This window comes from Streptomyces sp. NPDC088197 (assembly GCF_044741185.1).
Taxonomy (GTDB): Bacteria; Actinomycetota; Actinomycetes; order Streptomycetales; family Streptomycetaceae; genus Actinacidiphila.
Map to the genome: position 1 here is coordinate 410,608 of NZ_JBIUSD010000005.1, position 94,602 is coordinate 505,209.

Here is a 94,602-nt window from a genome sequence, read left to right on the forward strand (position 1 = left end):
AGGTCGGTCACCTCGTCGGTCTCGGCGACGGTGCGCGGACGCTGGGGCGCGGGCAGGCCGAGGTCGAGCCAGGAGACCGGGCGCAGGAAGGGCGCGGCCGTCGCGGCGGTCCTGTCGGCCATGGGACGGCGGCCCCCGACCCGGCCGGTCTGGAACGGGATCAGCGAGCTGTGCCCGAGCCGCGCGTACGCCCGTCCGGGCGTGGCCGTCGTGATGGCCGCGGCCTCCCGGGCGTCGATGACGTCGGTGCTCTCCCCCGCGTCGGTCACCCGCAGGGCGACCCGCAGGTTGGTGTTGGCGCGGATCTCCGCCGACACCACGCCGGACGGGCGCTGCGTCGCCAGGATCAGGTGGATGCCGAGGGAGCGCCCGCGCTGGGCGATGTTGACCAGGCCGGTGACGAAGTCGGGCAGTTCCCGCGCCATCGAGGCGAACTCGTCGATGACGATGACCAGTCGGGGAATGGGGGGCAGTTCCGGCCTGCGGCCCGCGTAATCGAGGTAGTCCTCCAGGTCCTTGGCGCCCGCCGCCGCCAACTGGTGCTCGCGGTGGGTGAGTTCGGCGCTCAGCGAGGTCAGGGCCCGCTCGACGAGGTGCGGGTCGAGGTCGGTCACCAGGCCGACGGTGTGGGGCAGGTCGACGCAGTCCTTGAACGCGGCGCCGCCCTTGTAGTCGACCAGGACGAAGGTCATGGCGTCCGGGCGGTTGGCGACGGCCAGCGAGGCCACCAGGCTCTGCAGGAACTCGGACTTGCCCGAGCCCGTGGTGCCCGCGACGAGTCCGTGCGGGCCGTGGTTGACCAGGTCCAGGGCGAACGGCCCGTTGAGCGAGTAGCCGACGACGGCCTTGGTGCCACGGCCGGAGGAACGCCAGCGGGCGGCGATCGCCGCGGGGGTCGGCTCTTCGAGGCCCAGGATCTCCAGCAGCCGCGCGGAGGCGGGCAGGGCGGCGTCGCCCTGGTTCTCGCTGACGTCGCGCAGCGGCGCCAGTCTGCGTCCGGCCGAGGCGTACCAGCTCTCCGGGACCTCGTCGGAGACGATGCCGTCGACCTGCGCGGCGCGCTGTCTGCGCAGGGTGGCCGGCCGCGAGCCGCCGCCGATGACGACGGTCGCGCACTCCTCGGGCAGTGTCCGCTCGTCGGCGTCCACGCAGATGCTGTAGACGCCGACCGCGGGGCCTTCCTGGAGGATCGCCACCACTCCGGGCAGCGCCCGCAGCCGCCGGGCGCCGTCCATCAGCACGACGACGTCGGGATCCGCGAACGCGGCGCCGACCCCGGCGTTGAGCCGGGCCTGCTGGCGTACGTGGATGAGTTCGCTCAGTTCCGCGACCCGGCGGCCGAGGGTCTCGGCGTCGGCGCCCATCAGGGACAGGGCCTGCTGGCCCAGCAGCGGCCGGGAGTGCGGCAGCCAGGCGGCCCACTCCCACAGGGACTCGCCCGCCGGGTCGGTCAGGATGTACAACTGCACGTCGCGGGGGCTCTGAAGGACGGCGAGCTGTCCGGTCAGCCAGCGCGCCATGTGCCGCGGCCAGCCCTCGGGTCCCACGACGCCGACGACTCCGGCCTCCGCGATGGAGAAGGCGGCCGGTACGTCGGGGGCCGCGCGCAGGTCCCGGCCGCGCCGCGTGCCGTCGCCCTGTTCGACGGCGATGGCCGTGGGCAGGTCGGCGATGCCGACCCTGACCAGCAGGTGGTCGGGGTCGGTGCGGCGGCGTTCCCAGAGCCGCGACCGCGGGCCGGTGGCGATGACGAGCAGTTCGGCGGGGTCGGGGCTCGCGGCGCGGCGGTCGCGGCGCTCCTGTTCGAGCGCCGTCGCGATCTCGGCCTCGGTCGCCTCCAACTGGGCTCCGTACTCGGCCACTTGGCGGCGGTGGCTGATCCGGCCCTGCCGCCGTCCGGTGAACCAGCTCCCGAGCATCATGACCGGCGACATCGCCGCCATCATCAGGAACATCGGGTTGTGGAACATCACCGCGATGAGGCTGCCGAGGACGGCGGGCAGGGCCGCGGTCAGCCACGGAAGCGCGTTCAGGGAGGGCGGCCTGGGCTGGGACGGCAGCCGGAACACGGTGTGCTGCACGGGAGGAAGCAGCCGGGGAGGGCGGTTGTAGTCGAGGTACTCGCCGTCGGGCGAGGGCTCGACGACGGCGTCGGGGCGCAGCAGGGGGTGCGCCTCCAGGAAGGTCTCGCCGACCAGGAGTTGGGCCGTCTCGGGCCAGGTCACGTCGTGGTCGGGCAGGGCGACGCGGTCGAGCAGCGCGGAGTGCCCGACGGCGCGCACCCGTACCGAGGCGTCGAGGGAGATCCGGACGACGGCGGCCACCGGCGGCCCGCCGCCCACGTCGACCTGGCAGTCGGCGCCCGATCCGACGCGGTACTCGCCCGCGCCGAGGAACCAGATCCGTCCCGCGCCCGCGCCCGCGACGGCCCGGACGGTCACCAGACCGACGGGCGGGGTCTCCGCGGGTCCGGGCCGGTCGAGCCAGAGCACGGTGCCGTCGTGGATGCCGCTGCCGGCCAGGGGCAGCGAGAGGTCGAGCGGCTGGTCGGCGAGGTAGACCGCCGCCTCCGCCGGGCCACCGAGCGTCGGGGGCCGCGACCCGTCGAGACTGTCCAGCAGATTCTTGACGACATCGCGGAGCGGGGTGGTGGGATCGGCGTCCACCGCGACGTCGGCCGACCAGTCGGGGGATCGGGCGATGGTGATCATCATGGGCATGGTTCCCCCCTCGTGGATCGGACGCCCGCACGCCCGGCGCGGGGTGCGGGCGGCGCCGGTGGACCGGCCGCGGCCCGCTACTTCTGGTTGAGCGAGCTGGCGAGCTGGGTGTCCATGTCCTGCATCGCGTCCACGGCCTTGTCGAGCCACTGCGACAACTGGTCCAGCGTCTCCATGGCCTGGTTGGCCGACGTGACGAATTCGGTGTGCACCTCGTCGAACCTGCCGGACGCCTGGTCGGTGACGAACCCCGAGCCGGTGAGGTTGTCGACGATGTTCTTGCACTCGGTGAGCTTCTGGTCGATGTCGGCCTTGTTGTTGCGCATCTTGCTCGCGCTGTCCGACATCTCCTGATACGTGATGTTCAGATTCGTCATCGTGCGTCCCTTCTGACGTTGCCGGGCTTGCCGGTACGCGGCGGCACGCCGGGCCCGGACGCGGTCGATGCTAGGAACGGCTCCGATGCCTGGTCCAGGGCTCGCGGGCGACCTTGGGCCCCTGGGCCCAAGGGGGCGCCGCCGCCCCGCGCCCGGCGTTGACACCCCCGTGGCGGGCTACCACCGTTCACAGGACACAGCGTGCGCGGCACACCGCGGGCGCGGCGCGACCGTCCCTGTGACGACGTGAGTGAACGTGCTGACGGCGTGGGCGGACGCGAGTGAAGACGTGAGTGAAGGAGACACAGGTGACACCCCCGTCCCGATCCGCCGATCGCCTTCCTCGCCGCACCGACTGGAGCGCCCGGCTGCGCCGGTCGCGAAGGTCCGGGCAGCGACCGGGTTCGGCGCCGCGTGCCGATCACGGTCTGTGGACCGTGGACCGGGTCATCCGCGTCCTGGCCACCGCCTGCGACCGCGAGAACCGCGCCGTTCCGGTGGCCCATGTGGTGGTCGTCGGACCCGAGACCGTCTGGTTCCACCTCAGGACGCCCGATCAGCGGCCACCGGCCGGGTGGACCGCGGACCAGGACGGGCGGACCTGGCACGCCCAGTTGCGCTGGCTCCAGAGCGCGAGCGTGGCGGAGTCGCTGCCGGAGCCGTATCCGCGGCTGGTCCCGCTCGGCAACACCGGCAAGGGCTTCGTGCTGCTCAACCTCGGCGAGGTCGGCGGGCTCATCGGTCTGGAGGGCGACGCCCGGCAGGCGCGGGCCCTGGCCCACGACTGGGCCCGCGAACTGGCCGCCAGCCCCTGGTCCCGCGAGGTACGCGTGGTCCGCGTCGGCTTCAAACCGGTCCCCGGCGCGGGGGCGCCGGCCGAGCCGCAGGACCCGGCCGACACCGACGCGGCGCTGGAGGACGAGGCGGGCGGGGTGCTGCTGCTGGGCGGCTCGCCCGGCGGCCGGGACCGCGAACGCTTCCAGCGGCTGGCCGACGACCCGGACGGCCGGTGGACGGTCGTCGTCGTCGGCCGCACCGATCAGCCCCGCTGGCGCTTCACCATCGACTCGGCCGGCGTCGTGGACACCGGGCTGCTGGACGAGCGGGTCGCGCACCGGCTCGACCCGGACGCGGAGTTGCCCCCGCCCCAGGAAGGCGACGACATTCCCGTCGGCCGCACGGCCGGGAGGCCCGCCGAGCCCGGCCCGCGGACCAAACCCGTCGTCACCCGGGGCCGGGTCGTCGTCGCGTCGGTCGCCGTGCTCTGCCTCGCGGGGATCGGGCTCGGGCTCGCGCTGCACGGCTCCTCCTCGCCCTCGACCACCGTCGCGCACGCCTCCGACACCACGACGGCGCCCGCGCCGACCACGGCCGGTCCGTCGCCGTCGGCGGCCTCGCCGTCCGGTGCCGCGCCGGGCTCGGCGCCGCCCGCGTCCGCGCCGCCCGCGTCCGCGCCGGCCTCGGGACCGGCGTCGGCGGCCAACGCGCCGAAGCCGCCGGGGGCTCCGCTGAAGAACGCGGCGACCGGCAAGTGCCTCACCGCGGGCGCGGGTACGGACGGCACCCCGCTGGCGCTCGCGGCGTGCGACGACAGCCTCGTCCAGCGGTGGCACATCAGCCCCGACGGGACCATCCGCGCCAACGACCTGTGCATGGACGCCGCCTGGGGCGGGACCGCCCCCGGCACGGTCGTCCAGGTCGCGAATTGCAGCGGCAACGTCGCGCAGAAGTTCTCGCTGCGCGGCAGCACCGTCTACTCCGCTCACGCGGCCCTGTGCCTGAGCGAGGTCGACAACGGCAGCGGCGTCCGTCTGGCCCCCTGCGGCGCGGGCGGCCCCGAAGCCTTCAAACGGCCCTGACCCGAACCTCGGCCCCTCTCCGACGCCCGGCCGCCGCGATGGCCGGGCGGCGGACAGGGGCCCTGTAACACCCCCGCTGTCGGCCCTCCGCCTGTCCCGGCCTGTCGTCGGCGGGCGGGAAGAGGCAGGCTTGGCCGGACAGGACAAGATCGCCGCCGTCCGCCAGGAGAGAAGAAGCGATGAAGCACATCACCCTGCGTGACCTGGACGTTGCCCGGATCGGCCTGGGCGCGATGGGCATGTCCCACGCCTACACCGGCGCGGGAACCGACGACACGGAGTCGGTCCGTACGCTGCACCGCGCCCTGGAACTGGGCGTCACATTCATCGACACCGCCGAGGTCTACGGCCCCTACACCAACGAAACGCTCGTCGGCCGCGCGCTGAGGGGCCGCCGCGACGAGGTCGTGCTGGCCACGAAGTTCGGGCTGATCTCGCACACCGGCCGCCAGGGCGCGGACAGCACTCCCGCGAACATCCGCGCCGCCGTCGAGGGCTCGCTGACCCGGCTGGGCACCGACCGCATCGACCTGTACTACCAGCACCGGGTCGACCCCGGCACCCCGATCGAGGACACCGTCGGGGCGCTCGCCGAGCTGGTCGCCGAGGGCAAGATCCGGCACATCGGCCTGTCCGAGGCCGGCCCGGAGACCATCCGCCGCGCCCACGCCGTCCACCCGGTCACGGCCGTCCAGTCGGAGTACTCCCTGTTCACCCGCGACCCCGAGGCGCGCGTGCTGCCGGTGCTGCGCGAGCTGAACATCGGCTTCGTGCCCTTCTCACCCCTCGGGCGCGGCTTCCTGACCGGCGCGATCCGCTCCACCGACCAGTTCGACGCCGACGACTTCCGGGCTGACAACCCCCGGTTCACGAAGGAGAACTTCCAGCACAATCTGCGGCTGGCCGACGAGGTCGCCGCCGTCGGCGCCGAGATCGACGCCACCCCGGCGCAGGTCGCGCTGGCCTGGCTGCTGGCCCAGGGCGACGACATCGCTCCCATCCCCGGCACCCGGCGCGTCACCCGCGTCGAGGAGAATTCCGCCGCCGACGCCGTCCGGCTCAGCGCGGAACAGCTCGACAGGCTCAGCAGCCTCCCCCCGGCCGCGGGAGACACCCACAACGAGGCCCAGATGCGCATGATGGAGCGCTGACCCCCGCCGCCGCACGACTGACGGGCCGCACGGGAGCGAGCGACACCCGGCCGGGGAGGCGACACCCGGCCGGGGTGCGACGGCCGCGCGGGGGTCCACGGCCGCGCCTCAGCCGTCCTCCGGTGACGGTCCGTCAGACTGGGCATGACGCGTCCCCGCGTGTCGTCCCCTGCACCCCGAGGTACCGATGACCTTCGGTCTGGCCCGCCGCGAACTGCGGCCGAGAGTCCCCCTGCGGCCGGGCGAGGGGGACAAGCAGCACCTGACCAGCATCGAAGGGCTGGCGGCACTGTCGCTGGACGCGCTCAGCTCGGTCGCGTACGGCCCCGAGGCGATCGTGCTGGTCCTGATCGCCGCCGGTTCCGGGGCGCTCAGCGCGACACTGCCGGTGACGCTGGTGATCGCCGGGCTGCTCGCGGTGCTGGTGGTCTCGTACGGGCAGGTCATCGCCGTGCACCCGGACGGCGGTGGCGCGTACGCGGTGGCGAAGAAGGACCTGGGGCAGGGCATCAGTCTGCTCGCCGCCGCGAGCCTCGTCGTCGACTACGTGCTCACCGTCGCCGTCAGCCTCGCCGCGGGCGCCGCGAGCCTCGCCTCCTCCTACCCCTCCCTCGCGCCGCATCTGCTGCCGGTGTGTCTGCTCGGGCTCGCCGTGCTCACGGCCGTGAATCTGCGGGGTGTGGCCGAGAGCGCCCGGGTGCTGATGCTGCCGACGGCGCTGTTCATCGCGAGCGTCCTCGGGATCATCGTCTTCGGCCTGGTGCGCTCGCACCCCGTGGCCGTCGTCGGCACTCCCCAACCCGTCCACATCACCGAGTCGTTGGGGCTGCTGCTGCTCCTGAAGGCGTTCTCGGCCGGCTGCTCCTCGCTGACCGGCGTGGAGGCCATCGCCAACGGGGTGCCCGCATTCCGCGACCCGCGGGTCAGGCGGGCGCAGCGCACCGAGCTGATGCTGGGCGGCCTGCTCGCCCTGATGCTGGTCGGGCTCGCGGTGCTGATCCGCCGCGACCATGTGGCGCCGCGCGGCGACGTGACCGTCCTGGCGCAGCTCACCGCGGGCTCCTTCGGGACCGGCTGGCCGTACGACGCGACGAATCTCGTCGTCACCCTGGCACTGGCGCTGGCCGCCAACACCAGCTTCGGCGGGCTGCCGGTCCTGATGAGCCTGCTGGCCCGCGACCACCGGCTGCCCCACCTGTTCGGTCTGCGCACGGAGCGCCCGGTGTACCGCTGGGGCGTGGGCGCCCTCGCGCTGCTCGCCGCGCTGCTGCTGATCGCCGTGGACGCCGACACCCACCGCATGCTCCCGCTGTTCGCGATCGGCGTGTTCATCGGCTTCACCATCAGCCAGATCGGCCTGGTTCGGCACTGGCGCGGGGAGCGTCCCCGCGGCTGGCGCCAGCGCGCGACGCTCAACGGCTTCGGCGCGGTGCTGACGGCGATCGCCGCCGCCGTCCTGCTCGCCGACAAATTCCTCGCCGGGGCCTGGGTGGTGGTGGTCACGGTGCCGTTGCTGATGCTGCTGTTCGCCCGTATCCAGCGCTACTACACCGAGGTCGGGAAGGAGTTGGGGCTCGGTGAGGTCCCGCCGCCGGTCCGGCGCACCGTGTCCCTGGTGATCGTGCCGGTCGGCGAGGTCAGCAGGCTCACCCAGCAGGCGCTCACGGCGGCCCTCAACCTCGGCACCGCCGTCGTCGCCGTCGCCGTACAGGGCGACCCCGACAAGGCCCGCGCCCTGCGGGAGAGTTGGGACCGCTGGAATCCGGGCGTACGGCTGGACATCGTGGAGAGCCCGCACCGTTCGCTGGTGCAGCCGATCGTCTCCTACGTCGAGCGCGAGGTGGCCAAGGGTCAGCACGTCTCCGTCCTCATCCCCGAGGTGGTGCCGCGCCACAGGCGCTACCAGATCCTCCAGAATCAGCGGGGCCTGCTGCTGGCCTCCGCGCTCAGAGCCCGTACCGACGTCGTGGTGTGCACGATTCCGTACCGGCTGAGCCTGTGAGCGGCCCCTGTCGCCCAGCCGGGGCTGTTGCGAGGGCGTCGCAGCTGGTCACAGGTGGTATTTCGGGAGTGGCCGCAAGGGGTTCGGTGTGCCACGGTGTCCGACATGGCGGGGACTGAGCACACCCACGGCGAGGCGCACGGCGCCGGTCACCCACACGCCCACGACCATGCCGACGACCACGGCCACGGCCCTGACCGGGCGCACGGCCACGCACACGCGACGGGCGGTCGTACGCGCCCCGGATCGCGGCTGCGGCACCGGCTCGGACATCTCCTGCGGCCCCATTCGCACGAGGCGGCGGACAGCGTGGACGCGGCGCTGGAGTCGTCGGCGCGCGGGATGCGGGCGCTGTGGGTGTCGCTCGCGGTGCTGGGCGCGACCGCGCTCGTCCAGGCGCTGATCGTCGCGGTGTCCGGGTCGGTGGCGCTGCTGGGCGACACCGTGCACAATGCGGCGGACGCGCTGACGGCGGTGCCGTTGGGCATCGCCTTCGTCCTCGGGCGCCGGGCCGCCAACCGCCGCTATACGTACGGCTACGGGCGGGCCGAGGATCTAGCCGGGGTCGCCGTCCTGCTGGCCATCGCCGCGTCGAGCGCCTTCGCGGCCTGGACGGCGGTGGACCGGCTGCTCGATCCGCGTACGGTCACCCACCTGTGGGCGGTGTCCGGTGCGGCGCTGGCCGGATGCGTGGGCAACGAGTGGGTGGCCGGATACCGGATCCGCGTCGGGCGCGACATCGGCTCCGCGGCCCTGGTCGCCGACGGCCTGCACGCCCGTACCGACGGGTTCGCCTCCCTCGCGGTCCTGCTGGGCGCCGCCGGTACGGCCCTGGGGTGGCGCCTCGCGGACCCGGTCGTGGGGCTGCTGATCACCGTGGCGATCCTGGCGGTGCTGCGGGACGCGGCGCGCGGGGTGTTCCGGCGGCTGATGGACGCCGTCGACCCCGAGCTGGTCGACCGGGCCGAGCGGGCGCTCGGCGCGGTGCCGGGGGTGGAGGGGGTCGGGCCGGTCAGGATGCGGTGGGTCGGGCACGCGCTGCGGGCCGAGGCCGCGGTCGTGGTCGACCCCGGCATCAGCGTCGTCGCGGCGCACGCCGTCGCCGTGCGGGCCGAGCACGCGCTGCTGCACGCCGTGCCGCGGCTGCGGGCCGCGACCGTCCACATCGACCACGCCCCGGCCGGTGCCCACGCCCACGTCCACGGCGCCGGGGACCCGCACGCGCTCCTCGCCCACCACCAGCCCGTCTGACGCCCGACGCCGGGCGCGGTCCCGTCCCTGGACGAAAGCCGTCGCGGGCGGGAGGCTGGTACGAGAACGCCGACGCATCCGGCGGTCGGCGGATGGGAGCCCCCGTGATGGACGCCACCAGGTCCGATACCGCACGGTCCGACACGGCCTTGCCCGGCCCCGCCTCGCCCGGACGTCCCGTGGGGCGCGTCGAAATGACCCCGGCCGCCGAAGCGATGGTCGACCAACTGGCCCGGCGGCACGGCCCCCTGATGTTCCATCAGTCCGGCGGCTGCTGCGACGGCAGCTCACCGATGTGCTACCCGCGCGGTGAGTTCCGGGTGGGCGGCGCGGACGTCCTGCTCGGCCGGGTCGCCGGGGACACCCCGTTCTGGATGAGCGCGAGCCAGTACGCGTACTGGAGCCACACCCACCTCACCGTGGACGTCGTGCCCGGCCGCGGCAGTGGCTTCTCACTTGAGGCCCCCGAGGGCGTCCGCTTCCTCCTGCGCTCCCGGCTGATGACGGACGAGGAGGTCGAGCGGATGGAGGCCGAGCCGCCGCTGCCCACCGGGAACACCGTGGACGCCGAGGACACCGAGACCGCGGGCTAGGACCGGCGCGGCCCCGGAACCGGGCCGGGCCCGAAGACGGCCGGACCGGAGCCGGGCCGCGCGTCCGGCACAACCTCCTGGTCTGCGCTCTCGACCGGACGATCACGTCTCCCTAGGATGGAAGTCGTCACCGCAGCTTTCGATCAACGAACCACCGTGAGGGGCCCGATGGAGCACCGGGACGCACCGCTTTCCGACAAGATAGATGTGACGGTGCCCGCTGTGGCACGCATGTACGACTACTTGCTGGACGGGAAGGACAACTACCCGGCCGACCGCGAGGCCACGGAGCAATTACTCCTCCAGGTCCCCAGCATGAAGATCCTGGCCCTGAACAACCGTCAGTTCCTGCGCCGGGTGGTGCGCAGGCTCGCGGAGGACTACGGCATCAAGCAGTTCGTGGACCACGGCTCCGGTCTGCCGACGCAGGACAATGTGCACGAGATCGTGCAGCGCATCAACCCCGACGCCCGCGTGGTGTACGTCGACAACGACCCGATCGTGCTCGCCCACGGCCGCGCGCTGCTCCAGCAGAACGAGAACACCTCGGTGATCCAGGCGGACTTCCGCGACACCGAGAGCATCTGGCAGCACGAAGAACTGACGCGGCTGATAGACCTCAACGAGCCGGTCGCCGCGCTCTTCGTGTCGGTGCTGCACTGCATCCGCGACACCGACGACCCCGCGGGCGTCGTCCGGCGCGTCGCCGAAAAGCTGCCCAAGGGAAGCTTCCTGGTGGTCTGTCAGCTCGTCAGCGACGACCCCGAGACCCGCCGGTTCGTCACCGAGTTCATGGACCAGTCCACTGGCGGCCACTGGGGTGAGGTGCGCAAGCCCAGCGACCTCGCCGGTTTCCTCGAAGGCTACGAGATCATCGAGCCGGGCCTGGTGGAGGTCTCCACCTGGCGCCCCGACAGCGACCTCGGCCTCAAGCAGCCCAGCAAGGAATGGATCGAGTACGGCGGCGTGGCCCGCGTGTAGCAACGCCCACGGCAGAGCTTCGGCCCGCACCCCCGGCGAGGGGGATGCGGGCCGGCGTCGTTCTCGGGGGCCGCTCTACTTGTAGCGCTTCAGCGCCTCTTCCAGCAGCACGCGGCTCTCCACCGGCGTCGCCGCCAGCGCGCTCAACTCATCCAGCGCGGCACGGTACTTGTCCAGCTCTTCCAGCCGGTCCAGGTACATCGCGCTCGTCATGTGCTCCAGATAGACCACGTCGGGCAGGAAGCCCTGGGCGAACCGCAGATACGTGACCGCGGAGCCGGGCGTCGCCGCCGCGCTCGCCGACCAGGAGGCGATCTGGAGCCGCACACCGGGCTGGCGCAGCACCATCAGCAGATACTCCAACTGCTCGCGCATCACCGCGGGGCCGCCGACCGGGCGGTGCAGCACGCCCTCGTCGATCAGCGCCCACAGCACGGGAGCGCCGGGCTCCGCCATCCTGCGCTGGCGTTCCAGCCGCAACTCCACGCGCCGCTCGACCTCTTCGGGCGAGGCGAGCCGGTGGCCGCTGCGCACGACCGCCTGCGCGTACGAGGGTGTCTGGAGCAGGCCGGGCACGAACTGCGTCTCGTACGTACGGATCACGTGGGCGTCGCGCTCCAGACCGATCAGGCCCTGGAGCCAGTCGGGTACGACCTCGCCGTACGGCTGCCACCATTCGGGCTTGGCCGAGCGCTGGACCAGGAAGGCGATCTCCGCCCGTTCCTGCTCCGCGACGCCGTAGAGCGCGAGGAGGTCGTCGACGTCCCTTAACTTGAGGGAGACGTGCGCCGTCTCCATGCGGCTGATCTTCGAGGCGTGGCCACGGATACGCTCTCCGGCCTGTGCCGGGCTGACCCCGGCGGCCTCGCGCAGGGCACGCAGATAGTTGCCGAGCACACGTGCCAACGCCTTGGCGCCCATGTCCGGGCGGCGCTCCAGCAGTTGCAGCGGTGATACGAGTTGCGGCTGAGCGGACATGCGGGCTCCCGGTAGAAACTGGACGCACGCCAGTATTGCACTGCGAGGCGCGCCGTCGCGCCCCTACCGGAGTCACGAATTCCCGACTTCACGCCGTCGCGCTCAGCCGTCAACTGTTCTTGTCGTCATTCACTCAGACGGACGCGCCTGAGCGTAACCGCCTCACGCAGTGAGGAAGTCGAAGTCCCCGTCCTTGGCGCCACCGATGAAGGCGACCATCTCGTCGTGCGTGTAGACGAGCGCGGGACCGTGCGGGTCACGGGAGTTGCGGAACGCAACGCCGCCATCAGGCAGTTTGGCCGCCTCGACGCAGTTGCCGCTCTGATTGCTCCGCCCGCTCTTGACCCACTCGACACCCGGGATCTCGTCCGCCCGCACTCCGTTGTCGAACTGCTTCATCCGGCACCACTCCTCTGTGAGTTGTACTCGATCGCTCGCAGTCACAAGCATGCCCGCGACCGCAACTGCGGATGCAATTCCAGATGCAATTGCATCCAAAGTCGTCCCGCTGATGATACTGACAACGGAGGTGTGATCGAGACTCCTGAGCCCCACCAGTACGTGAAGAAACGGCGGAGGACGAGGCACGGACGCCCTCGTACGCGGACAAAACCGGTTGTCCGTCGCGTACGGCTCTGCTGTACTCCCGACGACAGTCCAACGGCCCCCGTACGACCGGACCGGCCGACCGTACCCAGGAGATGATCATGCGCGGAACTTCAGTCCCCACCCAGACGGCACCTCCCACCGATCTAGAGGACTTGAAGCTTCTTGCGTACGTTGAACCTCGGCATCCTGGCGCACGTCGACGCCGGTAAGACCAGCCTGACCGAGCGGCTGCTGTTCGCCGCCGGAGTCATCGACGAGGTCGGCAGCGTCGACGACGGCAGCACGCGGACCGACACCCTGGCGCTGGAGCGCCGACGCGGCATCACCATCAAATCGGCCGTCGTCTCCTTCGAGGTCGACGACGTCACCGTCAATCTCATCGACACCCCCGGCCACCCGGACTTCATCGCCGAGGTGGAGCGCGTGCTGAGCGTGCTCGACGGCGCGGTGCTGGTGATCTCCGCGGTCGAGGGCGTGCAGGCGCAGACCCGCGTCCTGATGCGGACGCTGCGACGACTGCGCATCCCCGTCCTGATCTTCGTCAACAAGACCGACCGCCGCGGCGCCCGCTGCGACGAGGTGCTGCGGAGCGTCCGGGGCAAGCTCGCGCCAACGGCCTTCCCGATGGGCCGGGTTGAGCAATCCGGCACGCGGGGCGCGCGCAGCGTCCCGTTCACCGCCGCCGACCCGGACTTCGTCGCCGGTCTGGCCGGCCTGCTCGCCGAGCACGACGACGCGCTCCTCGCCGACTACGTGGCCGACGAGTCCGCGGTCTCGTACGGCCGGGTGCGCGCCGAGTTGGCGGCGCAGACCGCGCGCGGACAGGTGCATCCGGTCTTCTTCGGTTCCGCGATCACCGGCGCGGGCGTCGCCGCGCTGGCGGCCGGTCTCACCGAACTGCTGCCCGCGGCGGCCGGGGACGCCCACGGCCCGGTCTCGGGGCGGGTGTTCAAGATCGAGCGCGGCCCGACCGGTGAACGGACCGCGTACGTACGGCTGTTCTCCGGGACGGTACGCACGCGGGACCGGCTGCCGTTCGGCCCGGACTCCGCGGTGGGCAGCGAGAAGGGGCATAGGGACAACGGTGCCGACGGTGCCGACGGTCCCGACGGGGCCGGGTCGGCCGGCGAGGCCAAGGTCACCGGCATCAGCGTCTTCGAGCGGGGCGCCGCCGTGCCCGCCGCGTCCGTCTCGGCTGGGCGGATCGCGCTGCTCAAGGGCCTGGCCGACATCAGGATCGGTGACACGGTCGGCGATCCGGGCGCCGCTCCCCCGGACGGCCGGCACTTCTCGCCGCCGACGCTGGAGACGGTGGTCGTTCCCACCCGCGCGGCCGACAGGGGGACGCTGCATGGGGCGCTCGCCCAACTCGCCGAGCAGGACCCGCTGATCAATCTGCGGCTGGACGGAGTGCGGCAGGAGATCTCGGTCTCGCTCTACGGCGAGGTGCAGAAGGAGGTCGTCCAGGCCACGCTGGCCGACGAGTTCGGGGTCGATGTCACCTTCCGCGAGACCACGACGATCTGCGTCGAGCGCGTGGTGGGCTCCGGCGAGGCCGTCGAGTTCAACAAGAAGGACGCCAATCCGTTCCTCGCGACGGTCGGGCTGCGCGTCGAGCCCGCGCCGCCGGGGTCAGGGGTGGCGTTCCGCCTCGGGGTCGAACTCGGCTCCATGCCCTACTCGTTCTTCAAGGCCGTCGAGGAGACCGTGCGCGAGACGCTGCGCCAGGGCGTCCACGGCTGGGAGGTGATCGACTGCGTCGTGACGATGACGCACTCCGGCTACTCGCCCCGGCAGAGCCACGCGCACGCCGTGTTCGACAAGAGCATGTCCAGTACGTCGGGCGACTTCCGCGATCTGACGCCGCTGGTGCTGATGGACGCGCTGCGCGGGGCCGGGACCAGGGTGCACGAGCCGATGCACGTCTTCCGGCTCGACGTCCCCGCCGACACCTTCGGCGCGCTGCTGGCCGTCCTGTCCCGGCTCCGCGCCGTACCGCGCGCACCCGAGCCGCAGGGCGACTCGTACGTCCTGGAAGGCGTGGTCCCGGCCGCGCGGGTGCATGAACTGGAGCAGTCGTTGCCGACGCTCACGCACGGCGAGGGCGTCCTGGAGTCGGCCTTCGACCACTACGAGCCGGTGGTCGGCGCGGTGCCGGAGCGGCCCCGGACCGACCTCGACCCGCTGAACCGCAAGGACTACCTGTTGCAGGTGCGGCGCCGGGTGAGCGCGGGCCAGGAGGAGGCATGAGGCGTGTCCCCGGGCGCGGCGGGGCGCGGAACGGGTACGGCGGGGCGCGGGACGGGTACGGCGGGCGGGTCATGACCGCGGGCGCGCTCGGGACGGCCCGGCGGGCGGCGCCGACGATTCGGGCGGGCCCGTAGGCTGAGTCCGGCGGAGCCGCCGACCGGCAGGCGCGGCACGGTGGATCGGCCACGGGTCCGGCCCGGCCGCCGCCCGCCCCGCACCCGCCGCCCCCGCACCATCGGATCGGACACCGCGCATCGTGAAGCCCCGCCCGGCACGTCGTACCGCCACGCCCGACCGCGCGTCGGCACGTCCGCCCGGCCGTACGGCGGCGGCCAGCGCGCCGGGCGCGGAGCCCGGCGGGGACGCCGGTGCCGGCCGGCGGTCGGCGCCGCGCCGCAGGCGGCTCGTCGTCACGGCCGTCGTGGCCGCGCTGCTCACCGGCGCCGCGACCGCCGTCGACCTGGCCGTCGAGCACACCGCGCGCGGCCGTATCGCCGAGGCGGTGGCCTGCCGCCTGAAGCCCACGGGACCGGTGACCGCCGAGCTGACCAGCGCCTTCGCCGGGCTCCGGGTGCTCACGGGGAATCTCGGCAGCGCGCACATCGCCGCCGACGGTGTGCGCAGGGGCGACAGCGAGGTGAATGTGGCGGTCGACCTGCACGACGTGTCGACCGACGGCACGACCAGCGGCGGCACGGCGACCGCGACCATCGCCTACGCCGAGTTGCAGAAGCGGCTGGCCGCGCGGGACGGCAAGGTCGCGGGGCTGGCCGTGGGCGGCGACGGCGGCGGGCTCGTACTCACCGGCAGCATCGGCGGTCTGCGCCTGCCGATCACCGTGCACACCCGCGTCACGACCGGGAAGGACGGTCTCACGGTCACCCCGACCACCGTCCGCGTGCTCGGCCGGGACGTCGCCGTCGCCGATCTGGCGTCGCTGCCCGGCGGCGGCGATCTGGCCGGGCGCCTGGGCCCGCGCACCGTGGCCCTCCCCGAACTGCCCGACGGCGTACGGCTGACCGGCGCGCGCACCGACGGTACGGGGCTCGCGCTCTCCCTGGAGCTCGCGCGGGGCGCGGCGGGCAAGGACAAGGACGCCGCCTGCGCGTGAGCGCCTCGGTGCTCAGTGCGCCAGCGCCACGACGCCGGGCGGGACCGCGTCCCCGTGAGCCGCCCACGACACGTATCCGGCGCGCGGAAAATCCCTCGCGGGGCGGCCGGGTCCGCGCGGTACGGTGCCTGGCATGCCGGAAACCGCTGACCACACGACCGGGCCCGTCACGGCCGACGACCTCGACCGCTCCGTCCAGCTCGCCGTCGCCGCCCTGCGCGAGGCGCCCGCGTCGGCGTGGGAGGACCGCAAGGCCGGGTCGCTGGAGTGGGACTGCTGGGAGACGGTGGAGCACCTGGCCGACGACCTGTTCGCGTACGCGGCCCAACTGGGCCCGAGGCAGCCCCCGTTGAGCACGGACGTGCCCTTCTCCTGGTCGCCGCGCCGGCCGGGCGGCCCGCCCAACGCCATCCACGCGGACCGGAAGGCGGGCCCGGAGGGCCTGTTGCAGGTGCTGGAGGCGACCGGCGCGCTGCTGGTGGCCATGGCGCGTACGGCGTCGCCCGAGGTCCGCGCCCACCACAGCTACGGCGTCTCCGACCCCGAGGGCTTCGCCGCGATGGGCATCGTGGAGACCCTGGTCCACACCTACGACCTGGCGGCCGGGCTCGGCCTCGCCTGGAATCCGCCCGCCGATGTGTGCGCGAGGGCGCTGGCCCGGCTGTTCCCGCACGTCCCGCTGACCGCGGACCCCTGGTCCACCCTGCTGTGGGCCACCGGCCGGATCGACCTCCCCGACCACCCGCGCGTCACGTCCTGGCGCTGGTACGGCGCGCCCCGGCCGTAACCCGCCGCCCCGTACCCGGCGGCGCCTCTCCCCCTGCCCGAACCCCGAAACGGACATATCGTGCATCCTGTCGCCCCACGCCACTAGGAGGCCCGAGATGTCCGAACTCATCGTGATCGGTTACGAGGACCCGTCCGTCGCCAAAGACGCCTACACCGCCGTGCAGAATCTCCAGAACGACTACGTGGTCAATCTGACCGGTCTGGCCATCGTCTCGGTGGACGAGGAGGGCAAGACGCACGTCGACACCCCGAGCAAGATCGTCGGCGTGTCCGCCGCGTCGGGCGCGCTGTGGGGCATGGTCTTCGGCATCCTCTTCCTCGTCCCCGGCCTGGGCCTGCTCATGGGCGCCGCGATGGGCGGGCTGCTCGGCAAGCTGGGCAAGTCCGGGATCGACGACCAGTTCCGCGGCCAGGTGCAGGCGCTGCTCACGCCGGGCACGACCGCGGTCGTGATCATGGCTTCGAAGATCACCGAGGACAAGTTCGCCGACGCCATGCAGGCCTACGGCGGCACGCTGCTCAAGACCTCGCTCTCGGACGAGGACGAGGAGGAGCTGTCGGAGCACCTGGCGGGCGCCCAGCAGAAGTGACACCGCCCCGCGCGGCCCCGCCTCCGTTCAGTGCGGCGGCAGCGGGGCCGCGCGGGCGGGGTCGAGGAGCGGTGCGAGCAGGTCGCCCTCGACGCTGAGCCGCGCGGGCAGGTCGGCCAGGGTGAAGGTGAGGTCGTCCGGGGTGTGCGCGGCGGCGATCTCCGGCCAGGACAGCGGCGCGGAGACGGTCGGCGTCGGGCGGGCGCGGACGGTGTACGGGGCCGCGGTGGTCTTGTTCCCCGAATTCTGCGACCAGTCGATGAAGACCCGGCCGGAGCGCGCGGCCTTCGTCATCCGGGAGATCACCCGGTCCGGGTGCCGGGCCTCCAGTTCCTGCGCGACCCGTTTGGCGTAGGCGGTCGCCGTCGCCGGGGTCGCGTCCCGCAGCGCGGCGAGCAGGTGCAGGCCCTTGGAGCCGCTGGTCTTGGCCCAGATCTCGATGCCGTCCTCCGCCAGCCGTTCCCTGAGCAGCAGTGCCACCCGGCAGCAGTCCACGACCGTGCAGCCGTCGCCGGGGTCGAGATCGAGGACCAGCCGGTCGGCGACGCCGGGTTCGTCGGCGCGCCACTGCGGGGTGTGCAGTTCGACGCAGGCCAGATTGGCCGCCCACATCAGCGTCGGCAGGTCGTTGACCTGGACCTGCTCCATGAATTCGCCGCTGCGCCTGACGGACTGCGAGACGGTCACCCAGTCGGGCGTACCGGCGGGCGGCCGTTTCTGGAAGAAACGCTTGCCGTCCACACCGTCCGGGGTGCGGACGAAGCTGACGGGACGGCCGCTGACGTACGGCAGCAGGCCGGTGGCGACGCTCGCGTAGTAGTGCAGCAGCTCGCCCTTGGTGGTGCCGGTCTCCGGCCAGAGCACCCGTTCGAGGTGGCTGACCTTGATCCGACGACCCTCGACTTCCGTGATCGGCATATCATAAAGGTCCCATAGCCTGACAAAAAGGACTCGCTATGCGCAGTGTCTGGTCGGGGAATCTGGCCTTCGGGCTGGTTTCCATACCCGTGAAGCTCGGTTCCGCCGTGTCCAGCCACAAGATCAGCTTCCGGCAGGTCCACCTCACCGACCAGGGCCGGGTGCGGTACCAGAAGACCTGTGAGCTGGACGAGGAGGTCCTGACCGCCGCCGACATCGGCCGCGCGTACGAGACGCCGGACGAGCAGCTGGTCGAGATCACCGACGCCGATCTCAGGGCGCTGCCGCTGCCGACCGCGAAGACCATCGAAGTGAGCGGTTTCCTCGACGCGGCCTCCGTCGACGCGATGCAGCTCGACACCCCGTACTTCCTGGCCCCCGCCTCCCCCGCCGCGAACAAGCCGTATGTGCTGATGCGGGAGGCGCTGGCGCGCGCGGGCAAGGCCGCGGTCGGCAAATTCGCCATGCGCAACTCCGAGCATCTGGCGCTGATCCGCGCCCACGACGACGTCCTGCTGCTCCAGACCCTGCGCTGGCCCGACGAGTTGAACTCCCCCGCGGAGGCCGCCCCCAAGGGCAGTGTCAGCATCAGCGATTCGGAGCTGAAGCTCGCCGACACCCTCATCTCGGCGCTCGGCGAGGCGGATCTGACGAGCTATCACGACGAGTACGCGCAGGCCGTGGAGGCGCTGGTCACCGCGAAGCTGGAGGGTTCCGAGCTTCCGGCGGCCGAACAGGCCGGACCGGGCAAGGTGGTCGACCTGATGGCCGCGCTGCGCGCGTCGGTGGAACAGGCGAAGGGCGGGCGCGGCGAGGGCGCGGGGGCGGGCACCTCGGGTGCCTCCGGTGCGTCCGGTGCTTCCGCTACGGACGAGGCGGCGGACGGCGACGACCGCACCGGGCACGCCAGCGTCACCGAACTGAAGTCGTCCCGCAGGTCCGGCGCGAAGAAGACGGCGGCCGGGAAGAAGGCGACCGCCTCGAAGTCGAGCGGTACGCGATCGGGCGGCACGGGGTCGAGTGGCACGGGGTCGAGCGGTACGCGGTCGGCCGGGGCGAAGTCCGCGAGCGCCAAGTCGGCGGGGACGAAGTCGACGGCGTCGAAGACGTCCGCCGCGAAGGGCGGCACCTCGAAGGCGGGCGCGCGGAAGACCGCGGCCACGAAGAAGACCGCCGCCGCGAAGAAGACGGCCGCCTCCCGGCGGAAGGCGGGCTGATCCGCCGCCGGGACGCGAACCCGTCCCCGGTAGACCCCTGATCCGCCCGTCCGTCCGCGAGGCGCGCCCGGACCCGGCCTCCCGCGCGAGCCCGCGCGCCTCCGGACGGCCCCGCGCGCCTCCGGACGGCCCCGCGCGCCTCCGGACGGCCTCACTCCCCTCCCCGCATGATCTTCCTCTGCGCAAGTCGCGTCATTTTCTTGCGTTACTGATCTTTGTTTTTGCGCACCATCCTGTAGATTGCCTCTGTGACGAAACGACTCTCCCAAGTGGCCAGGTTCGCGGGTGTCAGCGAGGCGACGGTCAGCCGTGTGCTGAACGGCAGCCCTGACGTGGCGCAGTCGACGCGGGACTCCGTGCTCACCGCACTGGACGTCTTCGGGTTCGAGCGGCCCGCGCGGATGCGCAGCGCGCGGGCGCCGCTGGTCGGCCTTGTCGTCCCTGACCTGCAAAATCCCATCTTCCCGGCGTTCACCGAGGCGCTGGCGGGGGCGCTGAACAAGCGGGGGCTGATCCCGGTGCTGTGCACCAGGACCGCGGACGGCGTCTCGGAGGCGCATTACATCCAGATGCTGCTGGAGCAGAACATCGAGGGGATCATCTTCGTCGGCGCGAGCTACGCGGACGCAGGGCCGGAGCACGGGCGGGACCTGCGCGAGCGCCAGGTGCCGATCGTGCTGATCAACGCGGCGGACGAGAACCGGCAGATATCCCAGGTCTCGGTGGACGACGCGGCGGCCTCCGAGCAGGCGCTGACGCATCTGACGGGACTGGGCCACGAGCGGATCGGCCTGGTCCTCGGACCGGTGGGGCATGTCCCCTCGGCCCGCAAACTCGCAGGTTATGCGGCTTTCTGGGAGCAGCGGGGGCTGTCGCCCGCGGACTGGCGGCCCCTGGTGGCGCACGCGATGTTCTCGATGGAGGGCGGGGCGACGGCGATGCCCCGGCTGTTCGCGGAGGGGGTCACCGCGGTGGTGTGCGCGAGTGACGCGCTCGCGCTCGGCGCGATCCGGGCGGCCCGGCGGCACGGGATGAAAGTCCCGGACGATCTGTCGGTGATCGGTTTCGACGACTCGCTGTACATGGTGGCGACCGACCCGCCGCTGACCACCTCGCGCCAGCCGGTGCAGGCGATGGCCGCCGCGGCCATCGCGTCGCTCGTCACACAGATCGACGGCCACGCGGTCACCGACGAGGTGATGCTCTTCGAACCGGAGCTGATCGTGCGCGGCTCCACCCGGATGCGCAAGGTCGTGAAAAGCGGCTGACCTGCACCGTCGTCCGTAGGGCGACGGCTTTCCGACTCCGCGCGAGGGCGGGGCGCCAGGACCGGTTCACGGTCCCGGAGCCCCGCCCTCCGCGTATGCGCTCGCGCCCTCTGCCGGTCCCGCGCCGACCCGCGTCCGGCGACGGGCGGACGCGTACCGCCGCCCGTCCGGACACCCCGGCCGGCCCGCGTGTCGATGACACTGCGTTACGAGCACAAATCCTCCGGATTACTTTCTTGCACAGATTGATTGACATCTTGCGTGACCCGATCCTACTGTCGGCGCCAACGCCAGGCGGCCGGACGTCCTGGTAACCCCGCCGTTACGCAAGCGGACGCAAGCGCACTCGCCCCTCGGGACGGGTACGTCCGCTGCCGTTTCCCAGGAAGGTCCGATCCCCATGGACGGCTCCAGAACCCGCCCCGCCCTCGGCGTCACCGCCATCGCCATCTCGCTGGTCCTCGGCGTCACCGCATGCGGCGGCGGCTCGTCCCACTCCTCCGGGGCGGACAAGGACGGCGTGGTCACGATCAGCGTGAACGGGCTGCCTCCGGCCACCCAGACCGTCGACCGGAAGAACTTCGAGGACGACATCAAAGCCTTCGAAGCGAGCCACCCGAAGATCAGGATCGACGCCCGTGAGGGTCTGATGGACCCGAAGACCTTCGCCGCGAAGCTCGCGGGCGGGCAGTTGGAGGACGTCTACTACGTCTACTTCACCGATCCCGCGGGGCTCATCCAGCGCCACCAGGCCGCCGACATCACCGCGCAGCTCAAGGACTTCCCCGCCCTGAACGACGTGCGGCCGGAATTGCAGAGCGTCTTCAAGGACGCGGGCGGCAAGGTCTACGGCCTGCCCACCGGCAACTACTCGCTCGGACTGGTCTACAACCGGGCGCTGTTCACCAAGGCCGGGCTCGACCCGGACAAGCCGCCGACCACCTGGGACGAGGTCCGCGCCGACGCCAAGAAGATCAGCGCGCTCGGCGACGGCACCACCGGCTACGCCGAGTTCAGCAAGAACAACCAGGGCGGCTGGCACCTCACCTCGTGGATCTACTCCGAGGGCGGCGACGTCGCGGTGAAGGACGGCGGCGCCTGGAAGGCCGCGTTCAACAGCGACGCGGGCCGCAAGGCGCTCCAGACGCTGCACGACATGCGCTGGACCGACCGGTCGATGGGCACCAGGCAGCTCCTGGAGATCCCCGACGTGCAGAAGATGATGGGCGCGGGCAAGCTCGGGATGTACATGGCGGGCCCGGACAACATCCCCACGATCGTCAAGCAGTTCGAGCGGAAGTACGACGACTACGGGCTGGCCGCGCTGCCCGGCACCGCGACGCTCGGCGGCGGTGACGGCTTCATGTTCAACCCGAAGGACAGCCCGGCGAAGATCAAGGCCGGTCTCACCTGGATCCAGTGGAAGTACCTCGACCCGGACCGTGAGGAGGAGATCACCAAGAAGTCGGCGGGCACCGACATACCGATCGGCCTGCCGCAGCCGAACCTGTGGAGCGGGGCCGGCCAGGCGAAGGTCGACGCGGCGCACAAGAAGTACGCGAACGTGCCGCAGAAGAACTACCAGCCGTTCGTGGACCGCAGCGGCGAGGTCGCGGTGAAGGTCGAGCCGCCGAACGCCCAGCAGATCTACACCGTGCTCGACGGTGTCATGCAGGCGGTGCTCACCAAGAAGGACGCGGACATCGACGAGCTTCTCAGCGACGCCGAGAAGAAGGTCAACACCATCCTGGCCACGGTCAAGTGACAGCCGAACCGCTGACGTCGGCCCGCGCCGCCACCGCGCGGACGCCGAAGGCGCCTGCCGGGGCGGGACGGTCCGGCCGGTCCCGCCCCTCGCGGGACCGGCTGCGCCGGGCCGTCGTCGACAACCTGGTGGCGTATCTCTTCCTGGTCGCGGGCGTCGCCGCCTTCGCGGTGTTCTCCTGGTACCCGATCGTCCGCGGTGTGCTGCTCAGCTTCCAGCAGGTCAACTACGCGGAACCGGCGCGGTGGGTGGGCCTGGACAACTTCCACCGCCTGTTCGCCGACCCGCTGTTCGTCACCGCGTGGCGCAACACCGCGTACTTCAGCCTGCTGGCCCTGGTCTTCGGCTTCGCGGCGCCGTTCGTGACCGCGATCGTGCTCAACGAACTGCGGCACGGCAAGGCGTACTTGCGGATGACGGTCTATCTGCCGGTGATGCTGCCGCCGATCGTCACGATGCTGCTGTGGCGCTGGTTCTACGATCCGGGGCCCGGCCTGTTCAACAACGTGCTGCGGATCGCGCACCTGCCCGCGCAGTCGTGGCTGGAGTCGCAGAATCTGTCGATGATCTCGCTGGTCCTGGTCTCCACCTGGGCCAACATGGGCACCACCACGCTGATCTACCTCGCGGCGCTCGGCGGTGTGCCGGGCGAGCTGTACGAGGCCGCCGAGCTGGACGGCGCGACGGTACGGCAGCGGCTGTGGCATGTGACGATCCCTCAGATGCGGTTCATCCTGATGATCACGCTGCTGCTCCAGGTGATCGGCACCATGCAGGTGTTCATCGAGCCGTTCGTGCTGACCGGCGGCGGACCCGACGACGCGACCGTGACCGTACTGCTCCTGCTGTACCGCTACGCGTTCGTCTACAACGACTTCGGCCTGGCCAGCGCGATGAGCACGGTGCTCTTCGTGGTGCTGGGGATCTTCGCCGGGGTGTACCTGCGGCTGACCCGCAGCAAGGGCTGAGAGGGGAACGACCATGGCCGCACAGACCGCTGTCCGCACGCTGATCGCGCCGACCGAGATGAACCGCCGCACGGGGAGGTTCCTCTACCGGTTCGTGCTGGGCGCGACGCTGCTCGGCTTCACCGCCGCCTTTCTCTTCCCGCTGTACTGGATGGCCTCGGGCGCGCTCAAGTCGTCGTCGGAACTGGCCCAGCCGAGGCCGACGATGGTGCCGCACTCCTGGCATCCGGAGGCGTACTCCGAAGCCTGGTCGTCGGTCGGGCTCGGCCACTACTTCCTCAACACGCTGCTGCTGGCGGCCGGGGCGTGGGCCTGTCAGCTCGTGGTCGACGTGGCCGCCGCGTACTCGCTGTCCAAGCTGCGGCCGGTGCTGGGCAATGTGGTGCTCGCCATGATGCTGGCGACGCTGATGCTGCCGGTGTCGGCGCTGCTGGTGCCGACGTATCTGACCGTCGTGGACGTGCCGTTGATCCACGTCAATCTCATCAACACACCGATGGCCGTCTGGCTGCCGGCCTGCGCCAACGCCTTCAACATCTTCATCCTCAAGCGGTTCTTCGACCAGATCCCCACCGAACTGCTGGACTCCGCCCGGATCGACGGCGCGGGCACGGTACGGATCCTCGTGTCGCTGGTGCTGCCGCTGTCCCGGCCGGTGCTCGCGGTCGTGTCGATCTTCGCGGTGGTCGGTGTCTGGAAGGACTTCCTCTGGCCGATGCTCGTGCTGCCCGATCCCGCGAAGCAGCCGATCACGGTCGCCCTGAACCGGTTGGCGGACGACATGCCCGCCAACCAGTTGCTGGCCGGAATGGTGATGGCGAGCATTCCGCTGCTCGTCCTCTTCCTCATCTTCCAGCGCAGCATCATCAACGGCCTCACCGCGGGCAGCCTCAAGGGCTGACCGGGCGCGGGCCCGCGCTCACCCCCCACGCATGGCAACCCCCGCCGCACGACGTCGTGCGGTGCTCAGGGAAGGATCACCCATGTCTCCAAGCGCCCCAACCCACCGCGCCAGAACGCTCGCGGCGGTGCTGCCCGCGGTGCTCGCGGTGCTGATCGCACTGCTGGTCTGGCAGGCGTCGCCGTCGGCGCACGCCGCGACCACGGTCGTCGAGGCGGAGTCCGCGACGCTGTCCGGCGGCGCGGTCGTCGCCACCGACCACACCGGCTACACGGGCAACGGCTTCGTCGGCGGCTACACCGACGCCAACAAGGGCACCGCGTCCACCGCCTTCCGGGTCACCGCCACCTCGGCGGGAGCCGGAAGCGTCAGGATCCGTTACGCAAACGGCACCACCACCACCATGACGCTCAGCCTCTACGTCAACGGTGCCAAGATCCGCCAGATCAGCCTCCCCGCCACCGCCAACTGGGACACCTGGACCACCACCGACCAGGCCATCACCTACACGGCGGGTACCAACACGATCGCGCTCACCTTCACCACCGCCGACAGCGGCAACGTGAACGTCGACAACATCACCGCGACGACGCCCAGCGGCAGCACCACACCGCCCGCAACGACCGGTCAACTGGAGGCGGAGTCCGCGTCGTTGAGCGGCGGGGCCGTCGTCAGCAGTGACCACACCGGCTACACGGGCAGCGGATTCGTCAGCGGCTACACCGACGCCAACAAGGGCACGGCCTCGACCGGCTTCACGGTCAGCTCGGCCGTCGCGGGCGCCGGAAGCGTCACCATCCGTTACGCCAACGGCACCACCGCCACCATGACGCTCAGCCTCTACGTCAACGGTGCCAAGATCCGCCAGATCAGCCTCCCCGCCACCGCCAACTGGGACACCTGGACCACCACCGACCAGGCCGTCACCTACACAGCGGGCACCAACACCATCGCGCTCACCTTCACCACCGCCGACAGCGGCAACGTGAACCTGGACAACGTCGTGGTGACGACGCCGACGACGAGTACGACGCCGCCGACCACACCTCCCACGACGCCGCCCACCACACCCCCGGCCGGTTCGCTCACGCACCAGGCGGAGGACGCGTACTTCTCGGGCGGGCCGAGCGTGGCCACGACCGCCTCGGGGTTCAGCGGCAGCGGGTATCTGACGGGCTTCGGCGCGCAGGGCGCGCGGGTGGTCTTCGCCGTCAGCGCGCCCGGCGCGGCGAGCTATCCGGTGGCGGTCGCGTACCGGACCGGGAGCGGTTCCGCCGCGTCGATCACGCTGACGGCCAACGGGCTGAAGGTGGCGCAGGTCGCGCTGCCGGGTACGGGCGGGGCGTGGTCGACGGCCACGGTCAGCGCGCCGCTGCGGGCCGGGCTCAACACGCTGACGCTGCGCACCGAATCCGGTGACTCGGGCGCGCCCGACATCGACGGCGTCGCGGTGACCGGCTCGGTCGCCAACGCCACGCGCGGCGCCACGGTGCCGTACACGTCCTACGAGGCGGAGAGCGGCACCACCAACGCGAGCACGATCGGCCCCGACCGCACCTATCTGACGGTGGCGTCCGAGGCGTCGGGACGCAAGGCGGTGGTGCTCAACAGCACCGGCCAGTATGTGCAGTTCACCCTGACCAAGCCCGCCAACGCGATGACGCTGCGCTACTCGATCCCGGACAACGCGGCGGGCACCGGCACCTCGGCGCAGCTCAGCCTCTACGCCAACGGCAGCAAGGTCCGCGACCTCGACCTGTCGTCGAAGTACGCCTGGGTGTACGGCGGTTACCCGTACAACAACGACCCCTCGCAGGGCTCGGCGCACCACTTCTTCGACGAGTCGCGGTTCAAGATCGGGGACTTCCCGGCCGGGACGGTGCTCAAGCTCCAGAAGGACGCGGGCAGCACCGCCGCCTCGTACACCCTGGACCTGATGGAGACCGAGCAGGTCGCCGCGGACCAGGCCATGCCCGCGACCGGCTTCGTCTCCGCGACGACGCTCGGCGTCACCCCGAACGACGGGAGCGACGACACCTCGGCGCTCAACAGCGCGGTGGTGACGGCCACGTCGCAGGGCAAGGGCCTGTGGCTGCCCGCGGGCACGTACAACATCTCCGGGCACGTCAATCTGACCGGGGTCGCGCTGCGCGGCGCGGGCGAGTGGGCCACCGTGCTCCAGGGCCTCAACGGCAAGGGCGGGCTCTTCGGGCAGGGCGGCACCAACACCGTCCAGGACCTGACGATCTCCGGTGACGTGTCGTACCGCGACGACGCGAATTTCGACGCCGCGATCGAGGGCGACTTCGGCAACGGCTCGACCATCCAGGACGTGTGGATCGAGCACACCAAGGTCGGCCTGTGGATCGACGCGCCGACCAACGGCCTGTACGTGGGCGGCCTGCGAATCCGCGACACCGCCGCCGACGGCGTCAATCTGCACAAGGGCACCGCGAACACCGAGGTGTGGAACACCAGCGTTCGCAACACTGGGGACGACGGTCTCGCGATGTACTCCGAGGCGAGCGCGGTCACCAACTGCGCCTTCCGCTTCGACACCGTGCAGATGCCGCTGCTGGCGAACGCCGCCGCGATCTACGGCGGCAACGGCAACCGGATCGTGGACAGCGTCGTCGCCGACACGGTGACCGGGGCCTCCGGCATCGCGGTCAGCACCCGCAACTTCAATCCCGCGCCGGTCCCGTTCAGCGGCACCACCACCGTCGCGCGCAACACCCTGCTGCGCACCGGCGGCTACGAGCCGAACTGGCAGAGCAAGCTCGGCGCGCTGTGGATCTACGCCGACGGCTCCGACATCACGGCGCCCGTCGTGGTCAAGGACCTCGACATCACCGACAGCACCTACAGCGCGGTCCTGATCTCGTATCAGAAGACCGTCACCGGGCTGACGTTGAACAACGTCAAGATCCAGACGGCCGGCGCGTACGGCCTGGAGATCGACTCGAAGGGCTCCGGCACCTTCGGCGGCGTCACGGTCAGTGGCGCGGCCTCCGGCGGGCTCAGCACCACCGGGACCTTCACCATCAACCGGGGCTCCGGCAACACCGGCTGGTAACGCCCCCGCACACCCCGGTCCGCCCCGCACCCCTGACGGGGCGGACCGGCCCCCGCGCATGCCCTGCGGCCCTCCGGGCCCTGGCTCTCCACGACCGTCAAGGAGACTCCCGTGACACTGCCCGCCTCCCCCACCGCACCCGCCTGGTGGCGGCACGCCGCGATCTACCAGATCTATCTGCGCAGCTTCGCCGACGGCAACGGTGACGGCATGGGAGACCTCGCCGGGGTCCGCGAGCGCCTCCCCTACCTGCGGGATCTCGGCGTCGACGCGCTCTGGTTCAACCCCTGGTACGTCTCCCCGATGGCCGACGGCGGCTACGACGTCGCCGACTACCGTGACATCGACCCGATGTTCGGGACGCTCGCCGAGGCGGAGCGGCTCATCGTCGAGGCGCACGAGCAGGACCTGCGGGTCATCGTGGATCTGGTGCCCAACCACGCGTCCGACCAGCACCCCTGGTTCCGGGCCGCGTTGGCGGCGGGTCCGGACGCGGCCGAGCGGGAGCGCTTCTGGTTCCTGCCGGGCCGGGGCGCGGACGGCGAACTCCCGCCCAACGACTGGCAGTCGTACTTCGGCGGCGCCGCCTGGACCCGGATCACCGAGGCGGACGGCACGCCCGGCCCCTGGTACCTGCACATGTTCGCGCCCGAGCAGCCCGATCTGAACTGGGAACACCCGCAGGTGCGGGCGGAGTTCGAGAGCATCCTGCGGTTCTGGCTGGAGCGCGGCGTGGACGGCTTCCGGATCGACGTGGCGCACGGCCTGGCCAAGAAGCCGGGGCTGCCCGACGTCGGCCGGGACCCGGACGTCACCGACCTTCCCTACCAGGACTGCGACGCGGTGCACGAGATCTACCGCGACTGGCGGAAGATCGCCGACGGTTACGCGCGCAGCCCCCGGCCCGGCGGGGCGCCCGGCGAGCGGGTGTTCGTCGGCGAGGTGTGGCTGCCCACGCCCGAGCAGTTCGCCCGCTATCTGCGCCCCGACGAGCTGCACTCCGCCTTCAACTTCGAGTTCCTGTGCTGCGCTTGGGACGCGGCCGGGCTGCGCGAGGTCGTCGACGCCACGCTCGCCTCGCACCGGCTGGTGGGCGCGCCGCCCACCTGGGTGCTGTCCAACCACGACACGATCCGGCACGTGACGCGGTACGGCCGCGAGGACACGTCCTTCGACATGGGCGACAAGCGGCTCGGCTCGCCGAGCGACACCGTCCTCGGACGCCGCAGGGCCCGCGCCGCGGCGCTGCTCACGCTGGCCCTGCCGGGCGGTGTGTACGTCTACCAGGGCGACGAACTGGGCCTCGCCGAGGTCGAGGACATACCCGACCACCTGATCCAGGACCCGACGTATGCCCGCTCCGGGGGCCGCGACCGTGGCCGGGACGGCTGCCGGGTGCCGCTGCCGTGGTCGGCGGAGCCGGTCTCGCTGGGCTTCTCGCCGGACGGCGCGAGCGCCGGTCCGTGGCTGCCGCAGCCCGCCGAATGGTCGGGGCGGTCCGTCGCGGCCCAGCAGGGCGATCCGCACTCCGTGCTCGCCCTGTACCGGGCCGGTCTCGCGCTGCGCGGGGAGTACCTCCGGTGGCTGCCGGAGACGCTGGAGTGGGTGGACGCGGGTCCCGGCACGGTGGCCTTCCGCCGGGACGGCGGCTTCCAGTGCCTGGTCAACCTGTCCGCCGAGCCGGTCGCGCTCCCCGCCGGGCTCCGGGTGCTGCTGGCCAGCGGCCCGCTGGAGGACGGCCTGCTGCCCTCCGACACCTGCGTCTGGCTGACCGCCGAATGACCGGCGCGCCCGCGCGCTGATCCCACGAGCCCCGGCCCGTCCCCGCTGATCGCGTAGAAGACCGCGTCCCCCTCCGATCCCGCGGAAGACCCCCTCCCCGCCGATCCCCGTGTCCCGTCCCGGCCGACCGCCGGGGGACGCGGGGATTTGTGCGTGGCGGTCGCCGGACCGCGCGTCCCACCTGGCGGAATTCACAACGCGTTCATTGACGTGGCACGCGCCACCTGGCTGACTTACGCCCAGGCCGGACCGCTGTCCGGCCCGGACTCACGACGCGAGGCCCCTACGGGCCGGCACAAGGGGAGGTGACCAGGGTGTACGCAGCTACGAGGACGGCCGCCGCCTGGCGCCGTCATCTCCGGGACGACGCGTACCGCAACCGGCACATCGACCTGCTGCGTGTCAGCAGCGCTCTGTGTCGACGCTGAATCCCGGGCCCGCCGCACGCTTCTGACGCGTTGTCACATCGGGCCCCCGCGCACTCCACCGCCCCTTCTCATGGGGCGGCTGCCGACGTCTCCCTTCGCGCTGGAGTTCCCCGATGAGCGAGCCACCCCGCCCCGCCGTGCCCGCGGGCGCGACCGACACCGCCGTGCCGGAAGGCACGACCGACACCGTCACCACCCCTGCTCCACCGCCGCCGCGCACCCCGCCCGCCGACGACAGACGCGTCGGCCGGTCGGCGCAGCGCGTCGTCCCGCTGCGGCACCCCTGGCGCTGGGCGCTGACCGCCGTCGCCCTGGTGCTCGTCGCGCAGATCACGCACGGCCTGGTCACCAACCCCTTCTTCCAGTGGGACCGCTTCCGCTACTGGTTCCTGCGGCCGGTGATCCTGGACGGGCTGCTGGTCACGCTCCAAGTCGCCGCCTGGAGCGCCCTGTTCGGGCTGCTCGGCGGCATCCTGCTCGCCCTGTGCCGACTGTCCAGGAGCCCGGTGCTGCGCTCGGTGAGCTGGATCTACATCTGGCTGTTCCGCTCGGTGCCGCTGATCGTCATCCTCCTGTTCCTGTTCAACTTCTCCTCGCTGTACGCCACATTGAGTCTGGGCGTGCCCTTCGGTCCCGGCTTCGTGCACTTCGACGAGTCGCGGCTGGCCACCGACATGGTGGTGGCCGTGGTCGGCATCAGCCTCAACGAGGCCGCCTACGCCGCCGAAGTGGTGCGCGCCGGAGTGCTCTCGGTGGACCAGGGACAGCACGAGGCCGCCGCCGCGCTCGGCCTGCCGCGCGGCTACCAGTTCACCCGGATCGTCTTCCCGCAGGCGCTGCGGGCGATCGTGCCCTCGTACGTCAACCAGTTGATCGGGCTGATCAAGAGCACCTCGCTGGTCTTCTACGTCTCCCTGCTCGACCTCTTCGGCAAGGTGGAGAGCATGGGCAGTACGTATCCGGGTGACGTCGTCCCGCTGCTGCTGGTGGCGACCGTCTGGTACGTGATCCTGACCAGCGTCGTCTCGGTGGTCCAGTTCTACGTCGAGCGGTACTTCTCACGCGGCGCGCTGCGGACCGTACCGCCGACGCCGTTGCAACGGCTGCGTACGGCAGTGCGCGATCTGCGGGCGCGCGCCGAGATCGGATCGATCGCATGAGCGCCGACCGCGTCCCCGCCGACACGTTGGTCACCGCGGTGACCGCGCGCCCCGCCGCCGTGACCGTCCACGACGCGCACAAGTGGTACGGCACGCACCAGGTGCTCTCCGGTGTCGATCTGACCGTGCAGCCCGGACAGGTGACGGTGATCCTCGGCCCGTCGGGCTCCGGCAAGTCGACGCTGCTGCGGGCGATCAACCACCTGGAGAAGCTGGACATCGGCTACGTCAGCCTCAACGGCGAGCCGATCGGCGTACGGCACCACCGCGGCCGGCTCAAGGAGATCAGCGAGCGGGCGATCCTCGCCCAGCGCCGCCGGATCGGCTTCGTCTTCCAGGGCTTCAACCTCTTCCCGCACCTCAGCGTGCTGGACAACGTGGCCGCAGCGCCGGTCGCGGCCCGGCAGAAGACCAGGGCCGAGGCGGAGGAACTGGCCCGCGCGCTGCTCGGCCGGGTCGGGCTCGCCGACAAGGTCGACGCCTATCCCCGGCAGCTCTCCGGCGGCCAGCAGCAGCGGGTGGCCATCGCCCGCGCGCTGGCCCTCGAACCCGGCGTCATCCTCTTCGACGAGCCGACCTCGGCGCTCGACCCCGAACTCGTCGGCGAGGTACTGGCAGTCATCCGTGATCTCGCCACCAGCGGTACGACGCTGATCGTCGTCACGCACGAGATCGGCTTCGCCCGCGAGGTCGCCGACACCGTCGTCTTCCTGGACGGCGGCCGGATCGTCGAACAGGGCCCGCCCGACCAGGTGTTGGACAACCCCCGGCACCCCAGGACCCGCGAATTCCTCAGCAAGGTCCTCTGAACCCTCCTCCGAACCCCCGTACGCCGCGGGCCAAGGCGCGGACACAGGCGCCTTCCACAGCGACGGCCGCCAGCCCGCGGGCGCCCGATACGTCACCCCCCGCACATCCGCTCACCATCAGCGAGGTTCACCATGCCCGACATCCGTACCACCGCCACCAGACGCGTCGCCGCGGGCATCGCCGTCGCCGCCCTCACCTTCGGCCTCGCCGCCTGCGGCAGCGACAGCGGCTCGGACGCCGCGGCACCGGCCGCCGCGGACGCCAAGGGCACCGTCGTGGTCGGCGCGCAGTCCAACGGCGCCGCCAAGGAGATCACGCTCACCGTCCCGGAGGTCGCCGCCATCCGCGCCGAGCTGCCCAAGTCCGTGCTCGACAGCAAGCAACTCGTCATCGGCCTGGGCTTCCTGCCCGCCGGCTCGCCGCCGATCGGCTACGTCGGCGCGGACCAGAAGACCATCACCGGCTCCGAGCCCGACCTCGGCCGGCTGATCGCCGCCGTCTTCGGCCTCAAGCCCGTGCTGTCCAACGCCACCTGGGACAACCTCTTCGTCGGCATCGACAGCGGCAAGACCGATGTCGGCTTCTCCAACATCACCGACACCGAGCAGCGCAAGGAGAAGTACGACTTCGCCAGCTACCGGCAGGACAACCTCGGCTTCGAGGTGAAGAAGAGCGACACCTGGAACTTCGACGGCACCTACCGCAGCCTGGCGGGCAAGACCGTCGCGGTCGGCGCGGGCACCAACCAGGAGAAGATCCTGCTGAAGTGGCAGAGCGAGCTGAAGGCCGACGGCAAGAAGCTCACGATCAAGTACTTCCAGGACTCCAACAGCACCTATCTGGCGCTCAACTCCGGCCGGATCGACGCCTACTTCGCGCCCAACCCGAGCATCGCCTACCACGGCACGCAGACCGCGGGCTCGCCGAACGCCACCCGCAGCGCGGGCAAGTTCTCCGGCGCCGGGGCGTCCCTGCAAGGGCTGATCTGCGCCACGGCGAAGAAGGACAGCGGCCTGGCCAAGCCCCTGGCCGACGCGATCAACCACCTGATCAAGAATGGTCAGTACGCGCAGTGGCTCGCCGCGTGGAATCTGGCCAACGAAGCGGTGCCCGCCTCGCTGGTCAACCCGCCGGGGCTGCCGCTGACCAACTCCTGACCCCGTACCGGCCGCGGCACGGCCCCGCACCGACCGAAAGGAAGTCGACCGCCATGACACGCAGGAAAGTCGTCGTCGTCGGAGGCGGGGCCATGGGCTCGTCCGCGGCCTGGCACCTCGCCTCGCGCGGCGCCGAGGTCACGCTGCTCGAACAGTTCGCGCCCGGCCACGACCGGGGCAGCTCGCACGGCAGCTCCCGGATCTTCCGGCTCGCGTACGCCGATCCGTTCTACGTCGGCCTCGCCGTACGGGCGCTTCCGCTGTGGCGGCGGCTCCAGGACGAGACGGGCAGCACCGTACTGACCCTGACCGGGGCCGTCGACCACGGGCCCGCGCGGGCCGTCGCGGCGCTGCGGGACGCGCTGCGCGGGGCCGGGCGGCCCAGCCAGGAGCTGACCGCGCGGGCCGCCGCCGAGCGCTGGCCGGGGCTCGTCGCGGACACCACCGCGCTGTTCCACCCCGAGGCCGGGCGGCTGCACGCCGACGACGCGGTGGCCGCCTTCCAGCAGGCCGCGCGGGCCAAGGGCGCGACCGTACGGCACGGCGTCAAGGTCGGCGCGCTGCGGCGGCGCGGCTCGGGCGCCGAGGTGGTCACCGCGCAGGACGAGGTGATCGCCGCGGACGCCGTGGTCGTGGCCGTCGGCGGCTGGGCGGCCCGCACGCTCGGCCAGGTCACCGAGGGCCCGCCGCCGCTGCGCGTCACCCAGGAGCAGCCGGTGCACTTCCCCGCCCCCGACGCGCCGGACTGGCCCGCCTTCATCCACCACGGCGGGGCCGGTATCGACGAGGCCGCGGGCGTGTACGGCCTCGGCAGCGCCGACGGGGTGAAGGCCGGATTCCACGGGATCGGCCCGGTCGTGGACCCGGACGACCGGGACCGCACGCCCGATCCCGTGGTCCTCGGCAGGCTCCAGGAGTACGCCGCCCGGTGGCTGCCCGGTGTCGATCACACCCGGCCCACCCCGGTGACCTGCTTGTACACCACGACCCCCGATCATGACTTCGTGATCGACCGTGTGGGACCTTTCACCGTCCTCGCGGGATTTTCCGGGCACGGATTCAAGTTCGCATCAGTGGTCGGCGAAATCGCCGCCGACCTCGTGGACGGCCGTCCGGGGTCAGGACGGTTCGCGATCGGCCGCCCCTACCGCCCGGCGACAGCGCAGTGACGGCGACGCGCCGTACGACAGCAGAACGGAGAGTCACGGCGACCATGTCGACCAGCCTTCAGCACCCGCAGCAGCAGCCCCAGAACCCCGGACCCGCCGGCGACCAGGTCTTTCCCGCGTCGCCGCACCCTCTGGACAACCCCGCCTGGGCCGCGCTGACCGGGGCGCATCGCCATCTCGCGCAGATCGTCGGCTCCGCCGCGCGCTACCCGGAGGACGTCTCGCCCTTCGTGGCGCTCGCCGACCCCGCCGATCCGGCCGCGTGGGCGGACCTCGCCGCCCTCATGGGTCCCGGCGCGACCTTCGCGCTGGCCGGCGTCCCGGCCACGCCCGACGGGTGGCGCAGCGAGTGGGGAGCCGAGGGCGTGCAGCTCGTCGGGACCGACGCGCTGCTGGACGAGGCCGATCCGGAGGCGCGCCCGCTCGGCCCTGCGGACGTACCGGAGATGCTGGACCTGGTCGAGCGGACCAAGCCGGGTCCGTTCAGGCAGCGCACCATCGAGCTGGGCGCCTACTACGGCATCCGCCGCGACGGAAAGCTCGTGGCCATGGCCGGTGAGCGGCTGCGGCTCGACGGCTGGACCGAGATCAGCGCCGTGTGCACCGACGACGCGTTCCGCGGCCAGGGCCTGGCGTCCCGGCTGGTGCGGCACACGGCGGCCGGGATCCGCGGCCGGGGCGACCGCCCGTTCCTGCACGCGGCGGGCAGCAACGTCAACGCCATCCGGCTCTACGAGTCGATCGGCTTCGCGCTGCGCCGCACCACGCACTTCCGGGGCGTACGGGTGCCGGGCGGCGACGGCGACGCGGAAGGCACCGGCGGCGCGGGCGAATGAACGCCGGTGACGGACACCGGTGACGGACGCCATTGCGCGGGACGGTATCCGCGAGATAGCGTCGAATTCAGGTGATGAGTGTCAGCGACAAGCCCTGGCTGGCTGACCGGCAACCCTCCCTCGCGGCGGGGTGCTCCAGGTGACAACCAGGCGGGTCCCGACCGGACCCGCAAGCGCGACTCCGGTACGGCCCCCGGCCGTACCGCCCGGACGGGGGTGACGACAGTGCGAGCGGACTTCGACCGCGCCGACGTGCGCACCCTCGTCCCGCGCGGACCCGTCGTGCATCTGTACGGGCGCCAGCACATCGATCTCCAGCGCGTCGCCGGCGCGCTCTGTTGCGCCTGATCTGACCCCGCCGACGCGACCGCCATGGGGCGGCCGTGTCCTCCTCCGGTCGATCAGGAAGGCACTTCGCCGTGTCCGCACACCCGTCATCCCTGTCCTCCTCCGCCTCCCCCGAGCCCGCTTCATCACCTTCGTCCGCTCCGTCGGCGTCCGCCGCCCGTCCGCCGCTGCACCTCGCGGTCGCCCTGGACGGCGCGGGCTGGCACCCGGCCGCGTGGCGGGAGCCGGACGCGCGACCCGGCGAACTGTTCGACGCCGCCTACTGGGCGGACGCCGTGACCGAAGCCGAGCGCGGCCTGCTGGACTTCGTCACCATCGAGGACTCCCTCGGGCTCCAGTCGACCGGGTACGGCGACCCCGACGAGCGCACCGACCAGGTGCGCGGCCGGCTGGACGCCGTGCTCATCGCGTCCAGGGTCGCCCCGCTGACCAGCCACATCGGTCTGGTGCCGACCCTGATCGCCACGCACACCGAGCCGTTCCACCTGTCCAAGGCCATCGCCACCCTGGACTACGTGAGCGGCGGCCGGGCCGGGCTGCGCATCCAGATCTCCGCCCGACAGCACGAGGCCGCGCACTTCGGCCGCCGCGAATTCCCGGCGTTCCGCATCGAGGAGTACGACCAGCCGCACGTCCAGGACCTGGTCACCGACCTCTTCGACGAGGCCGCGGACTACGTCGAGGTGCTGCGGCGGCTGTGGGATAGCTGGGAGGACGACGCGGAGATCCGGGACGTGGCCACCGGCCGTTTCGTGGACCGCGACAAGCTCCATTACATCGACTTCCAGGGCCGCCACTTCGGCGTCAAGGGCCCCTCGATCACACCGCGCCCGCCGCAGGGCCAGCCGCCGGTGACCGCGCTCGCGCACGCGACCGTGCCGTACCGGCTGGTGGGGCGCGCCGCGGACATCGGCTATGTGACCCCGCACGACGCGGGGCAGGCGGCGGCGATCGTCGCGGAGATCCGCGCCGAGCAGCGGGCCGCGGGCCGGGAGGCCGAACCGGTCCATGTCTTCGGCGATCTGGTGGTCTTCCTCGACAACGACCGCGCGGCGGCCGAGGCCCGCAGGGACCGGCTGGACGCGCTGCTCGACCAGCCGTACACCAGCGACGCGACCGTCTTCGCCGGGACGCCCGCCGAACTGGCCGACCTGCTGCTGGAGTGGCAGGACGCCGGGCTCACCGGTTACCGGCTGCGGCCGGCGGCGCTCGGCCACGACCTGCCCGCGATCACCCGCGGCCTGGTGCCCGAGTTGCAGGCGCGCGGCGCCTTCCGGCGCGCGTACGAGGCCGGCACGCTCCGCGGCCTGCTGGGGCTCACGCGCCCCGCGAACCGTTACGCCACCACCAGCGCCTGAGCCGGAGGATCCGACCGTCATGAGCAAGCCCCTGAAGCAGATCCATCTCGCGGCCCACTTCCCCGGCGTCAACAACACCACCGTGTGGAGCGACCCGGCCGCGGGCAGCCACATCGAGTTCAGCTCCTTCGCCCACTTCGCGCGCACCGCGGAGCGGGCCAAGTTCGACTTCCTCTTCCTCGCCGAGGGCCTGCGGCTGCGCGAACAGGGCGGCCATATCTACGACTTGGACGTCGTCGGCCGCCCGGACACCTTCACCGTGCTCGCCGCGCTGGCCGCGGTGACCGAGCGGATCGGCCTGACCGGCACGATCAACTCGACGTTCAACGAGCCGTACGAGGTGGCCCGGCAGTTCGCCAGCCTCGACCACCTGTCCGCGGGCCGCGCCGCGTGGAACGTCGTCACCTCCTGGGACGCCTTCACGGGCGAGAACTTCCGGCGCGGCGGCTTCCTTCCGCAGGACGAGCGGTACTCCAGGGCGCGGGAGTTCCTGGCCACCGCCAATGAGCTGTTCGACTCCTGGCACGGCGACGAGATCGTCGCCGACCGGGAGACCGGGACGTTCCTGCGGGACGCGCGGGCCGGGGCCTTCGTCCATAAGGGCCAGCACTTCGACATCCAGGGGCAGTTCAACGTCCCGCGCAGCCCGCAGGGCCGCCCGGTGATCTTCCAGGCGGGGGACTCGGAAGAGGGACGCGAATTCGCCGCGTCGAGCGCGGACGCGATCTTCAGCCGGTACAGCACTCTCAAGGAGGGGCGGGAGTTCTACACGGACGTCAAGGGGCGCCTGGCCCGGCACGGCCGCAGGGCGGACCAGTTGCTGATCCTGCCCGCCGCCACCTTCGTGCTCGGCGACACCGACGCCGAGGCGGAGGAGCTGTCCCGCGAGGTGCGCCGCGCGCAGGTCAGCGGTGCCACCGCGATCAAGCACCTGGAATTCGTCTGGAACCGCGACCTGTCCGGGTACGACCCGGAGGGCCCGCTGCCCGAGATCGACCCGGATCTCGGCGAGCACACCATCGCCCGCGGCCGGGCTCAAGTCCGGATGTACCGCGACCCGTTGGCGACCGCCCGCGAGTGGCGGGAGCTGGCGGCGGCCAACAAGTGGTCCATCCGTGACCTGGTCATCGAGACCGGCAACCGCCAGTCGTTCGTCGGCTCCCCCACGACGGTCGCGGAGACCATCAACTCCTTTGTGCAGGCCGACGCGAGCGACGGTTTCATCCTCGTCCCGCACATCACCCCCGGCGGTCTCGACGTCTTCGCCGACACCGTCGTACCGCTGCTCCAGGAACGCGGTGTGTTCCGTACCGAGTACGAGGGCGGCACGCTGCGGGACCACCTCGGCCTGGCCCACCCGGACGCCGGGGGCGACGCCGCGGACGTACGGGAGTCGGTGGCATGAAGTTCCTCGCCATCACGCTGATCGTGCACCGGCCCGACCCGGTCACCGGCGTCCTGAAGTCCACTCATGAGCGCTTCAGGGAAGTCCTCGACAACGCGGTGCTCGCCGAGGAGTTGGGCTTCGACGGGTTCGGGGTGGGAGAGCGGCACGAGCGGCCGTTCATCTCCTCCTCGCCGACGGTGGTGCTCAGCCATGTGGCGGCGATCACCCGGCGCATCCGGCTCTTCACCGCGGTCACCACGCTGAGCCTGCTGGACCCGGTCAGGGCGTACGAGGACTACGCGACGCTCGACCATCTCTCCGAGGGCCGCCTGGACCTGATCATCGGCAAGGGCAACGGCACGGCGCAGCGCGAGCTGTTCCACGTCACACCCGAGGACCAGTGGGACCGCAACGCCGAGAGCTACGAGGTGTTCCGGCAGATCTGGCGGCAGGACAAGGTGACCGCGCGGACCCGCTTCCGCCCCGAGCTGAAGGACGCGGAGGTCTGGCCGCGGCCGTACCAGCGGCCGATCCGGGTCTGGCACGGCAGCGCGACCAGCAAGGAGTCCGTGGACCTCGCCGCCCGCTACGGCGATCCGCTGTTCTCGGCGAATGTCACCAACCCCATCCAGCCGTATGCCGAGTTGATCCGCTACTACCGGGAGCGCTGGGAGCACTACGGGCACGATCCGGCGGACATCGCGGTGGGCGCGGGTTCCGCGGGGCTGTACGTGGCCCGCACCTCGCAGGAGGCGCTGGAGGTCTACCGGCCGATCTTCGAGAGCAATCTGGCGTTCCAGAAGGAGGTGGGCCTGCCGGTGGTCTTCGGGACGCTGGAGGACTTCGTGGAGCGCAGTTCGGCGCTGATCGGCAGCCCGCAGCAGGTGATCGAGAAAGTGCACCGCTATCACGAGGAGTTCGGGCACACCGTGCTGCATCTGCACGCGGACGCGAGCGGGCTCGGCGAGGCCGAGCACCGTACGTCGCTGGAGCGTTTCCAGTCCGAGGTCGCGCCCGTGCTCCGCGCGGAGATACCCGATCCGCCGTGGGACTGGGGGCCGGTGAACACGGCCTCTCCGCGTAAGGACACCGTCGGCGCAGGCACCATCGCAAAGGAGGGCGACGCCGCATGAGCGTTCCCGCAGCTTCCGGCTCATCGAACCCCTCACGTCCGTCGGACCCTTCGAGTTCCCCGGACCCTTCCGCCTCTTCGGCTTCCTCGAACTCGGCGTCGGTGCCGCTGTCGATTCTCGACCTGTCGCCGATCAGTTCGGGCTCCACCGCCGCGCAGGCGCTGCGCAACACCGTGGACCTGGCACAGCGCGCGGAGGCCGCCGGATACGCGCGCTACTGGCTGGCCGAGCACCATCTGACGACCGGGGTCGCCGGGGTGTCGCCCGCGCTGGTGATCCAGCTCGTGGCGGCGGCGACCGCACGAATCCGGGTGGGCGCGGGCGCGGTGCAGCTCGGGCACCGCACACCGCTGTCGGTGGTCGAGGAGTTCGGGCTGCTCGACGCGCTGTACCCGGGCCGGATCGACCTGGGCCTCGGCCGTACCGGATTCCGTAAGCCGTCCGCGTCCGGCGGCGCGCCCGCCGCTCCCCCGGCGCCGCGCCGCACCGAGGCCCGGTACACACCGGAGGGGCTGCTGATCCCCGCGCCGTACGACTTCAGCCGGCTGATCGGCTCTCCGCTGCTGACGCGCTACACGCAGCTCGTGCAGTACCCGGGGGCCGAACTGCCCGAGTACCGCGACCAGCTCGACCAGATCCTCGGGCTGCTGCGCGGGGACTACCGGACACCGGAGGGACTCGACGCGCACGCGGTGCCCGGCGAGGGCGCCGATCTCCAGGTGTGGGTGCTGGGCAGCAGCGGCGGGGCGAGCGCGCAGGCGGCGGGCGCGCTCGGCCTGCCCTTCGCGGCGAATTACCACGTGAGTCCGGCCGCCGTCCTCGAAGCGGTGGACGCGTACCGCAAGGCGTTCGTGCCCTCCGCCACGCTCGACGAGCCGCATGTGCTGGTCTCGGCCGATGTCGTGGTCGCCGAGGACGACGCCACCGCGCGGCACTTGGCGTCGCCGTACGCGCTGTGGGTGCACAGCATCCGCTCGGGTCAGGGCGCGATCCCCTTCCCGAGTCCGGAGGAGGCCGCGGTCCACTCGTGGACGGCGGACGAGCGGGCGCTGGTCGAGGACCGGGTGCGCACCCAGTTCACCGGCACACCCGAAAGTGTCGCGGACCGGCTGCGGGTGCTCCAACAGGCCACGGGCGCCGATGAGTTGCTGGTCACCACCATCACCCACGACCACCGGGACCGGGTCCGTTCCCACGAGTTGCTGGCGGACGCCTGGCGGCGGACCGCATGACCTCACCCGTATGACGTCACGCATGACGTCACCGCTCAGCGCGACCAGGAGGCTCCCATGACCGACCACCCCACCGCCACCGACGGCTATCTGGAGAACAACACGGCGTACGCGGCGGCCTTCGAGGGTCCGCTGCCGCTGCCGCCCGCCCGGCACACGGCGGTTCTGGCGTGCATGGACGCCCGGCTCAATGTGTACGGGGCGCTCGGTCTCGCCGAGGGCGACTCGCATGTGATCCGCAACGCGGGCGGGGTGGCCACCGACGACGCGATCCGTTCGCTGGCGATCAGTCAGCGGCTGCTGGGCACACGGGAGATCGTGCTGATCCACCACACCGACTGCGGCATGCTCACCTTCGGCGACGACGCCTTCCGCGAGTCGATCCGCGAGGAGACGGGCATCAAACCGCCGTGGGCGGCCGAGGCGTTCACCGATCTGGAGACCGACGTCCGCCAGTCCGCGGCCCGGATCAGGAACAGCCCGTTCATCCCGCACACCGACGCGGTGCGCGGCTTCGTGTTCGACGTGGCGAGCGGCAGGCTCGCGGAGGTGGCACTGCCCGACTAGGGCCTGTCCGGCGGATCATGGGCGGTCCCGGCGGTGCCCGGTGCTCCCCCCGGACTCCGTCCGGGGGGACCCGCTGAGCGCAACGCACCGGGATGCCCTAATAGCAGAGCTACTCGGGCAACGCGGCGGCCGTGCGTGCCAGCTGCCGAAGGGGCCGTTCGTGATCCGCCGCGCTGTCAGACCCTCCTCACCGTCAGGCCCGAGGAGCCGTCAGGCCCGAGGAGCCGTCAGGCCCGCCGCGTCCAGGACGGCGACGGCCGTGCTCAGCGCCAGGCCGTCCAGGACCTCCGCCTTGATCCCGGCGCGGGCGCTGGCGCCGTCGAAGACCAGGGTGAGCTGGCGGGCCAGCAGTGCGGGGTCGGCGGCCCCGCCGCGCGCGGCCTCGGCGCGAAAGAAGTCGGTGAGCACCTGCTTGTTGCGGCGGGCCACGACACTCGCCGGGTGCTCCGGGTCCTTCAGCTCGACCTGCGTGGCGAGGAAGGGGCAGCCGCGGTAGTCGGCCGAGGCGGCGGTCTCCTCCAGCCGCTCGAAGACGTACAGGACGCGGTCGCGCGGCGCCGCGGGCGCGCCGGGCGGCGGCAGCAGCCGGGCCTCGACGGGCGGCCCCTGCCGGTCGAGCGCGGCGGCCAGCACCTCGTCCTTGCTCGCGAAGAGCTGGTACATCGAGCGCTTGGACACCCCGGCGGCCTTGCACAGCGCGTCGATGCCGGTGCCGACGCCTTCCCGGTAGAAGAGCCCGGCCGCGGCGTCGAGCAGGCGGTCGCGCGTGCCGGACTTCTCCGTAGCGCCGGACTTCTGTGTCGTGGTCATACCCCGAGGTTACCGCTCCGGCTTGGCATCGGAAACCGATCGGTATACGGTGGTGGAAACCGATCGGTTTCCATGGTCGGCCGCATCCGTGCGGACCGCACGCGACCCCCCGGGCCGCGCGCGTACCGGCCACGGACCGCTCTCCTCCCGAAAGGCACTCCCATGCAGATCAACGGCGCCGTCGCCCTCGTCACCGGAGGCAACCGCGGCCTCGGCGAGAAGTTCGTCCAGGCCCTGCTCGACGGGGGCGCGGCCAAGGTCTACGCCGCCGCCCGCAACCCGGCCTCGGTCACCGTCCCGGGCGCCGTACCGCTCGCGCTGGATATCACCGACCCCGAGTCGGTACGGGCGGCGGCCGAGGCGGCCGGTGACGTCACCCTGCTGATCAACAACGCGGGCGCGTCGAACGGGGTGGACCTGCTCACCAGCGAGATGGACGTCGTCCGGAACGAGTTCGAGACCCACGTCTTCGGCACGCTCGCCGTCAGCCGCGCCTTCGCGCCGGTCCTGGCCCGCAACGGCGGCGGCGCGGTGCTCAACGTGCTGTCGGCCCTGTCCTGGTTCACCACGCCGGGCAGCGCCGTCTACTCGGCCGCCAAGTCCGCCGAGTGGTCCCTGACCAACGCCACCCGGCTGGCGCTGCACGGCCAGGGCACCCTCGTCACCGGCCTGCACGTCGGCTACATGGACACCGACATGGCCGCGGGCGTCGACGCCCCCAAGTCGGACCCCGCCAAGATCGCCCGCATCGCGCTCGACGGCGTCGAGGCCGGGCTGTACGAGGTGCTGGCCGACGACACCAGCCGTCAGGTCAAGGCCGGCCTCGCCGCCGACCCTTCGGCTCTCTACGCCGAACTCGCCGCGCGCTGAACGCTGAACGCTGAACGCTGAACGCTTCTGAGGATGCGTCAGTCAGCAGTGCGGGACGTGCGGCTGCCACTGGGCGGCGGAACCGGTCGTCAGATACCAGTCGTTGACGTAGCCGCTGTCGCCGTCGAAGTCGAGCATGAACCAGTAGCGGTCGCCGTGCCCGTCGGCGTCGCCGTCACCGGTCGTCCAGCAGGCGAGTTCCCTCTCCTCGCCGTTGTAATAGCGCCGCCCGGTCTGACCGGAGCCGTAGCTCGGCCCGTAGTGCGAGGCCAGATACGAGCCGGGGTCGACGGCCGTCACGGGGGCGCACCATTAGGAAGGCCCCCGTCCGCGCCGCTCCTGACAAACGTCAGGGCACATCCGCCGCGGCCATGACCGCGGTCAGCCCCGGTACTCCTCCAGCAGGCGCAGCCACACCTCACTGATCGTCGGGTACGCCGGGACCGCGTGCCACAGCCGCTCGATGGGCACCTCGCCCGCGACGGCGACCGTCGCGGAGTGCAGGAGTTCGCCGACGCCGGGGCCGACGAAGGTGACGCCGAGCAGGATGCCTCGGTCGAGGTCCACGACCATGCGGGCCTTGCCCCGGTAGCCGTCGGCGTAGAGGGAGGCGCCCGCGACCTGGCCGAGGTCGTAGTCCACGACCTTGGTCCGGTGTCCGGCGCGCTCCGCCTCGCTCGCCGTGAGGCCCACGGAGGCCGCCTCGGGGTCGGTGAAGACCACCTGCGGCACGGCGGCGTCGTCGGCGGTGGCGGCGTGCGGACCCCAGGGCGCGTCGTCGACCGGCTCGCCCTTGGCGCGGGCGGCGATCACGGCCCCGGCGATCCTGGCCTGGTACTTGCCCTGGTGGGTGAGGAGCGCGCGGTGGTTGACGTCGCCCGCCGCGTAGAGCCAGCCGTCCGGCACACCGGTGACCCGGCAGGTGACGTCCACGCCCAGCCAGTCCCCGGGGCGCAGGCCGACCGTCTCCAGCCCGAGGTCGCCGGTGCGCGGCGAGCGGCCGGTGGCGAAGAGGATCTCGTCGGCGACGACCCGCTGGCCGCCCTCCAGGCCGACCCGTACCTCGCCGTCCGCGCCGTCGCGCTCGACGATCGGCACGTTCGTACCGAAGTGCACCTCCACGCCCGCCTCGCGCAGGCCCTCGGTGACCAGTTCGCCGACGAAGGGCTCCATGCGCTCCAGCAGGCGGTCGCCGCGCACGAGCATGGTCACCCGCGAGCCGAGCGCCTGCCAGGCGGTGGCCATCTCGACGGCCACCACACCGCCGCCGACCACGACCAGGCGGCCGGGGACCTCCTTGGCGCTGGTCGCCTCACGGCTGGTCCACGGGTTGATGTCGGCGATGCCCGGCAGCTTGGGCAGCGCGGCGGAGGTGCCGGTGCAGACGGCGACGGCGTGCCGCGCGGTCAGCCGTACGGTCTCGCCCTCCGGCGTCAGCACCGCGACCTGCTTGGGACCGTCCAGGCGGCCCTGGCCGCGTACGAGATCGACGCCGACCGACTCCAGCCAGCCCACCTGGCCGTCGTCCTTCCAGTGCGAGGTGAACTCGTCTCGGCGGGCGAGGACGTCAGCGGCGTCCAGCGGTCCCGCGACCGCGCGGGCCAGCCCCGGCAGCCGGCTCGCGTCGGCGCGGGCGACCACCGGGCGCAGCAGTGCCTTGCTCGGCATGCACGCCCAGTAGGAGCACTCGCCGCCGACCAGCTCGCTCTCCACGACGACCGTGCTGAGCCCTGCGGCCTGCGTGCGGTCGGCGAGATTCTCACCGACCGGTCCGGCTCCGATGACGATCACGTCGTAGGTACGGGCAGCGTCGTTCATACCGGCTCCTGGGCTGCTGTCTGAATCACGCGGTGGTGTGCACACGTCTGTGCACACACATCTGTACTCACATGTCGGTGTTCACACATCCGGGTCACGCGCGGAGAGGGGTGGCCAGGCCGTCATCCTACTGACGGGACCGGGCGGACGTATGATCACTTCGGGGCGCCGAGGGGCGCCGCGGGAGGTGTACCGATGGGCGAACTGGTACTGATCCGTCACGGCGAGACCGAGTGGACGCTGACCGGCCAGCACACCAGCTACACCGATCTGCCCCTCACCCCGAACGGCGAGGAGCAGGCCAGAACGCTGGCTCCGATGCTGGCCAGCAGGCACATCTCCACCGTGATCACCAGCCCGATGCGGCGCGCGCGGGACACCGCGAAGCTGGCCGGGCTCGAGCGCACACGGGTCGACGCCCACCTGTGCGAGTGGGACTACGGCGGCTACGAGGGCGTCACCACCCGTGACATCCACCGCACCCGTCCCTCCTGGGATCTGTGGACCGACGGGGTCCCCGAGGGCCCCGAGGGCCATCCGGGGGAAACGGCGGAACAGGTCGGCGAGCGGGCCGACCGGGTGCTGGCCCTCGCCGACGCGGCGTTCACCAACAGCGACGGCGGCGACGTGGTGCTGGTCGCGCACGCCCACTTCCTGCGGGTGCTGACCGCCCGCAGACTGGGGCTGCCCCCGGCCGACGGCGCCCTGTTCCAGCTCGCCACCGGCACCGTCAGCCGACTCGGCCTGGAACACGGCCGCCATGTGCTGACCGCGTGGAACCGGCTGCCCTGAGCGCGCGGTGACGTCTGCGACTGCGGTGGTATCCGGACGAGCAGTGGTCTCTGTACGGGCGCCGGTGTCCGTCCGAGCGATGGCGTCCGGACGAGCGGTGGCGTCCGGACGAGCGGTGGCGTCCGGACGAGCCGCGAGGCCGGTGTCAGCCGTGTAGCCCGTGTCAGCCGTGTAGCCCGGACGGACCGCCAGGAGCGGCGGCATCCGGTGGGGTCCGCGAAGACTGGGAGCAGCCCGGCGGTCCGGAGTCGGACCGGGACCGGGGCCCGGCACCAGGAGAGGACCCGGTCATGGCACTCGCGCACCGCAAGGACATCGGACTGCTGGCGTTGCGCGCGGGGACCGGCGGGGTGCTCTTCGCGCACGGCGCGCAGAAGCTCTTCGGCTGGTTCGGCGGCGGTGGGATCGACGGCACCTCGGCGGCCATGGAGCAGATGGGCTTCAAGCCGGAGCGGGCGAGCGCCGTCGCGGCCGGGCTCGGCGAGGCGGGCGGCGGGCTGCTGCTGGCCCTGGGGATCGCCACCCCGGCCGCGGGCGCGGCGGCGGCCGGCGCCATGGCGGGCGCGGTCTCCGTCCACGCCCCCGCCGGTTTCTTCAACACGTCCGGCGGCTACGAGTACCCCGCCTTCCTCGGCTTCTGCGCCGCCGCTTTGGGTGTCACGGGACCCGGCCGCTACTCTCTGGACCATCTGACCGGCCATGTCCTGAACCGCCCGTGGGTGGTGGCCGCCGCCTTCACCGGCTCGGCAGCCGCCGCTTTCACGGCCGTACGCCGCCGCGCCGTCGGCAACGGTCCCGCGCCCGAGGATCTCGCCGTGCTGGAGGACCAGGACGGCTGAGCCGCCCGCGGACCGGTGCGGGGAACGCCGTACCGACCGGGGCAGCGGCACGCGCGGCGGCCACCGGCGGGTGCGCGGCGACGCGCGGGCGACGGCAGGGACACGGCGGCATGGGGATGGCGGCATGCGGACGACACGCCGTCGTCCGCATGCCGCCATCCGCGCAGGGTAGGCCGGAGCCAGGAACGCCGGAGCGGATTCGGCGCGGATGGCGGCGTGCGGACGGAACAGGGCGGAACAGAGCGACAGTGAACGGCGGCGAGGGAGCACGCATGACGGTGACGGCCCAGGAGCAGCGGTCACGGCTGTCCTCGCCGTGGGCGCGCGGGCTGGGCGCCGCCGCCGCCGGGGCGCTCCCGGCGCTCGCCTTCCCCGCGCCGTCGCTGTGGTGGCTGGCGTACGTGGCGCTGGTGCCGTGGATGCTGCTGGTGCGCTCCGCGGGCAGTGCGCGGCGGGCGGCGCTGGACGGCTGGCTGGGCGGCGCGGGCTTCATGCTGGCGGTGCACCACTGGCTCTTCGCGAGTCTGAACGTGTTCATCGTCGTGCTCGCCCTGCTGCTGGGCGCGCTGTGGGCGCCGTGGGGCTGGCTGGTGCGCAGGCTGCTCGGCGAGGGCACCGGGTCGCGGCGGGCCGCGGCGGCGATGGTGCTGGTGCCGTGCGGCTGGCTGATGGTGGAGCTGGTGCGCTCCTGGCAGTATCTCGGCGGCCCCTGGGGACTGCTGGGCGCCAGCCAGTGGCAGGTGCGGCCCGCGCTGCGGCTGGCCTCCGTCGGCGGGGTGTGGCTGGTCAGCCTCCTGGTGGTGCTCGTCAACACCGCGCTGACCGCGCTCGTCGCGGTGCCCGCCGTCCGAAGGCCCGCGGCGACCGCACTGGCCACGGCCGCCGTGCTGACCGGCATGGTGTGGCTGTGGGCACCGCACCCGCAGCAGTCCGGCGCCGTGCGGGTCGCGGTCGTCCAGCCGGGCGTCGTCGTGGGCCCCGAGGCCCGGATCGAGCGGCAGGTGGCGCTCACCCGCGGCCTGGTGGGTAACCACCCGGATCTCGTGGTCTGGGGCGAGAGCAGCGTCGGCTTCGACCTCACCTCGCGGCCCCAGTTGGCGGAGGAGCTGGCGGCCCTCTCCCAGCAGGTCGGCGCCGACATCCTGGTCAATGTGGACGCGGAGCGCGCGGACGGCACCGGCATCTCCAAGACGTCGGTGCTGATCGGCCCGGACGGCGTCACCGGACCCACGTACGACAAGATGCGGCTGGTGCCGTTCGGCGAGTACATCCCCTTCCGGTCGCTGCTCGGCTGGGCCACCTCGGTCGGCAAGGCCGCGGGTGAGGACCGGCAGCGCGGCGACCACCAGGTCGTGATGGACACCGGGACGGTACGGATCGGGCCGCTGATCTGCTTCGAGTCCGCCTTCGCCGACATGAGCCGCAATCTCGCGGACAAGGGCGCCCAGGTGCTGGTGGCGCAGTCGTCCACGTCGTCGTTCCAGGGGTCGTGGGCGCCCGCGCAGCACGCCTCGCTCGCGGCACTGCGGGCTGCGGAGAGCTGGCGGCCGATGGTGCACGCGACCCTGACCGGGATCAGCGCCGTCTACGACGCGAACGGCCAACCGGTCGGGCAGCGGATCAGCGAGAGCAGCAGTACGGCGCGGGTCTACGCGGTGCCGCTGGCCACCGGCCGCAGCCCGTACGACCGGTTCGGCGACTGGGTGCCGCGTCTGGCGCTGCTGCTGGTCGTGCTGGCCGCCGCCTACGAGATCCGGCGCGTGGTGCTGGTCAGGCGGTCAGCTCCCGGACCTCGGTGACGACCCGCTCGCACAGTTCGTGGGTGCGCAGCGCGTCCTGGGCGTCGAGGTGCTTGCCCGCGCGGACGGCGTCGAGGAAGGCCAGGGTGATCTGCTCGATGCCGCGCTGCCGGGCCACCGGCACCCAGTCGCCCCGGCGGCGTACCGTCGGCTGGCCCTTGTGGTCGATGACCTCGGCGAGATTCAGCACCTGGCGGCGGGTGTCGTCACCGCTGACGTCCAGGCTCTCCTCGGTGGACCCGCTCATCCGGTTCATGGAGCCGATCGCGGTGAAGCCGTCACCCGACAGGTGCAGCACGATGTGGTGGACGAGGCCGGCACGGACCTTGGCGGAGACGTGGACGTCCCGGACGGTGCCGGGGGCCAGGAAGCGCAAGGTGTCGACGACGTGGATGAAGTCGTCGAAGATCATCCCGCGGGCCTCTTCGGGGAGGCCGACGCGGTTCTTCTGCATGAGGATCAGGTCGCGCGGGTGGTCGAGACACTGCGCGTAGGCGGGCGCGTAACGGCGGTTGAAGCCCGCCATGAGCGGGACGCCGCGCTCCTCGGCGAGGGCCACCAGTTGCCGTGCGCCGTCCAGATCGCGGGCGAGCGGCTTGTCGACGTAGACGGGGACGCCCGCTTCGATCAGCCGTCCGGCGATCTCGACGTGGAGGTCGGTGGGCGCGTGCACGAAGGCGGCGTCGAGGCCCTGGCCGAGCAGCGTGTCCAGTGAGGTGTGGCGGTGCGGCAGCCGGTAGGCGTCGCCGATCCGGTCGAGGGTCGCCGGGGTGCGGGTCTGGAGGTGCAGTTCGAGGTCCGGCTGCGAGGCGAGGACCGGCAGATACGCCTTCTGCGCGATGTCACCGAGCCCGATCACGCCGATCTTCCGTGGGGCGCTGCCGGATGCCATGCGCTGCTCCTGTCGTTCCTTCTCGCGGTGTCCCCGCAGCATACGGGGACGGTTCGGGAACGCTTCCGGGGCCTTCGGGCAGCGGGAGTACGGCGCGGCCCCGCGACGGAACGGCCCCGGACGGGTGAGCGCGCGGTACGCCCCGCCCGGCCGCTCACCCCTGCGGGGCATACCCGGCTCCGCCATGTTTCGGCACAGTTGTCGGAATGCGCCGCCTACCCGTGGTCGTGTTCCTGGTGGCGGCCTCCGCCGCGGCCGGGTGCACCACCGTCTCCGCTCCCCCGGCCCCCGTCCCCGTCCCCGCTCCCGTGCCCGGCAGGGCCGCGCCGCGGGTGGCGGCGCCGGACGGCGGGCCGCTGGTGCCGCGGCCCGACCATGTGCTGCTGGAGACGGCCGAGCCGGATCCGGCCCCTTCCAGGACGCCCTCGCCCGAACCGGAGCGCGGTGCCGGTGAGTCGGGCGGCCGACCGGGCACGGGCCCGTACTCCGCGGGTCAAGGGCCGCGGCCTGGCTCTGAGCCGCGGCACCGGCCGGTGCCGCGCTCCCGCTCGGTGCCGCCGCCGACGTCCCTCCCGCGCGGACCGGCAGCGGCGCTGCCCGGCGCCGCCGACGTCTGCGCGCTGGGCGAGACCTACGGCGGCTGGGCGAAGGACGGGGACGCGGCCCGGATCTGCCGTCAGTCCTACGGCCGGTGAGCCGGGCCGGACGGACGGCACGGCTCGCGTCGGCTGACGGCTGACGGCCGAAGGCCGAAGGCCGAAGGGTGACGGGGGGCCGCTGACCCCTGACCCCTGCCCCCTCACGGCTCACGGCTCACGGCTCACGGCTCACGGCTACGGAAGCTGGTCGGAGCCCAGCAGCCGCAACTCCATCCGGGCCACGGCGGCCCGCACCCCGTCCCCGTACGCGTCGTCGGCGAGCGCGTCGCACGCCTTGCGGGCCAGGCCGAGGTGGCTGCGGGCCAGCCGGTCCTCGTCCACCTTCGCGTAGGAGGCGGCGAGATTGAGGTGGAGCGAGGGGTAGAAGCCGCGGATCTGCGCGGCGCCGGTGGAGCGACCGGGGCTGTCAGGGCCGCCGGGGCTGCCGGGGCCCCCGCGGGGCTCGGTGCCGCCGCGCGCCGTGACGGCGTCGGCGGCCCGCAACGCCCGCAGGTCCCAGGCCAGTTCGTCCTCGGGGTCGTCCTGCGTGTCGGCCATGTAGTGCGCCAGCGTGCAGCGGTGCAGGGGGTCGCCCCGCTCCCCGATCTCGTCCCACAGCGCGCCGAACCGGGTTCTGGCCTCCTCCCGGTCCCCGGCGTGCAGCAGCATCACGACCTGTCCGATCCTGGTCATGATCGCGTCCGGTCCACCCGGCTCGTCCCGTCGCTCCACCCGAGCCTCCTCGCCTCACCCACGAAGCTAACTCGCGGACGCCCCGAGATCGGGGATGCGCCAGTCGATCGGGGTGTGCCCCTGGTCGGCGACGGCCTTGTCGATCTGGGTGAAGGGGCGGCTGCCCATGAAGAGCTTCGCCGACAGCGGCGAGGGGTGCGCGCCCTGGACGACGGCGTGCCGCTCGGTGTCGATCAGCGGCAGCTTCTTCTTCGCGTAGTTCCCCCACAGGACGAAGACGGCCGGGTCGGGGCGGGCCGCCACGGCCTTGATGACCGCGTCGGTGAACTTCTCCCAGCCCTTGCCCTTGTGCGAGTTGGCCTCGCCCTCGCGGACCGTCAGCACCGCGTTGAGCAGCAGGACACCTTGATCGGCCCACGGCATCAGATAGCCGTTGTCCGGAATGGGGTGGCCCAGCTCCTCCTTCATCTCCTTGAAGATGTTCCGCAGCGAGGGCGGCGTCTTCACGCCGGGCCGCACCGAGAAGCACAGCCCGTGCCCCTGTCCCGCGCCGTGGTACGGGTCCTGACCGAGGATCAGCACCTTGACGCGGTCGAACGGCGTCGCCTCCAGCGCCGCGAAGACCTCGTCGCGCGGCGGGAAGATCCGGTGCTCCTCCCGCTCGGCCTCGACGAATTCGGTGAGTTGCTGGAAGTACGGCTTGTCCAACTCCTCGCCGAGAACGGTCTCCCAGGAGTCGGGCAGCATGCTGGGCACGTCAGGAACCTCCGGCAATCGATCCGTTTGCTACTGCCCCAGAACGTACCGCCACCCACTGACATCGCCGCATCCCCGGCCAACTCACCGGCCGGCCCGCCGATCAGCTCGCCGATCGGCGTCGGCGGCCTCACCCGCCCGCCGTGCTCAGACGGCGTCCAGCCGGGCCCGCAGCTCCGGGTCCAGGTCCAACTCCACGGCGCCCAGAGCCTCTTCGAGCTGCGCGAGGCTGCTCACCCCGACCACGGGAACCACCGGCAGCGCGCCGCCCATCTGCCAGGCCAGGACGACCTGGTTGGGCGTCGCGCCCGCCTCGGCCGCGACCTCCCGCAGCACTTCGAGCCTGCGGTGCGACAGGGGGTGGTCGTACTGCGCGAGCAGTTCCTTGTCGGTGCGGGTGTACGCGCCGCTCATCAACGGCCCGTACGCCATCAGCGTCATGTCGTCGTTCGAGGCGACCAGGTCCTGCATGTCGTCGCGGGCATACCACTGCGCGCCCCACTCGCCGCCCGGCACGGGCCACAGGTAGGTGTAGCGCTGCTGCACGCACGTGTAACCGGGCAGCCCGTGGTCGGCGGCGTACTGCCGGGCCGCGCCGACGCGCCAGGCGGCGTGGTTGCTGCATCCCAGGACGCGGGTGCTGCCGCCGCGCACGACGTCCGCGAATGCCTGGACGGTCTCGGCCATCGGCACGTCGCGGTCCTCGACGTGCGCGTAGTACACGTCGACGTGGTCGGTGCCCAGCCGCCGCAGGCTGCCCTCGATCCCGGCCTCGATCGCCTTGGCCGACAGCCCTTCCCAGGCGTCGGGCCACACGGCGGTCGATCCGACGGGCGGCCGGGCCCCGACCTTGGTGGCGACGACGGTACGGTCCCGGGCGCCGCGGCTGTGCAGCCAGCGGCCGAGCAGCAGTTCGCTCTCGTCGCCGGTGCCGCCGGGGGCCCAGACCGAGTAGTTGTTGGCGGTGTCGACGTAGGTGCCGCCCGCCTCGGCGAAGCGGTCCAGGATCGCGAAGGACGTGGCTTCGTCCACGGTCGTGCCGAACGGCAGGATGCCCAGGCACAGGGCGCTGACCTCGGGCCCCGCGCCTCCTGCGAGTGTGCGGTAACGCATGTGCGGTCTCCGTAATCCGTAACGTGGGAAGTCCTCGGCGGGCGACCGTCGCGGTCACCCACACGAGGACTGTGCACGTTGGAGTACGGACGAAGGCAAGCCCGCGCGTCCGGGCCGCGTTCGTACGGGCCGACTCGCGGACCCCTCGGACGGCCGCCGCTACGCGACCCCCGCCTGGAGGAAGAGCCCGCCGTCGAGGACGAGATTCTGCCCGGTGATCCAGCTCGCCTGGTCGGAGAGCAGGAAGGCGGCGGCGCCGCCGATGTCCTCGGGCAGACCGAGCCGCTTGAGCGGGTACGCGGCCGCGGCCTCCGCCTCCCGGCCCTCGTACAGCGCGGCGGCGAATTTCGTCTTCACCACGGCGGGCGCGACGGAGTTGACCCGGACGCCGGGCGCCATCTCCGCGGCGAGCTGCACCGTGAGGTTGATCATCGCGGCCTTGCTGATGCCGTAGGCGCCGATGAGCGGCGAGGGGGCGAGGCCCGCGACGGAGGCGACGTTCACGATCGCGCCGCCGTTCTCCTTCTGCCACGCCTTCCACGTCTGCTGGGCGAAGCCGAGCGCGGAGATGACGTTGGTCTCGTACACCTTGCGGGCGACGCCGAGGTCGAGGTCGGCGAGCAGCCCGTAGACCGGGTTGGTGCCCGCGTTGTTGGCGAGGTAGTCGACGCGGCCGAACGCCTCCATGGTGCGTTCCACGGCGACGGCCTGGTGCGCCTCGTCGTGGGCCTTGCCCGCGACGCCGATGGCGCGGTCGGCGCCGAGCTTCTCGACGGCTTCCAAGAGCGCGTCCTCGTTGCGCCCGGTGATGCACACCCGGTCGCCGCGGGCGACGAGGGCTTCGGCGATGCCGTAGCCGATGCCCCGGCTGGCGCCGGTGACGAGGGCGACGCGCCCGCTGTCGGGGGGCTGGGTCATGGTCTGGGGCCTCCGGCCTGTCGGTTGTGGGGGTGTCACTCGGTCGGCGCGGCGCGCGTCAGTCGAGCGGGCCACCGGCCACGTACAGGACCTGGCCGGACACGAAGCCGGCCTGCTCGCCGGTGAAGAAGGCGATGGCGTTCGCGACGTCGTCGGGGACGCCGACCCGCTGGACCGGGATCTGGGTGGCGGCGGCGGCCTTGAAGTCGTCGAAGCCCATGCCGACGCGCGCGGCGGTGGCGGCGGTCATGTCGGTGGCGATGAAGCCGGGCGCGACGGCGTTGGCGGTGACGCCGAACTTGCCGAGTTCGAAGGCGAGGGTCTTGGTGAAGCCCTGGAGACCGGCCTTGGCGGCCGAGTAGTTGACCTGGCCGCGGTTGCCGAGCGCGGAGGACGAGGAGAGGTTGACGACGCGGCCGAACGCGGCGTCCACCATGTGCTTCTGGACGGCGCGGGTCATCAGGAAGGCGCCGCGCAGGTGCACGTTCATGACCGTGTCCCAGTCGGACGCGCTCATCTTGAACAGCAGATTGTCGCGGAGCACGCCCGCGTTGTTCACCAGGATCGTCGGCGCGCCCAGCTCCTGGACCACCTTGGCGACGGCCGCCTCGACCTGCGCCTCGTCGGACACGTCGGCGCCGACCGCGATGGCCTTGCCGCCCGCCGCGGTGATCGTCTCGACGGTGTCCTTGCAGGCGCTCTCGTCGAGGTCGAGTACGGCGACGGCGCGGCCCTCGGCGGCCAGGCGCACCGCGGTGGCGGCGCCGATTCCGCGCGCGGCACCGGTGACGATCGCGACGCGCTGCTCGGTGGTGGACATCTGATCTCCTCAGCCCTGTGGTGCGGCGCCGTCCGTGCCCGGCCCGCGCCTGGCACATGAGCGACCGCTTAGTAGGTCCCGTTGCCGAAACCGTAGGAGCGCCGTGACCCTGTGTCAACGCCACCACGGCCGATGTGGCTCAGGGCACGGCTGTGCGAGATGGCTCAGCGCACCAACAGCTCCAGCAGCCGGTCCGCCTCCCGGCCCGCGTCCGCGGTGAGACCGGTGTGGATCGGGCCCGGCTGCACGATGGTGCTGCGCGGCGCGGTGAGCCAGCGGAAACGGCGTCCGGGGTCGTCCCCCGCCGCCTGTCCCGCCCGCTCGCCGCCCTCGCAGATGTCCTCGTAGCCGCGCAGCGCCACCCGCACGCCGAGCACGTCCACCTCCGCGTCCAGGCAGCGCAGCCTGGCCTCGTCCAGGTGCACACGGGCCCCGACGAAGCCCTGCGCGCGGCAGTACACCAGCACGCCCGCGTTGATCATCTCGCCGCGCTCGATCCGCGGCACCACGCGCACCAGCGCGTACTCGAAGACGTCCCGGCCGGTCACTGGGCGTTCTTCCCCTCGACCCAGGTCCGCAGCCACTCCGGCGGCGGCTGTTTCTCCTCCTGCCGGAGCGCGAGCGTGGTCCGCAGGTGTACGTCCCCGGCGCGGGCCAGCAGCAGCTCGCGGTAGGCGCGGCGTACGTCGTCGGGCGAGTCGAACCCCGGCTCGTCGGTCAGCCACTCGTCGGGGACCAGCGCGGTCACCTCGGCGAGCAGCGCGTCGGTGACGAGTGGCCCCAACTCGGCCGCCGCCGCGGCCGGATCGGGCGAGAAGCGGGACAGCGCGTGGTCGGCGGCGTTGTACGGCTTGTCGGAAGCGGCGCGCGCCGTACGCCAGTTGTGGTGCCAGATCAGTGAGGCGCCGTGGTCGATGAGCCACAAGTCCCGGTGCCAGACCAGCATGTTAGGATTCCGCCACGATCTGTCGACGTTGCCGATGAGCGCGTCGAACCAGACGATGCGGCTCGCCTCCGCGGTGTCCACGGGGAAGACCAGTGGATCGAAGCCGAGAGATCCGGGCAGGAAGTCCATTCCGAGATTGAGCCCGCCGCTCGCCTTCAGCAGATCCTGGATCTCCTGGTCGGGCTCGCCGGGCGCGATGGCCGGATCGAAGTGGAAGCGCACCAGCTCCGGCACCCGCAGCCCCAGCCGCCTGGCCAGCTCGCCCGCGATTACCTCGGCGATCAGCGCCTTGCGGCCCTGGGCCGCGCCGGTGAACTTCACGACGTACGTACCGAGATCGTCGGCCTCGACGACACCGGGCACCGAGCCGCCCTCGCGCAGCGGCGTCACATAGCGGATGCCCGTCACTTCTCTCAACATCGCTCCAGGCTAATGGGCCAGAGTCCCCTCATGGACACCGATAACCCGGCACCTGACCTCGCGCGTGACCCGGCGCGCGCCCCGCTCCGTACCCCTTCCGGCGACCTGCCCCGCCAACTCGCCCGCACCCAGCGCTTCTCGCTCGGTGTGCCCCGCTCCTTCACCCTCTCCCCCGACGGCGGGAGGCTGCTCTTCCTGCGCACCCGCGGCGGCGAGGACCGTACGAGCTGTCTGTGGCTGCTCGCGGACGGCGAGGAGCGGCTGCTGGTCGATCCGGACGCGCTCGGCGCCGCGCCGGGCGAGGTGCCGGAGGCGGAGCTGGTCAGGCGCGAGCGGACCAGGGAACGCAGTGGCGGCATCGTCGCGTACGCCACCGACGCCGCCGCGCGCACCGTCGTCTTCGCGCTGGACGGCGCCTTGTGGACGGTGCGGACCGACGGCGGCGCGGCGCGCCCGGTCGCCACCGCCGGGCCCGTGGTCGACCCTCGGCCGGACCCGGCCGGGCGGCGCGTGGCGTATGTGACGGAGGGCGCGCTGCGGGTGGCGGACCTCGACGGCGGCGCCGATCTGCTGCTCGCCGCGCCGGAGACCGCGGACGTGACGTACGGGCTCGCCGAGCACGTGGCGGCGGAGGAGATGCACCGGTACCGCGGCCACTGGTGGTCACCCGACGGCGGCGCGCTCCTGACCGCCCGCGTCGACACCGCCCGCGTCCGACGCTGGTGGATCTCCGACCCGGCCGATCCCGCCAAGCCGCCGCGCGCGGTGCCCTACCCGACGGCGGGCACGGCCAACGCCGATGTCTCGCTGCACGTGCTGGGCCTGGACGGGAGGCGCACCGAGGTCCGCTGGGACCGCGCGGCGTACGAATATCTGACGAGCGCGGACTGGGACGCGCACGGCCCGCTGCTGGCGGTCCAGAGCCGGGACCAGCGGACGGTACGGGTGCTCGCCGCCGACCCCGGCAGCGGCGGGACGCGGCTGCTGCACGAACAGCGCGACCCGGCGTGGGTGCAACTGATCCCCGGCACGCCCGCCAGGACCGCGTCCGGCGCGCTGGTGCACACCGCGGACACCGGCGGGTCCCGGCGGCTGACGGTCGGCGGCGAGCCGGTGACGCCGGACGGTCTGCACGTCCGCGAAGTCCTCGGCGCGGCGGGCGAGTCGGTGCTCTTCACCGCCTGCGACGAGCCGACCGAGGAGCACCTGTGGTCGTACGACCGCGAGCACGGCCTCGTACGGCTCAGCTCCGGTCCCGGCGTGCACACCGGCCTGCGCGCGGGCGGCACGCTGCTGCTCGACTCCCGCACCGAGCGCGGCCACCGCACGACGCTGCTGCGCGACGGCGGTCAGGAGACCGCGGTCGGCTGCCTGGCAGCGGAGCCCGTCCTGACCCCGCGCGTGACCTGGCTGCGGGCCGGTGAGCGGGAGATCCGTACGGCGCTGCTGCTGCCGTCCTGGTACGAGCCGGGCGGCGGGCCGCTGCCGGTGCTGGTCGCCTCCTACGGCGGGCCCGCGATGCGGCTGGTGACGCGCGGCGGGGGCTGGTCGATGTACGAGGCGCAGTGGTTCGCCGAGGAGGGCTTCGCGGTGGTCGTCGCGGACGGGCGCGGCACACCCGCGCGCGGCCCGGCCTGGGAGAAGACCGTGCGCGGCGACTCGCTCAGCGCGCCGATCGAGGACCAGGTCACGGCGCTGCGCGCGGCGGCCGAGCACTGCCCCGACCTCGACCTCGGGCGGGTCGGGATCCGCGGCTGGTCGTACGGCGGCACGCTGGCCACCGCGGCGGTGATCCGCCGGCCCGAGGTCTTCCACGCGGCGGTCAGCGGCGCGGCGCCGAGCGACCAGCGGCTGTACGACACGCACTGGCGGGAGCGCTTCCTCGGCCACCCGGACGAGGAGCCCGCCGCGTACGACTGCTCGTCGCCGATCGGCGAGGCCGCGGACCTGCGGCGCCCGCTGCTGCTGGTGCACGGCATGGCGGACGACAACGTGGTGGTGGCGCACACGCTGCGGATGTCGGCGGCCCTGCTCGCGGCGCACCGCCCGCACCAGGTGCTGCCGCTGTCGAACGTCACGCACTCGCCGACGGACGAGACGGTGGTGGAGGGACTCCTGAGGCACCAGGTGAACTTCTTGCGTGCGGCGTTGAACGTTCCGGAGCGGACGCCCGTATGAGACAGCACGCGTGACACCACGCTGCCGGGCGGTGTCCCTCCGCCGCCCGGCCCCACGAACGGACAGGACGCACCTCATGGCAGAGACCCCCCGATTCTCCGTGCCTCCCACGCGTCGCGGCTTCGTAGCGGCGGCGGGCGGCGTGGGACTCGCCGCGGCCTTGGCCGCCTGCGGCAGCTCGGACGGCTCGTCGAACGCCGCCTCCGACTCCGCGTCGCCGTCGGACGCCGGGGCGCCGACGACCTCGGCCGGCGCGGACCCCACCACGTCGGACGCGGGCACGGCGCCCACCTCGTCCGCGGCCTCCGGTGGCGGCGGCACCGCGCTCGGCAAGACCTCGGACGTCCCGGTCGGCGGCGGGAAGATCTACGCCGACCAGAAGGTGGTCGTCACCCAGCCGACCGCCGGGCAGTACAAGGCGTTCTCCTCGACCTGCACCCACTCGGGCTGCCAGGTCGGCAGCGTGTCCGACGGCACGATCAACTGCCCTTGCCACGGCAGCAAGTTCCACGTGGCCGACGGCAGCGTCGCCAGCGGCCCGGCGACGAGGCCGCTGCCTTCGGAGAACGTGACGGTGTCGGGTGACCAGGTGATGCTCGGTAGCTGATCGGTCCGGACGTACGACTTACGGGCTTACGGGTCTACGGGTCTTCGGGCTTACGGGCTTACGTCGTCGGCTGCGGTGCCGGGCGCGGCGGGTGGGTGCCGCGTCCGGCGCCGGGCGGCGACCGGAATCCGAGGCGGCCAACGACGCTTCGGGGCAACGGTGTTGTGGCGCTCGCGTCACCGCTTCCAGACGGCCAGGATGTCGTCGGTCGTGGTCACCGTGGCGACCAGCGACAGGCTGTGCCGGACGACGGCCGCCGCGTAGTCGGCGGGGACTCCGGCGACGGCGTCGGCGGGCAGCACGACGTCGTAGCCGAGGTTGACGGCGTCGAAGACCGCGTTGGGGATCGCGATGTTGAGCGAGACCCCGGTGACGATCAGGGTCCGGCAGCCGAGGTTGCGCAGCAGCGCGTCGACGTCGGTGCCCGCGATCGGCGAGAGGCCGTGCAGCCGGGTGACCGTCAGGTCGGTGTCGGCGACCGGGATCTCCTCGGTGAGCCGTACGGCGTCGGTGCCGTCGAGCTGCTTGACCGGCAGCCGGTCGGCGGCGCGGAACAGCCGGGCGTTGCGGTTGGCGCCGCGTCCGTCCGGGCGGCGGATCGCGACGGCGTGCAGGACGGCGGCGCCCGCGGCGTGCGCGCCCGCGACCAGGCGGCCGACGCGGTCCAGCACGCCCGAGTCGCGTGCCGCGGCGGCCAGTTCGGGCAACGCGCTGTCGCTCCCGACCACACCGCGCTGGCACTCGACGGTCAGCAGCGCGGTGGTCGCGGGCCGCAGCAGTGCGGCGAGGCGGTCGGCGGAGGTCATGGCGCGCACCATAATTGACGGTCTGTCAGATCGGAAGGGATCGGGGGCTGGCCCCTCGCGGTCCGGTGCCGGATGATTCCGGCGGAGGACCTGACATGGGATCAGCTCCTCGTCAGCCATGGGCGATGCGCACGGAGGTGCCATGACCGCCACCCAGCGTCGGGGCCGCAGGATCATGATGAGCGCGGCGGAGATCGACGTCTTCCTCGCCGGGCACCGCACCTGCCGGGTCGCGACCGTCTCGCCGGACGGCCGTCCGCACGCGGGCGCCCTGTGGTTCGCCTGGGACGGCACCTCGCTCTGGCTCTACTCCCTGGTCCGCAGCCGCCGTTGGGCCGACCTGCGGCGCGACCCGCGGATCGCCGTGGTCGTGGACGACGGCGAGGACTACGGCGAGCTGCGCGGCGTCGAGCTGTCTGGCTCGGTCGACTTCGTCGGCGAGGCCCCCCGTACCGGCGTGCCGCACCCCGAACTCGACACACCGGAACGCCTTTTCTCCGAGCGGAATTTCGGCCTGCCCGCGATGCCGCACGACGGACGGCACGCGTGGCTGCGGCTGACACCGGAGCGGGTCGTCTCGTGGGACTTCACGAAGATGGCCGCCGCGGCGGCCAGGCCGGAGCCGGGGCGCTCCTGAATCCGCCGGCCGGCGCGAGCCTCACCGTCCGACCGGATTCCGGAGGCCACTGCGGGCCGGGCTCCGTACCGCTTCGCCGGGGGTCAGTCGCCCACGCGTCCCGCCGAACGGCGCAGGGCCTCGACCGCCACGCGGATGGCGGGGCGGCGGTCCGCGTCCTCGCGCCAGACGGCGTAGACATGGCGGCGCATGGTGTGCTGGACGGGGGCGATGCGGACGCCCCCGGGCATCGGGTCGCGGCCGAGGCGGGGCATGACGGCGACGCCGAGACCGGCGGCGACGAGCGCGAGCACGGTGGCGTGCTCCTCAGCGTGGTGCGCGATCCGCGGTTCGATGCCCTTGCCGCGCAGGGTGAACAGCAGCCATTCGTTGCAGAAGCCGCCGTCGGGCCAGGCGATCCAGTCCTCGTCGATCAGTTCGTCCAGCTCGATCTGGTCGCAGCCCTCCAGCCGGTGCCCCACGGGCAGCGCGATGTCGGCGATGTCGTCGACGAGGGGCGCCTTGGCGAGGCCGCCGGGCAGCGACAGCGGCTTGTTGTACCAGTCGAGGACGACCGCGAGGTCGATGTCGCCGCGTGCCAGCCGGGCCAGCGACTCCTGCGGCTCCAGCTCGTGCACGACGGTCCTGAGCTGCGGGTGCTCGCGCCGCAGCGCGTTGAGGGCGTCGGGGAACAGGCCCCGGACGGCGGTGGGGAAGGCGCCGGCCCGCAGTTCGCCGACGGCGGCGCCCCGGTGCGCCTCCAGGTCGGCGTGCGCCAGCTCGACCAGGGACAGTATCCGGTCGGCGTGCCCGGACAGCAGCCGTCCCGCGTCGGTCAGCCGTACCCCGCGGCCGTTCTTCGTGAGCAGGGACTGGCCGGTCTCCCGCTCCAGCTTCGCCATCTGCTGCGACACGGCCGAGGTCGTCACACTCAGCACGTCCGCCGCGGCGGACACCGAGCCGTAGGTGTCGATGGCGTGCAGGACGCGCAGGCGCTCCAGACTCAACATGTTAGTAATCCTACGTCGTCCGTGTACAAATTCTCGCTTGTTCTACGAGGTCGAACGCGCCATCGTAGTCGCATGACCGCACCCGCCGAGCCCAGGACAGCCGCTTCCGCTCCCGTCTCCCCGACACCCGCCTCCTCTTCGCCCCGCTCCGGCCGGACCTCGCGCCGCATACCGCGCAGGACCGTCGACTGGCGGATCCGCTTCGCCGCGCTCGGCCTGGTCTGGGGCTTCAGCTTCCTGTTCATGAAGGTGGGCAACGAGGCGTTCGCGCCCCTCCAGGTCACGCTCGGCCGGATGGTCTTCGGCACGGCGGTGCTGGCCGTGGCCGTCGCGGTCAAGCGGGAGCGGCTGCCGCGCGGACCGCGCGTCTGGCTGCACCTGGCGGTCGCCGCGGTACTGCTCAACGCGCTGCCGTTCTCGCTCTTCGCCTACTCCGAGCAGACCATCCCGTCGATGCTGGCGGGGATATGCAACGCGGCGACACCGCTGTTCTCGATGCTGGTGTCCGTGGTCGCGCTGTCGGAGGACCGGCCCTCGCGGCAGCGCTTCGCGGGTGTCGGCCTCGGCTTCATCGGCGTGCTGACCGTGCTCGGCGCCTGGCAGGGCTTCTCGGGACAGGACCCCAAGGGCACGATCATGGCGCTCACCGCGGCCTTCAGCTACGCGGTCGGCTGGGCGTACGTGCGCCGCACTCTGTCCGGCACGGACAGCTCCCACCTGGCCATGTCCGCGAGCCAGTTGAGCCTCGGCACCGCGCAACTGCTGCTGGTCACGCCGTTCTTCACCTCGATGCCCGACGCGTACCCGCTCAAGTCGGTGCTGTCGGTGCTGGCGCTGGGCGCGCTCGGCACCGGGGTCGCCTTCCTCATCCAGTACGGCCTGGTCGCGGAGAAGGGGCCGACGATCGGCTCGATGGTCACCTACCTCATCCCGATCGTGGCCACCGCCGCCGGTGTCCTGCTGCTCGGCGAGGCACTGAGCTGGAACGAGCCGGTCGGCGCCGCCGTCATCCTGATCGGCGCGGCCCTCACCCAGCGCCGCCCCAAGGCCGCGCCCGCACCGGAACCGGACCCGGCCGCCGTGCCCGTGGAGGCCGAGGTCCGGCTCCAGACGCTGATACAGACGGAGGACGCGCTGCCCGCCGCGGAGCCCCGGTCCGCGGCCGAGCCCGCGGCGACCGCACCCGCTTCGGCCGTCAGGGCTCAGCCGTAGCGGCCCGCGCCTGACGCCGCGCCCGGCCCCGCGGGGCGCAGTACGGCGGCGACGGCGTCGGCCAGCGGGACGACGTCGGCGGGGGCGAGCGCGGAGACGGTCAGCCGGATGCCCGGCGGTGAGGCCAGCCGGAAGCGGGCGCCCGGCGCCACCGCCCAGCCGCGCTGGAGCAGCCCGGCCACCGCGCCGGTCTCGTCACTGACCGGCACCCATACGTTCATGCCGCTGCGGCCGTGCGCCGTGATCCCGCGCTCGGCCAGCGCCCGCACCAGACCGTCGCGCCGCTCCCCGTAGGACCGCGCGGTGCGGGCCGGATCGACGGCGCCGGACTCCCAGAGGTGGACGACGGCCCGTTGCAGCAGGTGGCTGACCCATCCGGCGCCGAGGCGGTGCCGCCCGCGCACGCGGTCGACGGTCACGGCGTCGCCGGTGTAGAGCGCGAGCCGCAGGTCGGGGCCGTACGCCTTGGCGGTGGAGCGGACCAGCGCCCAGTGGTCGGTGACCCCGGACAGGCAGTGCAGCGGCAGGTCGACCAGTCCGTGTACGTGGTCGTCGTCGATGACCAGCACCTGCCGGTGGTCGGCGAGCAGGGCGCGCAACTCGCGGGCGCGGGCGGCCGAGACGGCCGCGCCGGTCGGATTCTGTCCCCGGTCGGTGACGACGAGCGCCCGGGCGCCCGCCCGGACGGCCCGCGCCACGTACTCGGTCAGCGGTCCCTCGTCGTCCACGCCGACGGGGACGGCGCGCAGCCCCATCGCCGGTACGAGGTCGAGGGTGCTGCCCCAGCCGGGGTCCTCGACGGCCACGGCGTCGCCGGGCCGCAGATGGGCGGCCAGGACGCGCTCGATGGCGTCCAGCGAGCCGGAGGTGATGCCGATCGGCCCGCCGGGAACGCCGTCCGCGTCGAACGCGGCGCGGGCCGCCGCCGCCAGTTCGGGATCGACCGGGACGGCGCCGTAGAGCGCGGGTGCCTCCGCGTGGCGGGCTGCGGCGGCGGCGAGCGCCCCGTCGAGCGGCGGCAGCAGCGCGAGGTCGGGGTTGCCGGAGGCGATGTCGCGGACGCCCGCCGGGACGTCGATCCGGATCTCGTCACGGGGCGCGGTGGCGGGCCGTGACCGTACCCGGCTGCCGCGCCGCCCCGCCGTCTCGATCACCCCGCGGTCGCGCAGCAGCCGGTAGGCGGCGGCCACGGTGTTCGGGTTGACGTCCAGTTCCTGGGCCAGTTCCCGCAGCGGCGGCAGCGCCTCACCGGGACGCAGCGCGCCCGTGCCGACCGCGCTCTCGACGCTGGCGGCGATATCCGATGCGCCCCGACCTGTGATCCGGTAATCTCCTAGCACAAACCTTATTATGCACTAGTGCAAAGGATCTCGCCATGGCCTCCGCACCTCCCGTCGGATATCCGCCCACCGACCGCACCGTCCCGACCCGCAGCCGCGAACGCGCCGCGTACGACCGGGAGATGGTGCACGGCATCCTGGACGAGGGCTATGTGTGCCACCTCGGCTTCATCCGCGACGGCGCGCCGGTCGTGCTGCCGACGCTCTACGCCAGGTCGGGCGAGCGGCTGTACGTGCACGGTTCGACCGGGTCCCGGCCGCTGCGCGGGGCGCGGGCCGACGACGGGCTCGCGGTCTGCCTCACCGTCACCCACGTCGACGGCCTGGTGCTGGCCCGCTCCGCCTTCCACCACTCGATCAACTACCGCTCGGTGGTGGTGCACGGCATCGCCCACCAGGTGACCGACCCGGCCGAGCGGTCGCTCGCGCTGGACGCGATCGTCGAGCAGGCCGTGCCCGGACGCGCCGCCGACTCCCGCCGGGCGGACGCGAAGGAGCTGGCCGCCACCGCCGTCATCCGGCTCGACCTGCTGGAGGTCTCGGCGAAGCTCCGCACCGGCGGCCCCAACGACGAGCCGGAGGACATCTCGCTCCCCTACTGGACCGGCGTGGTCCCGGTCGCCAGGACCTACGGCGCCCCGATCCCGGCGGACGACCTCGACCCGTCGATACCGCTGCCCGGCTACCTGCCCGGCCGACCGGGAAAGTGAGGGCCGCGGCATGCTGATCCACCCCTGGGACGCGCCCACCTCCGACAGCGAGTGGCAGGAGTGGCTGGCCGTCCACGACTTCGGCCAGCTCACCGTCAACGGCCTCGACGGAGAGCCGCCGTTCGTCCAGCCACTGCACTTCGCCTACGACCCGCGGGCCGGCGCCGACAGTCCCGGACCGGCCGGGCTGGGCGAGGCCGTCACGCACCTCGCCCGCCCGAACCCGATCTGGCGGGCCCTGGAGGCGAGCCCGCGGGTCACGCTCAGCGTCGTGGACGACTACACGTTCATCCCCGGCCCCTGGCACACGCCCGAGGGCGCCCCCACGGAACACGGCACACCGACCAGCTTCTACGCCGCCGTCCTGCTGTACTGCACCGCCCACATCGTGGACGACCCGCAGCTCAAGGCCGACCTCCTGCGGCGCCAGGTCGGCCACTTCCAGCCCCGAGGCGGCACCGCGCCCGTGGAACCGGGCCAGGAGCCGTTCGGCCGCATGCTGCCCGGCATCCGCGGTGTCCGCCTCGACGTCACCGACGTACGGGCGAAGTTCAAGTACGGCGGCAACAAGCCGGAGCGGATGCGGCGGCGCGTCACGGACCTGCTCGCGGACCGGGACGGGCCGCACGACGCGGCGGCCCGTACCCATCAGATCCGCCGCCTGTCCGCGGCGGCCGACGCCGGGACCGGCGCCTGAGGGCTCACCCCACGGGCGCCGCCCTCCGCTGCGCCGACGCGGACCTGGCCTCCTCGAGACCGAGACCGGTCACGGCCGCCAGCAGGACCACGGTGCCCGTCACCGTCGCGGCCGTGAGATGTTCACCGAGCAGTGCCACGGCGATGACGGCCGCCGAGACCGGCTCGATCAGGGCGATCACCGAGACGGTCGCGGCCCGCAGGACCGCGGCGCCCGCGAAGTACAGCCCGTACGCGGCGGCCGTCGGCACCGACGCCAGGTAGCAGAGCAGCAGTACCGTACGGCCGAGCCCCGCCGCCTGCGGCAACAGCCCCTCGGCCCAGGCCGCGGGCAGCAGCGCCACCGCGCAGATGCCGAACGACCACAGCGAGGTGTCCAGCGGGTCGCCCGCCGAGCCTGTGCGCCCCAGCCACCGGGTGAGCAGCGTGATCGCCGCGTACCCCGTGGCGGACAGCACCGCGAGCAGCACACCGAGCGGCCGTACGCCCGTACCGCCGTCGCCCAGTACCAGCACCGCGAGACCGCCGAGCGCGCCCGCCACGGCCGCCGTACCGCCGCGACCGAGCCGCTCCCCCATCGCCAGCCGCGCCACGACCGCGATCAGCACCGGGCCCGACCCGAGCGTCACCACCGTGGCCACCGCAAGCCCGGTGGACTTGACCGCGCAGAAGTACGCGGTCTGAAAGAGCGTCAGGCCCGCGCCGGTGACCAGGAGCCGCACCGCCTTGCGCCGCCGCGGCTCCGCCCGCACCACCCGCACCGCGGCGGCCGGACGCACCGCGCGCACCGCCGACAGCAGCAGAAAGCCGCCGGCCGCCCGCCAGAAGGTCAGCGACAGCGGGCCGAGCCCGCTCCCGTCGTACAACAGCGCCGCCGCGGCGCCCGCCGTGCCCCAGGCGGTGGCCGCGAAAACGACATAGATCAGGCCCCGGTTCGTCGACAGGGCAGCGTCGACCGGGGTGTGGACATGCGTGAGTGACACGAGAATTCTCCCGCGGAAGAGGTGGGGTGAGGTCGCCGGTCGCCATATGCGGACAGCGGCGACCCGGCCGTTCACCTCGAACGCGAGTCACCGCGCCGGGTCCGGCCCCAGGTCTTCCGAAATGTCGCCGCCCGCGTCAGACGGCAGGAGGCGGGAGAACGGTGAGATGCATGGGGGAAGCTTACGCGAGGGGGGTGGGGTCGGGGGGGAGGGGGCGGGGGGTGGGCGAGGGCAGGGCGGTGGAGAGAGGCGGGTTGGGGGGCGGGGGCTCTTGCGGGGGGGGGCGGGGGTGCGGGTGGCTCTCTTGCGGGGGGGGCAGGGGTGCGGGTCGCCCACTCGCGTCAGGTCACCGGTACGGCGAACCGTGCGTGGGAGCCCTCTTGCGCAGGCTCACCGTCCTTCCCTTTTTTTTGCCGCCCTCTCGCCTCCGGCGGCTTATATCCGGTGTCGACGCTCCTCTTCGACGGTCGCTCGTTCCTCGCTCCCTGCTCATCGTCGCTTTCGACACCGGCGCCGCCTTCGGCTCGCTGGCTACCGGCGAACCCCGGCGCGCAGCGGTACCGGAGGGGCGCAGGCCCTCACGCAAACGCACCCCACCGGCGAACCCCGGCGCGGAGCGGTGCTCGGTGGGGAGCTGTTTGGCGCTAGGCGTCGGCCAAGTCGGGTTCTGGGAGGGGGTCCGGCGTCGCCGCCGGCTTGGCGCGGCTGGCCGTTTGGGCCGTGAAGGCGCCCGCCAGGACGAGGGCGCCGCCGACGACCTGGGCGGCGCCCAGGTGCTCGTCGAGGAGGACCCAGGCGAGGACCGTGCCGACGATGGCTTCGAGGGTGGCGACGACCCCGGCGATCTGAGGGGTGAGGCGGCGGACGGCGAGGACGCCGGCGAGGTAGGCGACGACGGTGGAGACGAGGACGATCCAGGCGACGAGGAGAACGGCCGGGACCTCGCGCTCACCGAGCGCGGACTGCTGCCAGACGATCGCCCAGTCGATGTTCCAGGGGCGGGCGACGACCGAGAGGACGGCGGTGCCGACGAGGAGGCCATAGGCGATGACGGCGATGGGTTCCGGCGCGTCCGCGCTCTCCGCGCCGTCGTCGGCGAGGACGAAGTAGGCGACCTGGCAACAGGCGGCGCCGAAGGCGAGGAGCAGGCCGAGCGGGTCGAAGGCCAGGCCGGACCAGATCTCGACGACGGCGGCCATGCCGGCGATGGCGAGCACGACACCCAGGGCCGCGGACCGGCTGACGGGGCGGCGCTGGACGAAGCGGACCCAGCCCAACAGCAGGGCGGGGCCGAGGAATTCGACGAGGATGGCGACGCCGACCGGGATGCGGGAGATGGCCACGAAGTACAGGGCCTGGCAGCCGGTGATGCCGAGGAGGCCGAACCCGAGGATCAGTCCCGGCCTGCGGCGGGGCAGTTCGCGGTGGCGCAGGGCGATGGGGAGCAGGATGAGCGCGGCGCCCGCGACGCGCATCCAGACCACGTGCAGCGGGTCGAGCCCTGATTCGATCAGCGGTTTGGCGGCCACGCCCGAGCCGCCGAAGGCGAAGGCGGACACCAGAGCGAGCCCGAGGCCCTCGTTTCGCCGCTGAGTTACGTGCATCGGGTCATGATGTCAGCTCGCGACAGGACCGTCATCCCGGTAGCCGCTGACGTCGAGTCCGGCGGCGCGCAGCACGTCCACGGCGCGGCATTCGGGGTCGGAGGCGAGCGCGTCGAGCAGGTCGATGCCGTCGGCCTGGGTGCGGCCACGGCGGCGGGCGAGGGCGACGGCGTTGCGGATCGCGGCGGCGGCGGACGGGCTCCAGCCGGTGCCGGCGACGGCCTGGACGGTGGGCAGCGCGCCGGAGTCCTCGACGGTGCCGCGCCAGCGCAGCCCGTAGCCGATGCTGCGCTGCACCAGGTAGCCGAGCACGCGGACGACCTGTCCGGTCCCGGCGTCGCAGGCGGCCCGCGCCAGGGGGTCGATCTCCAAAAGGGAGTGCAGCAGGTGGGCGGTGTCGATCTGCTGGTCGCCGTCGCGCGTGGCCCGGCGGCGCGCGCTGGCCGCCACGGAACGCAGTTCGACCGTGAGGCGGAGGTCGTCCGCCAGGTGGCTCAGGTCGAGCGGCGGCCCGTGGTTGCTGTACACGCCATCCACTTCATCAGGCGGCCCCGGTGTGGCGCATCCGCACCGGGGGCCATCCGTGCCTCCGCCCATGGAGGGGGTTGGCCGGTTCCCGCGTCATCCCCAGGGATGAGTCATGGCCACAGCAGGGTCCGGGTCCAACCGCCGTCCGTGTCCGCGTCGCCGCGCCCGTCCCGGCCCTCCCCCGCCTGACCGGAGCGGGTGTAGCGCAGCCGTACGTGGAAGCGGCCGGGGTCGGCCTGGAAGAACTCCGCCTCCTGGGCACGCAGCCGGTACACGGTGTGGCCCTCGGGAATCCGTTCCGGTTCCGCGGCCACCAGGGCGTCCGCCGCGGCGCGCGCCCGCTCGTACTCCATCGCTCCGGTCAGCGGGCCGCTCATCCGCCCGGTGAAGCCGGCGGCGCGGGAGGCCGGGGAGCGGCCGAGGAAGTCCCGCCGGGCGGTCTCCTCGTCCAGTACGTCGACCGGTCCCGTCATCCGGATCTGCCGTCCGTGCGCGGGCCAGTACCAGGTCAGCGCGGCGACGGGGTGCGCGGCCAGGTCGCGGCCCTTGCGGCTGACCGCGTCGGACGCGAAGTCGACGGCGCAGTCGGCGGTGTCGACTCCGCGCAGCATCAGGACGCGGGCGCTGGGCGTGCCGTCGGCGCCGACCGTGGCGAGCGTCATGACGTGCGGTTCCGGCAGTGCGTCGGAAAGCGCCAGTTCCAGCCAGGTCGCGAAGAGCGGGCCGGGGGTGTCGGGGGCGTCGCCCGGGTCGAATTCCGGCAGCGGCCCGGCCAGTACGGGGGCGGCCCGCAGCCTGGCGAGCAGTGCCGCGTCGCCCGGCGTGGGGTCGCCGGGCGACGTTCGCCCGCGTCCCGGTCCGCCGGGTGCCGCCTCGTCCGGCGGCGCGTTACCGACTGCCGCCCCGGCGGGTGCCGCATCATCGGGTGACGCGCCCCCGGGTGACGCGTCGCTTCCGCCGTCGGGGGTAGCCGGACCGTCGTCTTCGCGCATATGTCCTCCCGTCCGACCCGCAACCGTACCGGCCGTCGCCTCGTCCCTCTCTGGCGACACACACCGACCTGCCCCGCCACCGGGGAAGGAGTTCCATGGTCCGACCGCTGCTCTTCCTGGATGTCGACGGTGTGCTCAATCCGGTGCTGCCCTCGCCGGACTTCACCGTGCACGACATCCTGACCCACACCGTGCTGCTGTCCGCCCGGCACGGCGTGTGGTTGCGCGAACTGGCGGATATGTACGACCTCGTGTGGGCGACCACCTGGGAGCACGAGGCGAACACGCACATCGCCCCGCGCCTGGGTCTGCCGCCGCTGCCGGTGGTGGAATTCAGCGGCTACCGGCCGCGGCCCGGCGATCCGCCGCTGCGCGAGGCGGAGCGGTACTCGGCGCGCAAGTGGGCGCCGATCCTGCGGTACGCGGCGGGGCGGCCCTTCGCCTGGACCGACGACGTGATCCCGCGCCGTCTGGTCCGCAGGGCCAGGTTCCGTCCTGACCGGCTGCTGCTGCCGGTCAATCCGGCGCACGGTCTGCCGCGGGCGCACGTGAACCGGCTGCTGGCCGCTCCCCCGACGCTGTCGCGCAGTGTCGGCAGGCCGCACTCCCCGTATCTGACGGTCCATCAGTATTGAGTGTTGCGGCGCCCGCGGTTACGGTGCGCGGCACGACCTGTACTCAGGGAGTGGACCGGTACTCAGGGAGTGATCGCATGGCCGAAGTCTCCGCACAGGCGCGTATCGCGGCCCCCGCAGGGAAGATCTGGGACCTGCTGACCGACTTCTCCTCCTACGGCGAGTGGAACGCCACCCACACCGCCTTCCCCGACGGCGGCCCGCGGCCGCTGACGGCCGGGGCCACGTACCAGGAGAGCCTGCGGATGATGGGCTTCCCCGCGGACGTGACCTGGACGGTCGACGAGTTCGAGCCCGAGCGGGTGCTGGGCAGCAGCGGCAAGGGGCCGATGGGGGTGAGCCTCGGGATGCGGTACGCGCTCACGCCCGACGGCGACGCCACCGAGGTACGGATCGACGGCACCTTCACCGGGGCCGCCGTCTCCCTCATGGCGGGCAAGCTGAAGGACTCGGCGACGACCGCGCTCAACGACTCGCTGCGCGCCATCGCCGGGCTCGTCGAACCGGCCGAGCCCCCCGCGCCGGGCGCGTGACGGTCCGCCCGTACGCGAGGCGCCGGGCCGCGCGAGGGGATCGTCCCTCACGCGGCCCGGCGGTGTGCGTGGATCAGCGGACCGTCACCGTGGCGGTCTGCGTCCCCGCCGTGAAGACGTAGGCGCCGCGTGCCACTTCCTGCTTGCCTGCGCCGTTGACGTCACCGGGGGTGACGGCGAGACGGCTCGGCGGCACGTCGAGCGCGACGGTACGGGACTGCCCGGCCTTCAGGTGCACCTTGGTGAAGGCGACCAGCTTCCGGGACGGGGCGAGCACGTCGCTCGACGGCTGCGACACGAACACCGGCACCACCAGATCGCCGTCACGGCCACCGGAGTTGGAGACCTTCACCTTCAGGTGGATAGTGTCCCGGGCCCGCACGGTGGACGAGTCGGCCTTGACCGAGTCGAAGCCGTAGGTGGTGTACGACAGGCCCGCCCCGAAGGGGTAGGCGGCGTCGACGAAGGACTCGGGGCCGCCGTTGGTGCCGGGCAACTGCTGGTAGTACATCGGCTCGTTGCCGATGTCCTTGGGCCAGGTCGCGTTGAGCCGGCCGCTCGGGTTGACCTTGCCGAACAGCACGTCGGCGACGGCGTTGCCGCCCTCGCTGCCGGGCAGCCAGGACATCAGCAGGCCCTGGGTGCCGTCCGCCTCGCCGAGCACCAGCGGGCGTCCGGCGAGGACCACGGTGACCACCGGCTTGCCGGTCGCCTTGAGGGACTTCACCAACGCCACCTGGTCGGCGGTCAGGGCTGGCCGCGGGCTGTCCGCCGCGCCCTCGGCCGCCGCCTTCTCGCCGACGACCACCACGGTCAGATCGGCGTTCTTGGCCTGCGCCACCGCGTCGTCCGCGGTCTTGGCCTGGACGACCTCCGTACCGGAGGGCGCCGCCTTCTTGATGCCCTGGAGCACGGTGGTGCCGGGCAGCGTCACCCCGTCGGGCACGCCCTGCCAGCCCACCGTCCAGCCGCCGACCTGGTCGTTGATGTCGTCGGCGTAGGAACCGGCGACCACGATCTTCTTGGCGGAGGACGAGATCGGCAGCACATTGCCGTCGTTGCGCAGCAGCACCTGGGACGCGTCGGCCGCCTGCCGCGCCAGCGCGGTGTCGGCGCCGAGCACCCGGCCGTTGGCCTTCGAGGCGTCCACGTAGGGGTGTTCGAACAGGCCGAGTTCGAACTTCATCTTCAGGATGCGGGACACGGACTGGTCGATGCGCTTCTCGGTGACCAGGCCGCGCTGCACGGCGGTCTTCAGGCCGGTGCTCCAGCCCTGCGCGTCGTACGGCTCCATCGCCATGTCCAGGCCCGCGTTGACGGCCTTGGCGATGGCCTCGGGGTAGTCGGCGGCGACGTGGTACGCGGTCTGCAACGCGGCGACGTCCGCCCAGTCGCTGACCTCGACGCCGTCGAAGCCCCACTGCTTGCGCAGCACATCGGTGAGCAGGTAGTGCGAGGCGGTCGCCGGAATGCCGTTGACGGCGCCGGAGTTGATCATCACCGACTGCGCGCCCGCGTCGATGGCCTGCTTGTACGACGGCAGCAGCGTGTCCTGGAGGTAGCGCATCGAGACGTCGCCGGGCACGCGGTCGTGGCCGTTGCCGGGCTCGCCGTAGCCGGGGAAGTGCTTGACGGTGGCGGCCACGTTCTTGGCGCCGTTGGCGCCCTCGATGCCGTCGACCGCCGCGGCGGCGAGCGTGCCCGCGAGCAGCGGGTCCTCGCCGAAGGTCTCGTAGTAGCGGCCCCAGCGCTGGTCGCGCGCGATGTCGGTGACCGGCGCGAAGTTCCAGTCGATGCCGGTGGCCGCGACCGCCTTGGCGGTGGAGGCGGCGGAGTTCTTGGCCAGCGTCGGGTCCCAGGCGGAACCGAGGCCGATCTCCTGCGGGAAAATCGTGGCGCCCAGCACGTTGTTGTGGCCGTGCACGGCGTCGACGCCGTAGATGATCGGGATGTGCAGCCGGGATTTCTCGACGGCGTATTTCTGCACCGTGTTGACCATCTTCGCCCAGTTCTCGGGCGTGTTGACCGCAGGTCCCGCGCCGCCGCCGGACAGTACGGATCCGGCCGCGTTGTCGAGAAGCACGCTCTTCATGCAGGATTCGGTGAATTCGCCACCGCTCCACTCGCAGTCGCCTTGCATTCTGACCACGGAGATCTGGTCCATCTGACCGATCTTCTCGGCCAGTGTCATCCGCTTCAGCAGATCCTTCACCCGGACGTCGACCGGTGCTTTCGCATTGGTGTACGTCGGATTGTCCCCGGCCTCCGCCGGTACGGAAGCGACCGCGGCCACACACGCCGCGGCGGTGGCGAGTGTCAGAATGACTCTGAGGCGTGGTCGTCGTCGTGCGTTCGTAGGCATCGCAGGCGTCCCGTTCCTGTCGGGGTCCCGGCCGGTTGTCGGGACCTAGTGCCGTAAACGTTTCCGATCGGCCGGAAGTCTGTCCTCGCCTTGACTGATCGTCAAGACTGTACGCAGGAGTCACCTTTCACCTGTCCCAAGTTTCCACGTTGTTCCCCTCGCGCAGAATCAGGTACGCCGTGAACATTCGTGAACTCGCCCGCCGCAGTGGTGTGTCGACCGCCACCGTGTCCCGGGCTCTCAACGACCGCGCCGAGGTGAGCGAGGCCACCCGCGCGCGAATCCGGCAACTGGCGATCGAGTTGGGTTACGCGCCCAATGAACCGGCCCGCACCCTGGTCAGGCGCCGCTCGGACACCATCGGTCTGATCTGGGACAGCGGACAGGAGGCACAGGGACTCCACAACCCTTTTCTGCTCGGCCTGTTGAGCGCGGTGCGCACCGCGCTGTCCGAGGCGGACTACCACCTGATGCTGCTGACGACGCCGGGCCCCGAGGACCCGGACGCCGCGCATCTGCAAGCGGTGCGGCGGCACAATCTCGAAGGCGTCATCGTGCTGACCACCCCCGCCGACGACCGCTGCCTGCGCGTCCTGGCCGCGTCCGCCGTGCCCTGCGCGGGCATCGACACCGCGTTCACCGGGCCGCGCACGGTACGGGTCAGCTCCGACAACGCGGCGGGCGCGGAGGCGGCGGTGGAGCATCTGTACGCGCTGGGGCACCGCAGGATCGCCACCATCACCGGTCCGCTGCACCTTCCCCCGGCCGCCGAGCGGCTGGCGGGCTACGAGCGGGCCTGCGCCCGGCTGGGGCTCCCGGTGCCGCCGCAGTACGTGACCGAGGGCGACTTCTTCCTCGACAGCGGCGAGGAGGCGGCCCGCAGGCTGCTCGCGGTGGCCGAGCCGCCGACGGCGATCTTCGCGGCGGGCGACCAGATGGCGGTCGGCGCGATGCACGCGGCGGCGGACGCCGGCCTCTCGGTGCCGCGCGATCTGGCGGTGGTCGGCTTCGACGACATCGACGCCGCCGCGCTGGTGCGCCCGGCGCTGTCCACGGTGGCGCAGGACCAGCGCGGGCTCGGTGAGGCGGCCGTGGAGGCGCTGCGCGAGCTGATCGACGCCGCGCCGGTCGACACGGCGGAGCCGCGGATCATCCCGACCCGCCTGCTGATACGCGGATCGAGTCGGCCCGGAGCGTGACGCCCAGGGCCGACTCGATGATTCGCGGGCGGCGCCGGTACGGGACCGGGCGCCCGGTGACCGCCGACGTCACTCCTTGGTGAGGTCGGTGACGTCCTCGTCGGCCAGGATCAGGTAGAGCTTCTTGCGGGCGTCGTTCACCACGGTCAGCGCCTTCGCGCGCTGGTCGGGGGTGCCGGTGGCCCACACCTGGCGGAAGGCCTCGATGAGACCGCCGCCCGCCTTCCTTATCTCGTTCATGGCATCCCAGTCGACGCCGCGACCGGCGTCCTCCCACGGGGCCTCGGGGCCCGCGTCGGCTTCTGTTCTGCCGTTGTCGGTGAGCGTGAAGAGCTTCTTGCCGCCCTCGCTCGCGCTGCTGATCAGGCCCTCGTCCTCCAGCAGTTGCAGCGTCGGGTAGACCGAGCCGGGGCTCGGCTTCCACGCGCCGCCACTGCGTTCGGCGATCTCCTGGATCATCTCGTAGCCGTGCATCGGGCGGTCCTTCAGCAGCGCCAGGATCGAGGCGCGTACATCGCCCCGCCGTGCCCTGCCGCGCGGTCCGCCGCGCCCCCGGCCGCCGGGCCCGAAGGGGCCTCCGCCGAAGGGCGGTCCGAACGGCCCGAAGGCCGACCGTCGCTCGTCCCGCTCGCCCCAACCGTGATGTCCGGGGCCGCGGTGTCCATGTTCGTGTCCTTGGGAACGCATGATGACGCTCCTTTCATCGTTGATCGTTCGCGATGGCTCAACGATATATCGGAACTGTTCGGATGGCAAGGCCCCAGGTCGACGGCGGCGACGGGAGGGCGACAGGGGGGCCGCGGGGCGGGCGCGGCACGGGTCACCAGCGGGCGCGGTCACCGGAAGCGGAATCCGCCGAACACCGCCCGCCGGGCGTGGGGCGCGCCGCTACGCTCTCGCCATGCGCATCCGAATAGTCGACGCCTTCACCGACCGCCCGTTCACCGGCAATCCGGCGGGGGTGCTGCTGCTCGACTCGGAGGAGTTTCCGCCGGACCGGTGGCTTCAGCAGGTCGCGGCGGAGCTGAATCTGTCAGAGACCGCGTTCGCGCACCGGCTGGCCGACGCGCCGGAAGCGGACTGGGCGCTGCGCTGGTTCACCCCGGTCACGGAGGTGGGGCTGTGCGGGCACGCCACGCTGGCCACCGCCCATGTGCTGCGCACCAGCGGCGCGCACAAGGGCACGGTCTGGTTCCGTACCAGCGCGGGTGTGCTGTCGGCGGAGGCGGCCGGGGACGGCTCGATCACCTTGGACTTCCCGGCGGCCCCGCTCACGCCGGTGGCCGCGCCGACGGGTGTCGCGGCGGCGCTCGGCGCCAAGCCGCTGACCGTGCTGGACACCGGCCCCGACTGCGGTGACCTGCTGATCGAGGTCACCGACGAGAAGACCGTACGGGCACTGGCGCCCGACTTCGCGGCGCTCGCCCGGCACTCGCGGCGCGGGGTGATCGCCACCGCCGCGGCCGAGGACGACTCGCGCGGATACGACTTCGTCTCGCGCGGCTTCTTCCCCGCCGTCGGCATCGACGAGGACCCGGTGACCGGCAGCGCGCACACCGCGCTGGCGCCGTTCTGGTCGCAGCGGCTCGGCCGCACGACCCTCACCGGCTTCCAGGCGTCCCCGCGCGGCGGGCTGGTCCGTACCCGGGTGCGCGGCGAGCGGGTGCTGCTGACCGGTGCCGCGGTCACCGTGGTGGACGGCGAGCTGCACGCGGTGCCGTAAGGCTGCGGCGCGTCACAGCGCGGTGCCGTAAGGCCGCGGTGCGTCACAGCGCGGTGCCGTACGGACGCGGTGCCGTAAGACCGTAAGCGCCGTAAACGCTGTCGCAAGGGCTCCGCTCGCGCGTCACCCCGTGGGCAGCCACCCCACCTTCCCGGCCAGCAGCGCGTAGCCGACGAAGGCCACCGTGTCGATGAGGGAGTGGGCCGCCACCAGCGGCCCCACCCGGCCCCACCGCCGGTACAGCAGCACGAAGACGACGCCCATCACCATGTTGCCGACGAAGCCGCCGACGCCCTGGTAGAGGTGGTACGAGCCGCGCAGCAGCGCGCTCGCGGCCAGCGCGGCGGCCGGGCTCCAGCCCAACTGGCCGAGCCTGCGCAGCAGATAGCCGACCACGATCACCTCTTCGAGCACCGCGTTCTGCACGGCGGAGGCGATCAGGACCGGGATCTTCCACCACACGTCGGGCAGCGACTCGGGCACGACGGTGAGGTTGAAGCCGGCCGCCCTGACCCCGAGGTAGAAGGCGAGCCCGGTGCCGCCGATGACGGCCGCGACGGCCGCGCCCCGGGCCAGGTCGAGCCGCGGCCGGGTGCGGTCGAAGCCGATCACGGGCATGCCGACCCGCTCCCTGGCCAGCAGGTGGGCGACCAGCGCCACCGGGGCGAGCGCGGTGGCGATGGAGAAGACCTGCCAGGCCAGATCCAGCCACGGCCGGCCCGGTGCTTGGGAGCCGACGAGGGTGGCCGCCTGGTCCTTGAGCGCGCCCGGCCTCGTCACGGAACCGATGAAGTCGATCAGCGCGGCAACGCCGCTCGCTCCCAGCGACAGCGCCAAGACGATCAGGGTCTCGCTGCGCAGCGTCCGCCGCTGCAACCCTGCCTCCACCTCGTATGACTCTGCGTGCACGCGGACCTCCATTTACGTCATCCCGCTTCAGCGCCGTCCGCGCATGGCTATGGTCTCCGGCAAAGATACGAAGGCCGGGGTCTACTGTTCGTAGCCACCCCAGGAGAGGCACGGAGCGATGGGTCGTCACCGCATATCCGATGGCCGGGAATCGACGGGTGGAGCGCCGCCCGCCAGGACCCGGCGCCGTGCCACCGCGGCGGCCACCGCGCTGGTGATCACGGCGGGCGCGGGCACCTTCGCGGTGCTGCGCGGCGGACTGCTGCCGCTGAGCGGCGCGTGCCGCGGCGGCACGGTACGGATCGGCGCGGTCGCCTCGCCCGACATCGCGCCCGCGCTGACCGCCGTCGCCGACCGGGCGCGCCGCGAGCACGACACGACCGACGGCCGCTGTCTGGACGTCCGGGTGACCGCGCGGAACTCCGCCGACGTCGCCGCGGAACTGGTCGACAACACCAAGAAGCCGGATTTCGCGGTGTGGGTGCCGGACGACAGTCTGTGGGTGGCCCAGACGTCCGCCACCGGCAGCGCGAGGGCGCTGACGAAGCTGCGGTCGGTCGCCGAGTCCCCGGTGGTGGTCGGCGCGCTCCAGTCGCAGGCCAAGACGCTGGGCTGGCCGTCCAAGACGTACACCTGGGCGGAGTTGGCCGGGGTGGCGGGCAGCAGACCGGACCTGCGGTTCGGTACGGCCGATCCGGCGCTCAACTCCACCGGCATGCTGGCGCTGGCGATGATCAACGCGTCCATCGCGCGGGCCGACGGGAGCGAGGGCACCGACTCCGACACGGAGTCGGCGGCTGCCGCGAAGGCCCTCGCGCAGCGCACCGAGCCCAGCGACGAGCAGGCGGTCGCGACGCTGCCGCGCGACACGACGCCTGCGGAGCTGGCCGACCCCAAGCGGAGCCAGGCGCTGATCCTGTCCGAACAGGCCGCGTTCGCGCACAACGGCGGTTCCGCGCCGCCGCTGCGGCTGTTCTACCCCTCGGACGGCGCGGCGACCCTGGACTACCCGTACACGATGGTCGACGACCTGCATCTGAGCACCGATCAGGGCCGGGCCGCCAACCGCTTCCTGACCCTGCTGGGCAACGACGAGGGCGTGCGGACGATCGCGGACGCGGGTTTCCGTACGCCCGGCGGCGATCCGGACACGGAGACCGTGCGGCGCGCGGGCGGCCAGTCGCCGCAGCCCCTGTCGGCCACGCCCGCGCCCTCACCCTCCGCGCCCGAGCTCCAAAAGCTCCGGCTGATGTGGCAGATCACCGTGCAGAGCGCGCGGATCACCACGGTCGTGGACGTGTCCGGGTCGATGGCCGACGTCGTCCCCGGTTCGGGCGGCAGGTCGCGGCTCGACATCACCAAGGAGTCGCTGCGGCAGGCGCTGTCGCAGTTCACCCCGAGGGACGAGATCGGGCTGTGGCGCTTCTCCACCCGGCTCAGCGGCTCGCGCGACTACCAGGAGATCGTCCGCACCGGCCCGCTCGGCGGCACCGTCGCCAAGGGCGTCACGCGCCGCCAGCAGCTCGACAGCGCGTTCCATGACCTCCAGCCGGTGCCGGGCGGCTCGACCGGCCTGTACGACACGGCGCTCGCGGTCTACCAAAGCGCCGTCTCCTCGTACGGGACCGGCAAGTTCAACGCGGTGGTGATCCTGACCGACGGCGCCAACGAGGACCCGGGCAGCATCTCGCTCAACGCCCTGACGTCCAGGCTGAAGACGCTCGACGACCCGGCGCGGCCGGTGCCGCTGATCGCCATCGCGGTCGGCGCGAACGCCGACAAGGCGGCCTGCGACCGCATCGCGAAGGCCACCGGCGGGGCCGCGTATCAGGTCAACGACCCCTCGGAGATCCAGGCGGTCCTGCTGAAGGCCGTCGTGGCGGCGGCCACCAGCGCCGCCGCGAAGGCGCCCTGAGGCCGCTGTACGGGCCCGCGCCGCACGAGGCCCCCGTGCGCCACGGCTCACGCCACCGGCCAGGAGTGCACCGGCTCGCCGTCCAGCATGAGTTCGCGGTACCGCTGGGTCATCGCGGCGAGCGCGGGCCGCCGGTCGAGGCCGCGCTCCAGCATCCGGTGGAAGACCGCCGACTGCCATTCGGCGCCGTTGGTACGGCGGCGGCAGCGCTGTTCGATGATGCCGAGGTAGTGGTCGCGGTCGACGGCCTCGATGCCCCACGCGTCGAGCCCCGCCGCGGCCAGCGGCAGCAGTTCGTCGAGGATCAGGTCCGTGGCGGGGATCTCCGCGAGGCCGCCGTTGCGGCCGCGCGGCCACTGGAGGACCGCGCCGATGCCGTCGCGGCAGGACGCCTCGAAGTTGGCCGCGGCGGCGGCGAAGGGCAGCTTGTGCCAGACCGGGCGTGACGCCTCGGCCAGGGCGCGGACCAGACCGTAGTAGAAGGCGGTGTTGGCGACGACGTCGGCCACGGTGGGACCGGCGGGCATCACCCGGTTCTCCACGCGCAGGTGCGGGACGCCGTCGACCACCTGGTAGACGGGACGGTTCCAGCGGTAGATCGTGCCGTTGTGCAGGGTGAGTTCGCGCAACTGCGGCACTCCCCCGTCGTCCAGCACCCGCAGCGGGTCCTCCTCGTCGCAGATCGGCAGCAGCGAGGGGAAGTACCGTACGTTCTCCGCGAAGAGGTCGGCGGCGGAGTCGATCCAGCGCTCGCCGAACCACGTGATGGGCCGCACCCCTTGGGCCACCAGCTCCTCCGGGCGGACGTCGGTGGCCTGGAGGAACAGCGGTGCGCGGGTCTCGCGCCACAGCTCACGGCCGAAGAGGAACGGCGAGTTGGCGCCGACGGCCACCTGCGGTCCCGACACGACCTGCGCCGCGTTCCACACGTCGGCGAAGCGGCCGGGGGTGACCTGGAGGTGCATCTGGGTGGAGGTGCAGGCGGCCTCGGGCGCGATGGACGCGGAGGTGTAGAGCAGGCGTTCGGCGCCCTCGATGTCGAGGGTGATGTCCTCACCGCGCATCGCCAGTATCCGCTCGTTGAGCAGCGTGTACCGGTCGGCGCGGGAGAGGTTGGCGGAGACCAGGTCCTGGGCCTCCAGGGTGGGCAGAATTCCCACCATCACGATGTGCGCGCCCACCTCGCGGGCCATCCGGTCGGCATACCCGAGACCGATCCGCAGTTCCTCGGCGAGGCGGTCCATGACCCGGCCGGAAAGCCGGTGCGGCGCGATGTTTACTTCAATATTGAACTGCGCGAGCTCCGTCTGGAAATCCCGGCTCGCGATGCGCTCGAGCACCTCTTCGTTCATCATGCGCGGCAGCCCGTCGGAATCCGCGAGATTCAATTCGATCTCCAGACCCATCAGATTGCGCGGCCGGTCGAATCGCTTCTCGTCCAACAGCCGCTCCAGCCCCACGAGACACTGCCGCAGCTTGCGCCGGTACAGCCTCCGGTCGGCCAGGTCGAACCCGTTGGCAACGACCTTCTCGCCCATCGACGCGTCCTTCCTCGTACGGATACTCACGGGAGGATGCCCACCCAAATGATCGATAACGCCACGGCGGCCCCGCGTCTGCCACTAGGCTGTGCACAACGGCTAACACAGTGGGTTCCTGTGGCACATACCACGGTCACGGCGCGGCGTAAAAACTTCGTGAATACGACCGGCGGGATCCAGCCGTCCGCAGCGGGCAGAAATATGCGGCACACACCGCGCACCCTGCACGAATGCTTCGTGGGCCATCGCAGAAGAAGGCGATTTCTCGCCTTGCGCGTAATACTGGCTGCGACTAGACGAAACACGGAGCGAACACACGTCGTATAAACTCCGTGAACAAGGCAAAGCATCCGCCCTCGCCGGACGCGCCTGAGCCGATCCCCTTTCCGCCCTCATGCGCCGTCCGCACCCCTGCCCCCGCACCACTGTTTGTCTCCCAGTGAGAGGCGACACCATGCCGCTGCTTGTCCCCCCAGCACCTGCTCCCGCCCTGCGGAGCATCCTGGCCGCGCTCAGCTCTCCCACCGCGGTCCAGGAGGCCCGGACGCCCGCGCTGCGGAACGCCCAAGGGCCCCTCACCGCCGAACACCCGCTCCCTGTCCATGTGTTCGAACCGGCGGACGTCCCCGGCGGCCTGCCTCGCGCACGATTGACCGGCTGGCGGTTCCACATCCTCGCCGGGGGCTGGCCGCAAGGCACCGTCGCCGCGGGCGAGACCGTGGCGACGGCTGACGGCTGGGTCTTCTCGCGCTTCTCCGAGGGGCCGTTCCTGGCCTCCACCGAGCGGGCGCTGCGCCAGGGGGACACGCTGCCCGCCACTTACCAACCGCATCTGCTCTCCGTGCCGAGCCTGTACATGCTGGCGCTGTGGCTGCACTGCGACCCGCGTGCCGACGCCTCGACGGCCCAGCCCACCCCGGCGGACGTGCTGGTGCCGCTGGCCCCCGCGCCGCCCGGCATCGCCCCGCACCGCCTGCACCGGCTGGCGGAGCTGATGCCGCTGCTCTCGGTGCGGATGGCGCCGCCGCCGCTGCTGGGGTCGCCCGCCTGACGGCCTGTCGCCGCCTCTCCACGGTGCCCCCGCGAGCCACTGGGCCGCGGGGGCACCGTCGCGTCCCGCCCTCGCAACCGTCCGGCGGAGTGACGCGTCCTGTCCTCCAAGGGATTGCCTGCGTGAAATCCCTGCGGATCGACGTCAGTAGAGCAACACTGGGAACGGCCGTACCAACGGGGGAACGGAAATGAACCAGTCAGGCAGCGCAATCATCCGCACCAGCCACCTCTCGCAGCGAAAGACACCATCCATGTGCCAGCACAAGCCCCAGTGCCCCACCGCAGAGTGCCCCGACCGTGAGGCCGCGCACACCCTGGCCCACCACCCGGAGCAGGGCTGGAGCCTGCTGTGCAACGGCGTGCTCCTCTTCGAGGACACCGGCGAACTGCTGCCCGACGGGCAGATCATCGCGCCGCACCGCCCCCTGGGCACCGAGCAGATCACCGCCGCGGCCTGACCGGTACGGGGCCGCCCGCACACGAGACCGCGCCGCACCGCGCACCGCCCCACACACAGAGCCGGTTCCACTGCTGACAGCGGAACCGGCTTCGTCATGTGCGGGCGCCCTCGCGCGAGACCGCCGGGCCCGTACCACCGGACCCGGTCGGCCCAACGCGCTCAGCTCTCGTACGCGCCCAGCTCTCGTACACGCTCAGCTCTCGTACGCGTCCAGCGGCGGGCAGGAGCAGACCAGATTGCGGTCGCCGAAAGCGCCGTCGATCCGCCGTACCGGCGGCCAGTACTTGTCGGCCGCGACGACCCCGGCGGGGAAGACCGCCTCCTCGCGGCTGTACGGGTGCGCCCAGTCGCCGCCGAGCGCCGCCGCGGTGTGCGGGGCGTTGCGCAGCGGGTTGTCGTCGGCCGGCCAGTCGCCCGCGCCGACCCGGTCGATCTCGCCGCGGATCGCGATCATGGCGTCGCAGAAACGGTCCAGCTCCGCCAGGTCCTCGCTCTCGGTCGGCTCGATCATCAGCGTGCCCGCCACCGGGAAGGACATCGTCGGCGCGTGGAAGCCGTAGTCGATCAGCCGCTTGGCGATGTCGTCGACGCTGACGCCGGTCTCCTTGGCCAACGGCCGCAGGTCGATGATGCACTCGTGGGCGACCAGCCCGCCGGGGCCGGTGTAGAGCACGGGGAAGTGCGGCTCCAGCCGCTTGGCGACGTAATTCGCGCCCAGTACCGCCATCTGGGTGGCCTGCTTGAGCCCTTCCGCGCCCATCAGCCGTACATACGTCCAGGAGATCAGCAGGATGCCCGCCGAGCCCCACGGCGCGCCCGAGACGGGGCCGACGCCGGTGGCAGGTCCCGCGGTGGGCTGGAGCGGATGGTTCGGCAGGTACGGCGCCAGGTGCGCGCGGACCGCGACGGGGCCGACGCCGGGGCCGCCGCCGCCGTGCGGGATGCAGAAGGTCTTGTGCAGGTTCAGGTGCGAGACGTCCGCCCCGAACCGGCCGGGCCTGGCCAGACCGACCAGCGCGTTGAGATTCGCGCCGTCCACGTACACCTGGCCGCCCGCGTCGTGCACGGCCGCGCAGACGTCGGTGATGTTGTCCTCGAACACGCCGTGCGTGGACGGGTAGGTGACCATCAGCACGGCGAGCTGGTCGCGGTGCTGCTCGATCTTGGCGTGCAGGTCGGTGACGTCCACGTCGCCGTTCTCGCCGGTCTTGACCACGACGACCTTCATGCCCGCCATCACGGCGCTCGCGGCGTTGGTGCCGTGCGCGGAGGACGGGATCAGGCAGACGGTACGGCCGGTGTCGCCGTTGGCGCGGTGGTAGGCGCGGACCGCGAGCAGCCCGGCCAGTTCGCCCTGGGAGCCCGCGTTGGGCTGGAGGCTGACCTTGTCGTAGCCGGTGACCTCGGCGAGCTGGTCCTCCAGGCCGTGGATCAGCGCCAGGTAGCCCTCGGCCTGCTCGACCGGCGCGAAGGGGTGCAGCGCGCCGAATTCGGGCCAGGTGACCGGCTCCATCTCGGTGGTCGCGTTGAGCTTCATCGTGCAGGAGCCCAGCGGGATCATCCCGCGGTCCAGCGCGTAGTCGCGGTCGGCCAGCCGCCGCAGGTAGCGCAGCATCGCGGTCTCGCTGCGGTGCTGGTGGAAGACGGGGTGGGTCAGATACGCGTCGGTGCGCAGCAGTCCGGCGGGCAGCGCGTCCTCGGTGGCCGCGTCCAGCGCGTCGAGGTCGGCGGCGCTCCCCTGGACGCCGAAGGCGTCGAGGACGGCCGCGAGGCGGGCCCGGTCGGTGGTCTCGTCGCAGGCGATACCGACCAGGTCGGCGTCGGTCAGCCGCAGATTGACCCCGGCCTGACGGGCGGCGGCCACGACCTCGGCCGCGCGTCCCGGCACCCGCGCGGTGAGCGTGTCGAAGTAGCCGTCGTGCACGATCTCGACGCCGCCCGCGCGCAGACCCGCGGCGAGCACCGCGGCGTAGCGGTGGGTGCGGCCGGCGATCTGCGCGAGCCCGTCGGGGCCGTGGTAGACCGCGTACATCGCGGCCATCACGGCGAGCAGGACCTGCGCCGTACAGATGTTGCTGGTGGCCTTCTCACGGCGGATGTGCTGCTCGCGGGTCTGGAGGGCCAGCCGGTAGGCGCGGTTGCCGTCGGCGTCCACGGAGACGCCGACGAGGCGGCCGGGCAGGTTGCGGGCGTAGGAGTCGCGTACGGCCATGTATCCGGCGTGCGGTCCGCCGAAGCCCATGGGGACGCCGAAGCGCTGGGTGGTGCCCACCGCGATGTCCGCGCCCAGCTCGCCGGGCGAGGTGAGCAGCGTCAGCGCCAGCAGGTCGGCGGCGACGGTCACGACCGCGCCCAGCTCGTGCGCGCGCTCGATGACCGGGCGCGGGTCCCGTACGGCGCCCGAGGCGCCCGGGTACTGGAGCAGGACGCCGAAGACGCCACGCTCGGCGATCTCCGCCGGGATGCCCTCGGACAGGTCGGCGACGACGACCTCGACGCCGGTCGGCTCCGCGCGGGTCCGGATCACCGCGACGGTCTGCGGGAAGGTGTCGGCGTCGACCAGGTAGACGCCCTGCTTGACCTTGCCGACCCGGCGGGACAGCGCCATCGCCTCGGCCGCCGCGGTGCTCTCGTCGAGCAGCGAGGCGCCGGAGGTGGGCAGCCCGGTGAGGTCGGCGACGACGGTCTGGAAGTTGAGCAGCGCCTCCAGGCGGCCCTGCGAGATCTCCGGCTGGTACGGCGTGTAGGCCGTGTACCAGGACGGGTTCTCCATCACATTGCGCAGGATGACGGGCGGGGTGAAGGTGCCGTAGTAGCCCAGGCCGATCATCGGGGCCAGCACCTGATTGCGGTCCGCCAGCGCCCGCAGCTCGGCCAGCGCCTCGGCCTCGGTGCGCGCCTCGGGCAGCGCCAGGGCCTGCGCGCTCCTGATGGTGTCGGGCACGGCCGCTTCGGTGAGTTCGTCCAGGGAGCCGTAGCCGACCTGGGCGAGCATCTTCGCCTGCGCCGCTGCGTCGGGTCCGATGTGGCGCCTGGCGAACGGCACGCCCGCTTCCAGCTCGGCGAGGGGAATGCGACGGGAAGTCATCTGCGGAGGCCTCCTGGTCTGCGACGACCTTCGGGGGGTGCCGCGACGCGCGGACACCCGTACGGCCTCCCCCTCTGTCATCAGAACCTGAGAGCTTCACCGCCCCCGTGGGAGCGGCTTTCACCGTCGGTGAGGGCCCGTGCCGGAAAACCGCTCCCGGTGCGTGCCCTGCTTTCCAGAGTGACCTCGTCCATGCGGTACGGATGCCTGAGAGATTCCGGGGAGGATTTGCTCCTTCGGCGCCTCCGACACTGTCTCGGAGGCTCTCCCGCACGGGGTCTGCGGCCGATCACCAGCCTACCAGCGAGGCGGCGGGACCCGGCGGGGGCGGGGGGCGGTGATCACCGCCCGAGTCGACACCGGCCAGGATGTGCCTTTGGCTGTACCCAGACATCGCTCGTCATTGGTTGGAGGGACCGTGCAGACCGACATCGATCCGCGCAGCCTGATCGGCCGCCGCGTCTTCGACCATGACGGTACGAAGATCGGCACGGTGGACGAGGTGTACCTCGACGACGCGACCGGCATACCGGAGTGGGCGGCCGTCAGGACCGGGCTGTTCACGCGCGACGCGTTCGTACCGCTGGAGCCCAGCGAAGTGGTGGACGACGAATTGCGGGTGCCGTACAAGAAGGCGCTGATCAGGGACGCGCCGGACTTCGGTGTGGGGCGCCACCTGTCGCCGGAGCAGGAGTTGCAGCTCTACCACCACTACGGGATGGACGTGCCGACGTCCGGCTCGGAGCCGCCGCCGCCCCCCGACCGGGACTTCGGGCGGCTCGCGGGCGAGGACTGAGCGTCCTCCTCCCCCTTGTCCGGACTCTCTTCCTTCCCCCGGCCCGCACCCGCCGCCTCCCCCGGGTCGAGCGGCAGCGGATCGCGGTGCGCGAGCGCCGGGTCGTCCACGGCGAAGGTCCGCACCCGGCCGGGCACGGTGTCCGAGGGCACCTCGAAGCGCACGGTGACCCGTCCGACCCCGCTTCCCTGCACCCATCCGGAGCCGTACGTCTCGTGCTCCACGTCCTGGCCCGGCCACCAGAGCCTGGCCCGCTCCGGTGCGGGCGGCGGCGCCGAGGGCAGCTCCTCGGGCGCGTTCTCGTCCTCCTCGCCCTCCCCCGCCGCGTGCGCGAACAGATCCTCCTGCGTGAAGTCGGCGAGCCCGGCGACGCCCACCCCGAGCAGCCGCACACCGCCGGTGGTGTCGACGGCCTCCATCAGCCGCCTGGCGGTCTCCCGTACGAGTCCCGGGTCGTCGGTCGGCGCCCGCAGCGTCTCGGAGCGCGTCAGGGTCGAGAAGTCGTATCTGCGGACCTTGACGACCACCGTCCGCCCGGAGCGGCCCGCGCCGCGCAGCCGCTGCACGCAGCGCTCGGCGAGCCGGTCGATCTCGTACCGCACATGGGCGCGGTCGGTGAGGTCGGCGTCGAAGGTGTCCTCGACGGAGATGGACTTGACGTCGCGGTCGGCGACCACGGGGCGGTTGTCGAGGCCGGCGGCCATCGAGTGCAGGCCCGTGCCGTGCGCCTTGCCGAGCAGCCGGACCAGCTCCGGCTCCCCCGCGTGCACGATCTCGCCGACGGTGGTGATGCCCACGCGCCGCAGATGCTCGGCGGTGGCGGGCCCGACGCCGGGCAGGGTGCGTACCGGCATCGGTTCGAGCAGCGCGCGCTCGGTGCCGGGCTCGACGACGACCAGGCCGTCCGGCTTGGCCTGCTCGGAGGCGATCTTCGCCAGCAGCTTCGACCCGGCGAGCCCCACCGAGGCGGTGAGCCCGGTGCTGGCCCGGATCTCGGCGCGCAGCCGCCGGGCGACCGCCCGCGGGTCCGCGCCGTGCCCGCCCGCCTCCAGGTCCACGAACGCCTCGTCCAGGCTCAGCGGCTCTATCAGGGGTGACACCTCGTGCAGCAGCGCCATCACGGCCTCGCTGATCTGCCGGTAGATGCCGAAGCGCGGTACGAGATAGGCGGCGTTGGGGCTGAGGCGGCGGGCGTGGGCCATCGCCATCGCGGAGTGGACGCCGTGGACGCGCGCCTCATAGGACGCGGTCGATACGACGCCGCGGGGGCCGAGGCCGCCGACCACCACCGGCTTGCCCCGCAGGCTCGGCTTCGACGCCTGTTCGACCGCGGCGAAGAACGCGTCCATGTCCAGATGCAGGATCGTCGGCGCACTTCTCACAAGTACCGATCGTGCCGCACGACACCGACAATCGCCGTACACGTGTACGGCACGGCGTCGGTGAGCCGCTCAGACCGCCCGATTGCGCCGCTTCGCCAGCTCGTCGGACGGATTGTCGCCGACCAGGGTCTCGCCGGTGTCCACCCGCTCCCCGTGCATCTGGGACAGCGAACTCTCCACGTCCCGCCAGACCACGCCCACGGCGATGCCGAAGACCCCCTGGCCCCCCTGGAGCAGATCCACCACCTCGTCGGGCGAGGTGCACTCGTAGACCGTGGCACCGTCGCTCATCAGCGTCATCCTGGCCAGCTCCGTCGGCCCGACGGAGCGCAGGTGCCGTACCGCCGTCCGGATGTTCTGGAGCGAGACGCCGGTGTCCAGCAGCCGCTTCACTATCTTCAGGACGACGACGTCCCGGAAGCTGTAGAGCCGCTGCGTGCCGGAGCCGTAGGCGGGGCGGACGCTGGGCTCGACCAGGCCGGTACGGGCCCAGTAGTCGAGCTGGCGGTAGGTGATGCCGGTCGCCGCGCACGCGGTGGGCCCGCGGTAGCCGATCTGCTCGGGCGGTACGTCCTGTGCCGCCCCGCCGCCGCCCGCGTCAGCGGTGGCGCGCGCCAGTGCCCCCTGGGTCGGATACGGGCCGCCGGTCGCCAGACCGTCGCCGGTGCTTCTCACGCCGCCCTCCGTCCCTTCGCGTCCCGGGGCCGCGTGCACGTGCCATCGGGACTTTCCTCTCCGAAGGTAGGCAGTCGCCAGGGGTGCGTCAACGATCGCCACACTCGGCACGCCGAGTGATATTCACCCCACGAGTGGTTTGGCGTGTCCCGGTATCGGGAACGGCTCACTGGTTGCTCGTGCCGAAGTCCTCGGGCGAGATCTGGTCGAGGAACTCGCGGAACTTCTCCACCTCGTCCTCCTGCTCGTCCGGGATCGCGATCCCGGCGTCGTCGAGCACCCCGTCACTGCCGTAGATCGGCGTACCGGTGCGCAGCGCGAGGGCTATGGCGTCGGACGGACGGGCGCTGACCTCCACGCCGCTGGCGAACACCAGCTCGGCGTAGAAGACGCCTTCGCGCAGGTCGGTGATACGGACCTCGGTCAGCGTCTGTCCGACCGCTTCGAGTACGTCCTTGAAGAGGTCATGCGTGAGCGGTCGCGCAGGCGTCATGCCCTGCTGCGCGAAAGCGATGGCCGTCGCCTCTCCCGGCCCGATCCAGATGGGCAGGTACCGGTCGCCTCCCACTTCACGCAGGAGCACGATCGGTTGATTGGAGGGCATTTCGACCCGGACACCCACAACGTCGAGCTCGTTCACACAGCAACCCTAGGACGTGCCTGCCGGGTTTGGGTAGTCGGGCACCCCCTGGGCCGGACTTCGGCGGCTTCGTGAAGCCCGGCACAAAGTCGGCACGAGCCCCGCGGGAGACCGCTGAAAAGCCCGTACCCGCCCGGTACCGGCGCCTTTACAGGGCGTGGGAAAAACCGAAAAACCGCTCAGAGGAGCTTGACCCGCAGCGCGGACTGCACCATCGCCGCGTGCAGCCGAACGGAGAGCGCGGCCAGCTCGCGCGCGGTGACCTCGGCGTGGGTGCGCGTCTGCGGATTGCGGTGCCGCCGCAGCGGCGCCACGACCTGCTCCACCAGACCCGCCTCCCGGTCGGCAGCGGCCTTCACCGCCCGCAAATGGCGCGGTTCGAGCCCGAAACGGCCGAGGTCGACGATGAGCCGTCCGATGTTCACCGTGTCGGCGTCGTATCCGCCGTCCCGGCCGGCCTCGACCAGGCCGTAGGACTCCCACTGGTCCAGTTCCTCGCCGTCGGCCCCGGTGGCCGCCAGCAGCTCCGTACGGCCGATCCGCAGCTCCGCGGGCGCCTGGGGCTCGATGGCGGCCTCCTGGGCCTCCCTGGACTCCGCGGGACCCGGCAGCGCCACGTGCTCGCCGCGGTCGAGCGCGTCCAGGTGCTCCCTGATCACCCGCAGCGGCAGGTAGTGGTCGCGCTGCACGCGCAGGATGTAGGCGAGCCGCTCGACGTCACGGGCCGCGAACTTGCGGTATCCGGACGGGGTGCGCTGCGGCTCGACCAGACCCTCGGCCTCCAGGAAACGGATCTTCGAGATGGTGACCTCGGGGAACTCGTCCTGGAGCTGCCCCAGGACGGCGCCGATGCTCAACAGCGCGCTGTCGGCGGTGGCGGTGCCGTCTCCGGCACCGCCCTGCGTTCTCGGCATGAACACCTTCCCTGGGGTCCCCCGGACCGGGTCCGGGGGATAAAGAGCTAGATCCCCCGCTGGCTCGCGTAGAAGACCAACCTGTACTTGCCGATCTGGACCTCGTCACCGTTGGACAGCGGCACCGCGTCGATCCGCTCCCGGTTGACGTACGTGCCGTTGAGGCTGCCGACGTCGGAGACGGTGAAGCCGCCGTCCGGGCCGCGGCGGAACTCCACATGGCGGCGGGAGACCGTGACGTCGTCCAGGAAGATGTCGCTCTGCGGGTGGCGGCCGGCCGTGGTCAGCTCACCGTCCAGCAGGAAGCGGCTGCCCGAGTTCGGCCCCCGTCGCACGATGAGCAGCGCGGAGCCCATTGGCAGGGCGTCCACGGCCGACTGCGCCTCGGAGGAGAGCGACGGCGTCACATGCTGGCCGGTGACCTCCGCCTCGTACGCCTCGAGGCCCGAGATGGAAATCGTGGAGGTGGTCTCGGACGCGCGTTCCTGCCCGGCCCCTGAGCCGCGCAGCGGCGCACCGCAGTTGTTGCAGAAGCGGCTCGCCTCCGCGTTCGTGTGCCCGCACCGCGTACAAACCGGCAAGCCGAACCCTCCACCCGGGGTTGAGGTTGATGGTTCCCCGAAACCTATGCGGGGGGACGAGGCAGGGTCAACAGGCGCCACGCCGGGGCCACCGGAAAAGTCGCCGCCGCCTTGCTGGTCCTCGTGCCGGAACAGCGGGCGGTCGCCGGACTGGCTCTCCTCCCCGGTGTTCCGCGGAGCACGGTGGCGCGCCGTCGCCGGGTCACCCGACTGCCGCGCGCTCTTGCCGAAAAACTTCCCAAACAACTTCACGGGCGATTCCCCTTGAAAGAAACAGACCCGCCCGTGGGGCAGGACGAACCCTCGCTACACACAGTTTCCACCACACAGCACCCCACAGATGCCCCGACCCCCCGCCTCACTGGGATGACGACCGAGCGTAGTCAGGCTGCTTCGACGGCCGCAAGGCGGACACAACGATCTTCTGCGACCTGACGACATCGGCCGTGGCCTGCTCCTTCTCCAGCGTCTGCACGACCCCGCCCGGGATGTTGAGGGCGGGCTCCAGATCCTGCGGATTTCCGATCACCTTGAACTCGTACGGCTGGGACACCTTGTGGCCGTCGATGAGCACACCGTCCGTACCCTCCGTGAAGTACGTGTCGGCGACGACCCGTACATCGTTGATCTGGATCGCCTCCGCACCGGCCGCCCGGAGTTCCTGGAGGGTGTCCAGGAGCGAGTCTGCCTGGACACCGCCCTTGGGGTCGGAGATCGTCAGCGTGATACCGGGCCCCTGGGCGGCCACCGTGCCCGCCAGGATGCCGAGCTGCTGCGCCTTGGCCTGGGTCTGCTTGAGCGCCTCCGCGGCCTGGTTGGAACTGGTCTCCAGCTCCGACCGCTGGCTCTCCAGACCCCGCTTCTCGTCCTCGAGCCGCTGGGTGCGGTTGTCCAGCTCGGTCAGGATGCGGACCAGGTCCTCCTTGCGCGCGCCGCGCAGCGCGCCGCCGCTGTCGCTCGTGGAGCTGACCTGGATCGCCAGCCCGAGGCCGAGGACGAACAGCAGGACGGCCACGGTGAGCTGGGCGCGTGACAGCCGCGGCGGCCACAGCCCGGCGACCAGGCGCTGCCGCCCGGTGACCGGCGGCGCGGCGTGCTCCGGCTCATGGGCGTGCGCGGCGTGGGCGGGCTCGTGATCGTGCGCGGCGTGGGCCGGGCCGTGCTGCTGGCGGTCCCGCCCGTCGTCCGCGGACTCGTGGTGCTCGTCGCTCATACCGTCGTCACGCCCGGAAGACGTGGCGGCGGATGGCCGCCGCGTTGGAGAAGATCCGGATGCCGAGGACGACCACGACGCCGGTGGAGAGCTGCGCGCCCACCCCGAGCTTGTCGCCGAGGAAGACGATCAGCGCCGCCACCACCACGTTGGACAGGAAGGAGACCACGAAGACCTTGTCGTCGAAGATCCCGTCCAGCATCGCCCGCAGGCCGCCGAAGACCGCGTCGAGAGCGGCGACGACGGCGATCGGCAGATACGGCTCGACCCCGGTCGGCACCACGGGACGGACCACGAGCCCGACCACGACTCCCACGACGAGGCCCAGTACGGCGATCACTTCGAACCCTTCCCTGTTGTGGCGGAGTCCGCCTTCTGCTGGCCGGGGACCGGCTTGGCATACCGCACGATCAGACTGGGCGCGGCGGCCAGGTGCAGCGTGCCCTGGACGGAGATGCTCGCGCGGATGCCGTAGTTCTGCTCCAGGACGTGCAGGTACTGACCGTCCGCACTGTCCTGGAATGCCGCGCTCAACCGCTCCCCGTCCCCGATCGCCAGCACCGTGTACGGCGGCGCCAGCGGCTTGTTGTCGACCAGTATGGCGTCACCGGCGGCCCGGATGGCGGACAGTGCGGTGAGCCGTTGGCCGTTGACGGTGATCGCCTCGGCTCCCGAGGACCACAGCCCGTTCACCACGCGCTGCATGTCGCGGTCGCGGACCCTGCCGGTGTCGGAGAAGCCGCTGCTCTCCCGCGGGCCGCCTGTGCCGCCTTCTGACGCCTCCTTGGCGTCGTCCACGACCAGCTTGACGCCGGGACCGTCCACCGGAGTCGCACCCGACAGCAGCTCCACCAAGGCGCTGCTGTCGCCGCCGTGGTCCTCCAACGCGGCCCGCTGCTCGGCGGCCACGGTGTCGCGCAGGCCGTCCACACTGCTCTGGAGCTTGTCGGCGCTGTCGGTCTCGGTCTTCACCTGGTCGATGAGCTTCTGGCGCTCCTTGGCCTCGGTGGGCGCGGCCACCCGCGTCTGGGCCGCGCCCACCGTGACGACGATGGCGGCGAGTACGAGACCCGCGGCCAGGCCCAGCTTTCCGCTCAGCCGCTTCGGCAGCCTGGAGGTGCCGACCTCGCCGCGGCGCGCGGCGGCCTCCGCGTACCCGTCGTCGAGACTGTGCTCCATGACGTTGGTGAGCAACGACATCGAGGCGTCAGGACGCCGCCGGGCAGCCCCGGGGACGGGGCTGCTCCGATCGGGTTGCTGCTGCGGCATGCCGCACATCGTCGCACGTCGGGGCCGCCACACTCGAATGGCCCCCTCACGGCGCGCCGTTCGGCCGAAGGATCAGCGCCCGGCGCTCTCCACGACCTCCGCCCACTCGTCGAGCAGTGCCTCCGCGGAGGTGTCGTCGGGCCCTTCCGCCCACAGATGCGTGACGGCCTCCGCCGGGTCGGGCAGCACCATCACCCAGCGTCCGTCCGCCTCGACCACGCGCACGCCGTCGGTGGTGTCCACCGAGCGGTCGCCCGCCGACTCCACCACGCGCCGCATCACGGAACCCTTGACGGCCCACGGTGTCGGCACGTCCCGCTTGATGACATGAGCGCGCGGGATACGGGCGTCGATCTGGCTGAGCGTGAGCTGCGTACGCGCCACCAGTCCGATCAGCCGCACGAAGGCGGCCGATCCGTCGAAGACGCTGCTGAACTCCGGAATGATGAAGCCGCCGCGCCCGTCGCCGCCGAAGATGGTGCCCTCGGCCCTGCCGACCCTGGTCAGGTCGTCGGGCGACGTCGTCGTCCACTCGACCTGGGTGCCGTGGTACGCGGCGACCTGCTCGCCGATCCGGGTCGTGGTCACGGGCAGCGCCACTCGGCCGCTGCGGCGCTCGGCCGCGACGAGGTCGAGCATGACCAGCAGCGCCCGGTCGTCCTCGATGATCCGGCCCCGCTCGTCCACCAGTGACAGCCGCTCGCCCACGGGGTCGAAGCGCACGCCGAAGGCGGCCCGCGCCGAGGCGACGATCTCACCGAGGCGTACGAGTCCGGCCCGCCGGCTCTCGGTGGTCTCGGTCGGACGAGCCTCGTCCAGACCGGGGTTGACGGTGAGCGCGTCCACGCCGAGCCGTCCGAGGAGGCTGGGCAGCACGAGCCCGGCACTGCCGTTGGCCGCGTCGACCACGACCTTCAGACCGGCGTCGGCGATCCCGGAGATGTCCACGGCCCGCAGCAGCGCGCCGGTGTAGGAGTCGAAGACCGTGGCGGGGAACCGCAGGTCTCCGATCTCGCCGGGGAACGCCCTGCGATACTCCTGACGGGCGAAGACCCGGTCCAGCTTCCGCTGCCCGGCCGCGGACAGGTCCGCGCCCCGCTCGTCGAAGAACATGATGTCCAGCGAGTCCGGCCGCCCCGGCGAGGTCCGGATCATGATGCCGCCCGCGCTGCCGCGCGCGGTCTGCTGTCGTGCCACGGGCATCGGCACGTTCTCCAGGTCGCGCACGTCGATCGCGCTGGTCTGGAGCGCGGAGATCACCGCCCGCTTGAGCGCACGCGCACCACGTGAGTGGTCACGCGCGGTGGTGACCGTCGCGCCCTTCTTCAACGTGGTCGCATACGCGCCCGCCAGCCGTACGGCCAGCTCGGGGGTGATCTCGACGTTCAGAATGCCGGACACCCCGCGGGCGCCGAACAGATGCGCCTGCCCGCGCGATTCCCAGATGACCGAGGTGTTGACGAAGGCGCCGGCCTCGATCGTCTTGAACGGATAGACGCGTACGTTGCCGGCGATGTTCGATTCCTCGCCGATCAGGCACTCGTCGCCGATGACCGCGCCGTCATCGATCCGCGCGGCCCGCATGACATCGGTGTTCTTGCCGATGACGCAGCCGCGCAGATTGGTCTGCTGGCCGATGTAGACATTGTCGTGGATGACGGCCTTGTGCAGGAAAGCGCCTGTTTTCACGACCACATTGGAGCCGATGACGCTGTGCTCGCGAATCTCGGCACCCGCCTCGACCTTGGCGTAGTCGCCGATGAAGAGCGGGCCGCGCAGGATGGCGTCGTGGTGCACCTCGGCGCCTTCCGCGACCCACACGCCGGGGGAGATCTCGAAGCCGTCGATGTCGACGTCGACTTTGCCCTCGAGTACGTCGGCCTGGGCCTTCACGTAGCTCTCGTGGGTGCCGACGTCCTCCCAGTAGCCCTCGGCGATGAAGCCGTAGACGGGCTTGCCCTCCTTCATGAGCTGCGGGAAGACGTCGCCCGACCAGTCGACGGACACGTCGGCCTGGACGTAGTCGAAGACCTCGGGCTCCATCACGTAAATGCCGGTATTCACCGTGTCGGAGAACACCTGGCCCCAGGTGGGCTTCTCCAGGAAGCGTTCCACCTTGCCTTCGTCGTCGACGATGGTGATACCGAATTCGAGGGGATTGGGGACCCGGGTCAGGCAGACCGTGACCATGGCTCCCTTCTCCTTGTGGAATTCGATCAGCTCGGTGAGATCGAAGTCCGTCAGGGCATCACCGGAGATCACGAGGAAGGAGTCGTCCTTCAACGCCTCTTCGGCGTTCTTGACGCTTCCGGCCGTCCCCAGCGGCTTCTCCTCGTTGGCGTAGGTGAGCTCCATTCCAAATTCTTCGCCGTCCCCGAAATAATTCTTCACCAGGGAGGCGAGGAACTGGACAGTCACCACCGTCTCAGTGAGTCCATGCCGCTTGAGCAGTGTCAGAACATGCTGCATGATCGGGCGATTCACCACTGGCAGCAGAGGTTTGGGCATGCTCGAGGTCATTGGGCGAAGGCGAGTGCCTTCACCGCCGGCCATGACAACCGCCTTCATGTCGGAACGTCCTCCTCGTGACTCAGTCAGCCGTGGTGTCCGCCCGCACAAGTCGGCGGACCTGCACCACATAGAGGATCCCTGCCCACCAGTACAGGGTTGTACCCCAACCTGCGAACGCCCAGCCGAAAATAGACGCCAGTGTCGCAAGCCATCCGCTTCCGTCGCTCAGGAGGAGCAGCGGAAAGGCGTACATGAGGTTGAAGGTAGCCGCTTTCCCGATGAAGTTCACCTGGGGAGGTCCGTACCCGTGCCTCCGCAGAATCAGCAGCATCACCGCCATCACGGCCTCACGGGCCAGCAGCAGGACCGTTACCCACAGTGGGAGGATGTCGCGCCATGTGAGTCCTACCAGCGTGGACAGTACAAACAGCCGGTCCGCCGCGGGATCGAGAACCCGGCCGAGACTGCTGACCTGATTCCACCGCCGGGCCAGCTTGCCGTCCAGATAGTCACTGATGCCGCTCAGGGCGAGTACGAGCAGCGCCCAGCCGTCAGCCTTCGGTCCGCCGAACTCGGGCCACAGAATCAGCCACAGGAACACGGGTACGCCCACCAGGCGGGCCATACTCAGGATGTTGGGGATCGTGAAGATCCGATCCGTTTGCACCCTTGTCTCCTGGACCTCCACCGGGGCCCCTCCTGTATGTATGTCCTGACGTTTCCGGCCAGACTCTACCGCAGACGCAAAAGAGGCCCGGCGTCGGATCCTAAGATCCGAGGCCGGGCCTCTTCCATAAAAATTGTTCGGCGGTGTCCTACTCTCCCACAGGGTCCCCCCTGCAGTACCATCGGCGCTGAAAGGCTTAGCTTCCGGGTTCGGAATGTAACCGGGCGTTTCCCTAACGCTATGACCACCGAAACACCATGAAACACACACCCCACACCCCCCGTGAAGGGGGCATGGTGGTGGGCTGGTTGTTTCAGAACCACACAGTGAACGCGAGCAACAATGGACAAGCCCTCGGCCTATTAGTACCAGTCAGCTCCACCCCTCAC

Annotated in this window: 85 protein-coding genes, 1 rRNA gene and 2 riboswitches (1 of these 88 only partly in view); of the genes, 47 read left to right on the forward strand and 39 right to left on the reverse strand. The window is 71.9% G+C overall.

Going from position 1 to position 94,602, the window contains the following annotated elements; translation table 11 throughout:
- Together ACIOC1_RS16155 and ACIOC1_RS16160 are read right to left on the reverse strand one after the other, a co-directional pair.
- Positions 1-2,720 carry the 5' portion of an FtsK/SpoIIIE domain-containing protein gene (locus ACIOC1_RS16155; protein WP_401854782.1) on the reverse strand. It extends 1,702 nt beyond the left edge of the window, so the window shows 2,720 of its 4,422 coding nt (coding positions 1-2,720); the start codon lies at positions 2,718-2,720; its stop codon lies off the left edge, out of view.
- Between the two features lie 77 nt (positions 2,721-2,797).
- A complete protein-coding gene (locus ACIOC1_RS16160) occupies positions 2,798-3,097 on the reverse strand; it encodes a WXG100 family type VII secretion target (RefSeq protein WP_188285763.1) in 300 nt (99 codons plus the stop codon).
- 437 nt (positions 3,098-3,534) lie between these two features.
- On the opposite strand from ACIOC1_RS16160, the gene ACIOC1_RS16165 reads away from it, so the two are divergent.
- The 6 genes from ACIOC1_RS16165 (at position 3,535) to ACIOC1_RS16190 (ending at position 10,934) form a co-directional block, all read left to right on the forward strand.
- Complete coding sequence (locus tag ACIOC1_RS16165) at positions 3,535-4,956, forward strand: ricin-type beta-trefoil lectin domain protein (protein ID WP_401854784.1); 1,422 nt, start codon at positions 3,535-3,537, stop codon at positions 4,954-4,956.
- Positions 4,957-5,135: 179 nt separating this feature from the next.
- Positions 5,136-6,107 (forward strand): aldo/keto reductase, encoded by a 972-nt coding sequence (locus tag ACIOC1_RS16170; RefSeq protein ID WP_391162887.1) that lies wholly within the window; start codon positions 5,136-5,138, stop codon positions 6,105-6,107.
- Between the two features lie 187 nt (positions 6,108-6,294).
- Positions 6,295-8,109 carry an amino acid permease gene (locus ACIOC1_RS16175; RefSeq protein WP_391162888.1) on the forward strand — a complete coding sequence of 605 codons (1,815 nt, stop codon included), beginning with the start codon at positions 6,295-6,297 and terminating at the stop codon, positions 8,107-8,109.
- A 105-nt stretch (positions 8,110-8,214) separates the two neighbouring features.
- Positions 8,215-9,360, forward strand: a complete 1,146-nt coding sequence (locus ACIOC1_RS16180) for a cation diffusion facilitator family transporter (protein WP_401854787.1) — start codon at positions 8,215-8,217, stop codon at positions 9,358-9,360.
- Between the two features lie 194 nt (positions 9,361-9,554).
- Complete coding sequence (locus tag ACIOC1_RS16185; RefSeq protein ID WP_355335786.1) at positions 9,555-9,953, forward strand: DUF779 domain-containing protein; 399 nt, start codon at positions 9,555-9,557, stop codon at positions 9,951-9,953.
- A gap of 168 nt (positions 9,954-10,121) precedes the next feature.
- Entirely contained in the window at positions 10,122-10,934 is an 813-nt protein-coding gene (locus ACIOC1_RS16190) for an SAM-dependent methyltransferase (RefSeq protein ID WP_355335559.1), read from the forward strand.
- 75 nt (positions 10,935-11,009) lie between these two features.
- Here the strand turns inward: ACIOC1_RS16190 and ACIOC1_RS16195 are convergent, their stop codons facing one another.
- Both ACIOC1_RS16195 and ACIOC1_RS16200 read right to left on the reverse strand, forming a co-directional pair.
- Positions 11,010-11,912, reverse strand: a complete 903-nt coding sequence (locus tag ACIOC1_RS16195) for a helix-turn-helix domain-containing protein (RefSeq protein WP_401854791.1) — start codon at positions 11,910-11,912, stop codon at positions 11,010-11,012.
- Positions 11,913-12,074: 162 nt separating this feature from the next.
- Positions 12,075-12,311 carry a DUF397 domain-containing protein gene (locus ACIOC1_RS16200; RefSeq protein WP_355335565.1) on the reverse strand — a complete coding sequence of 79 codons (237 nt, stop codon included), beginning with the start codon at positions 12,309-12,311 and terminating at the stop codon, positions 12,075-12,077.
- A gap of 372 nt (positions 12,312-12,683) precedes the next feature.
- Between ACIOC1_RS16200 and ACIOC1_RS16205 the strand changes: the two genes are divergently transcribed.
- The 4 genes from ACIOC1_RS16205 to ACIOC1_RS16220 all read left to right on the forward strand — a co-directional run bounded on the left by ACIOC1_RS16205 (position 12,684) and on the right by ACIOC1_RS16220 (position 17,261).
- Complete coding sequence (locus ACIOC1_RS16205; RefSeq protein ID WP_401854794.1) at positions 12,684-14,771, forward strand: GTP-binding protein; 2,088 nt, start codon at positions 12,684-12,686, stop codon at positions 14,769-14,771.
- Between the two features lie 256 nt (positions 14,772-15,027).
- Positions 15,028-15,882: an LmeA family phospholipid-binding protein gene (locus ACIOC1_RS16210; protein ID WP_401854797.1), complete on the forward strand. Its 855-nt coding sequence runs from the start codon at positions 15,028-15,030 to the stop codon at positions 15,880-15,882.
- Positions 15,883-16,015: 133 nt separating this feature from the next.
- Positions 16,016-16,669: a hypothetical protein gene (locus ACIOC1_RS16215; protein ID WP_401308015.1), complete on the forward strand. Its 654-nt coding sequence runs from the start codon at positions 16,016-16,018 to the stop codon at positions 16,667-16,669.
- Between the two features lie 97 nt (positions 16,670-16,766).
- On the forward strand, positions 16,767-17,261 hold the full coding sequence (locus ACIOC1_RS16220; RefSeq protein WP_401308018.1) for a DUF1269 domain-containing protein: 495 nt from the start codon (positions 16,767-16,769) through the stop codon (positions 17,259-17,261).
- Between the two features lie 27 nt (positions 17,262-17,288).
- Here ACIOC1_RS16220 and ligD read toward each other — a convergent pair whose 3' ends face one another.
- Positions 17,289-18,179 (reverse strand): non-homologous end-joining DNA ligase, encoded by an 891-nt coding sequence (gene ligD, locus ACIOC1_RS16225; protein ID WP_355335577.1) that lies wholly within the window; start codon positions 18,177-18,179, stop codon positions 17,289-17,291.
- A 38-nt stretch (positions 18,180-18,217) separates the two neighbouring features.
- Between ligD and ACIOC1_RS16230 the strand changes: the two genes are divergently transcribed.
- The 18 genes from ACIOC1_RS16230 (at position 18,218) to ACIOC1_RS16315 (ending at position 40,741) form a co-directional block, all read left to right on the forward strand.
- A complete protein-coding gene (locus ACIOC1_RS16230; RefSeq protein WP_401854800.1) occupies positions 18,218-19,396 on the forward strand; it encodes a Ku protein in 1,179 nt (392 codons plus the stop codon).
- A gap of 248 nt (positions 19,397-19,644) precedes the next feature.
- Positions 19,645-20,664: a LacI family DNA-binding transcriptional regulator gene (locus tag ACIOC1_RS16235; protein ID WP_355335582.1), complete on the forward strand. Its 1,020-nt coding sequence runs from the start codon at positions 19,645-19,647 to the stop codon at positions 20,662-20,664.
- 400 nt (positions 20,665-21,064) lie between these two features.
- On the forward strand, positions 21,065-22,429 hold the full coding sequence (locus ACIOC1_RS16240; protein WP_401854803.1) for an ABC transporter substrate-binding protein: 1,365 nt from the start codon (positions 21,065-21,067) through the stop codon (positions 22,427-22,429).
- Positions 22,426-23,397 carry an ABC transporter permease subunit gene (locus tag ACIOC1_RS16245; protein WP_391051199.1) on the forward strand — a complete coding sequence of 324 codons (972 nt, stop codon included), beginning with the start codon at positions 22,426-22,428 and terminating at the stop codon, positions 23,395-23,397. The genes ACIOC1_RS16240 and ACIOC1_RS16245 overlap by 4 nt, the downstream gene beginning before the upstream one ends.
- A 13-nt stretch (positions 23,398-23,410) precedes the next feature.
- Positions 23,411-24,298 carry a carbohydrate ABC transporter permease gene (locus ACIOC1_RS16250; RefSeq protein ID WP_355335587.1) on the forward strand — a complete coding sequence of 296 codons (888 nt, stop codon included), beginning with the start codon at positions 23,411-23,413 and terminating at the stop codon, positions 24,296-24,298.
- An 82-nt stretch (positions 24,299-24,380) separates the two neighbouring features.
- Positions 24,381-27,374, forward strand: a complete 2,994-nt coding sequence (locus ACIOC1_RS16255; protein WP_401854807.1) for a carbohydrate-binding protein — start codon at positions 24,381-24,383, stop codon at positions 27,372-27,374.
- A gap of 111 nt (positions 27,375-27,485) precedes the next feature.
- Positions 27,486-29,156 carry an alpha-amylase family glycosyl hydrolase gene (locus ACIOC1_RS16260; protein ID WP_355335592.1) on the forward strand — a complete coding sequence of 557 codons (1,671 nt, stop codon included), beginning with the start codon at positions 27,486-27,488 and terminating at the stop codon, positions 29,154-29,156.
- Positions 29,157-29,697: 541 nt separating this feature from the next.
- On the forward strand, positions 29,698-30,744 hold the full coding sequence (locus ACIOC1_RS16265) for an amino acid ABC transporter permease (RefSeq protein WP_355335595.1): 1,047 nt from the start codon (positions 29,698-29,700) through the stop codon (positions 30,742-30,744).
- A complete protein-coding gene (locus ACIOC1_RS16270) occupies positions 30,741-31,553 on the forward strand; it encodes an ATP-binding cassette domain-containing protein (protein ID WP_391051191.1) in 813 nt (270 codons plus the stop codon). Before ACIOC1_RS16265 ends, ACIOC1_RS16270 begins: the two co-directional genes overlap by 4 nt.
- A 132-nt stretch (positions 31,554-31,685) precedes the next feature.
- The gene (locus ACIOC1_RS16275; RefSeq protein ID WP_355335599.1) at positions 31,686-32,711 is read left to right on the forward strand and encodes a transporter substrate-binding domain-containing protein; all 1,026 of its coding nucleotides are present in this window, start codon (positions 31,686-31,688) and stop codon (positions 32,709-32,711) included.
- A gap of 53 nt (positions 32,712-32,764) precedes the next feature.
- Complete coding sequence (locus tag ACIOC1_RS16280) at positions 32,765-33,880, forward strand: FAD-dependent oxidoreductase (protein WP_401854811.1); 1,116 nt, start codon at positions 32,765-32,767, stop codon at positions 33,878-33,880.
- A gap of 44 nt (positions 33,881-33,924) precedes the next feature.
- Positions 33,925-34,716 (forward strand): GNAT family N-acetyltransferase, encoded by a 792-nt coding sequence (locus ACIOC1_RS16285; RefSeq protein ID WP_401854814.1) that lies wholly within the window; start codon positions 33,925-33,927, stop codon positions 34,714-34,716.
- Positions 34,717-34,786: 70 nt separating this feature from the next.
- A riboswitch (SAM riboswitch) is annotated at positions 34,787-34,898 on the forward strand.
- A gap of 34 nt (positions 34,899-34,932) precedes the next feature.
- A complete protein-coding gene (locus ACIOC1_RS16290) occupies positions 34,933-35,064 on the forward strand; it encodes a putative leader peptide (RefSeq protein ID WP_355335606.1) in 132 nt (43 codons plus the stop codon).
- Between the two features lie 167 nt (positions 35,065-35,231).
- The gene (locus tag ACIOC1_RS16295) at positions 35,232-36,422 is read left to right on the forward strand and encodes an LLM class flavin-dependent oxidoreductase (RefSeq protein WP_401854906.1); all 1,191 of its coding nucleotides are present in this window, start codon (positions 35,232-35,234) and stop codon (positions 36,420-36,422) included.
- A gap of 19 nt (positions 36,423-36,441) precedes the next feature.
- A complete protein-coding gene (locus tag ACIOC1_RS16300) occupies positions 36,442-37,827 on the forward strand; it encodes an NtaA/DmoA family FMN-dependent monooxygenase (protein WP_391051185.1) in 1,386 nt (461 codons plus the stop codon).
- Positions 37,824-38,942, forward strand: a complete 1,119-nt coding sequence (locus tag ACIOC1_RS16305) for an LLM class flavin-dependent oxidoreductase (RefSeq protein ID WP_401854816.1) — start codon at positions 37,824-37,826, stop codon at positions 38,940-38,942. Before ACIOC1_RS16300 ends, ACIOC1_RS16305 begins: the two co-directional genes overlap by 4 nt.
- Before the next feature lie 101 nt (positions 38,943-39,043).
- Positions 39,044-40,174, forward strand: coding sequence for an LLM class flavin-dependent oxidoreductase (locus ACIOC1_RS16310; RefSeq protein ID WP_391051181.1), 1,131 nt, complete (start codon positions 39,044-39,046; stop codon positions 40,172-40,174).
- A 57-nt stretch (positions 40,175-40,231) separates the two neighbouring features.
- The gene (locus ACIOC1_RS16315) at positions 40,232-40,741 is read left to right on the forward strand and encodes a carbonic anhydrase (RefSeq protein ID WP_355335616.1); all 510 of its coding nucleotides are present in this window, start codon (positions 40,232-40,234) and stop codon (positions 40,739-40,741) included.
- A gap of 210 nt (positions 40,742-40,951) precedes the next feature.
- Here ACIOC1_RS16315 and ACIOC1_RS16320 read toward each other — a convergent pair whose 3' ends face one another.
- A complete protein-coding gene (locus tag ACIOC1_RS16320) occupies positions 40,952-41,551 on the reverse strand; it encodes a TetR family transcriptional regulator (RefSeq protein ID WP_391051178.1) in 600 nt (199 codons plus the stop codon).
- A gap of 162 nt (positions 41,552-41,713) precedes the next feature.
- On the opposite strand from ACIOC1_RS16320, the gene ACIOC1_RS16325 reads away from it, so the two are divergent.
- Positions 41,714-42,421 (forward strand): SDR family oxidoreductase, encoded by a 708-nt coding sequence (locus ACIOC1_RS16325; RefSeq protein ID WP_401719846.1) that lies wholly within the window; start codon positions 41,714-41,716, stop codon positions 42,419-42,421.
- A 42-nt stretch (positions 42,422-42,463) separates the two neighbouring features.
- On the opposite strand, the gene ACIOC1_RS16330 is transcribed toward ACIOC1_RS16325, so the two are convergent.
- Together ACIOC1_RS16330 and ACIOC1_RS16335 are read right to left on the reverse strand one after the other, a co-directional pair.
- Positions 42,464-42,721 carry a hypothetical protein gene (locus ACIOC1_RS16330; protein WP_401854821.1) on the reverse strand — a complete coding sequence of 86 codons (258 nt, stop codon included), beginning with the start codon at positions 42,719-42,721 and terminating at the stop codon, positions 42,464-42,466.
- 81 nt (positions 42,722-42,802) lie between these two features.
- On the reverse strand, positions 42,803-44,239 hold the full coding sequence (locus tag ACIOC1_RS16335; RefSeq protein ID WP_401854823.1) for a dihydrolipoyl dehydrogenase family protein: 1,437 nt from the start codon (positions 44,237-44,239) through the stop codon (positions 42,803-42,805).
- Positions 44,240-44,434: 195 nt separating this feature from the next.
- On the opposite strand from ACIOC1_RS16335, the gene ACIOC1_RS16340 reads away from it, so the two are divergent.
- From ACIOC1_RS16340 to lnt, 3 genes are all read left to right on the forward strand, one after another.
- On the forward strand, positions 44,435-45,031 hold the full coding sequence (locus tag ACIOC1_RS16340) for a histidine phosphatase family protein (protein ID WP_391051170.1): 597 nt from the start codon (positions 44,435-44,437) through the stop codon (positions 45,029-45,031).
- A gap of 290 nt (positions 45,032-45,321) precedes the next feature.
- The gene (locus ACIOC1_RS16345; protein ID WP_401854826.1) at positions 45,322-45,870 is read left to right on the forward strand and encodes a DoxX family protein; all 549 of its coding nucleotides are present in this window, start codon (positions 45,322-45,324) and stop codon (positions 45,868-45,870) included.
- 272 nt (positions 45,871-46,142) lie between these two features.
- Positions 46,143-47,669, forward strand: a complete 1,527-nt coding sequence (lnt, locus tag ACIOC1_RS16350; RefSeq protein ID WP_401854828.1) for an apolipoprotein N-acyltransferase — start codon at positions 46,143-46,145, stop codon at positions 47,667-47,669.
- Here lnt and ACIOC1_RS16355 read toward each other — a convergent pair.
- A complete protein-coding gene (locus ACIOC1_RS16355) occupies positions 47,641-48,561 on the reverse strand; it encodes a Gfo/Idh/MocA family protein (RefSeq protein ID WP_401854830.1) in 921 nt (306 codons plus the stop codon). The two genes, lnt and ACIOC1_RS16355, sit on opposite strands and share 29 nt — an antisense overlap.
- A 206-nt stretch (positions 48,562-48,767) precedes the next feature.
- On the opposite strand from ACIOC1_RS16355, the gene ACIOC1_RS16360 reads away from it, so the two are divergent.
- A complete protein-coding gene (locus ACIOC1_RS16360) occupies positions 48,768-49,256 on the forward strand; it encodes a hypothetical protein (RefSeq protein ID WP_401854832.1) in 489 nt (162 codons plus the stop codon).
- Positions 49,257-49,394: 138 nt separating this feature from the next.
- Here the strand turns inward: ACIOC1_RS16360 and ACIOC1_RS16365 are convergent, their stop codons facing one another.
- From ACIOC1_RS16365 to ACIOC1_RS16395, 7 genes are all read right to left on the reverse strand, one after another.
- Positions 49,395-49,931 carry a hypothetical protein gene (locus ACIOC1_RS16365; RefSeq protein WP_401854834.1) on the reverse strand — a complete coding sequence of 179 codons (537 nt, stop codon included), beginning with the start codon at positions 49,929-49,931 and terminating at the stop codon, positions 49,395-49,397.
- A 27-nt stretch (positions 49,932-49,958) separates the two neighbouring features.
- On the reverse strand, positions 49,959-50,639 hold the full coding sequence (gene ung / locus ACIOC1_RS16370) for a uracil-DNA glycosylase (protein ID WP_355335794.1): 681 nt from the start codon (positions 50,637-50,639) through the stop codon (positions 49,959-49,961).
- A 156-nt stretch (positions 50,640-50,795) separates the two neighbouring features.
- On the reverse strand, positions 50,796-51,761 hold the full coding sequence (locus ACIOC1_RS16375; RefSeq protein ID WP_391051161.1) for an aldo/keto reductase: 966 nt from the start codon (positions 51,759-51,761) through the stop codon (positions 50,796-50,798).
- Between the two features lie 159 nt (positions 51,762-51,920).
- A complete protein-coding gene (locus ACIOC1_RS16380) occupies positions 51,921-52,679 on the reverse strand; it encodes an SDR family oxidoreductase (RefSeq protein ID WP_401854836.1) in 759 nt (252 codons plus the stop codon).
- Between the two features lie 58 nt (positions 52,680-52,737).
- The gene (gene fabG, locus ACIOC1_RS16385; protein ID WP_391125570.1) at positions 52,738-53,499 is read right to left on the reverse strand and encodes a 3-oxoacyl-ACP reductase FabG; all 762 of its coding nucleotides are present in this window, start codon (positions 53,497-53,499) and stop codon (positions 52,738-52,740) included.
- 164 nt (positions 53,500-53,663) lie between these two features.
- Entirely contained in the window at positions 53,664-54,047 is a 384-nt protein-coding gene (locus tag ACIOC1_RS16390) for a DUF3037 domain-containing protein (RefSeq protein WP_355335651.1), read from the reverse strand.
- The gene (locus ACIOC1_RS16395; RefSeq protein ID WP_401854839.1) at positions 54,044-54,865 is read right to left on the reverse strand and encodes a HipA family kinase; all 822 of its coding nucleotides are present in this window, start codon (positions 54,863-54,865) and stop codon (positions 54,044-54,046) included. Before ACIOC1_RS16395 ends, ACIOC1_RS16390 begins: the two co-directional genes overlap by 4 nt.
- A gap of 30 nt (positions 54,866-54,895) precedes the next feature.
- Between ACIOC1_RS16395 and ACIOC1_RS16400 the strand changes: the two genes are divergently transcribed.
- Together ACIOC1_RS16400 and ACIOC1_RS16405 are read left to right on the forward strand one after the other, a co-directional pair.
- Positions 54,896-57,043, forward strand: coding sequence for a prolyl oligopeptidase family serine peptidase (locus tag ACIOC1_RS16400; protein WP_401854841.1), 2,148 nt, complete (start codon positions 54,896-54,898; stop codon positions 57,041-57,043).
- A gap of 76 nt (positions 57,044-57,119) precedes the next feature.
- Positions 57,120-57,650 (forward strand): Rieske (2Fe-2S) protein, encoded by a 531-nt coding sequence (locus ACIOC1_RS16405; RefSeq protein ID WP_401854844.1) that lies wholly within the window; start codon positions 57,120-57,122, stop codon positions 57,648-57,650.
- Positions 57,651-57,826: 176 nt separating this feature from the next.
- On the opposite strand, the gene ACIOC1_RS16410 is transcribed toward ACIOC1_RS16405, so the two are convergent.
- The gene (locus tag ACIOC1_RS16410; RefSeq protein WP_401854846.1) at positions 57,827-58,456 is read right to left on the reverse strand and encodes an isochorismatase family protein; all 630 of its coding nucleotides are present in this window, start codon (positions 58,454-58,456) and stop codon (positions 57,827-57,829) included.
- A gap of 142 nt (positions 58,457-58,598) precedes the next feature.
- Here ACIOC1_RS16410 and ACIOC1_RS16415 point away from each other — a divergent pair, with 142 nt between their 5' ends.
- Positions 58,599-59,093 (forward strand): pyridoxamine 5'-phosphate oxidase family protein, encoded by a 495-nt coding sequence (locus ACIOC1_RS16415; protein WP_401719819.1) that lies wholly within the window; start codon positions 58,599-58,601, stop codon positions 59,091-59,093.
- Between the two features lie 83 nt (positions 59,094-59,176).
- On the opposite strand, the gene ACIOC1_RS16420 is transcribed toward ACIOC1_RS16415, so the two are convergent.
- Complete coding sequence (locus ACIOC1_RS16420) at positions 59,177-60,082, reverse strand: LysR family transcriptional regulator (RefSeq protein WP_355335669.1); 906 nt, start codon at positions 60,080-60,082, stop codon at positions 59,177-59,179.
- A gap of 72 nt (positions 60,083-60,154) precedes the next feature.
- Here ACIOC1_RS16420 and ACIOC1_RS16425 point away from each other — a divergent pair, with 72 nt between their 5' ends.
- Positions 60,155-61,294, forward strand: coding sequence for a DMT family transporter (locus ACIOC1_RS16425; protein WP_401854848.1), 1,140 nt, complete (start codon positions 60,155-60,157; stop codon positions 61,292-61,294).
- Here ACIOC1_RS16425 and ACIOC1_RS16430 read toward each other — a convergent pair.
- Positions 61,285-62,634 (reverse strand): aminotransferase class I/II-fold pyridoxal phosphate-dependent enzyme, encoded by a 1,350-nt coding sequence (locus ACIOC1_RS16430; protein WP_401854851.1) that lies wholly within the window; start codon positions 62,632-62,634, stop codon positions 61,285-61,287. The two genes, ACIOC1_RS16425 and ACIOC1_RS16430, sit on opposite strands and share 10 nt — an antisense overlap.
- Positions 62,635-62,669: 35 nt before the next feature.
- Here ACIOC1_RS16430 and ACIOC1_RS16435 point away from each other — a divergent pair, with 35 nt between their 5' ends.
- Entirely contained in the window at positions 62,670-63,344 is a 675-nt protein-coding gene (locus ACIOC1_RS16435) for a pyridoxamine 5'-phosphate oxidase family protein (protein ID WP_355335677.1), read from the forward strand.
- 10 nt (positions 63,345-63,354) lie between these two features.
- Positions 63,355-64,041, forward strand: coding sequence for an FMN-binding negative transcriptional regulator (locus tag ACIOC1_RS16440; protein ID WP_401854854.1), 687 nt, complete (start codon positions 63,355-63,357; stop codon positions 64,039-64,041).
- A gap of 4 nt (positions 64,042-64,045) precedes the next feature.
- Here the strand turns inward: ACIOC1_RS16440 and ACIOC1_RS16445 are convergent, their stop codons facing one another.
- The 4 genes from ACIOC1_RS16445 to ACIOC1_RS16460 form a co-directional block, all read right to left on the reverse strand.
- Positions 64,046-65,023 carry a DMT family transporter gene (locus ACIOC1_RS16445; RefSeq protein ID WP_401854857.1) on the reverse strand — a complete coding sequence of 326 codons (978 nt, stop codon included), beginning with the start codon at positions 65,021-65,023 and terminating at the stop codon, positions 64,046-64,048.
- A gap of 644 nt (positions 65,024-65,667) precedes the next feature.
- Entirely contained in the window at positions 65,668-66,627 is a 960-nt protein-coding gene (locus tag ACIOC1_RS16450) for an EamA family transporter (RefSeq protein WP_401854859.1), read from the reverse strand.
- Positions 66,628-66,639: 12 nt separating this feature from the next.
- Complete coding sequence (locus tag ACIOC1_RS16455; protein ID WP_355335688.1) at positions 66,640-67,155, reverse strand: Clp protease N-terminal domain-containing protein; 516 nt, start codon at positions 67,153-67,155, stop codon at positions 66,640-66,642.
- Between the two features lie 110 nt (positions 67,156-67,265).
- Positions 67,266-68,147, reverse strand: a complete 882-nt coding sequence (locus ACIOC1_RS16460; RefSeq protein ID WP_401854862.1) for a pyridoxal 5'-phosphate synthase — start codon at positions 68,145-68,147, stop codon at positions 67,266-67,268.
- 95 nt (positions 68,148-68,242) lie between these two features.
- On the opposite strand from ACIOC1_RS16460, the gene ACIOC1_RS16465 reads away from it, so the two are divergent.
- Positions 68,243-68,782 (forward strand): HAD domain-containing protein, encoded by a 540-nt coding sequence (locus ACIOC1_RS16465; protein WP_355335693.1) that lies wholly within the window; start codon positions 68,243-68,245, stop codon positions 68,780-68,782.
- 77 nt (positions 68,783-68,859) lie between these two features.
- Positions 68,860-69,315 carry an SRPBCC family protein gene (locus tag ACIOC1_RS16470; RefSeq protein ID WP_355335695.1) on the forward strand — a complete coding sequence of 152 codons (456 nt, stop codon included), beginning with the start codon at positions 68,860-68,862 and terminating at the stop codon, positions 69,313-69,315.
- 73 nt (positions 69,316-69,388) lie between these two features.
- On the opposite strand, the gene ACIOC1_RS16475 is transcribed toward ACIOC1_RS16470, so the two are convergent.
- A complete protein-coding gene (locus ACIOC1_RS16475; protein WP_391162926.1) occupies positions 69,389-71,608 on the reverse strand; it encodes a glycoside hydrolase family 3 N-terminal domain-containing protein in 2,220 nt (739 codons plus the stop codon).
- A gap of 248 nt (positions 71,609-71,856) precedes the next feature.
- Between ACIOC1_RS16475 and ACIOC1_RS16480 the strand changes: the two genes are divergently transcribed.
- On the forward strand, positions 71,857-72,876 hold the full coding sequence (locus ACIOC1_RS16480; protein WP_391051132.1) for a substrate-binding domain-containing protein: 1,020 nt from the start codon (positions 71,857-71,859) through the stop codon (positions 72,874-72,876).
- 69 nt (positions 72,877-72,945) lie between these two features.
- On the opposite strand, the gene ACIOC1_RS16485 is transcribed toward ACIOC1_RS16480, so the two are convergent.
- A complete protein-coding gene (locus ACIOC1_RS16485) occupies positions 72,946-73,563 on the reverse strand; it encodes a PadR family transcriptional regulator (protein WP_401854865.1) in 618 nt (205 codons plus the stop codon).
- Between the two features lie 214 nt (positions 73,564-73,777).
- Here ACIOC1_RS16485 and ACIOC1_RS16490 point away from each other — a divergent pair, with 214 nt between their 5' ends.
- Positions 73,778-74,599 (forward strand): PhzF family phenazine biosynthesis protein, encoded by an 822-nt coding sequence (locus ACIOC1_RS16490; protein WP_355335705.1) that lies wholly within the window; start codon positions 73,778-73,780, stop codon positions 74,597-74,599.
- 123 nt (positions 74,600-74,722) lie between these two features.
- Here the strand turns inward: ACIOC1_RS16490 and ACIOC1_RS16495 are convergent, their stop codons facing one another.
- Complete coding sequence (locus ACIOC1_RS16495) at positions 74,723-75,520, reverse strand: type II CAAX prenyl endopeptidase Rce1 family protein (RefSeq protein WP_391051129.1); 798 nt, start codon at positions 75,518-75,520, stop codon at positions 74,723-74,725.
- 106 nt (positions 75,521-75,626) lie between these two features.
- On the opposite strand from ACIOC1_RS16495, the gene ACIOC1_RS16500 reads away from it, so the two are divergent.
- Entirely contained in the window at positions 75,627-77,423 is a 1,797-nt protein-coding gene (locus tag ACIOC1_RS16500; RefSeq protein ID WP_401854869.1) for a substrate-binding and VWA domain-containing protein, read from the forward strand.
- Positions 77,424-77,470: 47 nt separating this feature from the next.
- Here the strand turns inward: ACIOC1_RS16500 and ACIOC1_RS16505 are convergent, their stop codons facing one another.
- Positions 77,471-78,961 (reverse strand): glutamate--cysteine ligase, encoded by a 1,491-nt coding sequence (locus tag ACIOC1_RS16505; protein ID WP_355335712.1) that lies wholly within the window; start codon positions 78,959-78,961, stop codon positions 77,471-77,473.
- A 457-nt stretch (positions 78,962-79,418) separates the two neighbouring features.
- Between ACIOC1_RS16505 and ACIOC1_RS16510 the strand changes: the two genes are divergently transcribed.
- Positions 79,419-80,015, forward strand: coding sequence for a hypothetical protein (locus ACIOC1_RS16510; protein ID WP_355335715.1), 597 nt, complete (start codon positions 79,419-79,421; stop codon positions 80,013-80,015).
- A gap of 253 nt (positions 80,016-80,268) precedes the next feature.
- On the forward strand, positions 80,269-80,475 hold the full coding sequence (locus ACIOC1_RS16515; protein ID WP_355335718.1) for a DUF5999 family protein: 207 nt from the start codon (positions 80,269-80,271) through the stop codon (positions 80,473-80,475).
- Positions 80,476-80,670: 195 nt separating this feature from the next.
- On the opposite strand, the gene gcvP is transcribed toward ACIOC1_RS16515, so the two are convergent.
- Positions 80,671-83,565: an aminomethyl-transferring glycine dehydrogenase gene (gcvP, locus tag ACIOC1_RS16520; protein ID WP_401854873.1), complete on the reverse strand. Its 2,895-nt coding sequence runs from the start codon at positions 83,563-83,565 to the stop codon at positions 80,671-80,673.
- Positions 83,566-83,750: 185 nt separating this feature from the next.
- Positions 83,751-83,846, reverse strand: a riboswitch (glycine riboswitch).
- Between the two features lie 137 nt (positions 83,847-83,983).
- Between gcvP and ACIOC1_RS16525 the strand changes: the two genes are divergently transcribed.
- Complete coding sequence (locus tag ACIOC1_RS16525) at positions 83,984-84,361, forward strand: PRC-barrel domain-containing protein (RefSeq protein ID WP_355335723.1); 378 nt, start codon at positions 83,984-83,986, stop codon at positions 84,359-84,361.
- Here the strand turns inward: ACIOC1_RS16525 and ACIOC1_RS16530 are convergent.
- From ACIOC1_RS16530 to rrf, 11 genes are all read right to left on the reverse strand, one after another.
- On the reverse strand, positions 84,277-85,743 hold the full coding sequence (locus ACIOC1_RS16530) for a DNA polymerase IV (protein ID WP_401854876.1): 1,467 nt from the start codon (positions 85,741-85,743) through the stop codon (positions 84,277-84,279). The genes ACIOC1_RS16525 and ACIOC1_RS16530 overlap by 85 nt on opposite strands.
- A 69-nt stretch (positions 85,744-85,812) precedes the next feature.
- Complete coding sequence (locus ACIOC1_RS16535; RefSeq protein ID WP_355335727.1) at positions 85,813-86,418, reverse strand: MerR family transcriptional regulator; 606 nt, start codon at positions 86,416-86,418, stop codon at positions 85,813-85,815.
- 166 nt (positions 86,419-86,584) lie between these two features.
- Positions 86,585-87,058 (reverse strand): bifunctional nuclease family protein, encoded by a 474-nt coding sequence (locus ACIOC1_RS16540; protein WP_031518684.1) that lies wholly within the window; start codon positions 87,056-87,058, stop codon positions 86,585-86,587.
- A gap of 179 nt (positions 87,059-87,237) precedes the next feature.
- Positions 87,238-87,972, reverse strand: a complete 735-nt coding sequence (locus ACIOC1_RS16545) for a MerR family transcriptional regulator (RefSeq protein ID WP_355335731.1) — start codon at positions 87,970-87,972, stop codon at positions 87,238-87,240.
- 47 nt (positions 87,973-88,019) lie between these two features.
- Positions 88,020-88,553 (reverse strand): FHA domain-containing protein, encoded by a 534-nt coding sequence (locus tag ACIOC1_RS16550; RefSeq protein WP_355335734.1) that lies wholly within the window; start codon positions 88,551-88,553, stop codon positions 88,020-88,022.
- 358 nt (positions 88,554-88,911) lie between these two features.
- Complete coding sequence (locus tag ACIOC1_RS16555; RefSeq protein WP_391051113.1) at positions 88,912-89,766, reverse strand: DUF881 domain-containing protein; 855 nt, start codon at positions 89,764-89,766, stop codon at positions 88,912-88,914.
- Positions 89,767-89,773: 7 nt separating this feature from the next.
- Entirely contained in the window at positions 89,774-90,106 is a 333-nt protein-coding gene (locus ACIOC1_RS16560; RefSeq protein ID WP_033175851.1) for a small basic family protein, read from the reverse strand.
- Complete coding sequence (locus ACIOC1_RS16565; RefSeq protein WP_391051111.1) at positions 90,103-91,044, reverse strand: DUF881 domain-containing protein; 942 nt, start codon at positions 91,042-91,044, stop codon at positions 90,103-90,105. Before ACIOC1_RS16565 ends, ACIOC1_RS16560 begins: the two co-directional genes overlap by 4 nt.
- A gap of 63 nt (positions 91,045-91,107) precedes the next feature.
- The gene (locus tag ACIOC1_RS16570) at positions 91,108-93,603 is read right to left on the reverse strand and encodes a mannose-1-phosphate guanyltransferase (protein WP_355335743.1); all 2,496 of its coding nucleotides are present in this window, start codon (positions 93,601-93,603) and stop codon (positions 91,108-91,110) included.
- Between the two features lie 22 nt (positions 93,604-93,625).
- Positions 93,626-94,234 carry a CDP-alcohol phosphatidyltransferase family protein gene (locus tag ACIOC1_RS16575; RefSeq protein WP_355335745.1) on the reverse strand — a complete coding sequence of 203 codons (609 nt, stop codon included), beginning with the start codon at positions 94,232-94,234 and terminating at the stop codon, positions 93,626-93,628.
- Positions 94,235-94,348: 114 nt separating this feature from the next.
- Positions 94,349-94,465: ribosomal RNA gene (rrf, locus tag ACIOC1_RS16580) — 5S ribosomal RNA — on the reverse strand.
- Positions 94,466-94,602: the final 137 nt, after the last annotated feature.

Bases quoted from the DNA above. Each gene is read 5' to 3' on its own strand.
- ACIOC1_RS16160 (WP_188285763.1), bottom strand. From the start codon at position 3,097: ATGACGAATCTGAACATCACGTATCAGGAGATGTCGGACAGCGCGAGC.
- ACIOC1_RS16170 (WP_391162887.1), top strand. From the start codon at position 5,136: ATGAAGCACATCACCCTGCGTGACCTGGACGTTGCCCGGATCGGCCTG.
- ACIOC1_RS16175 (WP_391162888.1), top strand. From the start codon at position 6,295: ATGACCTTCGGTCTGGCCCGCCGCGAACTGCGGCCGAGAGTCCCCCTG.
- ACIOC1_RS16180 (WP_401854787.1), top strand. From the start codon at position 8,215: ATGGCGGGGACTGAGCACACCCACGGCGAGGCGCACGGCGCCGGTCAC.
- ACIOC1_RS16185 (WP_355335786.1), top strand. From the start codon at position 9,555: ATGACCCCGGCCGCCGAAGCGATGGTCGACCAACTGGCCCGGCGGCAC.
- ACIOC1_RS16190 (WP_355335559.1), top strand. From the start codon at position 10,122: ATGGAGCACCGGGACGCACCGCTTTCCGACAAGATAGATGTGACGGTG.
- ACIOC1_RS16195 (WP_401854791.1), bottom strand. From the start codon at position 11,912: ATGTCCGCTCAGCCGCAACTCGTATCACCGCTGCAACTGCTGGAGCGC.
- ACIOC1_RS16200 (WP_355335565.1), bottom strand. From the start codon at position 12,311: ATGAAGCAGTTCGACAACGGAGTGCGGGCGGACGAGATCCCGGGTGTC.
- ACIOC1_RS16215 (WP_401308015.1), top strand. From the start codon at position 16,016: ATGCCGGAAACCGCTGACCACACGACCGGGCCCGTCACGGCCGACGAC.
- ACIOC1_RS16220 (WP_401308018.1), top strand. From the start codon at position 16,767: ATGTCCGAACTCATCGTGATCGGTTACGAGGACCCGTCCGTCGCCAAA.
- ligD (WP_355335577.1), bottom strand. From the start codon at position 18,179: ATGCCGATCACGGAAGTCGAGGGTCGTCGGATCAAGGTCAGCCACCTC.
- ACIOC1_RS16230 (WP_401854800.1), top strand. From the start codon at position 18,218: ATGCGCAGTGTCTGGTCGGGGAATCTGGCCTTCGGGCTGGTTTCCATA.
- ACIOC1_RS16240 (WP_401854803.1), top strand. From the start codon at position 21,065: ATGGACGGCTCCAGAACCCGCCCCGCCCTCGGCGTCACCGCCATCGCC.
- ACIOC1_RS16250 (WP_355335587.1), top strand. From the start codon at position 23,411: ATGGCCGCACAGACCGCTGTCCGCACGCTGATCGCGCCGACCGAGATG.
- ACIOC1_RS16255 (WP_401854807.1), top strand. From the start codon at position 24,381: ATGTCTCCAAGCGCCCCAACCCACCGCGCCAGAACGCTCGCGGCGGTG.
- ACIOC1_RS16265 (WP_355335595.1), top strand. From the start codon at position 29,698: ATGAGCGAGCCACCCCGCCCCGCCGTGCCCGCGGGCGCGACCGACACC.
- ACIOC1_RS16270 (WP_391051191.1), top strand. From the start codon at position 30,741: ATGAGCGCCGACCGCGTCCCCGCCGACACGTTGGTCACCGCGGTGACC.
- ACIOC1_RS16275 (WP_355335599.1), top strand. From the start codon at position 31,686: ATGCCCGACATCCGTACCACCGCCACCAGACGCGTCGCCGCGGGCATC.
- ACIOC1_RS16280 (WP_401854811.1), top strand. From the start codon at position 32,765: ATGACACGCAGGAAAGTCGTCGTCGTCGGAGGCGGGGCCATGGGCTCG.
- ACIOC1_RS16285 (WP_401854814.1), top strand. From the start codon at position 33,925: ATGTCGACCAGCCTTCAGCACCCGCAGCAGCAGCCCCAGAACCCCGGA.
- ACIOC1_RS16300 (WP_391051185.1), top strand. From the start codon at position 36,442: ATGAGCAAGCCCCTGAAGCAGATCCATCTCGCGGCCCACTTCCCCGGC.
- ACIOC1_RS16305 (WP_401854816.1), top strand. From the start codon at position 37,824: ATGAAGTTCCTCGCCATCACGCTGATCGTGCACCGGCCCGACCCGGTC.
- ACIOC1_RS16315 (WP_355335616.1), top strand. From the start codon at position 40,232: ATGACCGACCACCCCACCGCCACCGACGGCTATCTGGAGAACAACACG.
- ACIOC1_RS16320 (WP_391051178.1), bottom strand. From the start codon at position 41,551: ATGACCACGACACAGAAGTCCGGCGCTACGGAGAAGTCCGGCACGCGC.
- ACIOC1_RS16325 (WP_401719846.1), top strand. From the start codon at position 41,714: ATGCAGATCAACGGCGCCGTCGCCCTCGTCACCGGAGGCAACCGCGGC.
- ACIOC1_RS16335 (WP_401854823.1), bottom strand. From the start codon at position 44,239: ATGAACGACGCTGCCCGTACCTACGACGTGATCGTCATCGGAGCCGGA.
- ACIOC1_RS16340 (WP_391051170.1), top strand. From the start codon at position 44,435: ATGGGCGAACTGGTACTGATCCGTCACGGCGAGACCGAGTGGACGCTG.
- ACIOC1_RS16345 (WP_401854826.1), top strand. From the start codon at position 45,322: ATGGCACTCGCGCACCGCAAGGACATCGGACTGCTGGCGTTGCGCGCG.
- lnt (WP_401854828.1), top strand. From the start codon at position 46,143: ATGACGGTGACGGCCCAGGAGCAGCGGTCACGGCTGTCCTCGCCGTGG.
- ACIOC1_RS16355 (WP_401854830.1), bottom strand. From the start codon at position 48,561: ATGGCATCCGGCAGCGCCCCACGGAAGATCGGCGTGATCGGGCTCGGT.
- ACIOC1_RS16360 (WP_401854832.1), top strand. From the start codon at position 48,768: ATGCGCCGCCTACCCGTGGTCGTGTTCCTGGTGGCGGCCTCCGCCGCG.
- ung (WP_355335794.1), bottom strand. From the start codon at position 50,639: ATGCTGCCCGACTCCTGGGAGACCGTTCTCGGCGAGGAGTTGGACAAG.
- ACIOC1_RS16375 (WP_391051161.1), bottom strand. From the start codon at position 51,761: ATGCGTTACCGCACACTCGCAGGAGGCGCGGGGCCCGAGGTCAGCGCC.
- ACIOC1_RS16380 (WP_401854836.1), bottom strand. From the start codon at position 52,679: ATGACCCAGCCCCCCGACAGCGGGCGCGTCGCCCTCGTCACCGGCGCC.
- fabG (WP_391125570.1), bottom strand. From the start codon at position 53,499: ATGTCCACCACCGAGCAGCGCGTCGCGATCGTCACCGGTGCCGCGCGC.
- ACIOC1_RS16395 (WP_401854839.1), bottom strand. From the start codon at position 54,865: ATGTTGAGAGAAGTGACGGGCATCCGCTATGTGACGCCGCTGCGCGAG.
- ACIOC1_RS16400 (WP_401854841.1), top strand. From the start codon at position 54,896: ATGGACACCGATAACCCGGCACCTGACCTCGCGCGTGACCCGGCGCGC.
- ACIOC1_RS16405 (WP_401854844.1), top strand. From the start codon at position 57,120: ATGGCAGAGACCCCCCGATTCTCCGTGCCTCCCACGCGTCGCGGCTTC.
- ACIOC1_RS16410 (WP_401854846.1), bottom strand. From the start codon at position 58,456: ATGACCTCCGCCGACCGCCTCGCCGCACTGCTGCGGCCCGCGACCACC.
- ACIOC1_RS16415 (WP_401719819.1), top strand. From the start codon at position 58,599: ATGACCGCCACCCAGCGTCGGGGCCGCAGGATCATGATGAGCGCGGCG.
- ACIOC1_RS16420 (WP_355335669.1), bottom strand. From the start codon at position 60,082: ATGTTGAGTCTGGAGCGCCTGCGCGTCCTGCACGCCATCGACACCTAC.
- ACIOC1_RS16425 (WP_401854848.1), top strand. From the start codon at position 60,155: ATGACCGCACCCGCCGAGCCCAGGACAGCCGCTTCCGCTCCCGTCTCC.
- ACIOC1_RS16435 (WP_355335677.1), top strand. From the start codon at position 62,670: ATGGCCTCCGCACCTCCCGTCGGATATCCGCCCACCGACCGCACCGTC.
- ACIOC1_RS16440 (WP_401854854.1), top strand. From the start codon at position 63,355: ATGCTGATCCACCCCTGGGACGCGCCCACCTCCGACAGCGAGTGGCAG.
- ACIOC1_RS16450 (WP_401854859.1), bottom strand. From the start codon at position 66,627: ATGCACGTAACTCAGCGGCGAAACGAGGGCCTCGGGCTCGCTCTGGTG.
- ACIOC1_RS16460 (WP_401854862.1), bottom strand. From the start codon at position 68,147: ATGCGCGAAGACGACGGTCCGGCTACCCCCGACGGCGGAAGCGACGCG.
- ACIOC1_RS16465 (WP_355335693.1), top strand. From the start codon at position 68,243: ATGGTCCGACCGCTGCTCTTCCTGGATGTCGACGGTGTGCTCAATCCG.
- ACIOC1_RS16470 (WP_355335695.1), top strand. From the start codon at position 68,860: ATGGCCGAAGTCTCCGCACAGGCGCGTATCGCGGCCCCCGCAGGGAAG.
- ACIOC1_RS16485 (WP_401854865.1), bottom strand. From the start codon at position 73,563: ATGCGTTCCCAAGGACACGAACATGGACACCGCGGCCCCGGACATCAC.
- ACIOC1_RS16490 (WP_355335705.1), top strand. From the start codon at position 73,778: ATGCGCATCCGAATAGTCGACGCCTTCACCGACCGCCCGTTCACCGGC.
- ACIOC1_RS16495 (WP_391051129.1), bottom strand. From the start codon at position 75,520: ATGGAGGTCCGCGTGCACGCAGAGTCATACGAGGTGGAGGCAGGGTTG.
- ACIOC1_RS16500 (WP_401854869.1), top strand. From the start codon at position 75,627: ATGGGTCGTCACCGCATATCCGATGGCCGGGAATCGACGGGTGGAGCG.
- ACIOC1_RS16505 (WP_355335712.1), bottom strand. From the start codon at position 78,961: ATGGGCGAGAAGGTCGTTGCCAACGGGTTCGACCTGGCCGACCGGAGG.
- ACIOC1_RS16510 (WP_355335715.1), top strand. From the start codon at position 79,419: ATGCCGCTGCTTGTCCCCCCAGCACCTGCTCCCGCCCTGCGGAGCATC.
- ACIOC1_RS16515 (WP_355335718.1), top strand. From the start codon at position 80,269: ATGTGCCAGCACAAGCCCCAGTGCCCCACCGCAGAGTGCCCCGACCGT.
- gcvP (WP_401854873.1), bottom strand. From the start codon at position 83,565: ATGACTTCCCGTCGCATTCCCCTCGCCGAGCTGGAAGCGGGCGTGCCG.
- ACIOC1_RS16545 (WP_355335731.1), bottom strand. From the start codon at position 87,972: ATGCCGAGAACGCAGGGCGGTGCCGGAGACGGCACCGCCACCGCCGAC.
- ACIOC1_RS16555 (WP_391051113.1), bottom strand. From the start codon at position 89,766: ATGAGCGACGAGCACCACGAGTCCGCGGACGACGGGCGGGACCGCCAG.
- ACIOC1_RS16565 (WP_391051111.1), bottom strand. From the start codon at position 91,044: ATGTGCGGCATGCCGCAGCAGCAACCCGATCGGAGCAGCCCCGTCCCC.
- ACIOC1_RS16570 (WP_355335743.1), bottom strand. From the start codon at position 93,603: ATGAAGGCGGTTGTCATGGCCGGCGGTGAAGGCACTCGCCTTCGCCCA.